Source organism: Phocaeicola sp. GP0067, assembly GCF_031119655.1.
Taxonomy (GTDB): Bacteria; Bacteroidota; Bacteroidia; order Bacteroidales; family Bacteroidaceae; genus Phocaeicola; species Phocaeicola vulgatus.
Genome location: NZ_JAVHZY010000016.1, coordinates 1 through 109,955, shown reverse-complemented (window position 1 = coordinate 109,955; position 109,955 = coordinate 1). Strand labels below are relative to the sequence as shown.

The 109,955-nt window shown below is 41.2% G+C and carries 67 protein-coding genes, 1 tRNA gene and 1 pseudogene; 37 read left to right on the top strand and 32 right to left on the bottom strand.

What is annotated here, in order from left to right; translation table 11 throughout:
• Nucleotides 1-383 (bottom strand): ISAs1 family transposase (locus tag RE317_RS13235; protein ID WP_272216633.1); only part of this gene is annotated, 383 nt, incomplete at its 3' end.
• A gap of 1,076 nt (nt 384-1,459) precedes the next feature.
• On the opposite strand from RE317_RS13235, the gene RE317_RS13230 reads away from it, so the two are divergent.
• Complete coding sequence (locus RE317_RS13230; protein WP_008670317.1) at nt 1,460-3,010, top strand: ATP-binding protein; 1,551 nt, start codon at nt 1,460-1,462, stop codon at nt 3,008-3,010.
• 137 nt (nt 3,011-3,147) lie between these two features.
• On the opposite strand, the gene RE317_RS13225 is transcribed toward RE317_RS13230, so the two are convergent.
• From RE317_RS13225 to RE317_RS13180, 10 genes are all read right to left on the bottom strand, one after another.
• The gene (locus RE317_RS13225; RefSeq protein ID WP_008670318.1) at nt 3,148-6,447 is read right to left on the bottom strand and encodes a DUF6250 domain-containing protein; all 3,300 of its coding nucleotides are present in this window, start codon (nt 6,445-6,447) and stop codon (nt 3,148-3,150) included.
• Nucleotides 6,448-6,468: 21 nt separating this feature from the next.
• Nucleotides 6,469-8,112 carry a rhamnogalacturonan acetylesterase gene (locus RE317_RS13220; protein WP_008670319.1) on the bottom strand — a complete coding sequence of 548 codons (1,644 nt, stop codon included), beginning with the start codon at nt 8,110-8,112 and terminating at the stop codon, nt 6,469-6,471.
• Between the two features lie 147 nt (nt 8,113-8,259).
• Nucleotides 8,260-10,104, bottom strand: a complete 1,845-nt coding sequence (locus tag RE317_RS13215; RefSeq protein ID WP_008782262.1) for a rhamnogalacturonan lyase — start codon at nt 10,102-10,104, stop codon at nt 8,260-8,262.
• Nucleotides 10,105-10,210: 106 nt separating this feature from the next.
• A complete protein-coding gene (locus tag RE317_RS13210) occupies nt 10,211-13,216 on the bottom strand; it encodes a DUF4982 domain-containing protein (protein ID WP_117873306.1) in 3,006 nt (1,001 codons plus the stop codon).
• A 205-nt stretch (nt 13,217-13,421) separates the two neighbouring features.
• Entirely contained in the window at nt 13,422-16,277 is a 2,856-nt protein-coding gene (locus RE317_RS13205; RefSeq protein WP_117873304.1) for a glycosyl hydrolase, read from the bottom strand.
• A gap of 13 nt (nt 16,278-16,290) precedes the next feature.
• Nucleotides 16,291-17,685, bottom strand: coding sequence for an arylsulfatase (locus RE317_RS13200; protein ID WP_117873302.1), 1,395 nt, complete (start codon nt 17,683-17,685; stop codon nt 16,291-16,293).
• A gap of 13 nt (nt 17,686-17,698) precedes the next feature.
• Nucleotides 17,699-19,024 (bottom strand): oligogalacturonate lyase family protein, encoded by a 1,326-nt coding sequence (locus tag RE317_RS13195; protein ID WP_008670326.1) that lies wholly within the window; start codon nt 19,022-19,024, stop codon nt 17,699-17,701.
• A gap of 213 nt (nt 19,025-19,237) precedes the next feature.
• A complete protein-coding gene (locus tag RE317_RS13190; protein WP_005853533.1) occupies nt 19,238-21,547 on the bottom strand; it encodes a RagB/SusD family nutrient uptake outer membrane protein in 2,310 nt (769 codons plus the stop codon).
• Nucleotides 21,548-21,578: 31 nt separating this feature from the next.
• Complete coding sequence (locus tag RE317_RS13185) at nt 21,579-24,872, bottom strand: TonB-dependent receptor (RefSeq protein ID WP_005853535.1); 3,294 nt, start codon at nt 24,870-24,872, stop codon at nt 21,579-21,581.
• Between the two features lie 366 nt (nt 24,873-25,238).
• Complete coding sequence (locus tag RE317_RS13180) at nt 25,239-26,420, bottom strand: phage integrase SAM-like domain-containing protein (RefSeq protein WP_005841224.1); 1,182 nt, start codon at nt 26,418-26,420, stop codon at nt 25,239-25,241.
• A gap of 288 nt (nt 26,421-26,708) precedes the next feature.
• Here RE317_RS13180 and RE317_RS13175 point away from each other — a divergent pair, with 288 nt between their 5' ends.
• The 5 genes from RE317_RS13175 (at nt 26,709) to RE317_RS13155 (ending at nt 37,380) form a co-directional block, all read left to right on the top strand.
• The gene (locus tag RE317_RS13175) at nt 26,709-29,891 is read left to right on the top strand and encodes a TonB-dependent receptor (protein WP_008670338.1); all 3,183 of its coding nucleotides are present in this window, start codon (nt 26,709-26,711) and stop codon (nt 29,889-29,891) included.
• 18 nt (nt 29,892-29,909) lie between these two features.
• Complete coding sequence (locus RE317_RS13170; RefSeq protein WP_005853750.1) at nt 29,910-31,886, top strand: RagB/SusD family nutrient uptake outer membrane protein; 1,977 nt, start codon at nt 29,910-29,912, stop codon at nt 31,884-31,886.
• Nucleotides 31,887-31,926: 40 nt separating this feature from the next.
• Nucleotides 31,927-34,776: a SusC/RagA family TonB-linked outer membrane protein gene (locus RE317_RS13165; RefSeq protein WP_008670340.1), complete on the top strand. Its 2,850-nt coding sequence runs from the start codon at nt 31,927-31,929 to the stop codon at nt 34,774-34,776.
• Nucleotides 34,777-34,804: 28 nt separating this feature from the next.
• Entirely contained in the window at nt 34,805-36,502 is a 1,698-nt protein-coding gene (locus RE317_RS13160) for a RagB/SusD family nutrient uptake outer membrane protein (RefSeq protein ID WP_117873317.1), read from the top strand.
• Between the two features lie 83 nt (nt 36,503-36,585).
• On the top strand, nt 36,586-37,380 hold the full coding sequence (locus RE317_RS13155; RefSeq protein ID WP_005842398.1) for a hypothetical protein: 795 nt from the start codon (nt 36,586-36,588) through the stop codon (nt 37,378-37,380).
• Between the two features lie 843 nt (nt 37,381-38,223).
• Here the strand turns inward: RE317_RS13155 and RE317_RS13150 are convergent.
• Nucleotides 38,224-38,391 carry a hypothetical protein gene (locus tag RE317_RS13150; protein WP_005853741.1) on the bottom strand — a complete coding sequence of 56 codons (168 nt, stop codon included), beginning with the start codon at nt 38,389-38,391 and terminating at the stop codon, nt 38,224-38,226.
• On the opposite strand from RE317_RS13150, the pseudogene RE317_RS13145 reads away from it, so the two are divergent.
• From RE317_RS13145 to RE317_RS13120, 6 genes and pseudogenes are all read left to right on the top strand, one after another.
• Nucleotides 38,390-39,376, top strand: a pseudogene (locus RE317_RS13145) (RagB/SusD family nutrient uptake outer membrane protein); the annotation flags it as partial. The gene RE317_RS13150 and the pseudogene RE317_RS13145 overlap by 2 nt on opposite strands.
• A gap of 181 nt (nt 39,377-39,557) precedes the next feature.
• A complete protein-coding gene (locus tag RE317_RS13140; protein ID WP_005853737.1) occupies nt 39,558-41,339 on the top strand; it encodes an alpha-L-rhamnosidase C-terminal domain-containing protein in 1,782 nt (593 codons plus the stop codon).
• A 42-nt stretch (nt 41,340-41,381) separates the two neighbouring features.
• On the top strand, nt 41,382-42,665 hold the full coding sequence (locus RE317_RS13135) for a S9 family peptidase (RefSeq protein ID WP_005841402.1): 1,284 nt from the start codon (nt 41,382-41,384) through the stop codon (nt 42,663-42,665).
• A 15-nt stretch (nt 42,666-42,680) separates the two neighbouring features.
• Entirely contained in the window at nt 42,681-44,534 is a 1,854-nt protein-coding gene (locus tag RE317_RS13130; RefSeq protein ID WP_008670345.1) for a silent information regulator protein Sir2, read from the top strand.
• 113 nt (nt 44,535-44,647) lie between these two features.
• The gene (locus tag RE317_RS13125; protein ID WP_008670356.1) at nt 44,648-47,935 is read left to right on the top strand and encodes a glycosyl hydrolase; all 3,288 of its coding nucleotides are present in this window, start codon (nt 44,648-44,650) and stop codon (nt 47,933-47,935) included.
• 141 nt (nt 47,936-48,076) lie between these two features.
• Entirely contained in the window at nt 48,077-49,207 is a 1,131-nt protein-coding gene (locus RE317_RS13120) for a glycoside hydrolase family 88 protein (RefSeq protein WP_032934877.1), read from the top strand.
• Between the two features lie 118 nt (nt 49,208-49,325).
• Here RE317_RS13120 and RE317_RS13115 read toward each other — a convergent pair whose 3' ends face one another.
• Both RE317_RS13115 and RE317_RS13110 read right to left on the bottom strand, forming a co-directional pair.
• The gene (locus RE317_RS13115) at nt 49,326-51,440 is read right to left on the bottom strand and encodes a beta-galactosidase (RefSeq protein WP_008670357.1); all 2,115 of its coding nucleotides are present in this window, start codon (nt 51,438-51,440) and stop codon (nt 49,326-49,328) included.
• Complete coding sequence (locus tag RE317_RS13110) at nt 51,419-53,773, bottom strand: family 43 glycosylhydrolase (RefSeq protein ID WP_008670358.1); 2,355 nt, start codon at nt 53,771-53,773, stop codon at nt 51,419-51,421. The genes RE317_RS13115 and RE317_RS13110 overlap by 22 nt, the downstream gene beginning before the upstream one ends.
• A 211-nt stretch (nt 53,774-53,984) precedes the next feature.
• Here RE317_RS13110 and RE317_RS13105 point away from each other — a divergent pair, with 211 nt between their 5' ends.
• The 7 genes from RE317_RS13105 to RE317_RS13075 are packed head-to-tail and all read left to right on the top strand — an operon-like array spanning nt 53,985 to nt 65,342.
• On the top strand, nt 53,985-56,852 hold the full coding sequence (locus RE317_RS13105; protein ID WP_008670359.1) for a sugar-binding domain-containing protein: 2,868 nt from the start codon (nt 53,985-53,987) through the stop codon (nt 56,850-56,852).
• Between the two features lie 18 nt (nt 56,853-56,870).
• On the top strand, nt 56,871-58,145 hold the full coding sequence (locus RE317_RS13100; protein ID WP_005853725.1) for a rhamnogalacturonan acetylesterase: 1,275 nt from the start codon (nt 56,871-56,873) through the stop codon (nt 58,143-58,145).
• A gap of 17 nt (nt 58,146-58,162) precedes the next feature.
• Nucleotides 58,163-59,647 carry a glycoside hydrolase family 28 protein gene (locus tag RE317_RS13095; RefSeq protein WP_008670362.1) on the top strand — a complete coding sequence of 495 codons (1,485 nt, stop codon included), beginning with the start codon at nt 58,163-58,165 and terminating at the stop codon, nt 59,645-59,647.
• Entirely contained in the window at nt 59,625-60,323 is a 699-nt protein-coding gene (locus RE317_RS13090; protein ID WP_008670363.1) for a DUF4450 domain-containing protein, read from the top strand. The genes RE317_RS13095 and RE317_RS13090 overlap by 23 nt, the downstream gene beginning before the upstream one ends.
• Nucleotides 60,320-61,123, top strand: coding sequence for a hypothetical protein (locus RE317_RS13085; RefSeq protein ID WP_005843648.1), 804 nt, complete (start codon nt 60,320-60,322; stop codon nt 61,121-61,123). Before RE317_RS13090 ends, RE317_RS13085 begins: the two co-directional genes overlap by 4 nt.
• A gap of 15 nt (nt 61,124-61,138) precedes the next feature.
• The gene (locus RE317_RS13080) at nt 61,139-62,563 is read left to right on the top strand and encodes a glycoside hydrolase family 28 protein (protein WP_008670365.1); all 1,425 of its coding nucleotides are present in this window, start codon (nt 61,139-61,141) and stop codon (nt 62,561-62,563) included.
• 16 nt (nt 62,564-62,579) lie between these two features.
• The gene (locus RE317_RS13075; RefSeq protein ID WP_117873300.1) at nt 62,580-65,342 is read left to right on the top strand and encodes a glycosyl hydrolase; all 2,763 of its coding nucleotides are present in this window, start codon (nt 62,580-62,582) and stop codon (nt 65,340-65,342) included.
• 353 nt (nt 65,343-65,695) lie between these two features.
• On the opposite strand, the gene RE317_RS13070 is transcribed toward RE317_RS13075, so the two are convergent.
• Entirely contained in the window at nt 65,696-65,773 is a 78-nt protein-coding gene (locus RE317_RS13070) for a hypothetical protein (RefSeq protein ID WP_229035920.1), read from the bottom strand.
• Nucleotides 65,774-66,292: 519 nt separating this feature from the next.
• Complete coding sequence (locus tag RE317_RS13065; protein WP_008670369.1) at nt 66,293-67,279, bottom strand: isoaspartyl peptidase/L-asparaginase family protein; 987 nt, start codon at nt 67,277-67,279, stop codon at nt 66,293-66,295.
• A 473-nt stretch (nt 67,280-67,752) separates the two neighbouring features.
• Between RE317_RS13065 and RE317_RS13060 the strand changes: the two genes are divergently transcribed.
• The gene (locus RE317_RS13060) at nt 67,753-67,887 is read left to right on the top strand and encodes a hypothetical protein (RefSeq protein WP_005843640.1); all 135 of its coding nucleotides are present in this window, start codon (nt 67,753-67,755) and stop codon (nt 67,885-67,887) included.
• A gap of 101 nt (nt 67,888-67,988) precedes the next feature.
• On the opposite strand, the gene RE317_RS13055 is transcribed toward RE317_RS13060, so the two are convergent.
• On the bottom strand, nt 67,989-68,378 hold the full coding sequence (locus RE317_RS13055) for an L-rhamnose mutarotase (protein WP_005843638.1): 390 nt from the start codon (nt 68,376-68,378) through the stop codon (nt 67,989-67,991).
• Nucleotides 68,378-69,349 carry an ROK family protein gene (locus RE317_RS13050; protein ID WP_005853709.1) on the bottom strand — a complete coding sequence of 324 codons (972 nt, stop codon included), beginning with the start codon at nt 69,347-69,349 and terminating at the stop codon, nt 68,378-68,380. The genes RE317_RS13055 and RE317_RS13050 overlap by 1 nt, the downstream gene beginning before the upstream one ends.
• A 152-nt stretch (nt 69,350-69,501) precedes the next feature.
• Between RE317_RS13050 and RE317_RS13045 the strand changes: the two genes are divergently transcribed.
• The 5 genes from RE317_RS13045 to RE317_RS13025 all read left to right on the top strand — a co-directional run bounded on the left by RE317_RS13045 (nt 69,502) and on the right by RE317_RS13025 (nt 75,230).
• Complete coding sequence (locus RE317_RS13045) at nt 69,502-70,221, top strand: ABC transporter ATP-binding protein (protein WP_005843634.1); 720 nt, start codon at nt 69,502-69,504, stop codon at nt 70,219-70,221.
• A gap of 9 nt (nt 70,222-70,230) precedes the next feature.
• A complete protein-coding gene (locus RE317_RS13040) occupies nt 70,231-71,487 on the top strand; it encodes an ABC transporter permease (RefSeq protein ID WP_005853707.1) in 1,257 nt (418 codons plus the stop codon).
• Nucleotides 71,488-71,491: 4 nt separating this feature from the next.
• Entirely contained in the window at nt 71,492-72,733 is a 1,242-nt protein-coding gene (locus RE317_RS13035) for an ABC transporter permease (protein WP_005853705.1), read from the top strand.
• Between the two features lie 73 nt (nt 72,734-72,806).
• A complete protein-coding gene (locus RE317_RS13030; protein WP_005843627.1) occupies nt 72,807-73,901 on the top strand; it encodes an efflux RND transporter periplasmic adaptor subunit in 1,095 nt (364 codons plus the stop codon).
• Between the two features lie 12 nt (nt 73,902-73,913).
• Nucleotides 73,914-75,230: a TolC family protein gene (locus RE317_RS13025; protein WP_007831490.1), complete on the top strand. Its 1,317-nt coding sequence runs from the start codon at nt 73,914-73,916 to the stop codon at nt 75,228-75,230.
• A gap of 157 nt (nt 75,231-75,387) precedes the next feature.
• Here RE317_RS13025 and RE317_RS13020 read toward each other — a convergent pair whose 3' ends face one another.
• Nucleotides 75,388-76,341 (bottom strand): hypothetical protein, encoded by a 954-nt coding sequence (locus tag RE317_RS13020; RefSeq protein ID WP_005843622.1) that lies wholly within the window; start codon nt 76,339-76,341, stop codon nt 75,388-75,390.
• Nucleotides 76,342-76,464: 123 nt separating this feature from the next.
• Nucleotides 76,465-77,298, bottom strand: a complete 834-nt coding sequence (locus tag RE317_RS13015; protein ID WP_005843620.1) for a S1 RNA-binding domain-containing protein — start codon at nt 77,296-77,298, stop codon at nt 76,465-76,467.
• Nucleotides 77,299-77,374: 76 nt separating this feature from the next.
• Here RE317_RS13015 and RE317_RS13010 point away from each other — a divergent pair, with 76 nt between their 5' ends.
• Nucleotides 77,375-78,769, top strand: a complete 1,395-nt coding sequence (locus RE317_RS13010; RefSeq protein ID WP_005843618.1) for an iron-containing alcohol dehydrogenase — start codon at nt 77,375-77,377, stop codon at nt 78,767-78,769.
• An 82-nt stretch (nt 78,770-78,851) separates the two neighbouring features.
• Complete coding sequence (locus tag RE317_RS13005; protein ID WP_005843617.1) at nt 78,852-79,805, top strand: FimB/Mfa2 family fimbrial subunit; 954 nt, start codon at nt 78,852-78,854, stop codon at nt 79,803-79,805.
• An 11-nt stretch (nt 79,806-79,816) separates the two neighbouring features.
• Here the strand turns inward: RE317_RS13005 and RE317_RS13000 are convergent, their stop codons facing one another.
• Genes RE317_RS13000 through RE317_RS12990 form a run of 3 tightly spaced genes read right to left on the bottom strand, consistent with a single transcriptional unit; the run spans nt 79,817 to nt 83,335 of the window.
• On the bottom strand, nt 79,817-80,476 hold the full coding sequence (locus tag RE317_RS13000; protein ID WP_005843614.1) for an ABC transporter ATP-binding protein: 660 nt from the start codon (nt 80,474-80,476) through the stop codon (nt 79,817-79,819).
• Between the two features lie 2 nt (nt 80,477-80,478).
• The gene (locus RE317_RS12995; protein WP_005843612.1) at nt 80,479-81,201 is read right to left on the bottom strand and encodes a ThiF family adenylyltransferase; all 723 of its coding nucleotides are present in this window, start codon (nt 81,199-81,201) and stop codon (nt 80,479-80,481) included.
• Complete coding sequence (locus tag RE317_RS12990; protein WP_005843610.1) at nt 81,188-83,335, bottom strand: cation:proton antiporter; 2,148 nt, start codon at nt 83,333-83,335, stop codon at nt 81,188-81,190. Before RE317_RS12990 ends, RE317_RS12995 begins: the two co-directional genes overlap by 14 nt.
• Nucleotides 83,336-83,500: 165 nt before the next feature.
• On the opposite strand from RE317_RS12990, the gene RE317_RS12985 reads away from it, so the two are divergent.
• On the top strand, nt 83,501-84,511 hold the full coding sequence (locus RE317_RS12985; RefSeq protein WP_117873298.1) for an aspartate-semialdehyde dehydrogenase: 1,011 nt from the start codon (nt 83,501-83,503) through the stop codon (nt 84,509-84,511).
• 481 nt (nt 84,512-84,992) lie between these two features.
• On the opposite strand, the gene RE317_RS12980 is transcribed toward RE317_RS12985, so the two are convergent.
• The gene (locus RE317_RS12980; protein WP_005843606.1) at nt 84,993-85,634 is read right to left on the bottom strand and encodes an FKBP-type peptidyl-prolyl cis-trans isomerase; all 642 of its coding nucleotides are present in this window, start codon (nt 85,632-85,634) and stop codon (nt 84,993-84,995) included.
• A 10-nt stretch (nt 85,635-85,644) separates the two neighbouring features.
• Nucleotides 85,645-87,186, bottom strand: coding sequence for a glycine--tRNA ligase (locus RE317_RS12975; RefSeq protein ID WP_005843603.1), 1,542 nt, complete (start codon nt 87,184-87,186; stop codon nt 85,645-85,647).
• A 151-nt stretch (nt 87,187-87,337) separates the two neighbouring features.
• On the opposite strand from RE317_RS12975, the gene RE317_RS12970 reads away from it, so the two are divergent.
• The 4 genes from RE317_RS12970 to RE317_RS12955 all read left to right on the top strand — a co-directional run bounded on the left by RE317_RS12970 (nt 87,338) and on the right by RE317_RS12955 (nt 92,067).
• Complete coding sequence (locus RE317_RS12970; protein WP_005843601.1) at nt 87,338-90,031, top strand: DNA gyrase/topoisomerase IV subunit A; 2,694 nt, start codon at nt 87,338-87,340, stop codon at nt 90,029-90,031.
• Nucleotides 90,032-90,034: 3 nt separating this feature from the next.
• Complete coding sequence (locus RE317_RS12965) at nt 90,035-90,880, top strand: DUF3316 domain-containing protein (RefSeq protein WP_005853691.1); 846 nt, start codon at nt 90,035-90,037, stop codon at nt 90,878-90,880.
• Nucleotides 90,881-90,888: 8 nt separating this feature from the next.
• Nucleotides 90,889-91,917: a S41 family peptidase gene (locus tag RE317_RS12960; protein WP_005843596.1), complete on the top strand. Its 1,029-nt coding sequence runs from the start codon at nt 90,889-90,891 to the stop codon at nt 91,915-91,917.
• Between the two features lie 68 nt (nt 91,918-91,985).
• A tRNA-Leu gene (locus RE317_RS12955) sits at nt 91,986-92,067 on the top strand.
• A 100-nt stretch (nt 92,068-92,167) separates the two neighbouring features.
• Here the strand turns inward: RE317_RS12955 and RE317_RS12950 are convergent.
• The 6 genes from RE317_RS12950 to RE317_RS12925 form a co-directional block, all read right to left on the bottom strand.
• Nucleotides 92,168-94,621: a TIM-barrel domain-containing protein gene (locus RE317_RS12950; RefSeq protein ID WP_117873296.1), complete on the bottom strand. Its 2,454-nt coding sequence runs from the start codon at nt 94,619-94,621 to the stop codon at nt 92,168-92,170.
• Nucleotides 94,622-94,798: 177 nt separating this feature from the next.
• Entirely contained in the window at nt 94,799-96,670 is a 1,872-nt protein-coding gene (locus tag RE317_RS12945; RefSeq protein WP_181987491.1) for a glycoside hydrolase family 97 protein, read from the bottom strand.
• An 83-nt stretch (nt 96,671-96,753) separates the two neighbouring features.
• Entirely contained in the window at nt 96,754-97,137 is a 384-nt protein-coding gene (locus RE317_RS12940; protein ID WP_005843590.1) for an L-rhamnose mutarotase, read from the bottom strand.
• A gap of 22 nt (nt 97,138-97,159) precedes the next feature.
• Nucleotides 97,160-98,848: a RagB/SusD family nutrient uptake outer membrane protein gene (locus RE317_RS12935; protein ID WP_005843588.1), complete on the bottom strand. Its 1,689-nt coding sequence runs from the start codon at nt 98,846-98,848 to the stop codon at nt 97,160-97,162.
• A 25-nt stretch (nt 98,849-98,873) separates the two neighbouring features.
• Nucleotides 98,874-101,945: a TonB-dependent receptor gene (locus tag RE317_RS12930; RefSeq protein ID WP_005853680.1), complete on the bottom strand. Its 3,072-nt coding sequence runs from the start codon at nt 101,943-101,945 to the stop codon at nt 98,874-98,876.
• 90 nt (nt 101,946-102,035) lie between these two features.
• Nucleotides 102,036-103,682 (bottom strand): alpha-L-fucosidase, encoded by a 1,647-nt coding sequence (locus tag RE317_RS12925; RefSeq protein ID WP_005853678.1) that lies wholly within the window; start codon nt 103,680-103,682, stop codon nt 102,036-102,038.
• Between the two features lie 241 nt (nt 103,683-103,923).
• Between RE317_RS12925 and RE317_RS12920 the strand changes: the two genes are divergently transcribed.
• The 5 genes from RE317_RS12920 to RE317_RS12900 all read left to right on the top strand — a co-directional run bounded on the left by RE317_RS12920 (nt 103,924) and on the right by RE317_RS12900 (nt 109,103).
• Nucleotides 103,924-104,784 (top strand): AraC family transcriptional regulator, encoded by an 861-nt coding sequence (locus RE317_RS12920; RefSeq protein ID WP_005843580.1) that lies wholly within the window; start codon nt 103,924-103,926, stop codon nt 104,782-104,784.
• Nucleotides 104,785-104,901: 117 nt separating this feature from the next.
• Nucleotides 104,902-105,834, top strand: coding sequence for an aldo/keto reductase (locus RE317_RS12915; protein WP_117873291.1), 933 nt, complete (start codon nt 104,902-104,904; stop codon nt 105,832-105,834).
• 17 nt (nt 105,835-105,851) lie between these two features.
• Nucleotides 105,852-106,775: an L-galacto-1,5-lactonase LgaB gene (gene lgaB / locus RE317_RS12910; protein WP_032934878.1), complete on the top strand. Its 924-nt coding sequence runs from the start codon at nt 105,852-105,854 to the stop codon at nt 106,773-106,775.
• Between the two features lie 26 nt (nt 106,776-106,801).
• Nucleotides 106,802-108,061, top strand: coding sequence for an L-fucose:H+ symporter permease (fucP, locus tag RE317_RS12905; RefSeq protein ID WP_005843574.1), 1,260 nt, complete (start codon nt 106,802-106,804; stop codon nt 108,059-108,061).
• A gap of 22 nt (nt 108,062-108,083) precedes the next feature.
• Nucleotides 108,084-109,103 (top strand): zinc-binding alcohol dehydrogenase family protein, encoded by a 1,020-nt coding sequence (locus RE317_RS12900; protein ID WP_005843572.1) that lies wholly within the window; start codon nt 108,084-108,086, stop codon nt 109,101-109,103.
• A gap of 72 nt (nt 109,104-109,175) precedes the next feature.
• Here RE317_RS12900 and RE317_RS12895 read toward each other — a convergent pair whose 3' ends face one another.
• On the bottom strand, nt 109,176-109,820 hold the full coding sequence (locus RE317_RS12895; protein ID WP_005843570.1) for a MarC family protein: 645 nt from the start codon (nt 109,818-109,820) through the stop codon (nt 109,176-109,178).
• Nucleotides 109,821-109,955: the final 135 nt, after the last annotated feature.

Here is a 109,955-nt window from a genome sequence, read left to right as displayed (position 1 = left end):
AATCCTTCTTTTCCCCTAGTATGTTCTCCATCACATTGGCTTGGACCACGCATGAGCTTGCCATCTATAGCTACAACGCCTTTCACCTCCAGACAGACTCGTTTTACCCAATTACGGAAGATCGACTCAAAATAATCGGGCTTTATCATACTGAAGAATCTGTTAAAAGTATCATGACTGGGGATGAACTCCAGGCCGGGTATGCGACTCTTGAAAAAAGTCATTTTCGAATTGCCAAATTCCTCAATTTCATTCCAGGACTGGACCTCACAGATTACAGCAGCAATGAATATATAGATACTAGTTTCCATTTTATGGACTTTCTTGCGGTTCATACTAGGATCTTCTATTTGTTTACAAAGGTCAATTATACCAATTTTCATGTTAGTTTATGTTTTAATATATCTTATAAAGATAAGAAAAATAATCGACACAATCAAATAATAACACATTAATAATCAATAATATAACAAATAAATAACAAGGAATAATATAGTAAAAAAACATAATGCATCCGCCATAACCACGGACGTGATTAAGTCTAGTCACCTTTGTGATTAACTTTAACCACTCTTGTGGTTAGACTTAACCACCTAGGTAGATAAGCAATTACAAACATATAAAAAGTAGGAAAAGAAAAGAAAAGAAAGAAAAGAAATAAGAGACAGGGAAATATGCACACATAGACTACCACCAACTCGATTCACAAGCCATGCAGCTGCTTTATAAGAACGAACGTTAGGGGGTGAATGATGAAAAAGAGTAGGGTATTGTGGCAAAACAACACCGAATTTGAGCAAATTTTGCCTTTGGAGCAGTTTTTCAAATATCACTTTTCTTCTGCTACTTCAGAGAAGAAGGAAGAAGGGAGACCGCTCATGAAGATTTTCAATTACCCGAAAGGACATACGCATAAAAAGAACTATAAATCAACAATATAAATTATTCCAGACGCATTCTCTGCAAGCTGAGCATTCCCCCAAAAGCCAGCAATAAAAGTACTTTGTATCATGCGATAAAGTCTGAATAATTTATTTTTAAGCATCGGTGTTAGTGAGGGCAATGCCCTCACTAACACCGATGCTACCACCACTAATAAGCAGTTCATTATAAATAAGTTATGGCAAAAAATGAGGGCATTTTCGCGTCCAACTTTCTATTGTTTTTTGCCATGTTCCAATAAATTTCTTCAGATGAACCCATTTTTGCCTGTTACTGATTATTTCTAATAAGGTATCTCATAAATTATACTTTATCCACATCAACCATCGACATAAATTAAGAAACAAAAGATCATAAAATCCTTTTAGGAGAGAACAAAAGATGAAAAGTTTCTGTATTCCCCTCTGTGACATACCTACTTAAAAACAAAACATTATTCCAAAAGAATTCGCTGAAAATACAGGAAATAAAAAGGAAATCAGTAACTTTGTATGTTATCATTTAAAAACAAAAAAGTATGGGCAATAAGATTTATCCTATCGGTATACAGAATTTTGAAAGTCTCCGCCTGGATGGCTATTTCTATATTGATAAAACAGCATTGATTTATCAATTGGTGAAATCCGGACGCTATTATTTCCTGAGCCGCCCACGCCGCTTCGGAAAAAGCCTGCTTATCTCCACTCTGGAAGCTTATTTCCAAGGGAAAAAGGAACTTTTTCAAGGACTGGCTATGGAAAAACTGGAAAAGGACTGGACAAAATATCCCATACTGCACATTGACCTGAATACACAGAAATATGATAGTCCGCAAAGTTTGGAAAGCAAACTGAACCGTACATTGGTAACCTGGGAAAAGCTATATGGAAGCGAGCCTGCCGAAGATTCCTTGTCCATGCGTTTTGAAGGCACCATTCAGCGCGCTTATGAACAAACAGGCCAACGTGTAGTGATTCTGGTAGACGAATATGACAAGCCCATGTTGCAAGCCATCGGCAATAAAGAATTGCAAAATAGTTTTCGCGAAACACTTAAAGCATTCTACGGAGCATTGAAAAGCAAGGATGGCTGCATCAAATTCGCCATGCTGACAGGAGTAACTAAGTTTGGAAAAGTAAGTGTATTCAGTGATCTGAATAACCTGGATGATATTTCGATGTGGAATGAATATATAGAATTATGTGGCATCAGCGAAAAAGAAATTCATAAGAATTTGGAAACCGAACTTCATGAATTTGCAGATGTACAAAAGATGACCTATGACAGCTTCTGCGAAAAACTAAGACAATATTATGATGGCTATCACTTCACCCACAACTCCATCGGCATGTATAATCCGTTCAGTCTGCTCAATGCTTTCAAGCGCAAGGAATTTGGCAGTTACTGGTTCGAGACGGGGACTCCTACTTACTTGGTGGAACTGCTAAAAAGACATCATTACAATCTGGAACGGATGGCACACGAAGAGACCAATGCCCAAGTGTTGAACAGCATTGATTCGGAGTCAACCAGTCCCATTCCTGTTATCTATCAAAGTGGATATCTTACTATAAAAGGATATGATGAAGAGTTCGGTATCTATCATTTGGGCTTTCCAAACAAAGAAGTAGAAGAAGGGTTCATACAGTTTCTTGTACCTTATTATACCAGCATGAACAACGTTGAATCTCCATTTGAGATACAAAAGTTTGTCCGTGAAATACGTTCCGGCGACTACAATTCTTTCTTCCAACGCCTGCAAAGCTTCTTTGCAGACACTACATACGAGATTATCCGTGAACAGGAACTGCATTACGAGAATGTACTTTTCATCATCTTTAAGCTGGTAGGTTTCTATGTCAAAGTGGAGTATCACACCAGCAGGGGCCGCATAGACCTCGTTTTGCAGACAGACAAGTTTATCTATATAATGGAGTTTAAACTGAACGGAACAGCGGAAGAAGCCTTACAGCAGATTAACGACAAGCATTACGCACTTCCTTTTGAAACAGACGGACGAAGACTGTTTAAAATAGGAGTGAACTTCAGTGCTGAAACACGGAATATTGAAAAATGGATGGTTGAATAATGATTCTGTCATTTCTATTATTTTGAATATTAGTGAAGAATCTGTAAACAATAAAAGAGTTGTTGTAAACAGATTCTTCACTCATGTTCAGGATGATAAGCTATACAATGATATCATCAAACAGATACGAAAATATCCTATCTCATACCATCCACCGGAATCACTTCCTGCATATAAATGGCATCCAGACTCCAAAGGGCGGCATCATTGGTACTGATACTTGTACATTCATCCAAAGGAGCGGGAACTTCCGGCGGAAGAACAGTTTCTATACGGAAAGGTGGAGCCGGAGTATGTTCCAAGCGGGAAAACAAATCAGTCCAAGCCTCTTCCGCCATTTTTGCATTACGGGTATGATAGGCTGCATATCCCAACAAACGGGATATACGGAAACGATTTTTCCTTAACTCCCATGCTTTCTGCTTATAACGGGCGGCAAGATCAAGCCATGCCTCATTCCATTCGGGATAATCAACCATACGGATCATTTCATTCATGACTTCAAAACCTCCCATGATGGTCATCAAATGATTTGTACTTTCTAACTTGGGATCACATTCGCTGGTAATAATCCCTGTAGCCGGATCATAACCTAAAGCCAACGGACCTGTAAAGATACGGTTGGGCAGTGCCACAATACTTTTCATCCCGGCTATAATTTTGTCACGGTAAACCGTATTGCCGGTACGTTCCCATTCAGTCATCCAGTTTCCGGCGTATGCCAACCAGTCGGGACCGATGCGGAGACGTGCAGGTGCCGTACAAGGATACTGACTGCGAGGTTGCGCCAGACGCATGGGGTCCAGCGTGTACAATTTCTGATCGGCATCTTTTACTTCGGTCATTAAATCACCGCATCGGTCGTCCGTAGTAAGATAATAGTAGAAACGATTCCAGGCAGCCTGACTGATCCGTGCTTCTTTGGCTCCACATCCCCAATGACTGACGTTGTGCCGGCTACCCAATCCTGCATTCGGACCGATATGATACACATCCACTTCCGCCGTATGACGGGTCATGGCTTCTGCCATGCTCCAGATATCAGCACGTCCGGTACGCAGGAAATTATACCATAGCCACATATTAGAAGCCAGTTCCGTGTTATCCCATGCAAAACCTCCGATGTCATAACGCCAGGTATGGCGGACAGGATCGTATGCATGCATCACATCCCCATAATTCCAGAAACCATACCATTTGTTTTGTTCTATCGCTTTTTGATAGAAGCTGATATAAGCATCCAGCCTGTCTTCCACCCGGGCACGGAAAGGAGTACTACGATCGGGAAGGCTCCAAACACCAAATGCCTGCTTGGCATGCAAATAGTCAGGTACAGGCATCAGCACTCCCGGTCCGGCAAGTTGTTTAGCTTGTTCTGCAAAAGCTTTCTTTCCGCTATAACCACCCTGAGGTATCAAGGTAAGAGTCGTTGTACGGGCAATCCCGTAAGGGGTGCTCATTCCTTCTTGCACATCTTCGTAACTGGCATTCAAGTCATGGGCCACATTATCATAATGGCGCAAGTCCATCGGTTCAGCATCCGGACTCCATATCCATGCGGTAAGAGCAGCCACCGGAGTTTTTGCATCCGAGATTTCAATAGAAGACGGATAAGACTGCCAGAAATCATGCAACTCAAGCCCCATGCCTCCGGTTATATCTCCGGCAAAGGCATAACCCTCACTACGTGTACCGGAGAAAGTACCTATCCAAGGATTATTGTCATTGGCACGTTTACGGATTGAAAATGCATCCGCTGTCAGTTGGGACAGACGATAACTGTCCCAAGAAGCCCAATGATCAAGCAAAGCACGGTTCTTTTCGTCAAAAGCTTCATAAGAAGGAATGCGTTTTCCTTCCATCTGCTGTTGCTGTAACGAAGATTCTCCATTTCCGGTTTTACCCAATGTAAGTATGCGTCGTCCCACCAAAGGCTGAACGGGCTCGCTCCAGACTCCACCATCGGCACAAGAGAAAGCTACATGGCGATTGTATAAAGCCTCACGCATAGGAACGTCAAAACGAACTCCCAAGGCGCGAATGAAATCTTTGTTCTGATCTCCGTCATATACAAAGCTATGCACCATTTTCACTTGCTCACTGCCACCATAAAAATAAAGCCGTACCACAAAGGGCAACCACTCACGACCATTCGGACTTTTGTGTACCCCTTCCAATTTAACAAGCGCACGCACAGAACCGGCGCGCTCTACAGTCACAGATTTCAGTTCTCCTATATAATTAGTGAAAGAAACTTGAGAAGTACTTTCAAGTACCGGTTCGCTTTGCGTATGGCAGATAAGCCTAGCCTTTTCTCCTACTTTCACACCTTTATATAACAGACTATCTATCAAAAATTCGCCTTGACGAGGTATATATGCTGAAATGACTCCGGTAGAGATATGAATACCCTGTGATGTTTCTGCCACAGAAACGGACTTCTTTTTATCTGTATCCGGCAGTTTGGATTTCGCTTTAGATTTCTTTACCGCCTTTTCCAGAGTCAGTTTTTCTGTTCCGGCAGGAATAACTCCAGCTATTCCTCCCCACTTTACAGAACCATCCGGCCAATAAGCCAAAGTCCAGGTATCAATAGGAATATCCTCACCACTCTCTGCAGATAGCCGTAACTTGTTTTCCGGAAAAACTTCCCCTTTATCAAAAGGCACTCCGAAACTTACGGCCTTATCCTGCCGGGGAGTCTCACCAATCCATTGCAAAGGAACAGCAGTCGCCTCTTGCGATGAGCATTCATAACTGAAATTTGTAATACGAGTACGCGACAAGGTGGTACGAAAACCAAACCAGCCTTCCCGTAACGGTTCAGCATCCCTGAAGTCCACCAAGCGCTCACCGTCTATGTAATAACTGACCCTATTGTTCTCGTTGGTAATCTTGATGTGATACCAATGATTCGGTTTCAGCAAATGTCCGGCATCCGTATATTCCTTTAGAATAGCAGGACGGGCTTTAGGATTTGTAATACCCGACTCATCCCCATCATAACGACGGAAACGTGTAGTAGAGTTATGATTGCCACCATATCCCAAATAGTAAAGCTGTAAAGAATAACAATTCAGGAATATACCGCTACGCCATTTTTCTCGCTTCCATAAATTATCGGGATATTGAGGGTCTGATGCCATCCAGAAGCAGTTCAAATCACTCAGACGATCTCCATCCGACTCCACCACCACACATGCATCATATTCAATGGTTACTTTTCCACTCATCTTCTCTTTTCTCCAAAGAGTCAATCCCTTGGGAGATACTATTTCAGCGGTATCTCCCTGAAACGTCACTTTATAATCAGGCGATTCCGATTCAACCTTCCAGTATTTAGTAAACTGACGGGAATTTAAACCGGAAACCCTATTATCCTGTGCCTTTGACGTAAAGACAACTAATAGAAATAAAAACAGAAACAGATTTTTCATACGATGTTGTTTTGTTTTCATTTACTTTAAAAAGTCTTTTAACGGACAGTCCGTAGCTTTCAGCCCGTCAGCAATACTCCGGGCATTCATACGGGCACCTTTCAAAGAGGTATGGGTATGGTCATGATTGAAATATGTTCCTACTACACGCAAACCTTGATTGTATCCCATATCCTGGAGCTTGTCTCCTGATATTTTATTCAAATCTATAAAATAAGCCCCGGCCGCTTCTGCCGCTTCACGCGTCCATTTACCAAAAGAACTGGTATTGCGCTCTATCTCACCATTATCAAACTTATTGCGGGGTGTATGACTCAGGACAATAGGAACAGCTCCCTTTTCTTTTACATCCATAATAAACTTACGCAAATACCAGCCGAAAGAATAAACCACTTGATAGCTGCCGGTTTTCTTCATTTTGAAGACCTTGCTTTCATTTCCTGAACCGGGTAATTCCGCACGCGCTTTCCCTGTGTTTATGTCACCTGCATCATTATGTCCGAATTGTATCAAAACAAAATCTCCCGGCTGAAGTGCATGATAGATTTTATCCCAACGCCCTTCATCTAAATAAGTACGCGCACTGCGGCCCGCTTTCGCATGATTCTCTACAGAGATCCTTTCCGTGTCAAACAGTTCGTGAATCACACTTCCCCATCCCCACATACCCTTTTCATCTTTATCGGCATTCTTCACAGTACTGTCTCCCACCGTAAACAATACAGGATTCCCCTTTTTACGGGTAGCCCCCGTAACCGTATCTTTTTCTACCGGTTTCAAATAACGAGCCAGTTCCAACCCTTTATAATTACGGATTCCTTCGGCTGCTGATTCTGCATTGACACGTGCGCCAAAAGCACTTGTGTGAATGCGGTCCAGATAGAACATATACTTTACTTTTTCTTTGCCGAATTTCTCAAATTTGCGCGCCGAGATATCATTCAGATCTATAAAAGGAACTCTCGCTTTTTTAGCTACCTGCTTCGCCCATAATCCAAATGTCTGATTTACCCGGGTAATAATAGTGCTGTCTGCATCTTCCCAAGCGTTGCGAGGAGTCAGGGACATCAAAATAGGATGAGCGCCTTTTTTCTTCACATCATGAATAAAACGACGCATATATTCCCCATACGTATATACGGTCTCTTTTGCTCCTGTCTCTTTAATAGTCACATTCAGACTGTCTTTGCCAATTCCCGGAATAGAGGCACGGGCACGGCCACTATCGTACGGACCATTGTCATTATGTCCCAATTCTATGATAACCCAGTCACCTTTACGAACTCCTTTCAACACATCAGGCCATAACCGGTTATAAAAAGTACGGCTACTGGTTCCTCCCAATGCGTGATTTTCAACGGTTATCTTATTTTCATCAAAATACTCGTGTTCAAAATATCCCCATCCCCATTGACCGTTATTTCCATTGCCCAACGTACCGGTACGCATCGTTGAATTTCCAACAAGGAACAACACCGGATTATCCCCTTTCCGGCTGGAACCTGAAACAGGACGGGCGGAACGCGCCACATTCAAACTATCAAGTGTATTATCAACGACTTGATTCACATCCTTCATCGGAGCAGCTATTTTATTTTGAGCATGTGCTCCCAATCCTACTCCGGCAGCTAACAAAAAGCATAAACAAAGTTTGTTTCCTTTCATGACATTTATAGTGTTTTTCTTTTATTGCATTTCAAATTTCTCACAAAAATAAGATGAACGAACAAACCGGAGAATAGAAATTCATTCATTTTCCTGTTTATTCGTTCAACCAATAGTACATATATCCTAATCAGAGTAGCGACAAGGCTAGAAACTAGAGTGCGGCGGTTGGTTATACGCTACATTCTGCCAAGCTATCGCCAACCTGTACTGACGGTCATTCATCCATGTGGCACGTCTGTCCACAGCCGGTATGGTAGTAGAATAAATACGTAATTCCGTCTGGTCTTCGGAAGGCCAAATGACCTCTTCTCGCCAATCTCCTAAAATATCACCCGACAAACACGGATTACCTTTTGTTCCATTATTGGAAACAACTCCCTCGGCTTTCAATAATAAATCTGTACTTTCCGCATTCCAATTCCATTTACTGATGGAAACATGATCCAGTAATTCCGCTAAGGGATCAGCGTCCCAATAAATGGTAAAATTACAGGAGTCAGGCTTTCTATTACTGATTATTTCTCCGGTATCCCCTCTTCTCAAACCTCCTATATTGCACCAACACTCTGCTCCATCATAACGCGGATCAATATCAGCAGCTACTCCACGACCGGCATCTTGTCCCAAACCATCCTGCCAGATAATTTCTCCGGTCGCTCCATCAAACATAGCTACGGCAGGAGTACACTTTACAATTTCATTATCGCCTTCATTTTCATGCACGCCAAAAACCTGCATACCTTGACGGGAAGGAATAAAACGTCCGGCATGTAAAGCATCCCCGTGACGCAAGCCCGTAGTAAACAGTCCTTTACCATCATGGTCTACAGTCATAGCCCCCACACAGATTTCATCACAACCATCACCATCAAAATCCGCTACGGTCACACTATGATTTCCCATGCCCGAATAGGCCTCCCACCCCGGTGCCGCACTATCAAAAGTCCATGTATGTTTCAATGCCCCGTTTGTAAAAGTCCATGCAGCCACCACCGTCCGTCCGTACCATCCTCTTACCATGATAGGTGAAGGCGTTTTTCCATCCAGAAAAGCTACTCCAGCTGTAAAACGGTCTGAACGACCACCAGTATTATCATTACCACAATTGCCACCGACACCTCCCCAACCATCCAAGGGATAACGGGTTGGAATATATTCTTTCGAATCCAGTTCTTTTCCGGTACGTCCCTCAAAAACCGTGAGGTATTCCGGGCCATTTACTATCTTACCATACGTAGGACTTTTTTTATCCCATGTCCTCCAGTCGGCTTGGGCATCTCCTATCCGATGTCCCAGCCCATCGACAGTACCATCTCCTGTCTTACAACAGATTTCCGCACATCCATCTCCATCAAAATCAAAAACCAAGAAATTAGTAGTGGCTGCTCCGGAACGTACATTCGGTCCCAAATCAATACGCCACAATCTTCTTCCATCCATTTTATATGCGTCCAAATAGGTATTACCGGTAAAGCCACGTTGTGGCGGTCGCTTTGAATTAGAAGAAGACCATTTTAAAATAATCTCATACTCTCCATCACCATCCAGATCACCTACACTACAATCATTAGCTGTATAAGTGAATGATTCACCTGCTATTTCTCCGTCCTCCGGTTTACAAACAGGAATACTTAAATAAGGATTCCGTTTCTCTCCCTTCAAACGGGTCCAGGTAGCGACTTCCCCGGTAGTTGCTTTTAAAGTCCAACGATTATCCACCGTATAATCAACCGTACGGTCTAAAAAATCGGAAGTCCGATCTATCGGTTCTTTATTTAATTTTACCTCCGCACCTCCACCGGAACTACGGTATAAATCAAATTGTAATCCGGCTGCATCCTCCAAGGTCATGCGCCAGCTAAAATACATTCCTTCCTCTGTAGGAATTCCAATCAATCCTCTTGAAAGCTTTTCTCCACTATAAGGTTGGGAGAAAGCGAATATGCTTCCGACAAGCAGAAGCATATTCATCATAACCCAATGTTTCATCTAACAATTTATAAAACCTTAATACAAGCGGGGAGTTTCCCCGCCTATCTACTTAAAAAAGAAACTCCTGTCTATCAATCTTTACCTCTAAAAAATATCCACATCTCTATTGCCACAAATTCTCTTTAAACTCAATTTCAACAATGCGTAACTCGTGATTGGTTTTATCGCCATTTTTTGCCTTAAACAAATCCAACTCACCCGCAGCAGGGGCAGCAACTTCTACAATTTGTCCGAAACCGTCACCTTCCTTGCTGGCACCTTTCAAACGAATGGTTATCTCATTTGTCAATACAGGTTTTACATTCAGGTGGATATATCCCAAACTCTTTTCAGTTTCACCACTCCAAATCAGTTCATCACCTGCATATATTTCCAAAGGATAGCTACGCAAACGCCAACCGGTAAGTTTCATGCAAATTTCATCCACACGGGCCGCACGTTCCAAACTATAAGTTATCCATGCACTGTTCAGTCTGCCATCATTCTTCCATTCACTCAATTCATTATCATCGAAACTTTTTATCGCTTCATCCTGGTTGGCTCCGGCAACCGCCGATAAGATATTCACATCGACTTTCGTATCCTTGTAAGAAGGAGTCAACGGAGTTTCTCCACGGGTCAGCCTGCCCTCCAGTTCATCTCCCGGAATATAATTGCTCAAGCCATTCTTCACTTCAACCGGTGCGGAAGAAAGACTGATTTCGGCAGATTGCAATCCATCAGCCTTGGCTGTTATACGAACTGTTCCCGGAGTCGTAAGAGAGCGTATCAAAGCCCGGTTGATTCCACATTCTACAGGCAAATCTTTTGAAAGAATATAATTATCTTTGCCCTGTGCTATTCCACCACGCCATTCAGCCGGTCCCTCTACGTCAAAATGTATCAGATCATTAGCCAGCGGGCAACGTCTGCCATCTTTATCCATCACTTCCACTTGAAGCAATACCATATCAGCTCCATCCGCTTTCCAGCCTTTAGGACTTTGAATCACACTAAGTTTAATCTGTTCCGGCTTGCCGGCAGTCTGCAATTCAGCGCGACAACATTCTTTTCCATTCTTATCATACCCTACAGCTTCCAACTTGCCCGGAACAAATGCCACATCTTTGAAAGTATACAAGAAATGATAATCTCTTTGACCGTTTCCTAAAGATTTACCATTCAGGAACAATTCCACTTTTTCTGCACTGGATACCACATAAACAGGTTTTACCACATCTTCTTTATAGTTCCAATGACCAACGATATGAATACGGGGATTCTCTATATCCACCCATCCGTCCCACATCACCTGATGTGCATAGAAAGGATCTTTAGGGATACGCATGGCATCTGTCACACCACTACGACGATAATTCTCCACACCGCGATAATGTGTATTCGTATCCGAGAAGATGATTTTCACACCTCCCGAGTTGACACGGTCACCAGTACCCGGACGTTCACGCCAATAATCAAACCAACGAATCACATTCTCAATAGTAAAGGAATCCTGATTGTGATTATAAGCACGGGCATCCACCTTTTTCTGGACCTTATTAGTCATTGCAGAACGGAATGAATTATTTCCTTCCCCATTTTTATGATAAGGATAAGAATATTCATCCCAATATTTGCGCAGACCTTCATCACGGCAGTATTCCATGGCCCACATCGGATGATGTTTGCTCTTATTGATATAAAGCATCTCGCCACCATATTCGGCTTCACGAATATCAAGCATTTCACGAGAACCGATGGCACGGCCTCCATGAGGGTCATACTTATCACGAATCGCTTTCATTTCTATCATGTGTTCACGACTGATTGATTCGTTTCCACATTCATAGAATAAAATACTCGGATTATTACGGTTGTAAATAATGGCATCACGCATCAATTCTGTACGTTGTTCCCATTGACGGCCTTCACGGTCCTTTTCTGCATCACCGGCCTGCATTGCCTGAATCAATCCGACACGGTCACACGATTCAATATCCTGCTTCCAAGGGGTGATATGCATCCAACGAACCAAGTTGGCATTATCTTCCACCATCAGACCATTACTATAATCACTCAACCATGCAGGAACACTCATACCGACTCCCGGCCATTCATTACTGGTACGCTGTGCAAAACCTTTCATCTGAATCACCCGGTCATTCAACCAAATCATTCCTCTGCCGAAACGAGTTTTACGGAAACCGGTACGGGTAGCCACTTCATCTACTTTTCTGCCATCCACCCATAAACTGGTTTTTACTGTGTACAAATATCCGTATCCCCAACTCCAGAAATGAAGTCCGTCTATTTCTGCTGAAGCTTCCAAAGTCGCAGTTTCACCCGGTTTTACTACCGTCTGAGTACCCTCAAAACTTTTTATGCTTTTCCCGTCACGATCAAACACTTCAACCTTATAAGCGACTTTCTTATCCCGATTATATTCATTTTTTATTTCAGACTCTGCATGAACCACAGCCTTACGAGACTTCACACGGATATCTTCCGCATAGATATAGACACCGGTCGTTTTTAAATTACTATACAAGGGAAGTGTCTGATAAACCTTATCGGTTACATGAAGCCATACATTCTTAGGTATACCTCCATAATTGGCGTTGAAATTACGGTCACTCCATTGATACTTAGTATCAGTGGCACGTTCCTTATAATTCCAATTGTTATCAATGCGGACCGCCATTACATTCTCTTGTCCATATTTAATATAAGGAGTCAAATCGAAACCTACAGCCATCGCACCATTTTCATGCAAGCCGATATATTCACCATTGATATAAAAATCAGCTCCTTGACGGACCCCTTCAAATTCAACAAAGACTTTTTTGTTCTTGCTGCCGGCAGGCAGACGGAAATGTTTACGATACCACATCACAGTATCCGTCAGTTGTTCTATACTTAAACGAAAAGCTTCATCTTCATTAAAAGGACGGGGTAATGTTACTTTCTTCCAATCCGTATCCTGAAAACGTACCTCTTTGGCTTCCGGTATATCGCCAACATAAAGTAACCATTCAGAATTAAAATTGTATTTATCACGAACAGCTGATGCTGCCGCAATCTGACTTATTCCTATAAAAGTCAATAAAAATAAAAGAATTTTGTTTCTCATAGCTATCTCAAATTGTTTGTTGCAAAACTAGCATAAAGTTCCCTCTCTTACCATAGAATAAGATACATTTATATAGAAATTCGTTCAAAACGAAATTTCAGGGTATTCATGTTGCACATATTCACATATCACATTAACAATCAACATATTACACAAATACCCTGAAACATTTATTCTATAGGTTGCAACATCAGGACTATATAATTCATTGCTTCACCATAGCCGGAGTCAACGTTACAGGTCCCAATAGCCCTGAAAATTTTGGTTCCCAATCAGAAGCATCAAAGATACCATTTTTCACATTTTCCTTTTTTCTTGCAGACATATTTACATTATAGAAAATCTTCCAGTCCACTCCCTTCTTATCCATATAAGCAATTCGATTCGCCATAGAGTTGGCTACTCTGACAACTAACTCATCCTGTCCTTTGAATTTTTCAGCAGGGATATACAATTGATAAGGAGAGTCAATCACTGTACCGATATAATCTCCATTCAAATAGACAGATGCATTTTCCGCTACAGAGCCAAGATCCAATTTGATCACATCCGCTACAGGCACCTTATTTATAGTAGTCGTATAAACGGCTGTTCCAGAAAAAGCTTTATATTCATCCCCTACAAAATCAGTCCATGAGCCCAAACTGTCAACCGTTATAGAAGCAGGAAGTTGAGGACCTCCTTGAACAAAAGAAACAGTCCAACTGCCGGAAACAGGATTGGGCTCACCTGCATTTTGATAATAAGCATAGGCATCTCCTGTAAAATTCTGACTGGAAGTTGATACAATGACAGTTTCACCCGGATTCAATTCCAGGTAAACATCTGTTTGCCCGTCATTGCGTTTCATAGCAGCCAAACCACTGGCACCAGTCATTGGATTGAAAATCGCCGCACTCCGAGCTTCTGTACGAAGTGGAATCCAATCCTCTATTTTACGGTCGCTACTATTTTCTATAAAGTAATATTTTCCCGTCGCACTATTTCTTCGGATACATTGCAGACCTGCTTGATACATTTTCTCGGCACCCACATTCGCCTCATTCATCAGAGCATTAATATCATCTGACAAACAAATCTTCCCCTTACCTACACGAGCACATTTAACAGCACCTTCAGCATGAAAGTCCAGAGCATCCAGCATTTCTTTAAAATGAGCCTGTTTCTCTTCCGAAAGAATCATTCCGGCCATATCTTGAGGAATTCCCTTATAAAACACAACGGTAGCACCTTCATCAGCCAAAGCCATCAGTTTTTCCATTGTTTCATAAGGAATATATTGCGCCGCCGAAACAAGAACGGTTTTATATGCGGCACCGGGCGTTACAATCATTTCTTTCTCAATATTAGTTTTAAGAAGTTGCTTGTCAGAAATCATATCCCACGCATAACCATTCTCTGTTAAAGTTACCGCACTTTCTCTGACTGAAGATTCCAACATATTACGATCCAATCCGCTAAAGTGTTGAAGACTTCTGTTCCCTTGCTCAGACATCACATCGGCTATGTTATAGTATAAAAGAACATCATTATCAGGAGTGCCATCCTGTAAAAATGACTGTACACGAGTAACATACTGATTCAAATATTTAAAATCCTCCCAAAACGGATTATTCGGATGAAAATGGACTGCCGCATAAAATAACCATCCCGGCCAAGGAGCCTCCTGCGGACTGAAACAAGTGCCATGATAAAAAATATGATTCACCCCACCCAGAAAGAAAAGATCAAGTGCTTTCTTTACATCTCCCAGATTCGATTGGAAATGTTCATCCAGCCAAGTCGCACTTTCCGAAGATGAGAGTTTCTTTCCTTCCGTATGGGCTACAGACGGAGCCGCTTTTATACTGACCAAATCACGCCCTTCTATTTCGGGCACATCACTCACTGCATACAAATCCAGAATATTGGCAGGAGAACCATGAGCCTGATTCCTTATACCCTTTCCTTGTTTTGCCGCCCAATGTTGCCAACGAATGGAATAATGATTTATCAATAAATCGTTTATGGTTTGTCTATAATCATACAACACCCTTGCATTCTTGTCCGGTGTATCCATACCTAACAATGCAGGTAAGTGCTGACGCAAGTCATATCCCCTATATTTTTGGAATTCGTCAAAAAAAGCAGGAGTCCAATTTGACTCGCCTCTTGCATCGTCCACTTCATAAGAGTCATTAAAATAATACCTCAGATAACTGATATCCTTTCCTTTAAAAGCCTCATCGAATTTACTGAGATAATGATCAATGGCCGAAGCTGAAAAATGATCTATCACATCACCTTCACCACCAGGTCCTGCACGTTCTACCATTTTTCCATGATGACCTTGGAACAGAGCGCAAATAGTCCAGTCACCTTGAGGAGCCGTCCAGTCCAATGTACCATCCGGCTTTATTTTTGAAGTCAAGTCAAGACATTCACCTTTATCACTATTAGCGGTCACTATAATCAAAGGCAGTTCCTTTTTATATCGTACCTGATCCAATGCCAATGTCTGTAAATCAGCATTCGCACTGACCGGTTCTTTCAAATCCGCCAGTTTTACCGGAGTATGCCCTGCCAATCTGACAAAGCCTTCTTCCTTATACCGGACAGGTTCACTTAGTTGTTCGCCTTCTTTCAATTGATAAGTTTTATAAGCCACCGTCTTGCACGCATCTTCGGGAGTGACCCAAGGTCCTCCAAACGGCCATCCCGAAGCATTAGCCAAATCAATTCCTAACCCCAACTGCTTCGCTTCCTGCAAAGTATACAGAAACAAATCAACCCATTCCGGAGAAAGAAAATCTTTAAAGCGATCCTCATAACCATGTATTCCATAAATAGGAGTGATCTCCAATCCACCCAGATTTGCCTCCTGGTACTTACGCATAACCGTATCCAAGTCAGTAGTCCTGACCGCATTGCCTTCCCACCACCATCGCGTCCAAGGCTTGGTCTCGTTAGTCACTTGCGGCCATTCAATCTTCTGATTCTGTGTACAAGCCAAACAGCCACAAACTGCAAAAAGTACATAACAGAACTTACTGCATTTCTTTAAAAATAAGGATTGCTTCATAAATCTTACTTGTTTAAAAATGGAAACGGGCATTTTCAACACGTTGACCACCTATCATATTCTTTAATTTTTTTGCCACATCAGGATATTGTTTTATCACATTGGAAGTTTCCGCCGGATCTGTATAAATATTATACAATTCTTCGTAGGTTTTAGACGGATCACTAACTTCCAGTCTTACCAACTTCCAGCCATCAGGTGTCATAATAGATTGCTTTCCTCCAAATTCAAAGAACTCATAATAAATACAATCATGCTCCTTCTGAGTACCTTTTCCCGTAAGAGTAGGCAAATAAGATATACCATCAATATTTTGAGGAATATCCGCCTGCACCAATTCACCTATAGTAGGCAAAAAATCCCAAAATGCAGAAATATGATTGGTAACTACTCCTTGTGGAATAACTCCCGGCCATTGAATGACGAACGGAGTACGGATACCTCCTTCATATAAATCTCTTTTCTGACCTCTGAACGGACCATTACTGTCAAAATAAGATGGATCGTGCCCTCCCTCCGAATGGACTCCATTATCGGAAGTAAAAACAATGATCGTATGATCATACAAACCTTTCTCTTTCAACTCTTTAATAATCAAGCCCACACTTTTATCCAAATAAGTAACCATCGCCGCATACGCCGCACGCGGATTTTGCTGCGATTTATAACCGTCTCTGCTTCCTCCAAAAGGAGTTTCACAAAATTCCCCCTCATATTCCGTCATCGCTTCCCCCATTATATCAAGATCCGCATGGGGTATGGTCGGTGAAAAATAAAGGAAGAAAGGTTTCTGCGCATTTTCATCAATAAAATTCAAAGCCTTTTCCAACATCAAGTCATGCGAATAATATTTCCCATCCAGCATAATCTTCTGCTCATTCTCATGCAAGAACTCAGGGTAATAACTATGAGCAAAACGTTGCCCCAGATAACCGTAGAAATAATCAAAACCATGTTTGCCGGGCACACCTTCCGTACCCGGTCCTCCCATTCCCCATTTGCCTACACATCCGGTAACATAATTCTTTGTTTTAAAAATATCGGCTACGGTAACTTCACCGGCAGGAAGCGGAGTTTCATATAACAATCCATCCGAACCTGCCACTTTTGCATTTCCTCTGATTGCGGCATGTCCCATGTGCTTTCCTGTAATCAGAGCACAACGGGACGGAGCACTGACCGTAGAACCGGAATAATGCTGCATAAACTTCATCCCGTTCTGAGCTATCCCATCAATATTCGGTGTCTTAATCTGACGCTGACCATAGCATCCCAAATCACCTATTCCCAAATCATCCGCCATAATATAAATAACATTGGGCGATTTCTCTGCCGTTGTAGTCTGGGCCATCGTAAGCCCTGAAGACAACAAAGCTGCGGAAAATAATATCTTACGTGTATTTTTCATATCCAACCTTACTTTATTTAAAGGATGAAATATCCACCATCATTAAATTCAATCTTTTTCCATTTGTAAAATGTCCGGATTGGAAAAGAACTTTCGTACCATCCGGACTAAAGCTGGGATGTGCATGATCCGGTTTCATCTTGGTATCCGACGCCAACCAATGACGCTCCCCGGTCTGTACATTAACCAACCATACATTTCCTCCAAAAGTATCTCCGGCAGCCCATTTATTATCACGGCTGGCATTACAATGCCAGAAACCTCTTCCTACCAATTGGCCGTCAATCGCTTGGCGGTCTTTTTCTAATTCCACCTGCCCTATCAACTCTACATCATCCGTACGCAAATTGATACGCACAATACCACTCGCCTGTTTGCGAAGGCGCGGCTGAAATCCTAAGATATTGAAATATACAAAATCTTTGGTTGCAAAAGTTTCATGAGTCACCCAATCTAGCGGAGTTTCTTTATATAAAGGTTTAAAGACTGTTCCATCTGCCGTGCAAAACCACATACGCTGATGGGCATCGCCACCGGTTTCGTTACAAAAAACAATTTCACCCGGAGTAAAACGGCTGGCTTGTATATGTCCTGTTTTAAATTCCGTATCAATAACCTTAGTTACTTCTCCTGTACTGAGATTCATTTTACGAATTCCGCAAAGAGTTGGCTTTATCTTTACCGGCTGGTTATTTTCAGGCAGGAAAGCGTTTTTCATCATACGTTCCTTTTCCTCTTCCGTACCCTCACGCTCAACAGTTATGTAGGCATAATCATCATTACAATCCACAGCATATCCTCCCGGACGTCCCATCTCAGTGGGGAAAGTGCCTATGAAAGTTTCATAAGCGGATGGTTTACCTACTTTTCCTTGTTTTACATCGGCAAAGAATTTATTCAAGTCCATTACATACATGTTCCAGTTTTCTTTTTCTTTCCGGCTGACAAACATACGATTCGTTTTATTAGCCAAAAAAGCACTGCCCAAGTTCGGTCCTTCCGTAGCTTGAATAATCTTACCGGTGGCCATTTCAATAAAGTAAATCTGTGTAGGAGTCCATTTACGTTTTTCTCCGTTAGGAAGCGTACTTTCCACCTCTTTGTCATTTCCACGGCTGGAAGACCTGAACAATAAGTATTTGCCATCAGCCGTCCACATGGGATCAGTCTGATAAAGAAAACGGTCATTCTTCATCGTGTCGGTCAACATAGTGATAGTATTGCCGGTCGCACTATCTACATAAGTCCGCATTTCCGATGCAGTGCAGTTTCCAAACTGAGCCAATGCGGCTTTACTAAAAGCTAAAAATAATGTAATAGCTAAAAATGTCTTTCTCATAGCATGTCATTTTTTATCTGATACGACAAATTTATGCATGAGAGAAATTATATCAAATAGAATTTTATCCATTTATATGGTTAATTGTTCACTTTTTAGTTAACTCATAAAAAAGTAAGGTAACACCGACAATGCCACCTTACTTTTTTAACGAGTTAATCAAATTTCCTAATTAACCTCATTTCCAAGAACATATTGATATTATCAATTTAATTAATATCCATAATTCTGATAAGCTTTTTTTGCAGCTTCATCCAACAACACACCATTTTCATCTGTCAGCAACTCTATAAAAGTTCTAGAGAATGGTTTCAATGTCATATAATTCTGGAAATTGCCTTTAGCATTTCCTGTTTGACCATTACCACCATTCACATTATCAGAAACATCCCATGAACCTACCGGATAAGTGTTATTAGCCGAATTTGCTCCCATTTGGTTATGCCACTGAATACGCTGAGCTTGAACACCTGCATGGTGAATCACTCCATAGTAGATAAATTCTTCATTGAACTCTCTCGCATATTCATTATATATAAATTCCAGAAAACGTTTTTCCGGAGTATCAGCAACAGGAGTATAATTTTCTAATTTTGATTTTTCGGAAGTTCCATCCCAATATGAAGCATCGACCTTTATTGCATCATAACTATTATTATCTACTTCATACGGCCATTGTTGTGACTCGTTACTTAAATTTTCATGTCCAGGATATAAACGTGCAAGTACTTCATTACGAGTTTCACCAGGTTTAAAGGCTGCACGTCTGCGTAATACATTAATATCTTCAATTGCTTTACCGTATTCTCCCTTACGTCCATAAGCCTCAGCACGCACCAAGTACATTTCAGCAGAACGCATAACCGGAATATCCCGACCTCCACTTTCACTATCCAAAGCACCACGATTAGGATCATCATACTTCATATTTGTAACCTTACCTGTTTTAGAAGTATTCTCCAATCCATAGAAAATTTTACTATCGGCAAACGAATAATCATCATTACCAACAATTTGTGGGCGATAATAATACTTATTGCCATCTTTCACCCATCTGGCAAATACAGGATATGGCTGAGCATTGATAACCTCCACATCAATAGCGGTTTCTTTTGTATTCTCAATCATAGCACGTGAGATATCTCCTGTTCCCATTTTATGTTCTCCCGCCACAGCTTTACGACCTCCCCAAGAAGGACGATTATAAGTAGGCAAAATATGTTCATTGAAATAAGCTGCTTGTTCCTCATTCCAAACATACGTTTTATTTCTTTCATCATTGTAAGCATAATAATCTCCATTTGCACTGGGAGTAGAAGCCCCCGAAGTGTTTATGCCTGTCACATATTCCAAACGGAAAGTTTTTTGATAACGAGAGTCATTTAGTTTATCTGTAAATACATCTATACCAAAATCATCATTACAAAAACCTTGATTTGACTTACCGCCATATTCCCACAAACGACTAGGAATACCATACTTGTCACCTGCATAATCACCGACAAAGAAAGTCAAAGCACGTACACCGTAACGATAGTTATCACCACTTTCTGAAAATACTGCGTTCAAAACATTCTCTGTTGTCTTTTCATTCGAGAAATCACCTAGGTCATGGCGGAACAATTCATGATAATCATCTACCAACGGATGAGCATTAATCACCATATTAGCATAATAAATACAAGAATCCAAATCCGCAGCCCCCTCACCTTTATAAAGCATACCCAAATATGACTTTTCATTGCTATTATCTATCGTTCCATCAGCTCTACGACCATATTCAGGAGTACCATACTCTTTACCTTGATAACGATTCAAATAAATCTTAGCCAATAAATGAGCCGCTGCATATTTTGTTGCACGTCCATATTCAGCTTCACTATATTGCTCTGGCAAATGCTCCACCGCATAACGCAAATCACCAATCAGTTCCTTGAACATGACAGATGCAGGAGTACGCGTATATTGATAATTTGAAGGCAAAGAAGTACTACTTTCCGTTGAAAAATAGACATCACCAAAAACTGTATTCAGCAAATAATACACGTAAGCACGATTAAATAACACCTCAGACAAACGTGCTGCTGCAAAAGAAGGGTCAGAAGCATATTTTCCTAAAGCATCCCCTGAACGAATAGCAGTAATAGCCTTATTACAATTATCGATAATCGGATAGCCATTGATCAAAAATCCAGCCTGCTGCTTTGACTGAAATCCCATAAACTGATTAGCCTGATTTCCTATGAGCCCCGAAGGAGACCACTCAGATATTGCAAACTTATTCAATGACGTCGCACCACTTTTCATAGCACAATCATGACCTGTTTCCAACATATGCAGACCTTCAGTGTACAACAAAGGAAAACGAACCGAATTATATGAACTCACAATCAATTGATCCAAACCTATTTCAGTATTCAAATAGTCCTGTGTTATGGAAGATACCATTTTTTCTTCCAAGAAACTATCAGAACAACTTGCCAATGCAAGTGCAAATGTACCAGCTAATATATATTTTTTCATTTTCTTCATATTATAAAATCAATACTATCAATTAGAAGCCCAATCTTACTCCCAAAACAAGACTGCGAGTAATACAAGTATTATTAGTTTGTCCACCAATATGATTACCTGCATCCCAACCAGTCAAATCATCCGGATTAATACCAGCTTTAACCAATTCTCCACCAAAAAGGAACGGATTCAATACCTGAGCATATACCTGTGCACTGCTTGCACCACACTTCTTCAACCAACTTTGAGGAACTGTATAAGACAAAGCTATATTCTTTATAAGAACCATATTTCCTTTTGTATAATTTCTTACATAGTCATATTTAGTTTCACGAGTTGCAGTAGTAGGCTGAGCAAACTTTGCATCTGTATTAGTTGGTGACCATGTATCTTTTTCAATTCGACGACCAATAGTCTGGGTCAGACCATAATAAGTATTACCAAATCGAAAATAAGTAAAGAAGCTCAAATTCCAGTTCTTATAGGTAAATGAATTATTGATACCGCCTGTCCATTTAGGAGATTTATTATAAATTTTCTTATCATTATCATCAAATTTACCAAATCCATTATCCATATAGGAAACAACTTCACCTGTTTTATTACCTGCAGCATCTTTTATTTCTACAGTCTTTGATCCTTCTGTACCTTGTGGAACTTCAACTAATGGTTGATCCACAATCTTATATTGTCCAGGAAGGAAAGTCAATCCCAAAGAACGATAAACATCCATCAAATGATTATCCTCCTGAGTATTTTGCCAAATGCGGTCATACTGGAAATCATAAAAACTATTCAAAGGCTCACCCACCATCCAAGGACCTGTTGAATCATACGTAGCACCACCGGCCAATTCTTTAATTTTTTCATTATTCAAAGAGAAAGTCCAATCCGTTTGCCATGTGAAGTCTTTTGTTTTAACATTTACAGTTGACAACGAAACTTCAAAACCTCTATTTTCTGTCTTACCTACATTATTCAAAATTTGTGCATAACCGGTAATTACCGGAATAGACTGATTCATCAGCAAATCAGAAGTCTTAGCAATATAATATTCAACACTACCACTAATACGATTCTCCAAGACTCCAAAATCAACACCAACATTTAAAGATGAAGTTTTTTCCCAACCTAAAGAATAGTTAGGCATAATATTAGTCTTTGTACCAATAGTATTCGACGAAACATTGCCCACTCCAAATGGGATGCTAGCATAGGTAGAAGTAACAGAACCTGCTGTTTGATAAGGATTAACAGCAGAATTACCTGTAACACCATATCCTACACGAAGTTTTAATTGGTTAATCCAATTAATTTGCTGTATCCATTTCTCTTGTTCCATACGCCATGCCAATGCAGCAGAAGGAAAGAAATCCCATTTGTTTCCAGCAGCCAACATAGAAGCGCCATCAAATCGTCCGGTAACAGTCAACAAATATTTATCCATCAATCCATAATTCACACGTGCCATATAAGAAGCTCTTGACCAAGTAGAAAAATTGGAGCCTGGAGCATATTTTGCATTATTCGATGCACCAATATTATACCACAAAGAAGAAGGAAATGTGATTTCATATCCACGCATGTTCAACCCTTCAGTACGATAACGTTCAGCTGATTGCAACAAAGTAATATTTACCGAATGAATATCTTTTATTGTTTTATTGATATACAGCAAGTTTTCCAATGTCCATGACAACTTCTGACTGTGCTCATTATTGGCTACATTAGGAGCCATTGCAGGATTTTTAAAAGGATTAGTATATCCCTCACCATAATAACTACCCACACGGGAGTTACGATATTGAGCGCCTAAATTCGTACGCCATTTTACACCTTTCAAAGGTTCCCAAAATTGTCCAAAATCCAATTCTGCATAAGAAGAGAAGTTCACGCCATAATAACGTGTTTCATTCCAAGCATCATCTATATTTCTCAAAGGATTATGATAAGCCTGATCATCGGCACTTGCAACCTCCAGTATAGAACCATCTTCATTATAAGCCGGTACCCATGGCATCATATCCATAGCCAAACCATAAGAGTCTTTTGCTCCTGTATTACTTGTATTACTTACAATACCATAATTTTTAATAGAATGAGTAGCATTCAATCCCATTCCCACTTTCAACCATTTAGTCGGAATAATTTCACCGTTTATATTGGCTGTATAACGTTTGAAATCTTGGTCTTTCATAGGTACTTTCTGATCCAAATATCCCAATGATACATACAATTTGGAAGTTTCCGTTCCTGCTGAAAGAGAAATCTGATGATTATGAGTAAATGCTGTACGTGTCACCAATTCGCCCCAATCAGTTGTTTCTAATTGTGAAGGATCATAAGAATAAGTTCCATCAGCATTTTGCTGATATACTTTTTCCAATCGTTTATCCATATATGACATATTGTTGGGATTCAGCCATAAAGCTTTATCACGCTCAGGATCAGGGTTGTCACCATATCTACCATTATAAGTACCACCCGTAATAGCTGACTGACGATTATAATCCAACAATTGACCAGAATTCATATAATCAGTTGTTGAATCCAAGAAACCAAAACTAAATGAGCCATCATAATTAATAGTAGTTCTACCCGTTTTACCTTTTTTGGTTGTCACCAAGATAACACCATTAGCACCACGAGAGCCATAAATAGCGGTAGCAGAAGCATCTTTCAAAATTTCCATAGATTCAATATCACTCGGATTAACATCAGCAATCGAACCTGCTGACATAGGTATTCCGTCAATAACATATAAAGGATTATTATCCGCAGTTAAAGAACGATTACCACGAATACGAATATCGCCCAACTCACCAGGACGATTATTAGACGTAATATCCACACCTGTCACACGTCCTTGCATAGCCTGCAAAGCATTTTGAACAGGACGATCCTCTATAACCTTACTCGTAACACGTGCCATAGCACCAGTCACATCACTTTTTTTCTGAACACCATAACCAACCACTACCACTTCATCCAGTGTTTCGGTATCCTCCTCCAAGATTATTTTAACGGTAGATTGTCCTTTCACTTGGATATCTACGGTCTTGTACCCCACAAAACTTACTTGGATCGTTCCATTATCAGGAACATTCTGAAGTGTGAACTTACCATCAAAGTCGGTAATTGTACCATTGGTAGTACCTTTCACCACCACACTGGCACCGATTACAGACTCACCTGTTTTGTCAAGGACAGTACCCGAAACGGTTTTGCTCTGTGCAAAGGCCCCTACAGCCAATACGGATAACAAAGCAACGAAGAAAAGCCGCTGGAACTTCTCCAAACGACGTAACAGACTTGAATTCTTTCTGTCTTTCATACTTTAATTATTAAGTTAAACAAAAGTTAACTTGATATATAAAGTTGAAAGTATCAAAAAAAGCCCATTTCATCGAATTTTATAATATAGATGATACAATAATAGAGAATATAAAGTGCTCTTATTGCTGTTGGAAAAAAAACTCTTTTAGTTAGTATTTATGAAATATTTTACTTTGCTCTCAAATTTATATGGAGTAGTTTATATCCTGACTTGAACTTAAAAAATATCTCCAAAAAGTAAGTGTACTTTATCAGCTGTCTAAGTGCATTTGCTTGATTTATGAACCACACTTACTTTTTAAGGTAATACAATAATAACATTTACATGATATGAAAGACATTTATGCATATATAATAACATTGACTATTTAAGCAATTGATCGAAGATTTCTCTAAAAACTTTATCGGCGTGCTCTTGCATTATTCGTATATAATTAAATATAGGACGATTGTTTTTCATACTATGACCAATACAATATTCTATTTTTTCTATTTCGATACCTATATCATAACCATGTTGTGCAAATGTTTTTCTTGCAGAATAATATGAAACCTTTCTATTTATGCCTGCCAGATCAGTCACCTTCCCTATATGTCTAAAGACCAAACTATATACTTTTTCATAAGATTCATATTTGCCAAAAACTAATTTCCCATTTTCAGAAATATATCGTTCAATAATTGTCTGTGCTTCTGGCTGGATAGTGAAAGCTATTTCATTTTCATTTTTTTTGCTATTACGGGTTTTATGTCTTATATATCTCATACAGTTCCCTTTAGTGAAATCATACTCCATTAGGTCTCTTAGATTAATACCACCTAAATAATAAGTTAACATAAATATATCTCGAGCCATGATATGCACAGACTTGAATAATTTCACATCACGTATTTTTTTTAATTCATCAACGGACAGATCTAGTTCTCTGATATTACTAACTGGCATTTTAAATAAAACAAAAGGATGAACTAAATAAGTTACATAATTCATTTTCCTGGCATAGTTCAATATTACTTTTATTAAAGTGAGGTAAATTCTGATAGAAGTTTCTTTTAATCCTTCAGCCTTCATTACATCAGCGAAACTTTGTATATGTGTCGGACTGAGTTGTACCAAAGGAAAATCACCTTTCATATGTTTAAGGAACTTTGCACAAGCTATATTATATAATTTATGTGATTTTTTACGATCGTCTGCTTCCATCATTGAAAGATATTCTTTCACTACCGTATTAAAGGTTATTCCTTTTTTTTGTTGTTCCCGAGTTATAACATGTATCAATTCAGTGCATGAAATATTCGACTGATAATGAATAGACGAAAGAATCTCTTCGTATTCATTAATCAACTTGCGCAAACAAGCATTTATATTAGCTGCATTTTCATGTTTTACTACTCGTCCATTTTTCATTTGATTTGCAGAATCCAAAATGAATTGGGTTGAAATATATCTCGTTTGTGAACGATGAGCCACTGCGATCCTGACTCTATGTCTACCGTTAGATAATTTTTTAGCAGGTACAATTACTATTGAAAGATTAGCCATATTCAAATTTTAGTTTATACGTTTTACAATACAATATTAAAGTAACAATCAGAAATAAAAGCACTCTTGTATAACAAAAATGCTCTTGAAACTATCCATTTTGAGATTGTTCACAGAAGTTTGTACTATTTTTCAGTTGAAAAGACGGAAAATTCCATGCTTTTGTACAATCCTACATTGGCTTTTTTAATATTCGCGCATATATTTGCAACACTTTTTCACAGGTAGGAGACCTATTTCTCCTGAGAGAATAGAAAACTAACTTTTGTTTAACTTAATAATTAAAGTATGAAAGACAGAAAGAATTCAAGTCTGTTGGGACATCGATTAAAATTTCGGTGGCTTTTTCTCTTTAGTCTGTTTGCAGGTCCTCTGCCCCTTTCCTTTGGAGGACAGTCGGCAGTAGCTGCAAACAATATTATTCAGCAACAAAAAATATCAGTGACCGGTAAGGTCGTAGATAATTTAGGAGAGCCTATTATTGGTGCCAATGTTGTTGTGCAAGGTCAGACAGTAGGTACTATAACCGACATTGATGGAGTTTTTAAGCTGGATGTTCCTAAAGGAGCTAAGTTATTGATTTCATTCATTGGATATAGTTCCAAAACTGTAGAAGTAAAACAATCTAACATTGAAATAGTTTTGGATGATGATTCTCAAATGTTAGGAGAAGTAGAGGTTGTAGCTTATGGCGTTCAGAAAAAGGTTTCTGTAACTGGAGCTATTTCCAGTGTAAAAGGTGAAGAATTGACAAAAACTCCAACAGGCTCCATTTCTAATATGTTATCAGGGCAAATGGCAGGTTTGACTACCGTACAGTATTCCGGTGAACCGGGGAGTGATGCAGCGAATATTTTTGTCCGTGGTCAAGCTACATGGAATCAATCTGCTCCTCTTATTCAAGTAGACGGTGTGGAACGTAGTATGAATGATATTGATCCTAATGAAATAGAAAGTATTTCTATATTAAAAGATGCTTCTGCTACGGCTGTTTTTGGTGTACGAGGTGCAAATGGCGTTGTTTTAATTACGACTAAAAGAGGTAAGGAAGGAAAGGCTAAGATTTCATTTACGACTTCCTCAAGTATTATTGCCCCGACCGAAAGTATTAAAATGGCTAATTCTTATCAATATGCTACTTTTTATAACCAAATAAATACTGGTGATGGTTTGAATCCTACGTTTTCGGATGAAATAATTCAGAAATTTAAAGATGGTTCAGATCCCGTTCGTTTTCCAAGTGTGGATTGGGTAGACTATTGCTTAAAAGATATGACCCTTCAAACACAGCATAATGTTAATATATCAGGTGGTACAGACCGTGTACGTTATTTTATTTCAGCAGGAGCTTATACACAAGGCGGTTTATTTAAAGAATTTGACTTGCCTTATAATCTGTCTTATCAATATAATCGTTTCAATTACCGTTCAAATCTAGATATTGACGTAACCAAAACGACAACATTATCAATGAATATTGCTGGTAATGTGAATAATGCTTCTAAACCTTATACTGGACAGGGTAGTGCCGGGATGTTAATAAACATGTATTATTCCACTCCGTTTTCTAGCCCGGGACTTGTCGATGGCAAACTGGTTAATGCAAGTACGGACTATCCGGATTTGAGAATGCCTTTTACTGGTGGTAGCGGCATGGGATACTATGGTGGAGGTTTTATGCGAACCAGTAATAACACCTTAAATGCTGATGTCCAATTAAAACAAAAACTGGATTTTATAACTAAAGGATTGTCATTCCATATTAAAGGATCATACAATAGTGGTTTTACATCTTATACACAGGCTAGTACTAGTGTTGCAACTTATACTCCTGTATTACAAGAAGATGGTACGATTGCTTATAAGAAATATGGACAAAATTCTCAGTTGAAATATGAAGATAAGGATCCGGCTAAATCACGTGATTGGTATATGGAGGCAGCCTTAAACTATGCCCGGGAATTCGGTAACCATCATGTTTCAGCATTATTGTTATACAATCAGTCTAAGATATATTATCCTAGTGCATATTCTGATATTCCTCGTGGTATGGTTGGTATAGTGGGACGTGCAACTTATGATTGGAAAAACCGCTATATGGCAGAATTCAATATTGGATATAATGGTTCCGAGAATTATGCACCCGGCAAACGCTTTGGTACTTTTCCGGCCGGTTCTTTTGGTTGGATTGTTAGTGAGGAAAAATTCTGGAAACCTATAAAATCAGTAGTAAGTTTCTTGAAATTTCGTTATACAATCGGTCTAGTTGGTAATGATAGTTTTGACGGAAACAAGCAACGTTTCCTCTATATGTCTGATCCTTATGTAGTTAATAATTCTTCTTTAATTAACCGTGATGGTCATGGTTTTTTGTTTGGTATCAATAATTCCACAGTAAGTCCTGCTGCTTATGAAAATGGAAAGAATAACCAAGATATTACATGGGAAAAAGCGTTGAAAACCAATTTGGGTGTAGATGCTAATTTCCTTAATGATCGTTTACGCACTTCATTTGATTATTATCATGAAAAACGTACAGACATTATGTTGAGTGACGGTACGGCTCCTTCTGTATTAGGATTTACTCCTCCATTGGCTAATCTTGGGGAAATGAGAAGCTGGGGTTGGGAAATCACTTTAAAATGGAATGATCAAATAGGTGACAATTTCAGGTATAACGTAGGATTGAATTTGATGTACAATCAAAATCGGGTGGTAGAGAGAAAAGAAGCTCCGCAAAATGAAGAGTATATGTATCAAAAAGGACGTCGTCTTGGTTCACGCAGTCAATATAAATTCTTTGAATATTATAATTCGGAAACAACCCCTGCTCATTACAAAGAAGTATATGGTACGGATATGCCAGAACAATTAGTCAGTGATTTAAAAAATGGTGATTGTGTATATGTCGATTTAAATAACGATGGTAAAATAGATTCTAACGATATGTCACGTCAATTTGGTTTCACAGATGATCCGGAATACATGGCCGGTCTTAATATGGGATTCAGTTGGAAGGGATTTGATGTTTCAATGCAATGGACTGCCGCATGGAATGTAAGCCGTAGTATATCAAGTGTATTCCGCCAACCTTTTACAGACCGTACAAACTCAGATCAAGGAGGTTTGTTGGAATATATGTTAAATCATACATGGACTCCAGAGAATCCGAATCCAAATGCGGAATATCCGCGTGCGACATTTATCAACGATACCAATAACTATGCGGAATCAACTTTGTGGGAGAAAGATGCTAAGTATCTTCGTTTGAAAAATCTGCAAATTGCTTATAATTTCAATCTTCCGTTTATGAAAAAACTGAAACTGAATACTATGCAGTTAGCGTTAAGTGGATATAATTTATTGACCTTTACTCCATATTTTTGGAGTGATCCGGAATCAAAGGCTAGTAATTCTCCCTCTTATCCGCTGACAAAAACATATTCATTGAGTTTGAAACTTGGTTTTTAATCTTAATAATGCAATCAAATGAAAAAATATAATAAATGGATTTTTAATGTTGCTTCAGGACTGGCTCTGACATCTGTCATCGCTACTTCATGTGTCGATGAGATTAAGTTTGGCAACTCTTTTTTGGAAAAGGCTCCGGGAGGTTCGGTTACAAAAGATACAGTATTTAATAATGCTGAATATACCCGACAATTTCTGACTAATCTTTATGGCATGCAATATTATGGGCTTCCATATAAGAATGTGGCTAATCAGGAAAGTTCCAATCAATATGTAGGCAAGCCTGAAGCTTTAACAGATTTGTATGTTTTCACTTATCCGTCATGTGGAATCTCAGGACCATATTATAAAGGTACTCACACTGCCAATTATGGTAAACGTTCTGATAAATTTGATTATTTAAGAAATAATGTCTGGGAAGCTGTACGTGGAGTATGGATGTTGATTGAGAATATTGATAATGTACCGGGGCTAGGGGAAGATGAAAAAGCTTCTATGGTGGCACAGGCGAAATGTATTCTTGCTTCCCGTTATTTTGATGTATTTCGTCATTATGGTGGCATTCCTTTAATTAAAGGTACATTCAGTGGAACGGATACAAGCTATGAAATGCCTCGTAACAGTGTGGAAGAAACAGTGAATTATATGGTACAATTGCTGGATGAAGCTGCTGCTGTACTTCCTTGGACTGTAGAAACACCTGCATCTGAATCCGGACGTTGGACTAGAGCGGCAGCTTTAGCTTATAAATGTCGTATTCTTCAATTTGCAGCCTCACCTTTATTTAATTCCGACCAGCCTTATTACCCGGGAGCGACAGGCAATCCTGCTATTTGGTATGGTGGTTATAAACCGGAACTATGGGATCGCTGTCTGGAAGCGTGTGAACAATTCTTTAATGAACTGGCTTCTAAAGGTGGATATAGTTTACAGCAGGCGAAAGGTACTCGTCCAGAAGATTATCGTTTGGCATATCGTGCAGGCTATGCTAATTTGGATAGCCCGGAAGTATTGATAAACACACGTGTAATTGATATTGATGCATTCAAATCAAGTCATTATAATTGGCACCAATGGGGAGATCCTCTTATGAGCATTCATCGTGGTTACAGTCCTACACAAGAATATATGGAAATGTTCCCTTGGAAAGATGGTACGCCGTTTGATTGGGATAAGGCCAAAAGTGAAGGAAAACTGGATGAAATGTTTTTGAAAGGAACGGGCACAACCAGTGACGGACTGATAAATATAGAATTGACCCGTGACCCGCGTATGTATGAAGAAATCATTGTAAACGGTCAGCAAGAATCTTTGGATTGGACCACAGGAAATATGTCAGGTTATTGTTTTGAATCGTGGTTGGGGGGAAAGAGTGCCGGCAATGGTCCTACCAGTCAAACAGGTTCATTTGCTACGGGATATGCACCTATCAAATTCTTAATGGGAAACGATATGCTGCGTAGATATGTACATTGGCCTTGTATCCGTATAGCTGAACTGCATTTAATTTATGCGGAAGCATTGTGTCAAAGTTCACGAGGCAGTATGGATAAAGCTATAGCTCAAGTAGATATTGTACGTGCACGTGTAGGAATGAAAGGATTGGCAGAATGTAATCCGGATAAAAATTTACAAAGTAACAAGGATGCTTTTATCGAAGAACTTCTTCGTGAACGTGCTTGTGAGTTAGGTATGGAAGATGCACGCTTCTTTGACTTGATTCGCTATAAACGAGCAGATATATTTGAAAAACAATTGCATGGACTTTTCATTTATCGTTTGGATGACAACGGAGTACGAAGAGATTTGCCTTGGCGTGGAAACGATGAAGGGAAGATGGCTTATCCGACCCATTTTGAATATGAAAAATTTGAATTGAATAACCCAACTCGTTATTGGTGGACAAATGGATTTGACCCTAAATGGTATCTTTCTCCATTCCCGTCAACAGAAGTTAATAAAGGATACGGGCTTGTTCAAAATCCCGGATGGTAATAACTAATGAATACTTCAATTACAATTTGAATTAATTATTATGAGAAAAAATAGATTAATTATTCCGGCACTCCTTGCTTTTTTGAGTATGCAAGGGTATGCACAGGAACTCAATGATAGCATAACTTCCGGTAAGCCGGCAAAATATTCCGATGAAGTTGTAGAAATCGGATATCATAAAGCTCAATGTCTGGAAGAATCTACCTCATCAATTTCTACCGTATATAATGAAGATTTCAATAAGCGTAGTGCTAAAAATATAGCTAATTCGCTTTTTGGATATGGTACAGGGTTGACTACTTTGCAAGGTAGCGGACGATATGCAGATGCCGAACCTACATTTTTTATTCGTGGTCTACAAAGTTTATCCACTAATAATCCGTTAATATTGGTAGACGGTATTGAACGTGATATTACAGATGTCACTCCTGAAGAGGTAGAAACTGTCACTATATTGAAAGATGCTGCTGCAGTAGCAATTTACGGGCATAAAGGTATAAATGGTGTAGTAAATATTACTACCAAACGTGGTATTTATAATACACGTGAAATCAAGTTTACTTATGATCATGGTTTCGGTTGGCAAGCACGCAAGCCCAAGTTTGTAGACAGTTATTCTTATGCAAATGCCATGAATGAAGCATTGGCAAATGACGGGTTAACAGCGCGTTATACACAAGATGAATTGAACGCATTTCGTAGTGGTCAATATCCATATCTGTATGCTAATGTGGATTGGCTTGGAGAAACTTATCGCGATATGGATGCTACCAATATATATAATATAAGTTTCCGAGGTGGGGCAAGCAAATTCCGTTATTATGCTATGGCTAACTTGACTACTAATAAAGGGTTTATTGCCAATCCTTATATGAATGATGGATATTCTACACAGGACCAATACTCCAGAGCCAATTTACGTACTAATTTGGATATTGATCTGACAGAAAAAACAAAATTGAAATTAAATGTATTAGGTATCCTGTCAGAAACTAGAACTCCGGGAGCGAATGGTCAGGGAGGTGCTAATTTATGGGATATGATTTATACTTTACCTTCCGCTGCTTTTCCCGCTCGTTTGGAAAATGGTACATGGGGAGGTAGTGCGACTTGGGCTGGGACCAAAAATCCTTTAGCTGTATCACAAGCAGCGGCTTACACAAAGTTCCACGAACGTACATTGTTCGCTGATATGACGCTGACCCAGGATTTATCATCTATAACTCCAGGACTAGGAGCAAGCGGTATGTTATCTTATGATAACTATGCCCAATATTGGGAAAATCATTCTAAAACTTTTGTTTATGGTAGTAATTCGGTAACTGCATGGGAAAATGGTGTACCTTCAAGTACGACTTATTATACTGATGGTAAAGAAAGTTCGATGAGTAGTGATGCTAAATGTATTGCATTTACACGGGTATTCAATTTTGCAGCAACTTTATTTTATGACAAACAGATAAATAAGGACAATAAAATTTATAGTCAATTAAAATGGGACTATGAATACCGTAATACCAAAGGGACCGATCAGACCTGGTATCGTCAGAATGCCTCTTTCTATACTCATTATGGATACAAAGATAAATATTTTGCTGATTTGAGTGTAGTTGCTTCAGCGTCTAATAAATTGGCACCAGGACACCAATGGTCTATATCTCCCACTGTTGGCTTAGCTTGGGTCATGTCAAAAGAAAATTTCATGAAAGATCTTTCTTGGATTAATTTTATGAAACTGAGGGCTTCGTTTGGTGTCATTAATACCGACCGTCTTCCGTTGGATGATGACAGTGAGGTTACTAACTATTGGGAACAAACATATGGTGGCGGTGGTTATTATCCATTTGATACAAATTATTCTGTAGGAACGCAAAGTTGGTCATTAGGTCGTTTGGCTTCTTTGAATTCTACTCATGAAAAAGCATATAAATATAATTTGGGTTTAGATGCCAGTATGTTCAATGGGTTGGACGTATCTTTTGATGCTTATTATGAAAGACGTTCAGATATTTGGGTGTCTTCAAGCGGTCATTATTCAAGTGTCTTAGGATTTACTGCTCCTTATGAGAATGGTGGTATTGTCGATAGTTGGGGAGTTGAAATTGGTGCTAATTATCGTAAAAAAATTGCTGACATTACTTTAAATATAGGAGCCAATTTTGCTTTAGCCAAAAATGAGATTATCGAGCAAATGGAAGAACCGCGTATGTATGATAATCTTATAACTACAGGTAAGCCTCTGAAGCAAACTTATGGTATGGAAGTTATCGGATATTTTAAGGATCAAGCTGACATTGAGAATAGTCCTAAACAGTCATTTGGTGATGTAAAACCTGGTGATATAAAATATAAAGATGTTAATGGTGACAATATTATTGATGCGAATGATAAAGTTGCTATAGGACATAGTACTACTGCTCCTGAAATTTACTATTCATTCAATTTGGGAGCAGAATGGAAAGGGTTAGGCTTTGATGCTATGTTCCAAGGGACAGGAAGATATTCTGCTGTATTAAATACGAAGAGTTTATACTGGCCGTTAATAAATAATACAACGATTTCACAGGAATATTATGATAACCGGTGGACTCCAGAAAATCAAGATGCTAAATATCCTCGTTTGAGTTCTCAAAGTAATGAGAACAATTATCAAACTAATACTTTGTGGTTGGCAGACCGCTCATTTTTGAAACTTCGTTCAATAGAGTTGTATTACAAGTTTCCACAAATATGGGTAAAGAAAAGCAAGATATTGAGCAATGCAAAGATTTATGTGAGAGGTGTTGATCTTTTGTGCTTTGATAAGATTAATATTGCCGATCCCGAAGTTTATGGAGCGACTTATCCTTTAACTCGTAGTGTAGTGGCTGGATTAACTATCGGCTTTTAATTGTTGAACTTAAATTAAAAACATGATTATGAAAATCAAAAAAATAGTGAGCGGAATAGCATGTATGGTAACTTTGGCTGCATGTAATCTGGATTATCACGAATATGCCAATTACGGAAAAGACTATATAGATGAAAGTTATGAAAATGTAATTGGTATGATTACCAATGTTTATTCCATATTAGACTATGACTTTGGCCAAACATATAAAGGTGGAATGCTGGCATCTGCTTGTGATGAAGCTGAATATGCTTATACAAACAATGATATATGTGATTTTGTAAACGGATCTTGGAGCCCGGCTAATCCAATGTCTAACATCTGGTCTAGTAGCTATAAAGCAATTCAGATATGTAATCAGTATCTGGCTGAATTTCAAGGATTGACATTTGATGAGCTAAAATTGAATGATGACTATCGTGTACAAATGTTCCGTTATACCAACAGTTTCAAGGAAGCTCGTTTTTTGCGTGCATATTTTTATTTTAATTTAGTACGTGCTTATGGAGATGTTCCATATTTTACAGAAATGGTAACTACAGATCAAGTAAACAGTCTGACACGCACCCCTGCACAGGAAATTTTTAACGCCATTATAGCAGAATGTGACAAATTATCTACAGAATTACCTGCAGACTATACAAAACTTGGATTGGACGGAATTGCCCCAGCAGAGAACGGTCGTGTTACTTGTTATGCAGCTTTGGCATTAAAAGCACGTGCTGCTTTATATGCTGCCAGTCCATTATTTAATCCGGAAAATAACAAAGATTTGTGGCGTAGAGCGGCTGAAGCTAATAAAGAGGTAATTGAAACTTGTACAGCTAATGGTTTTAAATTAAGTAAATATTCAGAATTGTGGGGACCTAACAACTGGTCAAATAATGAAATGATTTTTGTTCGTCGATATAATGGTAACATCAGCACATTGGAAGAATATAATTTTCCGATGGGAGTGCCAGGTGGAAACTCCGGTAATTGCCCAACACAAAATATGGTTGACGCCTATGAAATGAAAGCTACTGGAAAAATGTGGAATGAAACAGGAAGTGGTTATGACGCTTCTAATCCATATGCCGGACGTGATCCACGTTTCGATATGACTATTGTAAAGAATGGAGATACAAAATGGCCGTCAAAGAATGCCAATCCTATTGAAACTTTTTATGGAGGTTTAAATGCTGAACCTCTTTCAGGTGCAACCCCTACCGGATATTATTTGAAAAAATATTTGGATTCAGCCATTGATCTGAGTGCTAATAGTACAACAAAAACCAGCCGCCATTCATGGATCACTTATCGTTTAGGAGAATTTTACTTAAACTATGCAGAAGCCATATTCCAATATACGGGTTCTGCTGATAATGCTGGTGAATTCGGAATGACAGCTTGTGAAGCGGTAAATATCATACGTAATCGTACTGATGTTAAAATGCCGGAATTTCCAACAGGTTTGTCGGCAGATGCCTTTTGGAATAAATATCAGAATGAGCGCATGGTAGAATTGGCTTTTGAGGGACATCGTTTTTATGATCTGAGAAGATGGAAAGATGGTGATAAATTAAAGAGCATCATAGAAATGAAACTTACAAAAAATGAGAATGGTACTATCACTTATAAACGAAATGTTGTCAATCGTGTTTGGGATGATAAAATGTATCTTTTCCCAATTCCACAATCGGAACGTATGAAAAACCCTAATTTGTCTCAAAACGCAGGATGGTAATAGAATAAACGTACAATAAGAGGATGCATCAATATGTATAAAGCATCCTCTTTTACCTTTAAATTATAATTTATAGAAATGTCATGAAACAATCTAGATTTTATATCCTCTTTTTCTTTGTAGTTTGTATCGGGCTATTTTGCTCTTGTCTCAGTAATGACGATGATGCGCAATGGTCTAAATTTAATGGTGTATATGTTACGGTTGGTGGAGACAATATTCGTGGCTACAAGTTATACACGGATTTTGGTGCAATTTTAGTTCCAACAGAAGAAAGTCTTAATCGTATACCTTGGTTAAAAGAAGTGCAACGTGCCATAGTTAGTTTTAACTTATTGGATGAAAATGAAAATACAACTCAATTGGAGGACGGAAAAACTTATGATGTTATATTAAACAGTACGAATGGAATGAACCAACAGATTCCTACTTTTACAGTTCATGTTGACACTTTAAGTGAAGAGTATCAAATATTCGGTCAAGACTCTATCCAACTAAAAAATAAGAGTATTTATTCATTAGATAAAACGGCCGGAGCATTCTATATAAAAAATGGTTATATGAATATTGTTCCAACTTTTGAGTATGATTTATATAAGCCGGTTTTCTTTTTATTATACTATGATGGCGAAAAGGATATAGATACTTCTAATAATAAGTTAAATTTAAATTTGTATTTTAATAATAGTATACAAAGTAGTAATAACTCAATTTCTTCGTTTATAAGTCTTGAAATGCCTGGAGAAATTTATTATAAATTTCAAGATAAAGGTATGAATGATGACGATCTTATCGATGTATATTTGAATTCAGAAACCGTTTCCGGACAAGAACAAATACATTGTAAAATGGCTTTGAAAGATTTTATGCTTCCCTAAAACATTGGATTCTTCATTGAATTTGCGGAAGTTTTACCGATGAAAACGGTAGGGGATTAGTTAGTCAAGAAAAATATTATACAAAACTTGAGAAATGAAATACTGATATATGGATTTTTCAATTGAAAGCTATTTGAGAAATCCATATATCAGTATTTTTTAAGTCAGTAAGCATTCGATAAACAACAGGTCTTAAACCTTTATATATAACAATAGAAACTGTCACTATGAACCTATATGTTGAAATCAGCACTAATTGTCAGCTTCCCTATTTTGTTTTGTCAATACACATTCCAGGTATTGCAATTTCCAATTGTACGGAAGTATATTCAACAATTCTTCATAAGTTACCTGTTTTGTGATAGGACATTCGGATGACAACATCATTCAGATACTTCCTTGGCGTTACATCGTATACTGTACCTTACAGATAGCCAGCAGAGAACATACAACCGATATATTAACTGTTGCTTCATGGTTTCCATTAAAGAGATAATTTTTTCTATTCCATAGTTATCGATCTGATAACATTTTCTACCAAAATATTATTTCCAAGCAGATGTCCGTCTTCCAAACATTTCATTATATTGTCCCATCGGTATAGGGTAAGCATCCAAAGCCTGTTCAAAATGATGGTAGATATGCACCAAGCAATTGAGCAACTACACATCGGGGGTAGTCTTGAAGGCTACCTCATAGTCTGCAAAACCTTCGCATTGAAACTATCCCTTAAAGTGATATTGGTCTGTCAGGGATTCGATAACCGTTCCGCTCTGCGATCCCTTGTCGTAATGGAAGATTACCAGTTTCTCCATGACTGACCTTACTATCGACAAGTATTCCTTATCGGTCCCCAATGCTTTTCCCTATTAATGACTGGAACAGTGCTTTCGTCTGCCTGTTATAGTCACAAGAAAAGACTTCCTGTTTGAGTTCTTCATACAGAAGTTTGAGCAGTTCTACCGTTTTCTTGAAATATCCATCCAGCGTACTTTCCGTAAGGCCTTTCATCTCAAAATGTCCGTTAGAAAGTGATTATAATAACCTTTACGCCAAATGGACCGGTATAGACTGCAAAGCCGAGGAGTCTAATGAAATATTAATGTCATGCCAACACACTTCTTCGGCAACCGGACGTTTCGGAAACCGTACTTATAGTTACTTCAACCCACAATTCTCCAACTTCTCCGGTGGTTGGACACAACGTGGCCAATATATTGGTGGTATGGACTTCCAACGTTGCCGTCCTACAGAATACGCTTATGCTATCTTTGACAATGTGAATGACTCACGTATGTGGAAAACATTCAAAACTGTCTACGGATTGAATAATATTGCATCGAAAGCAGATGATGTAGTGGCTACAAACGGTATTACAGCCGATCAGGTTCCAACACTAGGCGACCAAGGCATCATCTTTATTCTTAATAAAAAAAGTGACAACCGTTTTAAAGACGCTACAAACTCCGATTATGGAACAGTAGGTCGTGGTGGTATAGCCCACTCCTTTGTAAACCCCGAAACAAATAAATGGGTGCCGAATGTGTTCCCTGTATATGCCGGTGGTCAATATGTATTGAACACCTATGGTGTTAGCGGAAATCCAGCACAGTCCAATGTCTTCTGTGGTATCAATAAAACTGATGACGGCTCGCGTACAGCAGAAAAAGGGGACGCACATCGTGATGTCATTATGGCCCGTACAGGCGAAACTTATCTGATAAAAGCGGAAGCGCAAGTACGTTCCGGTAACTTCCAGGATGCTATCTCTACCATCAACCAGTTCCGTGCACGTGCCGAATGGAAAAATGGTGAAGATCGCGAATACTACACCGATGGTTCTATGGCTTTCTTGAAAAGCGCAGGTGGTGACGAAGATAATTCAACCGCACTAAGCACTTTAGGTAAATGCAAAGATGCCAATGGTACCAAAATCAATAACACAGAGGCATTCAAGGCTTCTTTCCTTCAAAAGAACACTTACTATCTTTCAACTATTTCTTTTCATATAAAGAATCTATCTGTCAGCCCCCCCAAAAAATCAATAACTAGATTATTATCCGTATATGGAAAAAGAACAGAAAGAAGATGAACAATATTCCATGTAAATGAATAAAATTCCATAGGTAAGACACCTTCTTCGTCTATATTTGCATAAATCAAAAATCAAAGATACTATGGAACTATTACCAACAATCAGAAAAAGCATAATTGCATTCGTTCTGCTACCCGCACTTCTATATGCAGGTATCCCTCCCACCCTACAAAGCGATGCCTCACAAAGAATGACCAAAGATATCATGAACCGTGCTTACATCACCCCCAAACGTATTGTTACCAAATACGCAGGATGTAAGAATAATCTAATAAAAGACGAACACTATTTATTAGAGCGTGGAAACGGCCAATCGGAAATGAACAGAAAAAGATGTTGCATAATGACCTCTACTGAAACAGAAAAGGCATCCTTATTACTGGATTTCGGCAGTGAACTGCATGGAGGATTAAAACTCGTCATGGGCAGTTCCAGCCGTAGGGAGCCTTCTTTGGTAAGGATACGTTTCGGAGAATCTGTTGGAGAAGCTAACAGTAGCACTTCAAATTCCGAATGGAAAGTGGGATTTTCAACAGACGATCATGCCAAACGTGATATCATCATGGAAATTCCCCGTGACGGCATGATTGAAATAGGCAATACCGGTTTCCGCTTTGTCCGCCTCGACTTGCTGCAAAACAACGCCACTATCTCTTTAAAAGAAATTTCAGCTATCCTGCGCTACCGTGATATTCCCTATCTGGGATCTTTCGAATGCAACGACCAACGTTTAAACAAAATATGGATTACCGGAGCCTATACTGTCCACTTGAACATGCAGGAGTTTTTATGGGATGGCATCAAACGTGACCGAATAGTCTGGCTGGGCGATATGCATCCTGAATTAATGACCATCAGCCGTGTTTTCGGATACAATGAGGTGATCCCCAACAGTTTGGACTTGGCTTGCAAACAATTTCCTTTACCCAATTGGATGAATGGCATGAGTGCATACAGCCTATGGTATCTGATCAACCAATATGAATGGTATCACCAGACCGGCGATATTGATTTTTTAAAGAAACATTCCGATTATATCAGCGGGTTAATCCATCTGATAAACGGGAAAGTGGATGATGCGGGAAATGAAACGTTAGCGCCTGCCCGCTTTTTGGACTGGCCATCCAGCGGAAATAAAGCCGGAGTTGAGGCAGGATATCGCGCACTGATCGTATGGGCTATGCAAGATGCGCATCAATTGTCTTTAAAACTTGGCAACACCTCTGATGCTCAATTATGTCTGGATATTATCAACCGGATGAAAAAAAAGATATTACCTCACAACAATCTGAAACAGGCAGCTTCATTAATGGCCATCACCGGATTGATGGATCCCCAACAGGCTTGCGATGAAGTTATCTCTGTAGGCGGTGGAAAAGGCTTTTCCACTTTTTACGGGTATTATATGCTGGAAGCATTAGCCAAAGCAGGTGAGTATGAGAAAGCAATAGATATCATTAATACTTTCTGGGGAGCCATGCTGGATTTGGGAGCAACCACGTTTTGGGAAGATTTCAATCTGGACTGGATTCCTAATGCCGCTCCTATAGACGAACCTGTTCCAGCCGGGAAAAAAGACATACATGGCGATTTCGGCGCCTATTGCTATCCCGGATTCCGTCACAGCCTTTGCCATGGGTGGTCTTCAGGACCTACTACATGGCTGTCAGATCATGTATTAGGTATAAAAATCGTGGACGTGGAACGCAAGCAGATCAGTATTGAGCCACACTTGGGTAAATTAGAATGGGCCAAAGGTACTTATCCCACCCCTTGGGGCGTGATAGAAGTCAGCCACGAGAAGAAAGCCGATGGTAAAATCGCAACCAAAGTAAAACTTCCGAAAGGTGTAAGACAAATTTAATTATAAAAAATCGTTATCAAACTTCTATAAAAACTGGATCTTATGAAAAACATAATGATATGGATTATGCTCCTCTTGAGTATAACTTATACTGACGCCCAAAATGGAAAATCTCCTAGAAAAGACTATGCCAAATTAGCTAATTATGATGAAAGTAAGGTTCCGCAATATACCTTACCTTCCGTATTAATGTGCCACGACGGAGAAATGGTTCAGACCAAGGAACAATGGGAGCAAAAACGCCGCCCCGAAATTTTAAACCTGTTCACGACTTATATGTTTGGCAAAGCACCTGTATTAAAACACAAACTGCCTTGTACAGTCAGTCGGATCAATGAAAAAGCTCTGAACGGACGTGCCACCCGGAAAGAAATAACCATCCAATTAACAGACGATCCACAGGGGCCCCACATCGACTTGCAACTGTATCTTCCTAATCATGTATCAGGAAAAATTCCGGTTTTTCTAGGCATCAGCTTCATGCCCAATTACACGATATATGATGATCCCGATTTATCTGTCCCCGAAATAACAGATGAAAAAATGAAGAAAAGATCTTTCAGGGGATCAATGGACAAATCCTGGCAGCTTGATAAAATTTTGGAACACGGATATGGTCTGGCCACTTTCTGTTATAATGATGTGGATCCCGATTTTGACGATGACTTCCAAAATGGTGTGCATCCTTATTATTACGAGAAAGGGCAGAATTTCCCAGATCCGGATCAATGGGGTTCCATTGCAGCTTGGGCATGGGGCATGAGCCGTGCCATGGATTATCTGGAAACAGACAAAAAAGTGGATGCTAAAAAAGTTGCCGTGATAGGTCATTCTCGTCTTGGCAAAACCGCTGTCTGGGCCGGAGCCTCCGATCCGCGTTTTGCTTTAGTCATATCCGGGAATTCGGGATGTTGTGGAGTTGCCATCTCACGTCGTTGTTTCGGTGAGACTGTAGAAGCTATGAATGTACGTTTTCCTCATTGGTTCTGTGGTAATTACAAACAATTTAATGACAGGGAAAAATACTTACCTTTCGACCAGCACGAACTTGTTGCCCTAATTGCTCCAAGACCTATATATATAGCCAGTGCAGAAGAAGACAACTGGTCCGACCAAAAAGGTGAATTTCTAGGAGGTAAAGGAGCTGAACCTGTATATGCCCTCTATGGTTTGGGCGGAATAGGTTGTGAAGAAATGCCTCCCGTAGATACACCTTACATGAATGGCCCTATCGCATACCACAATCGCAAAGGACCTCACGCTGTTCTTCCATACGATTGGGAACAATTCCTTCGCTTTGCTGACAAATATTTTAAAAACAAATAATTAATATATAAATCAATGATGAAAAACAAGAACCTACTTATAGGATTATGCTCAGTACCCCTGTTGCTTAGCATATCAACAAACATGACAGCCCAAGACTTGCGTGAACGTACATATTATTACGAAATACTAGAACCACGCCATGAGCCCAAACCGGAAATCAAAGGTTTTGCAACTGAAAGAATAAAAGAAAACTTAGACAGAGGGTTAACAGCCACCCCATCTGCAGACGGGAAAGGTATCTACCTCAGTTGGAGACTATTGGAACAAGATGGAACTGACACTTCCTTCCACCTCTACCGTTCTGCAAACGGCAAGACACAGCGTTTATCAAAAAATCCAATTAAAAACACCTGTGACTTTGTTGACCAGACTCCCGTTTCTGGAAAAGCAACCTATTGGATCTGTGCATTAGATAAAAAGAAAAAAGTAATTGACACATCTTCCAAATTGGATGTGGACTGTTCTTTATTGAGAAACTATCAGTCCATTAAATTGAACCGTAATATAAAAGCAGGCAAAATAGCCGTTGCTGATTTGAACGGGGATGGCATTTACGATTATATCATCCGCACCCCGGAAAAAAATGTGGATCCCGGAATGCCCGGTACTTTGGATGGTTCAACTTATCAAATTGAGGCTTATTTAAGTGACGGCACTTTTTTATGGTCTAAAGATTTAGGACAAGGTATCGAGCCCGGTGTTTGGTACTCCCCTTTCATCGCATACGACTTCAATGGAGATGGCAAAGCAGAAATTGCCTTAAAAACAGCTCCGGAAACAACCAAACGAAATGAAAAAGGACGGGTAGATTCCGGTGAGGAGTATCTAAGTGTATGGGATGGAATGACCGGAAAAGAAATTGCCCGCGTGGACTGGCCTGAACGGAATGACAGGTATGGAAATCTGGTCCGGCAGAACCGTAACCAAATAGGGATGGCCTATCTGGACGGCAAAACCCCTTATATATTGGCATGTCGTGGCACTTACAAACTGATGACTGTAGATGCATGGCAGCTGAAAGATAACAAACTGGAACGTGCATGGCGATGGGACGGCGATGAAGAAAATCCCGTAGTAAGAAGCATGGGTTCCCATAATATGGTATGTGGTGATGTGGATGAAGATGGAAAAGATGAAATTCTGTTAGGCTCATGCATGCTTGATGATAACGGGACTTTACTATGGTCTACCGGACTAGGACACCCTGATAAAATCTATCTGACTGATATCGACCCGGATCGTCCGGGTATGGAAGTATTCCTTTGTCTGGAACCTTGGCACGAGAACGGCCGTGGCGTTTGTGTTGTGGATGCCAGAACAGGACAACCGGTATGGAATATCGGTCATAAGACATTCCATGTAGGCGATGGGATGGTTGCTGATTTTGATCCGGTCCACAAAGGTCTGGAATGTTTTGCCAGCGAAGACCGTAAAGGAGGCAGCACAGACAAATATCTACTTTCAGCTGACGGTAAACCTTTAGGTAAAAATGAAGAAGTGCCCTCCTGCCGTAATTGGGCCTGGTGGGACGGTGACTTATTGCGCGAAACATTCAAAGGGGACGATAACCGATGGGGGGCAAGTTCCTCTTCAAACGGTCGTTCACTAAGTATTGTAAAATGGAAAGGAGAAACACTGACACAAGGAATTGAAGGTGATATCTTAATGATCGCAGACTTATATGGAGACTGGCGTGAAGAAATAATCACCGCATTGCCCGGTGAAATACGTATCTACACAACCAATCTTCCGGCAAAAGACCGTCGTACCACATTGATGCAAGACGGAATATATAGAAGTTATGTAACTCATCGTTCCATGGGATATCCACAAGCTCCTGTCCCCTCCTATTATTTAGGAGAATAATATTAAGATTAGCATGAAGGATTCCTCTAAAAACTGTAACGGATATCCTTTTGCTGTAGGGGCGCTTTGATGCGCCCTTATGCATATAAAACTCAACCCTAACCATAAACATCATGCAAAAGATACTATTATTTATTGCTTCCCTTTTTTATTTCAACTCCTTATTCGCAAAAAATGAAATAAAATCCTGGCAAGGCATTCATGAAACACCCCTTTCCCGTCTAGAACAACAATTTGCAGACCCTCCTGTGGAATTTGCCAACCATGTAATATGGGGTTGGGAAGGGAAAATGGATAAAAAGACTATTTGCAATGACTTGGATTCTATCAAGAAGAAAGGATTCCGTGCCGTAATATTTGAAGCAGGTTACAAACTACCTTTCAAATATCTTTCCGAAGAATGGTTTAAAGCGATTCGTACCGGAGTACTTGAAGCCAAAAAGCGAGGTATGAAAGTCTGGATTATTGATGAAGGAAAATATCCCAGCGGATTTGCAGGAGGAAAATTCTCACAGGAACGTCCCGATTTGAGAATGCAAGCTCTTGTGATAGGTGATACCATACAGGTAAAACGGGGAGAAGTAATGACAAACCATAAAATAGCACCAGAAATCATCAGTGCGGTAGCCGTCAGTACATCCGGTGCTCCTAACAGAACTGTAGCAATTAATAATGGTGAAATAAGTTTCAACGCCGGACTGGATGACTGGAAGATCCTATTGGTCAAAAGCGACTTTCGAACGGCCGTAACCCGAGCCGTTAATAATCCCAACGGCGGCAAAGATGCCACTAATTCTCTGTGTGATTATCTGAATCCTGTTGCCGTACAACAATTCATTGATTGGACACATGAACAGTATAAAAAATACCTTGGTAAAGAGCTGGGTACCACTGTACTTGGTTTCCGGGGAGACGAACCCGATTATGCACATTTACCCTGGACTCCTTCCATTGTCCAAACATTCAAAGATACAAAAGGGTATGATCCGACTCCCTATCTGGCCTCCTTTTTTACCACTTCGCCCACCATACAGGAACAAAGGGTAAAAGCCGATTATTGGGATGTCTGGTCCAGCTTGTTCGCCACCCATTTTTTCAAATTACAGGCCGATTGGTGTGCGGCTAATGGAGTAGCCCACATTACCCATCTTAACAAAGAACATGAAATGCCCGCATGTGTTAAAGCTGAAGGAGACTATTTCCGGAATTTAAGTAAAGTTCAAATACCCGGAGTAGATGCAATCTGGAACCAAATATGGCCCGGTACCCTTAATGATTTCCCCAAACTGGCCTCATCTGTAGCTCATGTTTATGGAAAACCTAGAGCATTCAGCGAAAGTTTTGCAGCTTACCACATCTCCCCTACCATTCCCCAAGCCAAATTTGTTGTAGATCATCAGATTGCCCGTGGGATTAACTTCTTTGAATTCATGTTCTGGCCGGCAGGGTCCAAACATCGCAATTGGATGAGTGATCCCGGTATGAAAGGCCTGAATGAATATACGAATCGCACCACTTACCTGATGAGTCAGGGGAAGCCGGGAGCACGGATTGCCATGTATTACCCCACATCTACTATGTGGCTGGGTAACAATGAAGTTTATAAGGATATCGTCACTCTTACTCAACAGCTGTTAACTCATCAACGAGATTTTGACTACATAAACGATGATGCTTTTACGGAAGCACTGACCATAGGTCCCGGCTATCTGGAAAATAAAAGCGGTCAAAGATATGAAACATTGGTTATCCCATCATCGGATGTTCTTTCCGCATCAGCCTGGAAAGTGATAGAAACATTTTCCTCACGTGGAGGAAAGGTCCTGTTTTGGGGAAGGAAGCCTGCTTCTTTCATTGACAAAAGTTTCACTGCTCCCGGTTCCCTATCAGATTTAACCAATAGCAGGATTGAGCCATCCACCAGATGGACAGCACGTGTAAGCTCTTCCCTTCCGGAACCGGAAATGAAAATCATTTCACCTGACAATGATTCTATCCGCTACACACGCAGAGTAATGCCCGATGGCGACCTCTACTTCATATTCAATGAAGGGAATAAAGCCACAGAATTTACAGCAGACTTTGATAATGTAGGAGTTGCAAAAGAATGGAATGCAACAGATGGCACACTCCAACCGATAAATGCAACAATTGTCAATAACCGTACCCGGCTGACTTTTAAACTGGAAGCATGGGAAAGCAAACTCATATCCATCGGAAAAAGCAACAGAGAATATAACATTAAAGAATATGGTGTAAAAGGGAATGGCTATTCGGAAACAGCCACTTTACAACGTATCATTAATGAAGCAGCTCACAATGGAGGCGGAACGATAGTTATTCCTGCCGGGGAGTATCTAAGCGGCGCTCTATTCTTCCCACGTGGTGTAGATTTACGTATAGAAAAAAACGCCAAACTAATCAGCACTGTCGACCCCAATGAATTTCCTGTCATCCCTACCCGTTTTGAAGGTATAGAAAAAAGGTGGCGATGTGCTTTCTTGAATTTCGACCATTCAGACGGAGTTAAAGTTTATGGTGAAGGAGTTATCGATGGTAAAGGAGTAGAATGGAAAAAAATTCCATTCGGAAACTCCGGACGTCCCAGACTGTTATGTTTCACAGATTGCCCGGGAGGTAAGATTTCCGGTTTAAAAATGATAAATCAGGCCTCATGGTGTCTTCATGTACTTTACACAAATGGCTTCACTATAGATGGAATCGATATCCGTGCATTGGAATATATACCCAGTTCCGATGGCATAGATATTGATTCGTCCAATGATATACTGATTACTTCCACCCGCATTGAGGCACATGATGATTGCATCTCCATCAAATCCGGACGAGACGAGGACGGACGCAGAGTAGGACGTCCCAGTGAAAACATTCTGATAGAAAACTGTCATTTTGCATACGGTCATGGTGGAGTGGCTATGGGCAGTGAAATATCAGGCGGCATACGCAATGTGACCATACGTTCCTGCCTGATGGATAACGAAAACTGGAGCCCCTTACGTTTTAAAAGTCAGCCCAGCCGCGGCGGAACTGTGGAAAATATCACTTTTGAAGATATTACCATCAAAGGAGCGCGCAGTATCTTTGATATCAATATGGAATGGCGTATGGTTCCTCCGCTTTCACCTGCACATTATCCGCTGACCTGTTTGCGCAATATCCATTTCAAGAATATAAATGGAGAAGCACAATCAGCAGGAACCATGTATGGTTTTAAAGAGACTCCATTCGGAAATGATACATTCTTTTTTGAGAATTGCCATATCAAAGCTCAAAAAGGATTAAGCATCTCAAATGTGGCCAATGTTAATTTTAAAGGTTTGGAACTAGAGATAAAAGAAGGAGAAAAGATTTATGAACGGTCTGCAAATAAAGACAAATAACCCAATAAGAACACTGATAAATAAAAAATACACTCGAAATGCGTACACATGCATAATATTCAAGGAAGATGTACACATTTCCATTGTAGGAAATCCCAGACCATCCTATTTTTGCGACCATTAAAACACTAAAACAACATGATGAAGAAAAAATTAATACTATCATTCTTTTTTGTTGCATTAGGTTTTGGAGTTGTAAAAGCACAAGACTTGCCGGACAAAAAAGAAACGTTGAAGACTGTTACAAAAGTCAATGATTACTTCATGAAGAAGTATGCCGATTATCGTACTCCTTCTTTTGTAAAAAATGTAACCCGTCCCAGTAATATCTGGACACGCGGAGTATATTATGAAGGATTAATGGCTCTTTACTCCGTCTATCCACGCGATGACTATTATAAATACGCTGTCGATTGGTCAAATTACCACGAATGGGGATTCCGCAACGGTACCACCACTCGCAATGCTGATGATTACTGTGCCAGCCAGACTTACATTGATTTATATAACATTTGTCCTGATCCGGAAAGAATCCGTAAGGTCAAAGCCAATATAGATATGCTGGTCAACACTCCTCAAGTAAATGATTGGTGGTGGATTGACGCCATCCAAATGGGAATGCCTGTATTTGCCAAACTGGGAAAATTGACCGGAGAACAAAAATATTTCGACAAAATGTGGGATATGTATGAATATACCCGTAACAAACATGGTGAGAATGGCATGTACAACCAAAAAGAAGGTTTGTGGTGGAGAGACCAAGACTTTGATCCCCCTTACAAAGAACCTAACGGTAAGAATTGCTATTGGAGTCGTGGTAATGGATGGGTATATGCAGCACTGGTACGTGTATTGGATGAAATTCCTACTGATGAAAAACATCGCGCCGACTATATCAATGACTTCCTGACCATGAGTAAAGCTATCAAAAATTGCCAACGTACTGATGGTTTTTGGAATGTAAGTATGCATGACGAATCAAACTTCGGAGGTAAAGAAACCAGTGGCACCGCTTTATTTGTATATGGCATGGCATGGGGGGTACGTAACGGACTGTTGGACAGAAAAGAATACCTGCCAGTCTTGTTGAAAGCATGGAATGCTATGGTGAAGGATGCCGTTCACCCTAACGGCTTCCTAGGACTTGTACAAGGAACCGGAAAAGAACCGAAAGACAGTCAACCTGTCACATACGATAAAGTACCCGATTTTGAAGATTTTGGAGTAGGGTGTTTCCTGCTCGCCGGAAGTGAGGTTTACAAATTAAATTAATAATATGATTGGTTAGTGAATCGATTTTTCATAGACTATGATTTAAAGGTTAGATTTAGGTTAAGTAAAAAGGAGCGACTGTGAAGCCGCTCCTTTTTGTTCTATCAATCATACGTTTTCAATCAGTAATAGAAAATACCAATACTCCTGCTGTAGGAATTACCGGCTCTCCTATCAGCACTTTGGCTCCCGAAGGAAGTACGAACTTATAAGGTTTATCTGTATAATTCAGTACAATCCCCATACCATTGCGGTACTCTAAAGTAACACCGTATGGTAAATCCATCACAGGAATATTCAATTGCGCATATAGTTTCTTCAAAATATCTTTCTCCAATAATCCGTCCGTACTATCCACTCCCACGTAAGTAACAGTACCTTTTCCCAACTTACGAGTAGTGACTGCCGGTTTTCCTTCATAAAATTCCTGTGTATAAGTAGCCCATACTTGTGAATCCTTACCCGGTTTCAATATCTCTCCCCAAGTATTCCACGTATATTCTTTTCCATCCATCCGTAATTTGCCCGGTTCTTCAGGAAGTAATAAATCATAAAACTCCATTTCATTACCGGTCAGTTCATTTATCATGGAACCGAAAGGAGCTTCGGGTAAACGTCCATGGCGGTCTTTTTGGGCTGTACGGCAAGTTAAGACCAAATTACCACCCTTCTTTACATAATCAGTCCATCTGTCTACCAATGCCTTGTCAGCCAATTGATAAGCCGGAGCTATGATCACAGGATAAGAGGAGAACTCCTTGCTTTCATTGATAAAATCTACGGGCGCGCCAAAAGATTTCAACGTGCGATAATATTTCTCAATATGCCCTAATGTATTCCATGTACGATTTTGCTTCTGGCGCTCAATGCTCCATGAATTTTCATGATTAAAAAGAATGGCAGTACGACGCGCCAAATAATCGTCCGGTTTCACCTCACGAGCAGCAACCTGTCCCCGCAGCTGTCTGATTTCTTTCATGAACTGCTCATATTCACGTCCACCGGGAGTCACCGTTGTTCCGTCTGTACCTACAATGCCGTAGTGATATTGTTCCGTGCCATACAGAGGCTGGCGATAACGATAAGTACAGATAAAGTCGCCTCCACCGGCAAATACGCTCCACATCCATAAACGGACAGCTCCGGGCAGCGGTTGAGGATTGATACTCCCCCAATTCACCTGCCCTGGCTGAAGTTCCATTACTCCATAAGTACCTTGTATGGGTCTGAAAAAGTCATTGGCAAAAGCAATACGCAACGGATTTCCCACTCGATATCCGCGACGGCCGATCCCTTCATTGTCTCCATACACCATATAGCGAGTATAACTTTGAAAATCAAGTGCAGGGCTGCCACCTATATGTCCTTCCTCATAATTAGGAATATAGTTAGTAGTCACCCATTGGTTCTTTGCATATTTTTTTATCAACAAACATTGTTCATTCAAAAAGTCGTTTGTCTGACTGGCAGCAAAACGGCGGTAATCCAAAATCTGATGATGATTCATAAACATCTGGGCAGTTTTAGGAAGAGTTATTTCATCAAAAGAAGAATAAACCTCACTCCAAAAAGCCGTTCCCCAGGCATCATTCAATGCTTTAATGTCATGATGATATTTTTCACGTAAAAAATCCCGGAAAGCCAGTTCGGCTTTCGGATTATAATCAAATTGTACGGCCGGCTCATTATCGAGCTGCCAGCCGATTATTCTGGAATCATTTCCATAATGCTGAGCTAACTTCTCTATCATTTTATAAGCCAGTTCTCTATAAACGGGAGAAGCAAAAGAAGCATGTTGACGTGCTCCGTGATCAAGCACGGTACCATTTTCATTTTTAATCAAAATTTCAGGGTATTTACGGCTCAGCCATACCGGTGGAGTTGCCGTAGAAGTACACATAATGACTTTCAAATCATATTTGGCAGCCAAAGCCACCGCTTTATCCAACCAGGCAAAATCATATTTTCCCTCTTCCGGTTCCAATTGCGCCCAAGCAAATTCCGCGAAATGGGTGAATTCAAAACCCAAATCGTGCATCTGTTTAAAATCTCTCTCCCATTGACTCTCATCCCAATGCTCAGGATAATAATAAGCACCGGTCAAGGTCAAATCCTTGTCTTTAAACCAAGGCTGTTGTGCAAAAAGTCCTCCGGCCAAAGAACAAGCCAAAAGAACGGTCACAAATCGTTTTTTCATGATAAAATAGTAATTTAATAGATTTTCCATTCCCATAATCCGGCTGCACCTTTATCTATGTGCAAACGCAAATAACGTACTTTATCTCCCACCGTCACCACATGAGGTGAACATGCCTTCACCTCTTTTACTCCGGCACAAGGTTGCCAATTAGTACCATCATTGGATTTTTCGAGATGCCAGGCATGGCCTTCAGCAGGGTGTACAAAGGCAAATTGACACTCCGTTACCTGCATGGCTTCACCCAAATCCACCATCAGCCAAGGATGATCATCATTTGTTTCTGCCATCCAGCGTGTTCCATTAGACCGGTCGCCTGCATTTCCAGGGTGATATATATGTGTGCGTTCCACCTTGACAAGCGAAGTTTTATCAGCCAAAGGACGATTAGGCTGAGTTTCTATTTCAACCTTAGAAGTACGGGGAGAACGTACGCTGGATGCACTGAAAGAAGCTTTCAGCGCCTTATTTTCGCGCTGTTCCTGGCTGACAGCCAAGTAACCAACTCCCTTTTCATCAGGAACAAGTGTCTTTATAGTGCCATCCTCATTAAATTCCATCCGATTAGCATATACTTGGCGGGTAGTTCCTCCGTCACCGTACTCCAGATATACGAAAATATAATCGTCTGTTTCTTCATTATAAAATACATTCCCATGTCCCGGCCCCCAAACATTATCGGCAATGGATGAAAAAAGAAAAATATCATTGCCTTCGGGCTTTTCAAAGCCCGACAAAGGGGACTGCCGGCTCATCATGTAAGCATTTACATAATTCTGATTCCCTCTCAAAGTATAGATGTAATAATAAATACCTTTACGTTTAAACATAACCGGCCCTTCCGAATACCCTTGACGAGCCGTACTCATCACAACAGTATCACCGGTTAAATGCTGCCAATCGTCAGTCATACGGGCAGCCATCCGGCGGCGCCAGAATAAATAAGCAGTTCCATCATCATCCACAAAAGGTTCCCCATCTATATCCGGAGCAATACAAGATTGATCAAACCCATCCAAAGAATGAGAAGACATAGAATTACGTCCGGCTAAAAGGAAAGGACCTTCGGGACGGTCGGACTTCAGCACATAGGTACGTGCATTCTCATCCGGTTTTACAAAAGTGGTATAAAGATAATATTCACCATTCTTCTCCACTACTCTGCCGGGTGCCCAATAACGAAAATATCCCGTCTTTTTCTCTCCTTTGGCATTGACATATTCATGTCCTTTATGCCAATCGAATCCCACAATATGTGATCCGTCAAAACTCCAGTTTACAAAATCTTTAGATTTCCATACCACAGGAGTCCCTGCTTGTGACAATCCTTTATCAATATCAGTAGTACCATAAAGATAATAAGTATCACCAAATTTGGATAAAGAAGGATCAGCGATATTATCCGGAATAAGAGGATTGAAGTGATGGATACGAAGCAATTTATCAAGTACAGCCTTCTCTACGGTAAAAGCAGTTCCGTGACGGGTTCCCCGAGGAAAAGATACACGGTCGGACACATCTTCCCATGTCTTTCCATGATCACGACTGCAAACAGCTCCATATTGATGATTACGGTATTTATCAAAATAGACATAAAGAGCATCATCTACAAAAAGTGGCGCAGGTCCCTCACACCAATAATTTCCTGTAATGGAAGGAGAAACGGTAGTAGGAAATCCATCCTCTATCCGTGTTGTCCGTGTTATTCTCAAATTCTTCTCTGCCGGCAACGAGTTTTCATTCTTCACCACCATAATCAAGTCTTTCATCACCGGATCGCGTACAATAGCTGCATCAATCACACTGAAATCGGGATTAAAGAACAGTTTGGTTTCAGAAAATGTATTAAAATCCTTCGTCGTAACATAGTAAATACGATGGTTCAGCCCTTTCTCACTCTCAATGACCGGCACTTCCTTGTGACGTCCGGGAATGGTCGTTGCCCAAAAAATATAATAAGTTTGCGAAGGTTCATCATAAAACAATTCAGGTGCCCAGCAATTATGTGCAGCAGGCTCATGCATCATTACCGGAATAGAACGCTGCTCACTCCAATGGATTAAATCGGGAGAAGAGGCGTAACCTATAATCCGGTCTGTCCAACTGGAAGTCCACACCATGTGAAAGGTTCCGTCCGGCGCTTGACAAATACTAGGGTCACGCATCAGACGATCCTTCCCGACCGTAGGTATCAAGAAAGATTTTCCATGATTCAGAGGAGTCCATGTCAGCCCATCCAAACTATAAGCCAAATGAAGACCGTCCCGACTGTCATTAATGAAATAAGAGAACAAATAAGCCGTATCACCGGCAAATAATCCGGCAACCGTTCCTAACAAGCAGAGCAAACTGAATAATCGTTTTTTCATGTATACAATGATTTAATTGTGAGTATACAAAGATAAAAAGAGATTTGGACTTTTTTCTGCACATACAAGGCATATCCATGTAAAATCGTACAAATATATCGCACATTACCCCTATTTTATACGAATTTCCATCTATATGTACTTCTTTCTATTTACATGCAGATGAAAAGACCTTAATTTAGCAACATCAAATTCAAAGTAAAAAGATACTATGAAAAAAACGTTATTGACAATCTGCCTAGTATGGATGTGCTTCTCGTTAAGCGCACAAAAAATTATTGACTTATCCGGGAAATGGTCATTCAGTATAGACCGTCAGGATAATGGAGAAAAGGAAAAATGGTTCAGCCACACTTTGAATGACTTCATCAACCTGCCCGGTTCCATGCCCGAGAAACTGAAAGGTGATGAGGTTACCGCAAAGACCCAATGGACAGGCAGTCTCTATGACAGTTCCTACTATTATAATCCATACATGGAAAAATACCGTAAAGAAGGTAATATTAAATTTCCATTCTTTCTGACTCCCGACAAACATTATGTAGGAGCTGCTTGGTATCAGAAAGAGGTGAATATACCTGCCGACTGGAAAGGTGAACGTATTTTGTTGTTCCTGGAACGTCCCCATATAGAAACAACCGTATGGGTGAACGGACAAAAGACAGGAATGCAGAATAGTCTTTGTGTTCCCCATCAATATGATATAACCCATTATGTCCGTCCCGGAAAATGTACTATCACTATCCGGGTGGATAATCGTATCAAAGAAATCAATGTCGGACCGGATTCGCACAGCATAACCGACCAGACCCAAGGAAACTGGAACGGCATTGTAGGACGCATCTGTCTGCAAACGACTCCGAAAACATATTTCGATGATATTCAAATATATCCGGAACCGGAACAAAAACTGGCACGTGTCAAAGTCGTCATCAAAGGTACAGGCACTGCAAAAGTAAAATTATCAGCAGAGAGCTTCAATACGGATAAAAAGCATATAGTTCCCGCCATACAACAAGAAATCAAACTCAACAAAGGAGTGACGGAAACAGAAATGGTATTACCTATGGGGAATGATATGCTGCTATGGGATGAATTTCATCCGGCCCTGTACAAACTGAAAGCAGAAGTCACCAATGGGAAAAAAACTGAGATAAAAGAAATACAATTCGGTATGCGCCGATTTGAAATCAAAGGTAAATGGTTTTATGTAAACGGGCGCAAAACCCAGCTTCGCGGAACAGTTGAAAACTGTGACTTCCCGTTGACCGGTTACGCCCCGATGGATGTAGAAAGTTGGGAACGGGTATTCCGTATCTGTCGCAGTTATGGACTGAATCACATGCGTTTCCATTCATTCTGTCCTCCCGAAGCCGCTTTTATGGCTGCCGACCGGGTAGGATTCTATCTGCAACCCGAAGGTCCGAGCTGGCCCAATCATGGTCCCAAATTAGGTTTGGGACAACCTATTGACAAATATCTGATGGACGAAACCATCGCATTAACCAAAGAATATGGCAACTATGCTTCTTATTGCATGTTGGCATGCGGAAACGAACCTAGCGGACGCTGGGTAGAATGGGTGACCAAGTTCGTAGAATATTGGGAAAAGAAGGATCCCAGACATGTATATACCGGAGCATCGGTAGGCAACGGATGGCAATGGCAACCTCGCAACCAATATCATGTAAAGGCTGGGGCACGTGGCCTGACCTGGTCCAAGAAACAACCGTCCACCCAAGACGACTATCGTTTCCAAAATCATCTTGACACCGTGAGACAGCCCTACGTATCCCATGAAACAGGTCAATGGTGCGCTTTCCCCAATTTCAATGAAATACGTAAATATACAGGCGTCAATAAAGCCAAGAACTTCGAGATTTTCAAAGACATTCTGGCTGACAACCACATGAGCGACCAAGCCCATCTATTTATGATGGCCAGCGGAAAGTTGCAAGCCCTTTGTTACAAATATGAAATAGAAAAGACACTCCGCACGCCCGATTATGCCGGTTTCCAATTATTGGCACTGAACGATTATTCGGGTCAGGGAACTGCACTGGTAGGTGTTCTCGATGTTTTCTTTGAAGAAAAAGGATATATCAACTCTGCAGAATGGAGACGTTTCTGCTCACCTACAGTTCCACTGATGCGTACAGATAAATTTGTATATAATAACAAGGAAATTTTAAAGGCGGATATTGAAATCGCTCATTTTGGTGCCGAGGCATTAAAACAAGCAGAAATTGTATATACGTTAAAAGACGAATATGGCAAAGTATATGCGCAAGGCACATTGGCAACACAAGACATTCCTGTCGGAAATTTAAATCGCACAGGTAGCCTTGAGTTTCCGCTTACTGATATCCAAGAGGCTAAAAAGCTGAATCTGGAAATACGCATTACGGGAACAGAAGCTGTAAATGACTGGAATTTCTGGGTTTATCCCGCCCAAGTGACAATAGCCGAAGGAAAAGTATACACTACCGACACCTTGGATTCGAAAGCCCTGGAAATTCTTCAGAATGGTGGAAATGTGCTTATTACAGCTGCGGGCAAAGTGAGTTATGGTAAAGAAGTGGTCCAGCAATTCACTCCTGTATTCTGGAACACCTCCTGGTTCAAAATGCGTCCTCCTCATACCACAGGTATCTTAGTGAACCCCAAACACCCGTTATTCCGTCAGTTTCCGACAGAATATCACAGCAATCTGCAATGGTGGGAACTGCTGAATCGTGCTCAAGTGATGCAATTCACCCACTTTCCACCCGCTTTCCAACCTACGGTTCAAAGCATCGACACTTGGTTTATAAGCCGCAAGATAGGTATGTTATTCGAAGCCAATGTATTAAATGGGAAAGTGCTCATGACAAGCATGGACATTACCTCCCAGCCAGAGAAACGCATTGTAGCCCGTCAGATGCATAAAGCCATTTTGGATTATATGAATTCGGACCAGTTCCGTCCGCAATTTACTGTAACGCCTCAACAAATCAGTGAGTTGTTCACAAAAACAGCCGGTGACATAAAATCTTATACCAATGACTCTCCGGATGAACTAAAACCGAAAATCAATTAATAACAATCTATATCAATCATGAAACAGATAGCCCTATTAGCTCTTGGACTTTTAGCGACATTAGGAGTCGAAGCACAAACTTACAAATTCGATTTTACCACAGGTAAAAAGACGAAAGACGGTTATACCAAAATAACTCCCGCCGACAGATACTCGGAGGAAAAGGGATACGGATATGACAGACAGCCCTCTCCGGAAGGTAAAAGTACAGCCCCATTCTTTTTCTCTGTTACGGTTCCCGATGGAAACTACCATGTCACAGCCGTGATAGGAAACAAACGCGCTGCCGGAGAAACAACAGTGCGAGGAGAATCACGCCGCCTTTTCTTCGAAAATGTGAAGACAAAAAAAGGGGAGTTAAAACCTTGTACATTTGTGATCAACAAGCGCAACACACATATTTCGGAAAAAGAAAATGTGCGCATCAAACCGCGTGAACGCCAAAAATTGAACTGGGATGACAAACTTACTTTGGAATTCAACGGGGATGCACCCCAATTGTCCGAACTGATTATTGAGAAAGTAAATAATGTACCCACCGTATTCCTATGCGGTAACTCCACGGTAGTAGACCAGGACAATGAACCTTGGGCAAGCTGGGGACAAATGATTCCCCGCTTCTTCAATGACAGCATTTGTTTTGCCAATTATGCAGAATCCGGCGAAAGCGCCAATACTTTTATCGGTGCAGGACGACTGAAAAAGGCATTGACACAAATGAAACCCGGAGATTATATTTTTATGGAATTCGGTCACAACGACCAAAAGCAAAAAGGTCCCGGTAAAGGAGCTTATTATTCATTTATGACTAGCTTGAAAACATTCATTGATGAGGCAAGGGCACGAGGAGCCTATCCTGTACTGGTAACTCCGACACAACGCCGCAGTTTCGATGAAAACGGGAAAATCAGAGATACTCACGAAGATTATCCCGAAGCAATGCGCTGGTTGGCTGCCAAAGAAAACGTTCCTTTGATCGATCTCAACGAAATGACCCGTACCCTCTATGAAGCAATGGGGGTGGAACCTTCCAAAAAGGCATTCGTACATTATCCTGCCGGAACCTATCCGGGACAAAACAGGGTATTGGCAGATAATACCCACTTCAATCCTTACGGAGCTTATCAAATCTCCAAATGTATCATTGAAGGAATAAAGAAAGCGGGATTACCTATCTCTAACTATTTGCGCAGCGACTATTCCGGTTACAACCCTGCACATCCGGATGCTTTGGACAGTTTCAAATGGAATGACAGCCCGTTTACAGAAATTGAAAAGCCGGACGGCAATTAATTTAAAAGTAGGAACAAATGAACAACAAAACATTATTATTAACCCTATCATTTACCTTAGGTACCCTCTTTACCAATGCCCAATCCCTCCCCGGATTCCAATGGGGAGAAGGGATGGGAACTCCTGACCTTTCGTGGACTGCCCAAGTAGGAGCCAAAACCTATCCGAAGGGAAAAATATTCCAAGCAGCCGATTACGGATTGAAAAATGACAGCACCCGGTTAAGCACTGCCGCCCTGCAGAAAGCCATTGACGAATGCCACCGTTCCGGAGGGGGAACAGTGGAAGTAGCCCCGGGATACTACCGGATTGGTGCCATCTACCTGAAAAGTAATGTAAACCTCCACCTCAACCAAGGTACGACGCTGATAGCCAGCGAGGATATAGATTTATACCCCGAAATGCGCTCCCGCGTGGCAGGTATCGAAATGGTATGGCCCTCGGCAGTCATCAATATTCTGGATGCGGAAAACGCAGCTATCAGCGGAGCAGGTACGTTGGATTGCCGTGGAAAAATATTCTGGGATAAATATTGGACCATGCGGAAGGATTACGAGAAACGCAAACTGCGGTGGATTGTGGACTACGACTGCAAACGCGTAAGAGGTATGCTCATCTCGAACAGCCGCCAGATAACACTGAAAGACTTTACCTTGATGCGTACCGGATTTTGGGGTTGCCAGGTGCTGTATTCCGACCAATGTACCTTGAACGGACTGAAAATCAATAATAACGTAGGGGGGCATGGTCCCAGTACGGATGGTATTGACATTGACTCCAGCACCAATATCCTGATTGAAAACTGCGAAGTAGATTGCAACGATGACAATATCTGCCTGAAAGCCGGAAGGGATGCCGACGGCCTGCGCGTAAACCGCCCCACAGAAAATATCATTGTTCGTGGATGCATTGCACGTAAAGGTGCGGGACTGATTACCTGCGGCAGCGAAACTTCAGGCTGCATCCGGAATGTATTGGGATATAACCTCCAAGCATACGGAACCTCTTCCACCCTCCGTCTGAAATCTGCCATGAACCGCGGTGGAACCGTAGAAAATATCTACATGACCCAAGTGACAGCAGACCATGTCCGCCATGTACTGGCAGCGGACCTGAACTGGAACCCCAGCTATAGTTATTCTACCTTACCGGCTGAATATGAAGGTAAGGAAATTCCCGAACATTGGAAAGTTATGCTGACTCCTGTCACACCTAAAGAAAAAGGGTATCCGCATTTCCGTAATGTATGGCTCAGCGATGTAAAAGCTACTAATGTGCAAACCTTTATCACCGCTGCCGGCTGGAATGAGGAACTGCCTTTGCAGAATTTCCATATTTCCGGCATAAAAGCCAAGGTAAATAAAGCAGGAAGCATTATCTTTACCGAAGACTTCCACCTGGAAGATGTCCGGTTACAAGTAGAAGACGGCAGTCGTGTGGAAGAAAAAAACAATAAGAACGCACAAATCGATATCAGCTATGAAAACAACATGGAATTATAGCCGGCGGCTACTTCCGTTCTTTCTCTGTATGCTGTTGTCTGTCTTTGGCAACAACGCCCAGACTCTTCCCTTCCGTTTATCCAAAGGTGCGGGAACTTTCCGTCTGGGAGTGGTTTGCGGCAATGAAAGTTGCTGGCTGGACCAATGCAGTGTTAAGAAAAAGGGACAGGCTTATACCATTAAAGATAAATTATGGAAAGAAGGTGAAATAAAGCTGATTGTATGTCCATTGACGAATAGTAATGGTTTTATCATGGAGGTTTCGGGTGAGCGATTACCTGAAGAGCTCAAACTTTGCTGGGCTTTCGGTGCATGCGACGGTGCAGACGACTCTGCCGTAACAGACAACAGTATTCCGGCAGCCTCCTGCTTCCATAATGTATTCAGTACAGAAGGAAACGCTTTTACCACCTATTATGGTGAAAGCATGAAACTGAGAACGGTTCATGGGGTATCTCCCATCGGTTCCGAAATTCGTCTGTCCGACGGACATAAACAAGCATCCCCGCTTGCTTTATTCAACTCCGGTAAAAAGACAGATGCCCCCGTCATCTCTGCCCTATACCCGTGGAAACCGCAAGAAAAACTCTACTTCTGTTTCTACCAACGGGCTGATTATAATTATTTCATGCTACCCGGATTATTCGGGAAAGAACATAAAACCCGATCAAAATGAAACGATTGTATCCATACCTGTTCTTCCTTTTCCTATGCCTGTCTGCCCAGGCACAGGAATTCAAGGTGTACCAATTTCCGGCAGATAAGGTTCCTGCCATAGATGGCAATACCCACGACTGGGATTGCGTTCCGGCTGATTATAAGATAACGGAAGCAGCTTTAAAGGAAGACGAGGGAAAACATGCACAGCCGGACACTACCACATTGAAAGTCAGTGTCAAAGTAGGTTGGTGTGCAGAAACTCAGAAGTTGTATTTTCTATATGAAGCATACGATAATTATTGGCGGTTCAGTGAGAACTCCTTGAACACGGATATTTTTGAAGTAGTGGTGGATGGCGATTGTTCAGGGGGGCCGTTCATCGACCGTTTTCATCCCACAGCTCCCAAAGATGTGTGGCAAGCCTGGTTCAAATTTCACGGATGCCATGCCCAGAACTATCACATCTTCACCCCGGCTCACGGCAATGACTGGTGTATGTTATGGGGTCCTCAGGTATGGCTGAAACAAAAGCCATACGCTGATTATGCCTATCAGTACTCTTTCAAGGAGGGAGAAGCGGGTAAGCTGGTATTGGAATTCTATATCACCCCCTTTGACCATGCGGATGCCGACGGTCCCGAACTATCTCGCCCTACTTTATTAAAGGAAGGAAATGAAATCGGACTATGCTGGGCGGTGATTGACTGGGATGCCCACCCTGCCTCTAAAGACGGATTCTGGAATTTATCCGATGAGCATACCATGTATGGCAATGCATCTTATTTACGTAAATTCAAACTAATGCCCATTCAGTAAAAGCAAAGACAGACCATGAAACAACTCATACTCTTCCTTTTATGCCTCAGCACATGGACAGCACAGGCAAAGATCTATAATGTAAAAGATTACGGAGCGAAAGCCGACGGTACTACCATTGACACCCCCGCCATAAACCGGGCCATTGAGGAAGCTGCCTCCCAAGGGGGAGGAACCATTTACTTCCCCGCGGGAGAATACGCGTGCTATTCCATACGTTTGGCCAGTCATATACATCTGTATATAGAACAAGGAGCACGGATTGTCGGCGCCTTTCCATCAGCAACGGAAGGCTATGACCTGGCAGAACCGAATGAACACACCCAATTCCAGGATTTCGGACACAGCCATTGGAAGAACTCACTTATCTGGGGAATCGGTCTGGAAGACATCACCATCAGCGGACCGGGACTGATTTATGGCAAAGGACTCACCCGTGAGGAAAGCCGCCTGCCCGGTGTAGGCAACAAAGCCATCAGCCTGAAACTCTGCAAGAACGTGACATTGAAAGACTTCTCTTTGTTGCATTGCGGTCATTTCGGCCTGCTGGCTACAGGAGTAGATAATCTGAGCATTCTGAACGTGAAAGTAGATACCAACCGGGACGGTTTTGACATAGACTGCTGCAAAAATGTCCGCATCAGTCATTGCACCGTCAACGCTCCCTGGGATGACGCTATCGTGCTTAAAGCGTCCTACGGATTAGGCTATTTCAAGGATACGGAAAATGTAACCATCTCCGATTGTTTCGTCAGCGGATACGACCGTGGCAGTGTATTGGATTGCACTTGGCAAAGGGACGAGCCCCAAGCGCCGGATCACGGATTTGTAACGGGACGCATTAAATTAGGAACGGAATCCAGCGGCGGTTTCAAAAACATAGCCATCACCAACTGCATCTTCGAGCGTTGTCGCGGACTTGCCCTGGAAACGGTGGACAGTGGCAAACTGGAAGATATCGTCATCAGCAACATCACGATGCGCGATATTGTCAACGCCCCCATCTTCCTGCGGTTAGGAGCCCGGATGCGCAGCCCGCAAGGAACACCTGTGGGCACAATGAAACGCATCCTCATCAGCCACGTCAATGTATTTAATGCCGACTCGCGCTACTCCTCCATTATCAGCGGAATACCGGGAGCCCTTATTGAAGATGTGACACTGAGCGATATTCATATCTATCACCAAGGAGGATATACAGAAGCCGACGGACTTCTGACTCCTCCCGAACAAGAGAAAGTATATCCTGAACCGTGGATGTTCGGAACGATTCCCGCCAAAGGTTTCTACATCCGCCACGCACGCAACATCACCTTGGACAATGTAAATTTCCATTACGAAAAAGCGGACGGACGTCCCTTGTTTGTCACGGATGATGCCAGTGATATCAGATACAGGAACATCACAGTGGATGGAAAAGAGTTCAATACAGCCAACTAATAAAAAACAAAATAGAATGAAGAGAAAATATTTATTGTTCAGCCTGTTGCTGGCCGGAAGCAGCCTTTACGCACAAGAATGGCCGGCAGTGCGACCCGAAGCCCGCCCCGCCACCCGCTGGTGGTGGCTGGGAAGTGCTGTCGATGCAACCAATCTGACCTACAATCTGGAAGAATATGCCAAAGCCGGACTGGGAGGTGTTGAAATCACTCCTATTTATGGTGTTCAAGGCAACGATAAGAATAACCTTCCTTTCCTCAGCCCGCAATGGATGAATATGTTGCAACATACTGAAGCTGAAGGAAAACGTATCGGTATTGAAGTAGATATGAACACCGGTACCGGATGGCCCTTCGGCGGTCCTCACGTGAGTATGACAGATGCTGCTACCAAAGCTATTTTTCAATCTTATCAAGTAGAGGGTGGAAAAGAAATTACGCTAGATTTGAAAGTAGAAGAAGAAAGACAACGCCCTGTAGCCACTTTAAGCCGGGTTATGGCCTATAATGCGGACAATAAGCAATGTCTTAACCTCACTTCCAAAGCGAAGAACGGACAATTACAATGGAAAGCTCCGGCAGGACATTGGAATATCATCACCTTATATATAGGCAAGACTTTCCAAAAAGTGAAACGTGCCGCTCCCGGTGGAGAAGGCTATGTGATGAACCACCTGGATAAAGGAGCCGTAAAACGCTATTTTGCCAACTTTGACAAAGCCTTTAAAGAAAACAAGACCAATTTTCCACATACTTTTTTCAATGACTCTTACGAAGTATATGGTGCTGACTGGACTCCTGATTTTCTGGAACAATTCGCCCGCCGTCGCGGCTATAAACTGGAAGAACACTTCCCTGAATTTATAGCTCAGGACCGTAATGAAACCACCGCCCGCATAGTCAGTGACTATCGCGAAACCATCTCCGATTTATTGATTGAGAATTTCAGTACCCAATGGACTAACTGGGCACACGGTCACGGCAGCATCACCCGTAACCAGGCACACGGTTCCCCTGCCAATCTGATAGATACCTATGCCTCCGTGGATATTCCCGAATGCGAAGGATTCGGTCTGTCGCAATTCCATATTAAAGGATTGCGCCAAGATTCCCTGACCCGTAAGAATGACTCCGACCTTTCCATGCTGAAATATGCTTCTTCCGCCGCCCATATCGCCGGAAAGCCCTACACGTCTTCAGAAACATTCACCTGGCTGACGGAACATTTCCGCACCTCCCTCTCCCAGTGCAAACCGGATATGGATTTGATGTTCGTATCAGGTGTAAACCACATGTTTTTCCACGGAACTCCCTACAGTCCCAAAGAAGCCAAATGGCCGGGATGGAAGTTTTATGCCTCTATTGACATGTCTCCTACCAATAACATTTGGCAGGATGCTCCGGCATTCTTTCAATACATCACCCGTTGCCAGTCTTTCCTGCAAATGGGGAAACCGGACAATGACTTTCTGGTTTACCTGCCTGTATATGATATGTGGCAGGAACAACCGGGCCGACTTTTGCTGTTCAGCATCCATGATATGGCAAAACGTGCTCCCAAGTTTATAGAGACCGTCCATACCATCAGCAATTGCGGCTATGACATGGATTATATCTCTGACAACTTTGTGAAAAGTACCCGTTGCGTAAATGGCAAATTACTGACCAAAGGAGGAACTTCCTATAAGGCCATCATCATTCCTGCTGTAAAACTAATGCCGTCCGAGGTACTCGGCCATTTACTTAAGCTGGCACAAGCCGGAGCTACTATCATCTTTACCGAAAACTATCCGCAGGATGTACCCGGTTATGGAAAACTGGAAGCACGCCGGAAAGGCTTTGCACAATTACAAAAGCAACTTCCGGAAGTTTCTTCTTTCAATGAGACGGTGGCAACTCTTTATCAAAAAGGGATCATCATTACAGGAAACAACTATCAATCTGCCTTGGAAAAAAGCGGTGTTGTTCCCGAAGAGATGAAAACGCGGTATGGCTTACAATGTATCCGCCGCTCCCATGCCGATGGACATCATTATTTCATCTCCTCATTGCAGGAAAAAGGAGTAAACGACTGGATAACCTTAGCCGTTCCCGCAGAAAGTGTCATGCTGTTCAATCCGATGACGGGAGAAAAAGGGAAAGCACAAACCCGCAAGCAAGAAGGCAAAACCCAAGTACGCCTCCAACTGCATTCCGGCGAAAGCGTGATCCTGCAAACTTTCAACCATGCCCTGACAGACGTTGCCGAATGGAAATACGTTCAAGAACAACCTGTCAGCCTCAGCCTTGATCACGGCTGGAAACTTCATTTTGCAAAAAGCACTCCCCAGATAGAAGGTTCATTTGATATCGATACTCCGTCTTCGTGGACTGAAATTGCTCATCCCAACGCTCCGATCACCATGGCGACGGGAGTATATACCAATATCATCACTGTTCCCCATATTCCCGCCGATGACTGGATACTGGATTTGGGCGATGTGCGGGAAAGTGCCCGTGTGCGCATCAACGGACAAGATGCCGGAACGGCATGGGCCGTACCTTATCAGTTGAAAGTAGGCAAATGGCTGAAACCGGGAGATAACAAGATAGAAATAGAAGTGACCAATCTGCCTGCCAACCGCATTGCGGATATGGATCGTCGGGGTGAGAAATGGCGTATCTTCAATGAAATCAATGTGGTGAATCTGCAATACAAACCGATACCTTATACTGATTGGCAACCATTGCCATCGGGATTGAATGGTAGTGTAAGGTTGATACCGGTTACTTATAAATAAGATATCCGATAGTGGCAGCCTATTGGCGGAGTTAATCCAGACTGTATTTGAAAGACTGAATTAATTCCGCCAATGTTTTTTACCTCATGCTCAGTGAGTGCACCTGCAACCGATCAAGCCGCAGCGAGACAGCATTTTATAGCAAAACGGCGTATTTACGGATAGTATCCAAACGTTCCCTAAGCGTCTGATCATTACCAGCCTGCCGCATATTATATTCCGGTTACAGCCGCATCAGCGAACCGGCAGGATATCCAGCATCGCTTCAAACATCATGACTGTAGGAGTAGTCAAGCCTCAATTGAATGTATATCACTCCCTACCCTATAGCATAAGCCTTTTCTTTCTTCAGGTTAAGCCTTTTTATACGGATATGTTCTATCTCCATAGCCTTTGGAGTTATCTCCATAAGCTTTGGAGTTATCTCCCAAGGCTATGGAGTTAACTCCAAAGGCTTGCGGAGATAAAACAGGCAGGAAGAAAAGCCTTAACCATACGTCAGGAAAGGGTTAGGGATACGGATAAGATCCTTTAAGGACGAATCGGATGCCAAAGTCTTTTGCAGATGCCTTTTTCGGATGAAAGTCCCGCTAACATTCTACAGCTCCAAAACTTTTCCGTCAGTGAATAGTCGAGATGCCATCCGTACCGGTTCCCGATAAGCATACCAACCGTCCGTATCGTTACATACAGCCTGCAGCTTTCAAACAGATGTGTCTATTCCAAGGGGTAACGAAGCTAAGACAAAATGTGACAGGAATTCCCAAACTATCAGAGGAAAGGGAAGTGATAACAGATAAAAAATGGTGGTAGCAGGTGTTTTTTCATGCTGCTACCACCACCTTTGAAACGCCCTGTTCATGGGTGTTTACGAAAGAGGATGGTAGTAGTGGTAGCTGTTTTGCAAAACTCTGTTGCAGGTGGGAGGAAACTTCAAACAGGAACTAAAATTATAAAGTTTTCATCTTCTTCCCTATGCCCACTGCTTTAGAAATTTTGCCTGTTCCTTTTTCCTTATACAAGTAGCCACGGAACATGCCTCCGCTATTAAACGGCATGGCAAAATTACCTTTCTTGTCCACTGCAATCAATCCACCATTTCCCTCCTTGGTATTCAGTTCCTGATGGATAATATAATCGGCAGCCTCCCCGACAGGCTGGTGCAGCAACTTCACACGAGTAGAAAGATTATAAGCTACGACGTGACGGATAAAATACTCCCCATGCCCGGTGCACGACACAGCACAACCTTCATTATCCGCATAAGTACCTGCACCAATCACCGGTGAATCTCCCACACGGCCCCATTGCTTCTTGAACATACCACCGGTACTTGTTCCCGCTGTCAGGTTACCTTGCTTGTCCAGTACCACACAGCCCACAGTTCCATTCTTCTTGCTCTCCTTCTTCAAATCCTCTATCCACTTCAACGTCTTAGGAGTAGCAAAATACATATTATCCACAATTTCCAGTCCTTGTGACTTTGCAAACCGGTCAGCACCCTCACCTGCCAGCATCACGTGAGGTGTTTTAGTTTTTACCGCATAAGCTGCATTAATCGGATTCTTCACCGTTTTCAACCCGGCGACAGCTCCTGCTGTCAAATCCTTACCTTCCATAATAGAAGCATCCAGCTCAAAAGTACCGGCACTGGTACAAGTAGCCCCTTTACCTGCATTGAACAAGGGGTTATTCTCAAAGTAGTTGACAACCGCCATTACCGCTTCAGGCCCTTCGCCTCCGGCAGACAGAATAGCATTTCCAATGCTCAAAGCTGAATCTAAAGCCGCATAATACAAGGTTGATTTCTCCTTATCGTCCTCGAGGTTTTCCATAGCACCGGCACCTCCATGAACAACAATTACGTATTCTCTCTCCTGTGCCAGCATGCGGCACAATGGTAATAAGAGCAGAATTGTGATAAATAAGTGTTTCATAATAGTAGTTTAATATCAATAGTATGGTGCGAATGTAACAAAACAATTTGTAAAAAGGAAACTTTTATGCAGAGATATAGACATAAAAAAAGGAGCAACGCCTTGCTCCAACCTTTGTTAACCTTAAATCTAATACTATGAAAAACACAGTGCAAAGGTACGAACATTATTGAAATTTGCAAATTCGACAAAAAGAAAATTATGTTCTCTAACATGATTTAAGGAGATCCGCCACATTTGTTAATGAACATTTCCCTGTCAGATTATAAGTGACATTTTTACAGTTGTATTTCTTAACGTATACTAAACCATAAGACAAAATACACATTAAAAGTTAAATAAAGCGGATTGATACTATGTTTTAAAACATAAATAGGAATTTTGGTGTTATCTTTGCAGTAGTAAAAGAGAAAACAAAAGGTTTTTAGGAATAACCAGTTCTCCAAACGGGAGAACATAAAAAAGATGTAATTATGAAAAGAACAAATGACACAATCGAGATGTTGCAGTATCAGTTAAGAAGATACAAAGCAATGAGAAAGGGAGCTGCTTGCCAATCTTTGCAATACAAGCTTCAGAAATTAATGAGCCAACAGGCTAATGCCTGATGAGCTCTACCATAAAGAACACAAGTTTATAATTTTATAATATAAGAAAAAGGATATGATTTTTATCATATCCTTTTCTTATTATTATCTAGAATGAAAGTTTATTCATAAAGATAAAACATTCTATCCATCAACTGCCATTTTTCAGCCGAAGACGCTCCCGGCTCTGCCTGTTGAAAGACAGACATATACTCTTCCCATTCTGCCTGACGAGGCAACGTAGCCATTCTGGCCATGGCCGTATCCCAATCAAAATCGAGAGGAGTTTCCACTATCATAAACAAATTAGTTCCCAGGATATAAATTTCCATTTCCAAAATACCGACTTCACGAATAGCTGCCAATGTTTCCGGCCAAACCTTGCCTTCCGAATGACGCTTTCTATACTCGGCTATCAAGGCCGCATCGTTTTTCAGATTCAACATCTGGCAATAACGTTTTACCGGTCCCTGATATTTCCGAACTTTATATCCTTGCTTTTTGTTTTCCATTATTCTCTTACTTCCCAGCCTAATGCACTAGCTCCCAACACGGCGGCATCAGCATCCTTCAATTCAGAAATCAACAATTTAGTCTTACCTTCGTAAATCTTCAAGATATTATCATCTATAGCTTTACGGATCGGCTTCATGATATAATCACCTGATTTTGCCAATCCACCAAACAGGATAATCGCTTCCGGGCTGGAGAAAGCAATGAAATCCGCCAAAGCCTCACCCAAAATACGTCCTGTATATTCAAAGATATCTTGTGCTAATTTATCCCCTCTTACAGCCGCGTCAAAAACATCTTTAGATACAATATCTTCAGCCGGGATATCTCTTAACAAACTAGGTTCGGGACGGGCAACCAGAAATTCACGTGCCGTGCGTGCCACACCTGTAGCCGAACAATAAGTTTCCAAACAGCCCTTACGACCACAACCACACTGACGTCCGTCACGACGAACTATCACATGTCCCAATTCTCCGGCAAAACCATCGTGTCCGTAAACCAGTTGTCCATTTATTACGATACCACTACCAACACCGGTTCCAAGAGTAATCATAATAAAGTCTTTCATGCCACGAGCCGCACCATAAGTCATTTCACCGATGGCGGCAGCATTAGCATCATTTGTCAAGGCAGTAGGAACACCTATTGCTTCTTCAAACAAAGCAGCCAAGGGAATCACCCCTTTCCAAGGAAGATTCGGAGCAAATTCAATGGTTCCGTTATAGTAGTTTCCATTAGGAGCACCTACACCCATACCTTTAATTTTTTCTACGCCACCGAACGATTCAATCAACGGACGCAATTTTGAACTGACAGCCTCTACATAATCCTCTATCTTAGAAAATGATTGTGTCTTAACTGAATCGGTAGCCAATACGTTACCACGCGAATCTACGATGCCAAAAACTGTATTAGTTCCGCCAATGTCCATACCTACTACGTAGGGTTTTTCCATGCCTGTTACCATGATATATTATTATTTAGGGTTAGTTATTTTGAGCAAATGTACACAATGAGAAAAAAGAGAGCAAATTTTTTTTCAATTATTTCATATAGCATTGCAACTTTTTGTATCTTCGGCACGTCTAACCAGACAAACACAAGTTAAATTCATCGGTAATGATACATTTAGAGAATATCAACAAAACCTATCATAACGGAGCTCCGCTACATGTTTTGAAAGGTATCAACCTCGACATAGAACGAGGTGAGTTTGTTTCCATTATGGGGGCTTCAGGTTCCGGAAAGTCCACTTTATTGAATATTTTAGGCATCTTGGACAATTACGATTCGGGAGAATATTATTTGAACGATGTATTAATCAAGAATCTGAGTGAAACCCGCTCTGCCGAATACAGAAACCGGATGATAGGATTCATCTTTCAGTCTTTCAACCTGATTTCTTTTAAAAATGCGGTAGAAAATGTAGCTCTTCCCCTCTTCTATCAGGGAGTGAGCCGAAAAAAAAGGAATCAAATGGCATTAGAATACCTTGACAAACTAGGTCTTAAAGAATGGGCGCATCATATGCCCAATGAATTGTCCGGCGGACAAAAACAACGTGTAGCCATAGCACGTGCCTTGATATCCAAACCGCAAATCATCCTCGCCGATGAACCTACCGGAGCCCTGGACAGCAAAACATCCGTGGAAGTGATGAATATTCTGAAAGAACTGCATAAAAACGAGGGGCTGACAATTGTTGTCGTCACTCATGAAAGTGGAGTAGCGAACCAAACGGACAAAATCATCCATATCAAGGACGGACTGATTGAACGGATTGAAGAAAACATAGACCATAATGCCTCTCCTTTCGGCAAGAACGGATTCATGAAATAACTGACACACATGATTGATCTTATTCAAGAAATATTCGGAACAATAAAGCGCAATAAATTACGCACGTTCCTCACCGGCTTTGCCGTAGCTTGGGGTATCTTCATGCTGATCGTACTGCTGGGGGCAGGCAACGGACTAATCCATGCTTTCGAAAGCTCATCTGCAGATATGGCTATGAATTCCATCAAAGTATTTCCCGGCTGGACTTCCAAAGCATACGACGGATTAAAAGAAGGACGCCGCATTGAACTGGACAATAAAGACTATCGGATAACCGAAACCGATTTTCCCAAAAATGTCATCAGTGTAGGAGCTACCGTACGTCAGAGTAATGTGACTTTAACATATGGACAAGACTATGTATCCACCACATTGGAAGGAGTATACCCTAATCATAAGGATGTAGAAAGAGTAAAACCTGCAGGGGGGCGATTTATCAATGACATCGATATCCGTCAACGGCGAAAAGTAATCATTCTTCATACAAAAACCGCAGAAATGCTCTTTAAAAAAGACGCAGACAAAGCTATCGGAAAATTTGTCAACGCCAATGGAGTAGTATATCAAGTGGTAGGCCTTTTTACCGACAAGGGAAGTTTCCAACCTAACGCCTTCATCCCATTCACCACCTTACAACTCATATATAATAAAGGTGACAAGCTGAACAATTTGATATTTATGACACAAGGACTCGATACAGAAGAAAAAAATGAAATCTTTGAAAAGGAGTACCGCAAAGCTATCGGCGTACACCACCGGTTTACAGCTGATGACAAAGGCGCTATCTGGATGTGGAACCGTTTCACCCAATTCCTGCAACAAGAAAAAGGTATGCGCATTCTGACTATAGCCATTTGGGTAATAGGCATATTCACTTTGCTGAGTGGCATCGTAGGTGTAAGTAATATCATGCTGATCACAGTAAAAGAACGGACCCGTGAATTTGGTATCCGCAAAGCGTTGGGTGCCAAACCTATATCTATCTTATGGCTAATTATAGCCGAAAGCGTAACAATTACCACCTTTTTCGGGTATATAGGAATGGTGGCAGGCATTGCTGCCACGGAATACATGAACACAGTGGCAGGAAACCAAACTGTAGACGCAGGCGTTTTCACCGAAACAGTTTTCCTCAATCCCACAGTAGATATCAGTATAGCCATACAAGCAACCATGACATTGGTGATAGCCGGTACACTGGCAGGTTTCTTTCCTGCCCGCAAGGCCGTCATGATCCGACCAATCGAAGCACTTAGAGCAGATTAAAATTATGAGAATAGATTTAGACAGGTGGGAAGAAATATTCATCACCATTACCAGAAACAAGACACGTAGCCTATTGACCGCTTTTGGTGTTTTTTGGGGCATATTCATGCTGGTTGCCCTTATGGGGGGTGGCCAGGGACTACAAGATATGATGTCGGCCAACTTTAAAGGATTCGCCACCAATTCCGTTTTTTTCGGAAGTAATAAAACCAGTGAAGCCTATAAAGGATTTAGAAAAGGACGTTATTGGGATATGGAATTTAACGATGTGGAACGTATCCGCCAAGCCGTACCGGAGGTAGAAGTTATCACTCCCAATATCAGCCGATGGGGCTCTACTGCTATTTTCGGAGACAAGAAAAGCTCCTGTGCCGTCAGAGGGTTACAGCCTGATTATGAAAAGATAGAAGCTCAAAATATTACAATGGGGCGCTTTATCAATGACGTAGACATACTGGAAAGCCGGAAAGTATGCACCATAGGAAAACGAGTATACGACGAACTGTTTCCCCAAGGAGGAAACCCATGCGGACAATATTTGCGTGTGGATGGTATTTACTATCAGATTGTAGGTGTTAGCTTATCAACCAGTAACATGAATATCAATGCAGGAACAGAGGATAGTGTAACTCTTCCATTTACTACCATGCAAAAAGCATACAATTTTGGAAAGCGCATTGATTTAGTCTGTATTACCGTAAAACCGGGTGTGACCGTTACCAGTATAGCCGACAAAATAGAACAAGTAATCAAGAAAGCGCACTATATCCACCCGGACGACAAACAAGCGGTGATCATGGTCAATGCAGAAGCAATGTTCAGCATGATTGACAATCTGTTCACAGGAATCAAAATTTTGGCATGGATGGTAGGTTTGGGAACATTGCTGGCAGGAGCTATCGGAGTAAGCAATATTATGATGGTTACCGTGAAAGAACGTACAACCGAAATCGGCATCCGCCGAGCCATTGGCGCACGCCCTAAAGATATTCTAAACCAAATTCTTTCTGAAAGCATGGTATTGACAACTTTTGCAGGGTTGATGGGAATTAGTTTCGGAGTCTTGATCTTACAAGGGCTGGAAATAGGAACGGCAGCTTCGGGTACAGAGGCTCATTTCCAAATCAGCTTCTGGATGGCCGTCGGGGCCTGCATCTTATTGATGGTCCTAGGTATGCTGGCCGGATTGGCACCGGCTTATCGCGCTATGGCCATCAAACCCATTGAGGCTATAAGAGACGAATAAAGCCGTCCGACGTAACGGATAAAGTTTCCATGCAAGAACAAACAAGAATAAAAAAATAATAAAACAAACAGATATGAAAAAGTATGTAAAAATTGCACTATTAGTCATCGTTGCACTGATATTCATCGGAACATTTGTATTTCTCTATCAAAAATCACAACCCAAAGCCAGCGTGTATACTATATTAAACGCAGAAATCACCGATCTGAAAAAGACCACTGTAGCTACCGGAAAAATAGAACCGCGTGACGAGATTCTGATTAAGCCGCAGATTTCAGGTATCATTGACGAGGTATATAAGGAAGCCGGACAAAAAATAAAGAAAGGAGAAGTGATTGCCAAAGTAAAGGTGATCCCCGAACTGGGACAACTAAACTCGGCAGAAAGCCGTGTAAGACTGGCAGAAATCAATGCCAGACAAGGAGAAACGGACTTTGCCCGTATGAAAAAACTGTTCGAAAGCAAACTTATCAGCAGTGAAGAATACGAAAAGAGTGAAGTAGCCGTAAAACAGGCACGTGAAGAATTACAAACAGCCAAAGATAACCTGGAAATAGTCAAAGAAGGTATCACTAAAAACAAGGCTTCATTCAGTAGTACCCTTATCCGATCTACTATTGACGGATTGATTTTGGATGTGCCCGTAAAAGCCGGTAACTCCGTCATAATGAGCAACACATTCAATGACGGAACCACTATCGCCACCGTAGCCAACATGAATGATCTGATTTTCCGAGGCAATATTGATGAAACGGAAGTAGGACGCATACACGAAGGCATGCCGGTAAAAATAACTTTAGGAGCCTTACAAAACATGGAATTTGATGCACAACTAGAATATATCTCTCCTAAAGGTGTAGAAGAAAATGGTGCCAACCAATTTGAGATCAAAGCAGCCATCACAGTCCCCGACAGTATTACCATCCGTTCCGGATATAGCGCAAATGCGGAAATCGTTCTGGCACGTGCCAGCAAGGTACTGGCAGTACCCGAAAGTACTGTTGAGTTTAAAAACGACTCTACTTTTATATACGTATTGACAGATAGTGTACCTTCACAGAAATTCAGCCGTCGTGCCGTTATTACAGGTATGAGTGACGGTATCCAGATTGAAATAAAGAACGGTCTGAATGTCAATGAAAAAGTACGCGGAGCAGAAAAGAAATAACAGAATATCATTATGAAAAAACAAATCATTATAGCCTTGGCCACCCTGACTGCATTACCGGTCGTTTCCCAAGAAAAATGGGATTTACGTAAATGCATTGATTATGCTATAGAACACAACCTGAGTATCAAGCAACAGGAAGCTGCAAGAGATCAGAATGCAGTGGATTTGAATACTGCTAAATACAGCCGGCTGCCTAATCTGAACGGTAATGTGGGCCAGTCATTTAACTTCGGCCGTGCCTTGCAGGCAGACAATACGTACGGCGACCGTAATACCAAAAACACCAACTTCTCACTCAGTACCAGTATTCCTTTATTTACAGGATTGCGGATACCGAACAACATCGCTCTCAGCAAACTGAACCTGAAAGCAGCTACAGAAGACTTGAACAAGGCCAAAGAAGATATCAGCATTTCTGTCACCTCTGCCTATCTACAAATTCTTTTTAATGAAGAATTGGCAAAAGTAGCTCACAACCAAGTAGAGTTAAGCCGGGAACAGCTGGAATTGAAAGAAGCCTATTTCAAAAATGGGAAAGCATCTGAAGCCGAAGTCTATGAAGCCCGCGCACGCGTCGCACAAGACGAAATGTCAGCAGTACAGGCTGACAATAACTATCAGTTAGCCTTGTTAGAACTGAGCCAGCTGTTGGAACTTCCTACTCCTGACGGATTTGGAGTAGTATCTCCCCGTGTAGAGGATGATTTTACTCTGCTTTCACTTCCCGAAGATATCTATGCACAAGCTGTTCTGAACAAACCAAGTATTAAAGCAGCCCAATTTCGTCTGGAAGGTGCGGCCAAAAATATCCGTATTGCCCAAAGTTCCTGGTATCCGCAATTAAACTTCAGTGCAGGTATAGGAACAAACTACTATAATATCTCAGGAGTAGAAAATGCTTCATTCAGCAGCCAGTGGCATCAAAATTTTAATAAATACCTGCAATTCTCACTCAGCATTCCGTTGTTCAACCGTTTTGACACACGAAATAAAGTAAAGAACGCACGCATCCAGCGCACTGCTTTATCATGGAAGTTGGAAGAAAGCAAAAAGGCTCTTTTCAAAGAAATACAGCAAGCATACTATAATGCAGTAGCTGCCGAAAGCAAATACAAAAGCAGTAATACAGCTACGGATGCTTCTGAAGCTTCCTTCCGTCTGATGAGCGAAAAATATGCCAATGGTAAAGCCAACGCTACTGAATACAATGAGGCACGTACCAATTGGATGAAAGCCGTTTCGGATATGCTTCAAGCAAAATATGACTATCTGTTCCGTACCAAGATTCTGGATTTCTACAAAGGAGTTCCTCTTACTTTGGAATAAATTATTAAGATTCACCACAGATTTTCACAGTCTATTCATAATCAGATTCTGCGTTGACCTGTGGTGAATCATCATAAAAACGACCTTTACAATTCCGGACAATTCATTGTGTTTCGGACTCTTATTTACGTCGGTTTTCGTTGTTTTTCAAATCATACTATACCGTACGCATACGCACTGCTGTTCTTTCCTTAGAATTACTTTTATTGCTTCCTCCTGAACGGTCCGAATCTTTCTCTTTCTTACCATTTCCTCTTCTCACATCCCTGCCGGATGGAGTAATACGCCTATTTTCATGACGGTCTTTATCAACCTGTGAGTTCTGTCCACGTCGTGAAGGGCGCCCATCATGCTTGTTATTCTGATCCTTCTTCGGTCTGTCCGGCCTTGCCTGTGGAACAGACGGACGACGATGATCACCCGACGGCCTGTCAGGATGGATTTGAGGTCTGTTTGGACGAGTCTGAGGAGGAGTGGCCGGGCGATGATGCTCCTTTTGTGGAGGACGAACAGCTATATTGAAATCACGACGACGGTGCATATCATACGTCATTCTGTCATGGCGGATACGATAATGGCCATCGTACACATCATGGCGGTAATGGTCACGATAATGGGTCTTATAATAACTGACATTATTGAAATGAGTACGATAATGCCCTCCGCAATAACTAGCATAATGATGCGGTTTGCCATAGTAGAAAAAATTCACATTATTATATACCAGATAAATACGGAAATGCCATTTGTTCTCATGCGCATAAATGGGACGGTAGAAATGCTCAGCCCTCATAAAACGACGATATTGCGCACTGGAAAGTATCCAACGAAGATCATCATTACGCACATCCAGAAAATCATAGTAACGTTCCAACGCATAATCATAGCCTCTTACCACATCATCCATCAGATAACGGACATTATTGATAAAATCATAATTCACCTCATATACATCATTGTATTGCCGCGGAGTGAGTTTCAGTTCATATGCCATACGGTCGGTAAGGAAACGAGTGTTCTGTCTCATTTTGCTGATACTCATGGCCCCCATTGCGGGAATAGTTATACCTAGCATACAAATCACTATCAGTAATGTAGTCCATCTTTTCATAGCTGTTCCGTTTTTAGTTTGTTAGTTCTATGGCACAAAAATAGGGGAAATCGCTTTCCCCCACAATTGATTTTCCCCATAAGTTCATAGGGCTTTTCCTATATCCGGTAGGGAAAAGCTCCACTAAGTGAGGCGTATCCCCTCAGCTTCCAAAACAACCAGGCGTTTTTTATATAAATCCCCCACCGCTTTCTTGAAAGTTTTCTTACTGACACCAAAAGCATCATAGATATCCTCAGCAGCACTTTTATCATTCAATGGAGTGAAGCCTTCATGATCTTTAATATATTGTAATAACACTTCCGAAAAATCATCCACCTTCTTTGCGCCCAACTTTTGCAGAACCAAATCGATCTTACCATCCTCACGCACCTGCTTTACATAAGCCTTCAGCCTCATACCGGTTTCTAAAGGTTGGAAAATCTCATTATCGTAAAGCAAACCACTGAACTTATTTTCCACAATAGCCTTAAATCCCAAATCTGTTTTCTGCCATATCAGGATATCCACTTCCTGTCCCAGCCGATAGTCGGGATGTTCTTTAGAAAGATAATGCTCCACTTTAGCAGATGCCATAATGCGGTAACTATCTTCGTCTATATGTGCGTGTATTATATACTTTCTCCCTTTCTGCATTTTCATCTTTTGTTCACGGAAAGGTACAAAAAGGTCTTTCATCAATCCCCAATTCAAAAACGCACCAAACTCATTAATCCATGCCACTTCCAAACAGGCAAACTCGTCCACCTGCACCAACGGCTGCAAAGTGGTAGCTATCAGCCTTTCCTCATTGTCAAGATAAAGAAAGACATTCAGCACGTCGCCAGGCTTACAGCCTTCGGGTACATAACGCGTAGGCAATAAAATCTCTCCGTCATCGCCTCCATCTAAATAAACACCAAAATCTACTTCTTTTACAACCTCCAGCTGGTTGTATTTTCCCAGTTTTACGTTCATTAGCTAAATTTTTTCTCAAAGATAGGAAAAAAGCATTATCTTTACTCAGTATTAACCAAGAAAACCCCAATTAGTTATGGATAATTTTATCTTTCACAATCCTACACGCCTCATCTTTGGCAAAGGCATGATTGCCCAATTGTCCCAACAGATACCGGCCGACAAGAGAATCATGATCACTTTCGGAGGTGGCAGTGTAAAAACCAATGGAGTCTATGAACAAGTAATCCAAGCCCTTGAAGGACGTGATTACACGGAGTTTTGGGGAATAGAATCAAATCCCGATATATCTACCTTGAAAAAGGCGATAGAATCAGGCAAAGAAAAAAACATTGACTTCCTGCTGGCAGTAGGTGGCGGCTCAGTTATAGACGGCACCAAGTTGATTTCCGCTGGTATTCCCTACAACGGAGATGCCTGGGAACTGGTTAAAAAAGGCAGTGCACAAAACACGATTCCTTTAGGAACTGTGCTAACCATTCCCGCCACAGGTTCAGAAATGAATAACGGAGCTGTAATTTCATGCCGTGAAACTCATGAAAAATATCCATTTTTCTCCTCCCATCCTGTATTTTCTATCCTAGATCCGACAGTAACTTTCTCACTGCCCGACTATCAGATAGCTTGCGGACTGGCAGACACTTTTGTACACGTCATGGAACAATACATGACCAAAACAAACGAATCTTATCTAATGGACCGCTGGAGCGAAAGCATCCTTCGTACATTGGTACAAATCGCTCCGCAAATCAAAGAAAACAAACAGGACTATCACTTGATGAGTGAATTTATGATGTCCGCCACTATGGCTTTGAACGGTTTTATTGCTATGGGAGTATCCGAAGACTGGGCCACCCACATGATAGGGCATGAGCTGACCGCACTACATGGCATGACACACGGCCAGACCCTGGCAATCGTATTTCCCGGAACTCTACGGACACTCGCCGATAAAAAACGTGACAAAATACTACAATATGGCGAACGTATCTGGGGGGTTACTTCAGGAGTTCCCAGTGTACGGGTATCGCTAACCATAGAAAAAACTGAAGAATTCTTTAGAAATTTAGGACTTAAGACTCGCTTGGATGAAGCAGGAATAGGCGATGATACCATTGAAGAAATAGTACGCCGGTTCAATGAGAGAGGCGCAGCATACGGAGAGGACGGTGATGTAACGGGAGAAGTGGCACGCCGGATTCTGCAAAACTGTAAATCGAAAAAAGAAACAACTGATACAGAAGGAACGAGTATGAAAACAGTTATTCTTACTTCTTTCAAAAGTGATGTCCGCGCACACATGTTACAGGATCTTCTAAAAAATGAAGGTATAGAATCCATGTTGCAGGGAGAATATACAGCCCAAGTTTTGGCTTATATTCCGGGAATGGAAATAAAGGTTCTAGTCTTCGAAAAAGATTATGTCCGGGCATTTGAGATCCTGAAAGCCAGTTTTCCCGAGAAAGTATAAGCATAACTTTCTCCTATACCATTCAAACTTTCTCATCCATATCTTGTTATAGGGAGTATTCAAACCTAAACTAAAGATGTACATGAGAAAGTTTTTATTTTTACCTTTACTGGCACTGCTAGCTTCGTGCGGTAAAAACGAGGATTGTGACATTGTCACTCCCCAACCAGAAGATCTGGTATCTCCGGCACTATATGCCACTCTGAGCCAAAGTAGCACAGATCCTTACAATGGTCCATTAGAAGTACTACCTTGTGAAACGAATGGAAGTTTTTATATAGGCAATTATACAGCCAAGGGAAAACAAGTTCCTTTTCCAGCATATTACTTAATCACGAATGGAATAGGAAAATCCCAAAAATATCCTTTAAGGCTTCCTGTAGGTACATACAATGTGATATATTGGGGATATCCCGATTACTTTGGTACAGCAGGTGATGCCTATCTGGCAGATCCCACGCTAATTATAGGCAAAAAACTGAATACAACCAGTTTAGGATTAAGGAAAATACCGGGAGATACGGTATACTACCCGATACATAGCCTTGTATACGGAACACAAAATATAAATATAGGGAAAGATGACCTGCAAGCACATCTTAAACATGCTTCAGCAGCCTTAAGCGTCATAGTGTCTGAAACAAACGGTGATGCTTTCAGTGATGCCATTGATTCAATGTGGATATACATCAGTAATATCCATAGCAACCTGAATTATTTTTCAGCCCGGCCCGAAGGCACTTTCAAAACAATCAGCTTCGGGTTGAAACCCAGCACTAACCGTACAGAATTCAACAATAATTTTGTATCGGTGTTCCCCTCTCAGCCTAATCCTATGTTTCAAATCTTTGTACAGTTAAGTAACGGAACAATAAAGCATTACCAACAAAAACTAACTACACAACTTAATGCCGGGACAAGAACAACAGTCAACCTGAGTATGGACGGTGTACTACTGGAAGAGGGAGATACCGGAGAATTCCAGATAGACAAATGGAAAGAACAGCATGACAGTATTCACATATCATTAAACTGATCTTTATTCTATTAAATTTTCAAAGAGATCCTGCCATCTACCATGTGAATAGTACGGTCTGTCAAACGAGCCAGATTTTCATCATGAGTAACAATAACAAAAGTTTGACCTAACTTATCACGTAAATCAAAGAACAACTGATGAAGTTCCTCTTTATTGCGAGTATCCAGACTGCCCGACGGCTCATCCGCAAGGATAACCGCCGGGTTGTTTATTAATGCACGCGCTACCGCCACCCGTTGCTTCTCCCCTCCCGACAATTCAGCCGGTTTGTGCGAAGCACGTTCGGACAAGCCCAAAAAAGCTAGCGTTTCTTTGGCTTTCCGCATAGCTTCGGAAGAAGATGTACCTGCTATCAACGCAGGCATCATCACATTCTCTAAAGCTGTAAACTCAGGAAGTAACTGGTGGAACTGGAACACAAAGCCAATCTGCCGGTTACGAAAAGCCGACAACTCTTTTTCCTTCAAACAACTCACTTCTGTACCATTCAGTAAAATAGTACCCGTATCCGCCTTATCCAGCGTTCCCATAATCTGCAATAATGTAGTTTTCCCCGCACCGCTGGGCCCCACAATACTTACCACTTCTCCTTTTTCTATCATCAAGTCAATACCTTTCAGTACCTGCAATGTCCCGAAACTCTTCGTTATTCCCTGTAATTCTATCATAATCAAATTCTTCTTATCACATACTCCGCCAGATAACAGCCAAAGACTGCCGGCATATAACTCACGGTTCCGGCAGTAGATTTCTTATTTTTCTCATCATCTACCAATATCACCGCATCCTGATCGGCCTGCTCTGTACTAAATACAACCGGAAGTTTTCGTTTCATCCCCATTTTCTGCAAACGCTTCCGCACGGCTTTGCTTAATCCGCAATGGTAAGTATCCCATAAATCGGCAAAACGAACCTGAGTAATATCCCATTTAGCACCGGCCCCCATACTACTCACAATGGGCAGACGGCGTTGAAGCACATTATATATAAGGTAACATTTAGGAGCTACCGTATCAATGGCATCCACCACAAAATCAAATTTTGCACTGTCCAGCAATTCCGGAATACGCTCATCTTTCAGATACTCCACCAATACAGTCAATTCCAAATCGGGATTAATATCACGGAAACGTTCCGCCAAAATTTCCGCTTTGGGACGTCCCACAGCAGAGTGAAGGGCCGGAAGCTGACGATTAATATTACTGGGCTGCACAATGTCTGCATCCACTATTGTCATACGGCCTACTCCTGCACGACAAATCATCTCGGCAGCATACGCCCCAACTCCACCTAAACCTACCACCAGCACATGAGCGTGACGCAGGCGTTTCATCTTATCTTTTCCCAGCAACAACTCCGTACGTTGCTGCCACTCTATATTAATTTCGTTCATCACCTTTCTTAAACCATTTGTAGAACCATTTTCCTACATTATCATATACTCGTGTTTCCGATTGCCCGCGAGGGTCAGAAAACGAAACAATCTCTTGCGGATCGTCCCCTAACTGATCCGGATACACAATCAACAAACTGTTATTGGCAAAGTACTTGCTGATTTGTGACGGCAGACGTTCAAAAGAAGTCTGATAAGAGATGGAACCTTTACGCGAAGACACAACCACAAACAGATGGTCATAATTCACCTGTCCGGTCAATAAAAGCAGATCATCCCACTCTTCCAATAAAGAAAACTCCGTAAAAGTATTCGCCTCCTGTTTTTCTGTCAGGGCACGCAAATGCTTCAATGTATCTTCCGTTGCAAAGAAATGCACGCGGCATCCCAATTGTTTACCCATACGGCAGAGCTGTGTCATCCATTTCAAGAAACCTTTTTCATATTCCGCCTTATCGGGAACCGCCACCACAATCCGGCGCAACGTATTGACAGGCATCAATAATTTAGCGATCATAATCTGGCGGTTCGTGCCCTTCAACAAGTTTTCCGTCATTGTACCAAAGAAAGAATCCATCAAATTCGTCTTACGATGCAAACCTATTACAATATCCGTTACCGCATATTCTTTCTGCGTATGAATAATACCTTGCGCAATATTCAAATCATAACGCAACACAGTCTTTACAGACGCATCGGCAGCAGCAGCAATCATCGCCGTACGCTCCAAGTTACGCTTGCCTATGAGTTCCTTGGTTTCTGAAGTATTATTATCATTGATCACACTCAGTGCCACCAATGACTCTTTTTGTTTAGGATGTCTCATCATCAAAGCCATGCCTACCAATCCTTCTATGGTTTCAGGATTAGCTACCGGAATCAAGATGCGTTCCTGTTCCTTACCTTCGCTGCCCTCCATCAGATTTTCCTGGGTCACCATTTTGCGTGCGGCACGCTCTGTCACAACAGAACTTATAATACAAGTGAACAAAATCATGACCACCGTACCATTCAAAACATCATCATTCAACAACCGCTCTCCATTTTCCATAATAATACCGTGACCTATCAACACAGCGGCCAAAGTCGCAGCAGCCTGTGCATTGCTTAATCCGAATATCAGGCTGCCCTCCACTTTTTTCATGCCATATATCTTCTGGGTTATCCATGCAGCCAGCCACTTACTGAATGTCGCCACTACGGTCATTACAACCGCCACTTTCAGCGCTTCACCTTCCGTAAAAAGGCAACGTACATCAATAATCATTCCCACCCCAATCAAGAAATAGGGAATAAACAGCGCATTACCCACAAACTCCAGCCGGTTCATCAAAGGAGAAACATGAGGAACAAAACGATTCAATACCAGCCCGGCAAGGAAAGCTCCCAAAATACCTTCCATCCCCACCAGTTCCATCAAGCCTCCGCCCAGGAACACCATAGCCAGCACAAATATAAATTGCATCACCGCATCCTCATATGTACGGAAAAACCACCGGCTGATGCGAGGCATTAAAAATATGATAAGTCCGAACAGCAAAACCACCTTGGCAACCAACAGCACCCAAAACAGTCCGCCTACGTCCTCACCTTTATACATACCACCAATAACAGCCAGCACCATCAAAGCCAGCACCACAGTCACCGCCGTACCACCAATAGTGATACTGACCGTCCGTTGCCGCGACAAGCCATACCGGCTGATAATAGGATAAGCAATCAAGGTGTGGCTGGCATACATACTGGCCAGCAGCACAGAAGTCAGGAATCCATAGTTCAGCATACTCATGCTACTCCATATGCCCAGCCCCATCGGGATGAGGAAAGTAAACATACCAAAGACCAATCCTTTTGTCCTGTTTTTCTTGAAATCGTCCATATCCATCTCAAGACCGGCCAAAAACATAATGTAGTAAAGTCCTACCTTTCCAAACAATTCAAAACTGCTGTCACGCTCCAGAATGTTAAAGCCATACTTGCCTACCACTACCCCGGCAAGTATCATACCAATAATATGCGGAATGCGTAAACGCCCCAAAATCATAGGGGCAAACAGAATGATAATGAGTACCAGGAAGAATATCCAGGTAGGATCTGTGACCGGAAAATGTATGTTAAGGTCGAATAGTTCCATCTTTTTTTAAGTTTTATACCATAATATCGACAAAATTACGAAAAAACTTTCTTTTTTACTGATTTATATTCTAAAATGTTCTAATTTTGCACGCAGAACGTACTTACATGCTGAGAGATAGTTCTAAAGTATTACTAAATTTTATCTTATAAAACAAAAAACAAAATGAAAGTAGCAATTGTTGGTGCGAGCGGAGCTGTAGGACAAGAGTTCCTGCGTGTGCTCGATGAAAGGAACTTCCCGTTGGATGAGTTAGTGTTATTCGGTTCTTCACGCAGTGCAGGACGAAAATACACATTCCGCGGTAAACAGATTGAAGTGAAACTCCTTCAGCACAACGATGACTTTAAAGGTGTAGATATCGCTTTCACATCAGCCGGCGCAGGTACCACAAAAGAGTTTTGTGAAACCATTACCAAACATGGTGCCGTACTGATTGACAACTCCAGCGCTTACCGTATGGATGCCGACGTGCCTTTGGTAGTGCCCGAAGTGAATCCGGAAGATGCTTTGAATCGTCCCCGTAACGTGATAGCTAACCCCAACTGTACAACTATCCAGATGGTAGTTGCGCTGAAAGCCATCGAAAATCTTTCACACATAAAACGTGTGCATGTGGCTACTTATCAAGCTGCCAGCGGTGCAGGTGCAGCAGCTATGGATGAATTGTATGAACAATATCGTCAGGTATTGGCTAACGAGCCCGTGACCGTAGAGAAATTCGCTTACCAGTTGGCATTCAACCTGATTCCCCAGATTGATGTATTTACCGACAATGGATATACCAAAGAAGAAATGAAGATGTTCAACGAAACACGCAAGATTATGCACTCCGACATTCAGGTTAGCGCCATGTGTGTACGTGTTCCCGCCCTCCGTTCTCACTCGGAAAGTATCTGGGTAGAAACTGAACGCCCCATTTCTCCTGAAGAAGCCCGTAAAGCCTTTGCCAAAGGGGAAGGCCTGGTACTGATGGACAATCCCGAAAAGAAAGAATATCCGATGCCTTTGTTCCTGGCAGGTAAAGATCCGGTTTACGTAGGTCGTATCCGCAAAGATCTGGCAAACGAAAACGGACTGACTTTCTGGATTGTAGGCGATCAGATTAAGAAAGGTGCGGCATTGAACGCTGTTCAGATTGCCGAATACTTGATCAAAGTAGGAAACGTGAAATAATTTATTAAATAATTTGTCATAATCTTTATCTTTGCGTCAATCATTGGTTTAATGAATTGACCAAGATAAAGATTATATTGTTTCTTACAGTTATTCGCCCGTCAAACTATCCCACAACATTATGCTGAAAGGAAAAACACTTCGGCGGATACCGAAAAAACGAAGTGTTTTATTTATATCCCCGATAAAACAATCTTCTTGTTTCCGTCAAGAGTTCTTCTTAATATAATATAATTAAGCCGTTTTACCCCAACCTTTAAACCATTCCTTACAGACAATGGAACGCGTAGCAAGCGCATAAAAGAACCATTAATCATACCAAGGAAAACGCCATACCTCCCAAAAACATTTCAGCAAATCCCCAAACAATTCACCTGACAGGCCCCCCCGTCTCGTCCAACCGACATGAATCAAAACACCATAAAAAAAAGAGCATTGCAACAAACTGCAATACTCTCTTCTTTCCAATATTCTATGATAGCTATTTTTTAGCATCCAAGGTATCATCAATGCTTTTTCCCGTACCCTTCAACGGGAATATATCAACCAAATTCACATCAAATATCAACGTTGAATATCCGGGAATACCTTCTGTACCATCTTTTCCGTAAGCCAATGGATAAGGAATATAAAGCTTCCATTGGTCACCGGCTTTCATACCACCAAATCCTTTCATCAAGGCCGTACTCCACCCTGCTATCACCGCACCTACCAGAAATTTTCTAGGAGTGGCAGTTTCCGGATCAAGCTCACCCTGATAACTTTGGTCAAAAACCGTACCGTTAATCAATTGACCACGATAATTCACCGCTACCGTATCCGTAGCAATAGGACTCTCAGTACCATCTCCCACTTTCTGAATTTTACAGTAAACATTATCAATGATCTTTCCTGTTTCATTCAATCCCAAAGATGGAAGTTTATAGGAACGGATGATTTTCCATTGCCCTTCTCCATTGCCTTGATTGGCTTCCGCCACTGTAGCAATGGAGTCAATATACCGCTGATTACGCTCTTCCCAGTTTGCATATGGATCTTCTGTCCCATCCGTCTCACTACATGAAACAATGGACAGGGAAGTAACAAACAGCAGACCAATCAGCCAAAGAATACTTTTATTCATAATACATTTATTATTGCAAAGTCTTCAGCAGACTTGTTATACTTACTTTATCGGCAATGATATTGTTCAGTTCCGAAATAGCTACACGCTCCTGCTGCATGGTATCACGATTACGCAAAGTTACACAATTATCCTCCAAAGTCTGGTGGTCTACTGTGATACAATACGGAGTACCGATGGCATCCTGACGACGGTAACGCTTGCCGATGCTGTCTTTCTCATCATACTGGCAGTGGAAATGGAACTTCAAGTCATTCATAATCTCACGCGCCTTCTCGGGCAGGCCGTCTTTCTTCACCAACGGCATCACGGCCAGTTTCACCGGAGCCAGAGCAGCAGGCAATTTCAATACCACACGAGTTTCACCATTCTCCAATGTCTCTTCTGTATAAGCAGCACTCATAATGCTAAGGAACATACGGTCCACACCGATAGATGTTTCAATAACATACGGAGTATAGCTTTCGTTCAATTCCGGATCGAAATACTTGATGCTCTTGCCACTGAACTTCTCGTGCTGACTCAAGTCAAAGTTCGTACGGCTATGAATACCTTCCACTTCCTTGAATCCAAACGGCATCAGGAATTCAATGTCTGTAGCTGCATTGGCATAATGTGCCAGTTTATCGTGATCATGGAAACGGTAATGATCATCACCGAAACCTAATGCCTTATGCCATTTCAAACGAGTTTCTTTCCATTTGGGGAACCACTCCAGCTCAGTACCCGGTTTTACGAAGAACTGCATCTCCATCTGTTCAAACTCACGCATACGGAAAATGAACTGGCGGGCTACGATCTCGTTGCGGAAAGCCTTACCAATCTGAGCGATACCGAAAGGAATCTTCATACGACCGGTCTTCTGTACATTCAGGTAATTGACAAAAATACCCTGCGCTGTTTCCGGACGAAGATAAATCTTCATGGCACCATCGGCAGTAGAACCCATTTCGGTAGAGAACATCAAATTGAACTGACGTACTTCAGTCCAGTTCTTGGTTCCCGAAATAGGACAAACAATCTCTTCATCAATGATAATCTGACGAAGTTCATCCAAATCATTGTCGTTCAAAGCTTTTGAGAACCGTTCATGTAAAGCGTCGCGCTTGGCCTGATGCTCCAGAACACGACCGTTGGTGCTACGAAACTGAGCCTCATCAAAAGCATCACCGAATCTCTTGGCAGCCTTGGCCACTTCTTTGTTTATCTTCTCGTCATATTTGGCAAGCTGGTCTTCAATCAGCACATCGGCACGATAACGTTTTTTAGAATCGCGGTTGTCAATCAGAGGATCATTGAATGCGTCCACATGTCCGGAAGCCTTCCAAATAGTAGGATGCATAAAAATAGCAGAATCAATACCTACGATGTTCTCGTGCAGCAGCACCATACTCTGCCACCAATATTGCTTGATATTATTCTTCAACTCCACTCCCATCTGACCGTAATCGTATACAGCGCCCAGTCCGTCATAGATATCACTGGACGGAAATACAAAACCATACTCTTTACAGTGCGATACTAATTTCTTAAAAACATCTTCTTGTGCCATTTTCTTATCTGTTTATTCTTACACTTTTGTTGTTTTTTCCTGTTTTCAACCTTTAATAAGGGCGAAATAATATGCAAAGTAAATGATTTTTTTCAATAAAAGTCGTATTTTTGCGTGCATATCATCAGAACATTAAGGAATTTAAATATATATGAGCGACGATTTTATTGATAAAGAGGAACAAAACGAAGAAAATATCCCCACGCCGGAGAACGGACACTTGGACTATAAACCTGCCGATACCAAAAACACAGGGGTGAAGCACCAGCTGAGCGGAATGTATCAGAACTGGTTTTTGGACTATGCCTCTTACGTAATACTGGAACGTGCCGTACCGCACATCAATGATGGTTTGAAACCTGTCCAAAGACGTATCCTCCACTCTATGAAAAGATTGGATGACGGCCGATATAACAAAGTTGCAAACATTGTAGGACATACCATGCAGTTTCACCCGCACGGCGATGCTTCCATAGGCGATGCGTTGGTGCAGCTAGGCCAAAAGGATCTGTTGATAGACTGTCAGGGAAACTGGGGTAACATACTGACAGGCGACGGTGCCGCTGCCCCCCGTTATATCGAAGCACGTCTGTCCAAATTCGCATTGGATGTGGTTTTCAATCCCAAAACCACCGAATGGCAAGCATCATACGACGGACGAAACAAAGAGCCGATCACCCTACCTGTCAAATTCCCGCTCTTGCTCGCTCAGGGAGTAGAAGGTATTGCTGTGGGCCTTTCTTCCAAAATCCTGCCACACAATTTTAACGAACTGTGTGATGCCTCCATTGCCTATTTGCGTGGTGAGGAATTCAAACTCTATCCCGATTTCCAGACAGGAGGCTCTATTGATGTATCACGCTACAACGATGGAGAACGCGGCGGAATGGTGAAAGTACGTGCTAAAATCAATAAAATAGACAACAAAACATTGTCCATAGCCGAAGTACCTTTCGGAAAGACTGTCCCGGGGGTATGCGACTCTATTGTCAAAGCCAGTGAAAAGGGAAAAATCAAGATCCGGAAAGTGGAAGATCTTACTTCTGAAAAAGTGGAAATCCTAGTGCACCTTGCTCCGGGAGTATCCTCGGACAAAACCTTGGACGCGCTCTATGCATTTACTGATTGTGAAGTAAGCATATCTCCCAATTGCTGTGTAATTGATGAAAAGAAACCCCACTTCCTTACAGTCAGTGCCGTCCTTAAAAAAGCCACGGACAACACGTTGTCCCTGCTTCGTCAAGAGTTGGAAATACACAAAGGAGAATTGCTTGAAAACCTTCATTTCGCATCATTGGAAAAAATCTTTATCGAAGAACGGATTTATAAGGAAGTAAAGTTCGAGCAATCCGAAAATACAGATGCCGCCTGCGAATTCATTGATGAACGGCTGACTCCTTTCTATCCGCAATTTATCCGTGAAGTGACCAAAGAGGATATTCTGAAGTTATTGGATATCAAGATGGCCCGGATTCTGAAGTTCAACAAGGATAAAGCAGATGAGAACATAGCCCGTATCAAGGAACAGATTGAAGAAATAAACAATCATCTGGCACATATCGTAGAATATACCATTGACTGGTATCAGATGTTGAAAGATAAATATGGCAAACAATACCCCCGCCGTACAGAGTTACGTAACTTCGATACCATTGAGGCGGCGAAGGTAGTGGAAGCTAACGAAAAACTCTATATCAACCGCGAAGAAGGCTTTATCGGCACCGCCTTGAAAAAAGATGAATTTATAGCCAACTGTTCAGATATTGACGATGTGATTATCTTCTATAAAGACGGCAAATACAAAGTGGTTCGTGTAACAGACAAAATGTTTGTCGGCAAGAATGTTCTCTATGTCAATATCTTCAAGAAAAACGACAAACGTACCATATACAATGTGGTCTATCGGGATGGAAAAGAAGGGTTTCACTATATCAAACGATTCAACATTACCTCCATCACCCGCGACCGTGAATATGATGTAACGCAAGGTACGCCCGGCTCACGTATCGTTTACTTTACAGCCAATCCCAATGGGGAAGCGGAGGTTATCAAGATTACCTTAAAGCCGAATCCGCGTATCAAAAAAATCATATATGAAAAAGATTTCAGTGACATCAATATAAAGGGACGCCAGTCCATGGGCAATATCCTGTCTAAATACGAAGTACATAAAATAGCCTTGAAACAACGTGGCGGCTCTACCCTGGGTGGAAGAAAAGTATGGTTTGACCGGGATGTACTCCGCTTGAACTATGACGGACGCGGTGAATATCTGGGAGAATTCCAAAGTGACGAATTGATTTTAATAGTCCATGAAAATGGAGAATTCTATACCAGTAACTTCGATTTGAACAATCATTATGATCCGGGGATCCACATCATCGAGAAGTTCGATGCCAACAAGGTATGGTCCGCCGCTTTATTTGATGCCGACCAGGGATATCCTTATCTGAAACGATTCACTTTTGAATCCACTTCACGCCGTCTCAATTATTTGGGCGAGAATAAGGAAAGTCGTTCTATATTGCTTACTTGTGTGGCTTATCCACGCATACAAGTCATATTCGGAGGACATGACAGTTTCCGTGATCCATTGGAAATAGATGTGGACGAATTCATCGGAATCAAGAGTTTCAAAGCGAAAGGAAAACGAATCAGTACTTACAACATTGAACAAATAAATGAACTGGAACCTTTACGCTTCCCCGAACCTTCCAAAGAAGAGGACGGTGCGGAAGAGGGGACTGATGAAAACGAAGAAACTGCCGAAATTGAAGATCCGGATCATGGTAAGAGTGAAACAGATATCATTGATGAAATTACCGGCCAGATGAAACTGTTTTAAAAAATGAAGAAAATTCTCCTGTTATTACTGTCCCTGTTTTTGGGTCTGTCTTCGCAGGCGCAGGAAGACAGCTTACAAGCAAACCGCTACGTTATGAGAGCTACTCTTTACGGTGCCGGTTTTACAAATATATTGGACACCTATCTTTCACCGATGGAATATACCGGACCCGAAATTCGTATCCTGCGTGAAAGTATGCGCATGACCAAACTGATGAATGGCAACGTGTCTGTTCAAAGTCTGTTCCAAGCCAATCTGTCCCTGACAGAGAATAAAGCAGAAACAAGTAATGAAATGGCAGGTATGGTCAATTGGAATTATGCACTGCATTACCAGTTCCGGCTGACAGAAAACTTGAAGATACTGGCGGGTCCCATGCTGGACTTGAACGGCGGGTTCATCTATAACATGCGAAATTCCAATAATCCCGCCCAAGCTAAAGCATATGTCAATCTGGCGGCATCGGGTATGGTCATCTATCGGTTTCATATCGGTAACTATCCGCTGATAGCCCGTTATCAAGCCAATCTGCCTGTCATGGGGATTATGTTTTCCCCGGAATACGGACAATCTTATTATGAGATATTCAGTTTAAAGAATGGCGGCAAGAATGTGCTGTTCACTTCCCTGCATAACCAACCTTCCTTGCGACAGCTGGTTACATTGGATTTTCCTATCCGGTCGGTCAATATGCGTTTCGGATACCTATGTGATATCCAGCAGGCGAAAGTCAATAATCTGAAAAGTCATATATGGTCACACGCCTTTATGATAGGTTTCGTGAAAAACTTTTATTTATTAAAAGGTAAGAACAAAGTGGCGATGCCCAGCCGGGTCAGCCCTTATTAATATAGAGGATGAAAAGAAATAGTTATATTTTTATCAGTCTGTTATTGTCTGTTGTATTATTTACTTCGTGCATCACGGAGGACGAATACGACAACTCCCCCGAAGGCAACTTCGAAGCATTATGGCAGACTATCGACCGCCAGTATTGTTTCCTTGACTATAAAAAGCAGGAATACGGATTGGACTGGAATGAAATATACAGCCAGTATAAACAGAGAATATCCAAAGGCATGAATAATGAACAGTTATTCGAAGTTCTGGCAGATATGCTGAACGAGTTGCGTGACGGACACGTAAATCTGTCTTCCAAACTGGAGTACTCCCAATATCGTGAATGGTTTGACAGCTATCCGGCCAATTTCAGCGACAGCATCCAACGTGTTTATCTAGGTAAGGATTATGCCCAATCCTCGGGTATGAAGTATCAGATATTCGAGGACAATATAGCCTATATTTATTGTGGCAGTTTCCAATCGGGCATCGGTGAAGGAAATCTGGACGAGGTTCTAAACAAACTGGCTATTTGTGATGGGTTGATTATTGATGTGCGAAATAATTCGGGTGGTAATCTTACCACAGCCGAGAAATTAGCCGCACGTTTCACGAATGAAAAAGTGCTGGTAGGCTATATGTCCCATAAAACCGGACCGGGGCACAATGACTTCTCCACTCCCAAAGCAGTTTGGCTGGAACCGTCACTAGACCGTGTACGCTGGCAAAAACAGGCGGTAGTGCTGACTAACCGTCGCTCTTTCAGTGCCACTAATGATTTTGTGAACAGAATGAAAATACTACCTAAAGTAACCATCATCGGTGACAAAACAGGTGGCGGTTCCGGCCTGCCCTTCTCCTCCGAACTGCCCAACGGCTGGTCTGTCCGCTTCTCGGCCAGCCCCATGTACGATGCGGATATGCAACATCTGGAATTCGGTATAGATCCGGACATCAAAGTCAATATGAGTTCAGAGGATATGCAACGCAATGTAGATACCATTATTGAGGCTGCACGTGAATATTTACATAGCCACAAAGAATAATTTTCTAAAAATCTTTGGTACTTAAGAAATATTGCTTATCTTTGCACCCGCTTACCAAAAGCAATGTCGCGCGTGTGGCGTAATTGGTAGCCGCGCCAGACTTAGGATCTGGTGTCGTGAGACGTGTAGGTTCGAGTCCTATCACGCGCACAAGTTTCCGTATAGAAACAGACAAAAGCCCTCGAAATTATCCGATTTCGAGGGCTTTTCTTTACTAGAAGAAACTAGTTCTCAAAAATCATGTGGCATACTAAAATTTCACATTTATTTTTTTCCCTTTATAAAGCACTGTCTTTTCACTTCCATCCGGCATTCGAACTGTAAACTTCCGCTCATCCAGCATCCCTTCATAGCAGCCACGACGTGCATCAATAGTCAATGTCCGCTTGGCATCATTCCAAATCATCGGAATTTCAGTATAAGCACCGTTTTCGTAATTATAGTTATTGCCTTCATCCTCATAAAGCACAAAATTACCATCGGCACCAGGATAAACACAAACCTTGAGATTGTCCCATTTCTTCTCGGTCACGTATTGCACATCGGGACCTAACGGCACGATGCTTCCAGCACGTACATAAAGCGGAATACGATTGAACACAGTCGTCACCTTCAGCTTCTGCCCACCTTCTGCCACTTCGTTCGTCCAAAAATCATACCATTGGCTACCGGCAGGCAAATATAGTTCCATTTCTTTAGATTGAGTAAAATCGACAGACAATAGAGGGATATCAGACTCCTGCGCTTTGCAGCCCCACCCTTCATTCTCTTTCAAGATTTGCTGTGCCTGCTCAGGAGTGTATTGGGCATGTAATACAGGTGCCACCAAAAAGGATGATCCAAACATATACTCACTGCCCATGTTCCATGTCTTAGGATCACTGAGAAAATCCATGAATAGTGCCCGCATAAACGTGGAATTACGATGACTTACTTCCCAAGATGTAGAATAGATATAAGGCATCAACGAATAACGGAGTTTTATAGCATCAACCAATGCATCATACACCGGCTCACCAGCTTTACCATAGAGGAAAATTTCGCGAGGTGCATCAGCCCCGTGACTACGCATCATTGGACAAAATACACCGAATTGCGCCCAACGCACATACAATTCATGGAACATAGGATTTTTTGTAGCCGTTCCACCTCCCAAGCTATTGTTATAAGAACCGGCAAAGAATCCGCCAAGGTCAGTATTCCAATGCGGCATTCCCGTCAGAGAAAAATTCAACCCGGCAGTAATTTGCCTACGAAACATATCCCATGAAGATCCTACATCGCCCGTCCATACATTTGAGCCATAACGTTGTTGCCCCAAGAATCCTGAACGGGTCAAGATAATGACACGCTTATCGCGAGTCAGAGCACGCTGATGATCAGACACTCCGCCTACTGTTACAAGCGGAAAAGCGTTCCGTACGCTACGGAAGGAACCGGAATAAGTCTGTCGGTCGAAATCCGAATCTTTGGGGTTAAAGTGGTCAGGTTCTGTCGAGTCCATCCACCATCCGTCCATGCCAAGCTGAAAGATACCTTTGTTCAAGTAATTCCAATAAATATCACGAGCCTTCGGATGATATGGATCATAAACCTTCACGCCAGAAGGATAATCAAAGTTAGGCGGCCATCCTTCCACACCCGATTCGGGCCATGTAGCCATATCCATCAGCAACCCTTCCTTCTCAAGTTCCTTGAAAGGTTTAGTCTTTGGACCAAAAGAAGACCAAATGGAAATCATCATGTGTGCATTCAAGCCGTGGACTTCATCAATCATCCTTTTCGGATCACGGTACTCGTAATTCAGGAACTCCATTGCATTCCATAAATAGTTACTTCCCCAATATTGCCAATCCTGAATGATACAGTCAAGCGGTATGCCCAATTCACGGTATTTCTTCACAACACTTACCACTTCATCCTGGCTCTTATAGCGCTCTTTGCTTTGCATAAATCCATAACTCCACAAAGGCATCATAGGAACAGAACCGGTCAGCAAGCGAATCTGTGCAATTACACCGTCAGCCGAACCACCATACATGAAATAATAATCGATACAATCGCCTACATCTGAACGGAACGACGTTTCCTCTTCATTGTCAACATACATCGTACCTGCATAATTATCCCAAAATACACCATATCCCTTAGTCGACTGAAAAACAGGAGTTACGTCTTCTGTATTGCCTTGCACCAGATACTTCTCTATTCCACGTTGCATCATCTGTCCGTTTTGAAGTTGTCCAAGTCCATAAAGCCCTTCATCCTTATCGGTTTTAAAACTTTGGTAAACAGAATAAGTAGCCCGCCCTGCGTCATTGACAGGTATGAATGCCTTCACATTCTCCAATTCCTTCAATAGGGGCATCCCATTACGTGTTTCATAAATCAGAACACCTGTTTTTGTGTCTAGTTTCACCGTCAGTAAACGGCTCTTCATTACAATATTGCCATCTTCCGACGTAGAAACTTTAAGAGCCGTTTTTTCAGGTCTTGCAATAACCGAAAGACTTTTCTTATCTACCGATTGCCCATACGGCATTTTCAACACGCGCAGACTATTAGCATTAAACCATTGCACTTCCACATCTATCTTTTTCCCAAAAATAGAAGCCTTAATGCCTGTTTCTGTCCGCTGATATTCCTGCGACCACACCAAAGTGGTCAACAGACAACAGAATGTAAAAATAAGTTCTCGTTTCATAAACTCTAACTTTATTATATTAGTTATCAATAAGTATTAATTAACCTTCCACCAATCCAGCATAAACTATTTTTATTCTATCTCCTCAAAGGGATAAGTTTATCTATCATCATTAATAAAAACTTCCATAGCAATATCAAAACAATTGTCTATATGCTAAAAACACTTACCCTTATCCTATTTCCTCAACTTAACCCATACCACAAAACCTCCGCGAGGCTGGCACTCTATATTCAATTCTTTGGTATCGAATGCCGAATTTTCAATTTTTATTTGTTTCCCATCAGTAGTATCCGAAAACAGTTGGATAAGCTGAATAAAATCTTTAATAAACTCCAAATTCACACGAAATGATTTTGTATTTTCCGTACCATTCAAACCGGAAATATACCAACTATCCTTACTTTTACGAGCAATAACAACACTTTCAGCCGGATAACCGGACAGCAGTCTGGTATCCTCCCATGCAACCGGAAGATACCTGATAAAGTTCTGTACCTCTACCGGTTGTTGCCTATACCCTTCAGGACGATCTGCCAAATGCTGTAGAGCCGACTCAAAAATAACAAGTAACGCCAATTCATGCGCATCGGTAGTGATATGTGGATGTTGTGAATTGGTAAATGTACAAGGCGTATAGTCCATCGGACCTATCACATTACGGGTAAAAGGCAAGGTACAATTATGCCAAGCTGCATTATCAGTCAATGTCGGTTTATTATTATACCACTCTGCCCCATATACCGCTTCCACACTCATCAGGTTTGGGTACGTCCGTTGCCAGCCTCTGGGAATAGCTGCCCCATGAAAATTGACTAACAATTTATGCCTGGCTGCATCCTCCAGCAAATCAATATAATAATTCATCGTACCTATAGAATCTCCACCAAAAAAGTCTATCTTAACTCCCTGAATACCTATTTCTTTTAGCCATTCAAATTCTTTGTCACGCACTTCCGGGGTATTCAACCGATATAACGGAGTAGGATCACACCATGCAGTAGAAGAATTATACCATATCAAAGGAGTTACATTTTTCTCTTTACAATAGTTCATTGCATCATTCAGATTTCCTCCATTCTCCATTGCATCCCATTCCCAATCAATCAACATATAGGGCAAATCAAAGTCTGCGGCAAAATCAATATATTTCTTCACTATTTGATAATCCTTAGAACCATGATTATATGCCCAATATATCCAAGAGACCAATCCAGGTTTTATCCATTGGGTATCTTGGATTTTACATGGTTCACTCACATCAGTTACCAAAGTCGATTCGACAATATCAGCCAATGTTCCTATGATAGCGACACGCCAAGGTGAATACCAGCCGGATGGGCATATCAACCGTTCATCCGATAATTTTATCTTATAGATAGAAGAATCAGCTGCATTAGTAAGATAAGCTCCTGTGTTATCACGTAATATGTTGGCTTCGGTTAATAGTACAAAAGCGCTGTCCGAAGGTTGGAACAATGTTGGAAAACTCCACTCACGTCCCTCATTATCTGCAACGCCGTCCGTATTTGGCCAATAAAAGCCCTCATAACCTACAGTAAATTTTTGTGTCCAACGCTTGATACCTGGAGTAAAAGCAAATGCAGTGTACTCATCAAGAACCACAATCTCTTCTTTGGTTTTAGGAAGATGATAACGGAAAGCTATACCATCATTATAAACCCGGAAAATAAGATCTACCCGAAGTCCTTTGACATTTTCAAACCGATAAGTACATTCATTAGCCTCATTATGGCAATGCCTGCGTTTACCAGTCAGCATTTCATAATCATCAACTACAGAAGTTACAGGAGTTGAGCTTATCAATTTAAAGCAATCATCCGTATCCGACGTTTTTAGACCTATTTCAGGTAATGACATCATTTTAACTTTATCCCGCCCACTATGATAAATAACAGAAAAACCTTTTTCAGCATGATATTCAATGGCTATCTTACCGTTAGGAGATTGTAATAAATTGTTCTGCATCGTACATGAAATGCAGGATAAGCACAACAGTGCAATGATAGTAAAATATTTCATAATCATTAAATTGTTCAATGTACCTTCTATTATATTTTAAGGAAAAAGAGAATACTTCATCAGCACCCTCTCTTTCCTCTCTTTTTTAATTATTCATATAGATAAAACATACGTTCCATCATACTCCATTTTTCTTTAGCAAGTTCCCCTTTCCTGCATTGTTGGAATACCGATACAAAATCTTCCCATTCCTGCTGTCGGGGTAAAGTCGCAAGTTTAGCCATAGCAGATTCCCAATCGAAATCAATAGGAGTTTCGACAATCATGAATAACCGATTACCGCATATATATATTTCCATTTCTAAAATACCAACTGAACGGATCCCCTCTCTGATCTCCCGCCACGACTTCTCCTTACTGTGGCACTCCCGATACTTCGCTATCAGCTCCGGATCATCCTTCAAATCCATTGTCTGACAATATCTCTTTACCGGATAGCCATATCTTTTCATTTCATATCCATTTTCTTTCATCTTATCTTAAACTTAATCCTGCTTAATTATATCCCTCATTCTGTTTCAGATTCTTATTTACATTCAAATCATTTTGAGGAATAGGAAAATATCGGTTATGGGGTGCCCATGTACGTTTCTCAAATTGATAATACATATTTTCATCCACCGGAGAAGCAGTAGCCCCACTCCCTCTATAATTACGAGCTTGAGGATCATCCGACAATTTTACTCCGGTAAATGTATGATTAAGTTCTTTCTCGGCAATGCCCCAACGTAACACGTCATAATATCGAAGCCCCTCGAATGCCAGTTCCACACGTCTTTCTTTACGAACTGCTTCACGAACAAGTTCCTGTGTCGCTACGTCTGTCTTTTTTATTCCAACCAATTTCACACGATCACGTATATCATTGATAGTCAAATCCAATAAATTCTGGTCTACTGCATTCGGCTGCGATTCATTTACCGCTTCCAGATAGCTTAATAGAACCTCAGCATAACGCATTATAGGAGTATAAGTGGGAGTAGAACCTAAATTATTAGTTATAGACGGATCACAACCTTTCTTTGGACAATATCCATTAAATAAGGCAAATTTATTATAGCTATCTGCAGTATTAGCTCCCTTAAAGCAATCATAAATTATATCATTATACTTAGTTCCCTCATAACTTCCCAAAGGAGGTAAAAAAATAGAAGCATACAAGCGCAAATCCCGATTAACATAAGGATCATTCTCATCATAAACCTCAGAAGTCTTAATGTCCTTGCCGTCTGCACAGAAATATTCTTTCACCAATTCGTTATATGGTGAGAACTGATGCCACCCTCCATAAGCAGCTTCAGGATATAAATATTGATAACGTGAATTAGTATACAAATCCTTTATCCCCATAATACAAAATATTATCTCAGGGCTATATTCACCTCCTATTTGAAAAAGTTTCTCATAGCTGTCCTCTCCATTACGACGATCCAATTCATATATTCCCGACTCAATCACACTACGTAAAATAGTAGCAGCATCTCCCCATCTCTCTTGTGCCAGATAAAGACGACTTAAAAGTACCTTAGCCGCCCCCCTGGTAAACCGGCCATATTCCTCTGAAGAATATTGGACAGGCAACAAGTCTATAGCAGTCTTCAAGTCCTTCTCCACTTGCGAATAGACTTCAGTCTGAGGTGTTTGAGAGATAGAATTCGCTTCGTCCACCGACAGAGTTTTCAAAGGCATAGGAACATCCTTATAATAAAATGCCAAATTTAAAAAGAAATAAGCTCGTAAACACTTCACTTCGGCAGACCACTGTTCTTTTTTAGATTCTTCCATCGGACAGTCCGTAATATTCTCTAGAAAAGTGTTGTACTTAGCTATTTGCGTATATGCATTTCCCCAATACCAACGTAAATTACTGTTAGTAGCCACCGTATTGGAACTAGCCATTAAAGTAGAAAAATTTTCCTTTTCCGTTCCGTTTCCACCTGCAAAATCCAAATAGAGCAACCCTTGTGGCGTAGCAAAATCATCATGCGACCAACCAGTCTGGAAACGATAACATCCTGTCAAAGCCAACATGGCATCCCCTTCACCAGTCCAAAAACTACCATCAGAAATTGCTGAAGGTGGCTCCTTATCTAATAAATCCGAGCAACCAGTTGTTACTAGTGATACAGCCAAAGCACATAAACAAGCCTTTGTCATTCCTAATGTATTATATATATTTTTCATAATGATTCTTGATTGAATGATTTACTTAGAACTTGAAATTAAATCCGAATGAATAAATACTATTGACCGGATAATAAGAGGGAGAATCCCCTGTTCCTATCTCATTTTCAGGATCCCAACCTTTATAGAAACTATTGAAAGAGAACAGATTTTGTCCGCTTACATAAACACGCACATTTTCCAAACCTATTTTTTTAGTCCATGCTTTTGGGAATGTATATCCTATTTGTATATTCTTGACTCGTAAGAAACTAGCATTACGGACCCAATAATCAGAAGTTTGAAGATTAGTGTCATTCATATTCAAAGTTTCCAATCGAGGATATTCAGCCCATTTATCAGGATTTTCTTCCTTCCAACAAGATTCAGCCTGCCATCTCTGTATCTGTCCACCGTTGTAGAATGCATAAGCCATATAAGATCCTATCAAACGCTTATGACCTCCTAAACCTTGTAATAAAGCTGAAAAATCAAAACCTTTATAAGAAGCGGAAAGATTCAAACCATAATAAAACTTCGGGGTAGTACTTCCCAATACGGTACGATCATATTGTGCATCCACCTTACCATCGGGAACCCCGTCAGGACCACTAATATCTTTGTATTTCACATAACCAGGTTTCAATCCTGACTTACTTACCAATTGCTCAGGAGCCGCATCTATTTCCGCTTGGTCTACAAACAGTCCATCAGTTTCATATCCATATATAATACCTATCGGTTGCCCTACAATTCTGTTATTATTAATTTCTTCGGTAGCTCCGTTCGCCAATTTCTCAACTGCATTTTTTACCCATGTAAAATTAGGAGAAATACTAAACCGGAAATCACGTCCTATTTGTCCGTTATAAGTCAGATTTATTTCAATTCCTTTGTTCGAAACAGCTCCAACATTAGATTGTCCGACTTCACGTCCCATAATACTAGACACCTCAACTGGTGCTAAAATGTCCGAAGTATATTTATAAAAATAATCCAATGTTCCACTAAAACGTCCATTCAATAAACTAAAATCTAAACCAATATCCGTTATAGCCGTCTTTTCCCAAGTAATTTCCGGATTATTATAGGTTTTCATGTAAGCCCCAGACTGAAGAGTTGCCGGATTTCCAAAAGGATAATCATGTCCAAGTTCATAAATCTGTTGGTAAGGATAAACACCTATATTTTGATTACCAAGTACACCATAGGAAGCACGCAATTTCAAATTATCAACTACAGCTGAAACTGCCGCATTCTTCCAAAAATCCTCCTCAGAAATTCTCCACCCTGCAGAAACTGACGGGAAAAGTCCCCAACGATGACCGTCCGCAAAACGTGACGATCCATCATAGCGCAAATTAGCCTCTAATAAATAACGATCTTTCCATGCATAATTTATACGCCCGAAAAAAGAAAGCAACGCATATTCCTCCAATGAACTATCATTAGTAGCTGTTGATTTATCTCCAGAACCTAATTCATACAAATAATTATTAGGAAACGTATTTCTATAACCTTCCAAACCTTTATTATTAGATTGCTCCACAGAAGTACCCGCCAATAACTTAAAGGTATGATTTTTAATTTGTTTTTCATAAGTAGCTAATGCTTCAAAGGTAGTATACGTATTATTTGCAGTCCATACATTTAAAGTAGCGGGCCCCACTGTCTTACTATCATCAAAATAAGTATCAGCCCGGTACGCTTTATCATATTTAGTCCAGTAATTCACCCCAGCTTTACCTATAAAAGAAAGTCCGTCTACAGGAGTATTCCATGTCAATTGTCCGGAAGCACTTATATTTCTACTCACATTCTGTACAAAAGATTCACTCGCCAACCACGCTTCCGGACTATAATTATCCTGATATCCAAAACTTCCATCCGACTTTTGCCCGGCATAAATAGGTCCCTGACGAACAGCATATCCTATCATTCCATCAATACTTTGTGGTTCGCCATTAGGAGCATTATATTTATTATTATAAGCATTAATATTCAAATTAAGCATCAGCCCTTTGGCGATTTCACTTTTCATAGTAAACAGTGCAGTCATTCTTTCATTAGACGTTTTTGCCGTCATACCTTCCTGATTTCTATAACCTACTGATAAATTATAACTTGTCGTAGCATTTCCTCCTTGTATGCTGAGATTATGTTGGTGTTGAAAACCAGAACCAGATTCCAACAGCCATTTTAAGTGATTTACATTCGGATAATTATCCGGATCAGATCCATCTCTATACTTTTGAATCTGTTCAGGTAAATAAGCTTCCTGCTTACCCATATTCCGCATAGCCATATTATAATATTCCGCATATTCCCATGATGGTAAAAAATCAGGCAATTCCGTAGGCCGTTGCCAACCAAAAGAATTACTATATGTAATAGTCGTTTTACCTTGTGCACCCTTCTTTGTTTCAATCAAGATCACCCCATTAGCAGCACGATTACCATAAATAGAAGCAGAAGCTGCATCTTTCAAAAAAGAAATGCTCTGAATATCATTAGGATCTACATCATCAATGTTACCTGATAAACCATCAATCAAAACCAATGGATCTGTTCCAGCTTTTGAAAATGTACCAGTTCCACGAATTTTAACAGTTGCTCCTTGTCCGGGACGACCTGAAGTTTGCAATACACTTAAACCTGGAGCCAAACCTGCCAGTGCTTGAGCAGTACTCATAACAGGCTTACTAGCCAAGTCTTCAGCTGAAACAGCAGATACGGCTCCTGTTAAATTCACCTTTTTCTGTGTTCCATATCCAACTACAACTACTTCTTCCAACTTTTTTGTATCTTCTTCCATTATAATACGAAGTAACTTGTTACTTTCAACCTTTATTTCTTGCGAAATATAACCTACATAACTTATCTGGAGCATGTTTCCCATTTCAGCAGACAGAGAAAATTTGCCATCCAAATCAGTAACAGTTCCATTGGAAGTACCTTTAACCAAGATACTGACCCCAATTAACGGCTCACCGGAAAAATCAGTAACCAAACCATTGACATTACTCTGTGTCTGTGCCCAAGTAGTATAGCTCAGGCAACACATCAACAAGACCACCAAGAATCTTATTGGCTGCATACATTCTAATCTGTTTTTCATTATTCTATTGATTATTGGGTTAATTTTCAAGACATAACAAAGGCTTACCGACCTAAAAAAGCCGATAAATAAACCTACTTTATGCTATATTCACTTCTTTATCTTAAATACGGGAGCAATCTTATTCAACTGTACATCAGGCATATCAATAACAACTCCTTGCGCTGTACGAGTAAAAGATACCTTTCCATAACCTAACAATTCAATTTTAGTAATTTTATCAGGATACAACTCACTTCCCGTTGCCAGCGATTGAATGACAACTTGCTTTTCTTCCGGCCATGCAAGGACTGTAGCATAGAGATATTTCTTGGTTTGAGTAAAACGGATTTCAGATGCAGTGGCTTTAGTGTAAGCACCTTCATTGAAACCTTGGGCATTAATCTTGATATCAGCATTGGCTATCGGACCTTCTCCGAAGACTTTCCACGGGCGTGTATCATAAATAGCCTCTTTATTCACACTCATCCAGTCACCAAATTCATTTAAAATGGCTTCTTCCTTTTCATCGAAAGTTCCGTCAGCCCGAAGAGGAACACTAAGCAACAAATTACCGTTCTTACTGACCACATCCACTAATAGTTTCACTACATCGGAAGCACTTTTATACCAGCCGTTCTCCGCCAGTCTGGTATCATAATGCCAACCGCCTAAACAAGAACAAGTCTGCCATGGCTCTTCATAAATACTATTGGGAGATCCCCTTTCCACATCCCATACCAAAGCTTTACGTTGTTCATCGGTAAGAATTTTACCAAACATAACAGCACTGAAATCCCCCTTACGAACAACCATGTTGTGATTATAAAAATGTGCGGCAATCTTCAAACCCGCATCACTGATAGGATAAAACGGTACACCAGTCACATCAAAATAAATCAAATCGGGATTATAACGGTTTATTGCATCGACTGTACGATCATAAAAGTTTGTCACATATTCTTGAGTAGGAATACAAACACCATTTCCCCATGCCCATTGACGGTGAATCATACCGTCAGCCCAACTTCCAGCGCTTAACGGATGATTCTGTGCATAAAGTTTTTGAGGATCGTAGCCTTCCCACCACTTACCCTTACCATCTTCTTTAGTCAAACATCCATCGTAGGGTACACCTGCCTTCTCGCCATGACGGTCGTATCGTTGAGCCGGTTCATACCAGCTCCACGCATGGTCCGCATGGAAACTGATACCAAATGGAAGACCGTTTTTCTTAGCTGCTTCAGCCCAGCCCGCCAATATATCCTTCTTAGGGCCTATATTCACGGAATTCCATTCCTGATATTGGCTATCCCATAAATCATAATTATCATGGTGATTACCTAAAGCGAAGAAATACTGGGCACCAATCTTCTTATAAAAGGAAACCAATTTGTCCGGATCCCATTTCTCGGCTTTAAACAAAGGCAATATATCCTTGAAGCCCACTTCAGAGGGATGGCCATAATGTTCCACATGGTGCTTATACTCGCGCGAACCTTCCAAATAGAGAGAACGCGCCATCCAGTCGCCGGACCCTTCCACACATTGCGGTCCCCAATGTGCCCAAATACCAAATTTGGCATTTCTAAACCATTCAGGAACTTTATAGTTCTGCAATGATTCCCAAGTAGGTTCGAACTCTCCCTCCTGCATTTTTTCATTTTTCTCTGAAACAGGTACCTGGTAAGTCTGAGCCTCCAAAACTCCCGTCCAAAGCAACAAAGCCGAAGCCAAAAGAAAATGTTTTGCTTTCATAGTATAATTGCTTTATATGTTTTTCAATTATCAATAGTGCAAATATACAGAGTTGAAACCAATTTATATTATCCAAATGCGCCATTATGTAGGATAATATCGACTTTTACCTGAAATAATTCAAAAACAAATACCAAAACAGGTGATTTGATATGAAAATATCGATTTCCCATTGGATTATATATATACTTTTGCTTACTTTGTACAAAACTGAATCTTTCATTCTAATACCTTAAGGAATATGACACAATCAATCGACCAATTACATTTACTTATATTAAATGTAGGACTAGCCATTCACAATGCAGACTGGAACTGGAAAAACGTAAGCAGCCCTTTTACCCGACTCTATTATATAATGGAAGGAACCGCCCAAATAATATTTCCCGATGGAATGCAGGAACTAAAACCACATCATCTATATCTGGTGCCATCATTCACTACCCATAGTTATCAGTGCAATTCTCATTTCACTCATTATTATCTCCATATATATGAAGACCATCAATCGGAATCCGGCATTCTGGAAGATTGGAATTTCCCGATAGAAATACCTGCGGGCAACCTGGAATTACCACTTATTAAAAGGTTATGTGAAATAAATCCTACCATGCAGCTTCCTCAATCCGACCCGACAAGCTATGACAACAACCCCACATTAATCAGAAACATCATTAAAAATAAACAGCGTACCTTCTGTGACAAAGTCGAATCCAGAGGTATAGTATATCAACTTATTGCCCGCTTTTTAAAAGACGCCAAACCTAAAGTGGAAGTCAACGATAACCGTATCCAAAAAGTTTTGTCCCACATCCGAAAAAATATCTATAAAACAGTAGATATAGACTCATTGGCAGCAATCTCATGCCTCTCAAAAGATCATTTTATCCGTCTTTTCAAAAAAGAAGTCGGTACCACACCGCTACAATATATTAATCAGAAAAAAATAGAGAAAGCCCAATTAATTCTGATTACAGAGGATATTCCCGTAAAAAACATAGCCTATCTCCTTGCTTATGAAGACCATTCTTATTTCAACCGCCTATTCAAAAAAATCACAGACGTTACTCCACAGCAATATAGGGAACTATATAAAAAGTAACCGTCTTATTATTTTTACGCAAAGGTTTACGTACTTTTTTCAACCTCTTCCACCATATACCTAAAGGTTATTCCTCTATTTTTGATGCCGGAAATAAATCTAAAAATAAATAGAGCTATGAATTACAATGAAATCGGGAAAACCGGTATGCGGGTTTCCAATCTTAGTTTCGGCGCATCTTCATTAGGAGGAGTTTTTCATGATATCCGCGAAGCAGAGGGTATCAAAGCTGTTTACACAGCAGTAGAGAATGGAATGAATTTTATTGATGTATCTCCCTACTACGGGCACTACAAGGCCGAAACCGTATTAGGAAAAGCATTGAAAGAAATACCACGTGACAAATATTATCTCTCTACCAAAGTGGGACGCTATGGAAAAGATGGAGTCAACACATGGGATTATTCCGGAAAACGTGCAACGGAAAGTGTGTATGAAAGCTTGGACAGACTCCACATTGAATATATCGATCTGATTAATGTACACGATGTAGAGTTTTCAGACATGAATCAGGTAGTCAACGAAACATTACCTGCACTGGTAGAACTTAAAAAGAAAGGTATTGTGGAACATGTAGGTATCACAGACTTGCAATTAGAAAACTTAAAATGGATCATTGATCACTCGGAACCGGGAACAGTAGAAAGCGTACTTAACTTCTGCCATTATTGTCTGAATGACGAGAAACTGACTGATTATCTGGATTATTTTGAATCAAAGAATATCGGCATTATCAATGCCTCCCCCCTTTCAATGGGCTTACTCTCCCAACGTGGGGTTCCTGCATGGCATCCGGCCCCCCAATCACTGGTAGAAGCCTGTCGGAAAGCTGTTCAACATTGCCTGTCCAAAAATTATCCTATAGAGAAACTGGCTATTCAATATTCTGTCAGCAATCCACGTATCGCCACCACTTTGTTCAGTTCGGCCAATCCGGATAATGTATTGAAAAATATAACATATGCCGAAGAGCCCATTGATTGGAACCTTGTAAAGGAAGTGCAAGAAATTATCGGAGAACAAATGCGTGTCAGTTGGGCTAATTCATAATACAAAGGAAAATAATGATGGATTTTAACATAATAGATGCACACTCCCATCTTTGGCTACGGCAAGATACGGAAGTCAACGGATTGCCTATCCGTACTTTAACCAACGGACGTTCGTTATTTATGGGGGAAGAACGTCAGATGGTTCCGCCCTTTATGATTGACGGGCGGAATAGTGCCGAGGTTTTTCTCTCGAACATGGACTATGCACAAGTATCGGCTGCCGTAGTCACTCAGGAATTTATTGATGGCATCCAAAATGAATACCTCGCAAAAGTGTCCCATAAATACCCAGACCGTTTCTTTGTATGCGGTATGTGCGAATTTCGTAAACCCGGTTATCTGCAACAGGCCAAGGAATTAATAAGTTCCGGTTTCAAAGCAATAAAAATCCCGGCACACCGCCTTTTTCTAAAAGAAGGAAGAGTCATGCTGAACAGTGACGAAATGATGGAAATGTTCCATTACATGCAAGAAAAAGACATTATCCTTTCCATTGATTTAGCCGATGGGGATACACAAGTACAGGAAATGAAAGAAATCATTCAGGAATATCCGCAGCTTCGAATCGCTATCGGACATTTCGGTATGGTCACCACACCTCATTGGCAAGAACAAATAAAGTTGGCCCGCCATAAAAATGTCATGATAGAATCCGGGGGGATCACCTGGTTGTTCAACAGTGAATTCTATCCGTTTCACAGAGCGGTCAAAGCCATTAAAGAAGCAGCAGATCTGGTAGGTATGGACAAACTGATGTGGGGATCGGATTACCCTCGGACCATTACGGCCATTACTTACAAGATGTCTTACGATTTCATCCTTAAAACGACTGAAATGACACAAGAAGAGAAAGCACTTTTTTTAGGTAAAAACGCCGAAAGATTTTATGGTTTCAAAAATCTCATATCTCTTCCTTACATAAAAAACATGTCAGAATAATCAACTGACACTTATAAATCCATACCATGAAAAATAAGAACTATTATGTACCATTGATGCTCATATTCTGCCTGTTTTTCCTATGGGCTATCAGCAGCAATCTGCTACCTACTATGATAAGACAGCTGATGAAAACCTGTGAGTTAAACGCTTTCGAAGCATCATTCACAGAAACAGCCTACTGGCTTGCCTATTTCATCTGTCCCATTCCCATCGCTATGTTCATGAAAAAATACAGCTACAAATCGGGAATTATTTTCGGGTTATTACTGGCGGCATGTGGTGGGTTACTGTTCTTCCCCGCTGCCATGCTGAAAGAATATTGGGCATATCTATGCATATTCTTTATCATTGCCACCGGAATGTGTTTTTTAGAAACGGCAGCCAATCCTTATGTAACCGCTTTGGGAGATCCGAAAAGTGCGCCCCGTCGATTGAATCTGGCACAATCATTCAATGGGCTGGGAGCTTTTATAGCTGCCATGTTTCTCAGCAAACTGATTCTGAGTGGCAACCACTATACCCGCGACACCCTGCCCACTTCTTTTCCCGGTGGCTGGGAAGGTTACATTCAAACAGAAACAGACGCCATGAAACTTCCTTATCTGCTGCTAGCTATGCTACTCATTGTTATTGCCATCATCTTTATCTTCTCCAAATTACCTAAAATCAAAGAAGGAAATACGATGGAAGGAGTAGAATATAAAGGAGAAAAATTAATTGATTTCGGAGTCTTAAAACGTTCTCATCTTCGTTGGGGAGTTATTGCACAATTCTTCTACAATGGTGGTCAGACAGCCATTAACAGTTTATTTCTAGTCTACTGTTGTACCTATGCAGAACTACCTGAAAATACAGCCACCACCTTTTTCGGTCTTTATATGCTGGCTTTTTTGGCAGGAAGATGGACAGGCACACTACTCATGGTAAAATTCCGTCCACAAGACATGCTATTGGTATATGCGCTGATTAATGTCTTGCTATGTATTGTTGTGGTTTGTTTTGGCGGTTGGACAGGTCTTTATGCCATGCTGGGCATCTCTTTTTTCATGTCTATCATGTATCCCACTCAGTTCTCGCTCGCTTTGACTGATTTAGGCAACAACACCAAAAGTGGCTCGGCATTTCTAGTTATGGCCATCGTTGGAAATGCTTGCTTACCCCAACTCACAGCTTATATGATGCATCTGAACGAACATATCTATCATATAGCCTATACTATCCCTATGATTTGTTTCCTGTTTTGCGCCTATTATGGCTGGAAAGGATACAAAGTGATTGATTAAACTGATTAAAAATAAATAAAAAATGAAAGCAATTCAAATTACCGCTCCTTCCGAAATGAAGGTAGTAGACATCGAGAAACCGGTCTTGGAACCGGGAGAAGTTCTTGTGAAAATTAAATACGTCGGTTTTTGCGGCTCGGACTTGAATACATTCTTAGGCCGTAACCCAATGGTAAAGTTGCCCGTTATTCCTGGACATGAAGTAGGAGCTGTCATAGAAGCTGTGGGCAAGGATGTGCCGGATTCTTTAAAACCCGGCATGAGCGTTACAGTTAATCCCTATACCAATTGCGGTAAATGTGCTTCCTGTCGTAACGGCAGAGTAAATGCCTGTGAACATAATGAAACTTTAGGGGTTCAGCGCAACGGAGCCATGTGTGAATATATCGCATTGCCTTGGAGTAAAATAATCCCGGCCCATCGAATTCCTCCTCGTGACTGTGCACTGATCGAACCGATGAGCGTAGGCTTTCATGCGGTTTCCAGGGCACAAGTTACAGATATTGATATAGTGATGGTCATTGGTTGCGGAATGATCGGTATGGGAGCTATTGTACGTTCAGCTCTTCGCGGAGCTACCGTTATCGCTGTAGACCTGGACGACGAGAAATTGGAACTTGCCAAACGGATAGGTGCTCACCATACCATCAATTCCATGACAGAAAATGTACATGAATGCCTGACAAAGATTACGGAAGGACTCGGTCCTGATGTAGTCATTGAAGCTGTCGGCAGTCCTGCAACCTATGTTATGGCCGTCAATGAAGTCGGATTTACCGGGAGAGTGGTATGTATAGGGTATGCAAAATCAGAAGTTTCTTTTCAAACTAAATATTTTGTCCAAAAAGAACTTGATATCCGCGGATCACGTAATGCATTGCCCACAGATTTCAGAGCAGTTATCCGCTACATGGAACAAGGTACTTGCCCAAAAAATGAATTGATCAGCAAAGTAGTCAAGCCCGAAGCAGCAATACAGGCCATGAAAGAATGGGCGGCAGCTCCCGGAAAAGTATTCCGTATACTAGTCGAATTTGACTAACCACATCTATACAATTACCCAAAATGTGCTCAAAGTGATCGTTTTCTACTTCGAGCACATTCTCTTTTTTGATTAAATCCTACTTGATTGGATAATATCAATTAATATCGGACGGAACCCGCTAACGAAACACTCTACTGCTATTACCATCAGAATAAGTCCCATCAAGCGCATCATCACGTTATTTCCAGTTTCACCAAGAATAGAAACCAACCGGGTAGAAGCCCGCAATATAAGATAGGTGATAAAATAAATCAAACCAATTATTCCGATCAGAATTCCCTTCATGGTCCAAGTATTTGCATCATCCATTAACATTATTCCGTTAGCTATAGCACCGGGACCGCAAAGCATAGGAATAGATAACGGGGTAATTGAAATATCATTGGCATACGTTTTAATTTCTTCATCTTTCAACTTCGTATTAGTAAAACGTGCCTGCAACATATCATACCCAATCTTCAAAATAATAAAACCGGCAGCAATACGAAAGCCATTGGTCGATATTCCAAAGAATTTGAATAAAAATTGCCCGGAAAAAGTAAAAGCCAGAAGTGTAATAAAGGAAATGATAGTAGCACGTTTCACAATATGACGCCGTTCTTCATCATCCATTCCTTTAGTCATAGTCAAAAATACAGGCATGGTTCCCAACGGGTTGGTTAATGTGAAAAAAGAAGTAAAGCATAGTAATGCAAATGGTAATAATGTATCCATTGACGTATTATTTTTAGGTTATGGGCAAAAGTAATCCATAATTGGGAGATGAGCAATAGTAGAGGTCACATTTCACACGTGCGGATACAAAAAAAGCCTCCGGAACTTCTTCAAGTCCGGAGGCTTCAATCAAAA

Excerpts from the sequence above, each read along its gene's own strand:
- RE317_RS12965 (WP_005853691.1), top strand. The coding sequence starts at position 90,035 with ATGAAGAAAATTCTCCTGTTATTACTGTCCCTGTTTTTGGGTCTGTCT.
- RE317_RS12930 (WP_005853680.1), bottom strand. The coding sequence starts at position 101,945 with ATGAAAAACAGATTAGAATGTATGCAGCCAATAAGATTCTTGGTGGTC.
- RE317_RS13010 (WP_005843618.1), top strand. The coding sequence starts at position 77,375 with ATGGATAATTTTATCTTTCACAATCCTACACGCCTCATCTTTGGCAAA.
- RE317_RS13000 (WP_005843614.1), bottom strand. The coding sequence starts at position 80,476 with ATGATAGAATTACAGGGAATAACGAAGAGTTTCGGGACATTGCAGGTA.
- lgaB (WP_032934878.1), top strand. The coding sequence starts at position 105,852 with ATGGATTTTAACATAATAGATGCACACTCCCATCTTTGGCTACGGCAA.
- fucP (WP_005843574.1), top strand. The coding sequence starts at position 106,802 with ATGAAAAATAAGAACTATTATGTACCATTGATGCTCATATTCTGCCTG.
- RE317_RS13155 (WP_005842398.1), top strand. The coding sequence starts at position 36,586 with ATGAAACAATCTAGATTTTATATCCTCTTTTTCTTTGTAGTTTGTATC.
- RE317_RS13140 (WP_005853737.1), top strand. The coding sequence starts at position 39,558 with ATGGAACTATTACCAACAATCAGAAAAAGCATAATTGCATTCGTTCTG.
- RE317_RS13170 (WP_005853750.1), top strand. The coding sequence starts at position 29,910 with ATGAAAAAATATAATAAATGGATTTTTAATGTTGCTTCAGGACTGGCT.
- RE317_RS13165 (WP_008670340.1), top strand. The coding sequence starts at position 31,927 with ATGAGAAAAAATAGATTAATTATTCCGGCACTCCTTGCTTTTTTGAGT.
- RE317_RS13215 (WP_008782262.1), bottom strand. The coding sequence starts at position 10,104 with ATGAAACATTGGGTTATGATGAATATGCTTCTGCTTGTCGGAAGCATA.
- RE317_RS13080 (WP_008670365.1), top strand. The coding sequence starts at position 61,139 with ATGAAACAACTCATACTCTTCCTTTTATGCCTCAGCACATGGACAGCA.
- RE317_RS13125 (WP_008670356.1), top strand. The coding sequence starts at position 44,648 with ATGCAAAAGATACTATTATTTATTGCTTCCCTTTTTTATTTCAACTCC.
- RE317_RS13205 (WP_117873304.1), bottom strand. The coding sequence starts at position 16,277 with ATGAAGCAATCCTTATTTTTAAAGAAATGCAGTAAGTTCTGTTATGTA.
- RE317_RS12950 (WP_117873296.1), bottom strand. The coding sequence starts at position 94,621 with ATGAAACGAGAACTTATTTTTACATTCTGTTGTCTGTTGACCACTTTG.
- RE317_RS13090 (WP_008670363.1), top strand. The coding sequence starts at position 59,625 with ATGAAAACAACATGGAATTATAGCCGGCGGCTACTTCCGTTCTTTCTC.
- RE317_RS13015 (WP_005843620.1), bottom strand. The coding sequence starts at position 77,298 with ATGAACGTAAAACTGGGAAAATACAACCAGCTGGAGGTTGTAAAAGAA.
- RE317_RS13095 (WP_008670362.1), top strand. The coding sequence starts at position 58,163 with ATGAACAACAAAACATTATTATTAACCCTATCATTTACCTTAGGTACC.
- RE317_RS13050 (WP_005853709.1), bottom strand. The coding sequence starts at position 69,349 with ATGGTAACAGGCATGGAAAAACCCTACGTAGTAGGTATGGACATTGGC.
- RE317_RS13065 (WP_008670369.1), bottom strand. The coding sequence starts at position 67,279 with ATGAAACACTTATTTATCACAATTCTGCTCTTATTACCATTGTGCCGC.
- RE317_RS13190 (WP_005853533.1), bottom strand. The coding sequence starts at position 21,547 with ATGAAAAAATATATATTAGCTGGTACATTTGCACTTGCATTGGCAAGT.
- RE317_RS13100 (WP_005853725.1), top strand. The coding sequence starts at position 56,871 with ATGAAACAGATAGCCCTATTAGCTCTTGGACTTTTAGCGACATTAGGA.
- RE317_RS13105 (WP_008670359.1), top strand. The coding sequence starts at position 53,985 with ATGAAAAAAACGTTATTGACAATCTGCCTAGTATGGATGTGCTTCTCG.
- RE317_RS12900 (WP_005843572.1), top strand. The coding sequence starts at position 108,084 with ATGAAAGCAATTCAAATTACCGCTCCTTCCGAAATGAAGGTAGTAGAC.
- RE317_RS12945 (WP_181987491.1), bottom strand. The coding sequence starts at position 96,670 with ATGATTATGAAATATTTTACTATCATTGCACTGTTGTGCTTATCCTGC.
- RE317_RS12935 (WP_005843588.1), bottom strand. The coding sequence starts at position 98,848 with ATGAAAAATATATATAATACATTAGGAATGACAAAGGCTTGTTTATGT.
- RE317_RS13025 (WP_007831490.1), top strand. The coding sequence starts at position 73,914 with ATGAAAAAACAAATCATTATAGCCTTGGCCACCCTGACTGCATTACCG.
- RE317_RS12995 (WP_005843612.1), bottom strand. The coding sequence starts at position 81,201 with ATGAACGAAATTAATATAGAGTGGCAGCAACGTACGGAGTTGTTGCTG.
- RE317_RS13055 (WP_005843638.1), bottom strand. The coding sequence starts at position 68,378 with ATGGAAAACAAAAAGCAAGGATATAAAGTTCGGAAATATCAGGGACCG.
- RE317_RS13135 (WP_005841402.1), top strand. The coding sequence starts at position 41,382 with ATGAAAAACATAATGATATGGATTATGCTCCTCTTGAGTATAACTTAT.
- RE317_RS12920 (WP_005843580.1), top strand. The coding sequence starts at position 103,924 with ATGACACAATCAATCGACCAATTACATTTACTTATATTAAATGTAGGA.
- RE317_RS13040 (WP_005853707.1), top strand. The coding sequence starts at position 70,231 with ATGATTGATCTTATTCAAGAAATATTCGGAACAATAAAGCGCAATAAA.
- RE317_RS13175 (WP_008670338.1), top strand. The coding sequence starts at position 26,709 with ATGAAAGACAGAAAGAATTCAAGTCTGTTGGGACATCGATTAAAATTT.
- RE317_RS12925 (WP_005853678.1), bottom strand. The coding sequence starts at position 103,682 with ATGAAAGCAAAACATTTTCTTTTGGCTTCGGCTTTGTTGCTTTGGACG.
- RE317_RS13120 (WP_032934877.1), top strand. The coding sequence starts at position 48,077 with ATGAAGAAAAAATTAATACTATCATTCTTTTTTGTTGCATTAGGTTTT.
- RE317_RS13230 (WP_008670317.1), top strand. The coding sequence starts at position 1,460 with ATGGGCAATAAGATTTATCCTATCGGTATACAGAATTTTGAAAGTCTC.
- RE317_RS13225 (WP_008670318.1), bottom strand. The coding sequence starts at position 6,447 with ATGAAAAATCTGTTTCTGTTTTTATTTCTATTAGTTGTCTTTACGTCA.
- RE317_RS12970 (WP_005843601.1), top strand. The coding sequence starts at position 87,338 with ATGAGCGACGATTTTATTGATAAAGAGGAACAAAACGAAGAAAATATC.
- RE317_RS13195 (WP_008670326.1), bottom strand. The coding sequence starts at position 19,024 with ATGAGAAAGACATTTTTAGCTATTACATTATTTTTAGCTTTTAGTAAA.
- RE317_RS12980 (WP_005843606.1), bottom strand. The coding sequence starts at position 85,634 with ATGAATAAAAGTATTCTTTGGCTGATTGGTCTGCTGTTTGTTACTTCC.
- RE317_RS12940 (WP_005843590.1), bottom strand. The coding sequence starts at position 97,137 with ATGAAAGAAAATGGATATGAAATGAAAAGATATGGCTATCCGGTAAAG.
- RE317_RS13210 (WP_117873306.1), bottom strand. The coding sequence starts at position 13,216 with ATGAGAAACAAAATTCTTTTATTTTTATTGACTTTTATAGGAATAAGT.
- RE317_RS13150 (WP_005853741.1), bottom strand. The coding sequence starts at position 38,391 with ATGAAAGGCCTTACGGAAAGTACGCTGGATGGATATTTCAAGAAAACG.
- RE317_RS13185 (WP_005853535.1), bottom strand. The coding sequence starts at position 24,872 with ATGAAAGACAGAAAGAATTCAAGTCTGTTACGTCGTTTGGAGAAGTTC.
- RE317_RS13045 (WP_005843634.1), top strand. The coding sequence starts at position 69,502 with ATGATACATTTAGAGAATATCAACAAAACCTATCATAACGGAGCTCCG.
- RE317_RS13085 (WP_005843648.1), top strand. The coding sequence starts at position 60,320 with ATGAAACGATTGTATCCATACCTGTTCTTCCTTTTCCTATGCCTGTCT.
- RE317_RS13160 (WP_117873317.1), top strand. The coding sequence starts at position 34,805 with ATGAAAATCAAAAAAATAGTGAGCGGAATAGCATGTATGGTAACTTTG.
- RE317_RS13020 (WP_005843622.1), bottom strand. The coding sequence starts at position 76,341 with ATGAAAAGATGGACTACATTACTGATAGTGATTTGTATGCTAGGTATA.
- RE317_RS13220 (WP_008670319.1), bottom strand. The coding sequence starts at position 8,112 with ATGAAAGGAAACAAACTTTGTTTATGCTTTTTGTTAGCTGCCGGAGTA.
- RE317_RS13110 (WP_008670358.1), bottom strand. The coding sequence starts at position 53,773 with ATGAAAAAACGATTATTCAGTTTGCTCTGCTTGTTAGGAACGGTTGCC.
- RE317_RS13035 (WP_005853705.1), top strand. The coding sequence starts at position 71,492 with ATGAGAATAGATTTAGACAGGTGGGAAGAAATATTCATCACCATTACC.
- RE317_RS12895 (WP_005843570.1), bottom strand. The coding sequence starts at position 109,820 with ATGGATACATTATTACCATTTGCATTACTATGCTTTACTTCTTTTTTC.
- RE317_RS12990 (WP_005843610.1), bottom strand. The coding sequence starts at position 83,335 with ATGGAACTATTCGACCTTAACATACATTTTCCGGTCACAGATCCTACC.
- RE317_RS12960 (WP_005843596.1), top strand. The coding sequence starts at position 90,889 with ATGAAAAGAAATAGTTATATTTTTATCAGTCTGTTATTGTCTGTTGTA.
- RE317_RS12915 (WP_117873291.1), top strand. The coding sequence starts at position 104,902 with ATGAATTACAATGAAATCGGGAAAACCGGTATGCGGGTTTCCAATCTT.
- RE317_RS12975 (WP_005843603.1), bottom strand. The coding sequence starts at position 87,186 with ATGGCACAAGAAGATGTTTTTAAGAAATTAGTATCGCACTGTAAAGAG.
- RE317_RS13060 (WP_005843640.1), top strand. The coding sequence starts at position 67,753 with ATGAAAAGAACAAATGACACAATCGAGATGTTGCAGTATCAGTTAAGA.
- RE317_RS12985 (WP_117873298.1), top strand. The coding sequence starts at position 83,501 with ATGAAAGTAGCAATTGTTGGTGCGAGCGGAGCTGTAGGACAAGAGTTC.
- RE317_RS13200 (WP_117873302.1), bottom strand. The coding sequence starts at position 17,685 with ATGAAAAATACACGTAAGATATTATTTTCCGCAGCTTTGTTGTCTTCA.
- RE317_RS13130 (WP_008670345.1), top strand. The coding sequence starts at position 42,681 with ATGATGAAAAACAAGAACCTACTTATAGGATTATGCTCAGTACCCCTG.
- RE317_RS13030 (WP_005843627.1), top strand. The coding sequence starts at position 72,807 with ATGAAAAAGTATGTAAAAATTGCACTATTAGTCATCGTTGCACTGATA.
- RE317_RS13115 (WP_008670357.1), bottom strand. The coding sequence starts at position 51,440 with ATGGGAATGGAAAATCTATTAAATTACTATTTTATCATGAAAAAACGA.
- RE317_RS13005 (WP_005843617.1), top strand. The coding sequence starts at position 78,852 with ATGAGAAAGTTTTTATTTTTACCTTTACTGGCACTGCTAGCTTCGTGC.
- RE317_RS13180 (WP_005841224.1), bottom strand. The coding sequence starts at position 26,420 with ATGGCTAATCTTTCAATAGTAATTGTACCTGCTAAAAAATTATCTAAC.
- RE317_RS13075 (WP_117873300.1), top strand. The coding sequence starts at position 62,580 with ATGAAGAGAAAATATTTATTGTTCAGCCTGTTGCTGGCCGGAAGCAGC.